Origin of the sequence: Kitasatospora sp. NPDC028055, from assembly GCF_040637885.1 — a bacterium.
GTDB lineage: Bacteria > Actinomycetota > Actinomycetes > Streptomycetales > Streptomycetaceae > Kitasatospora.
This window is the reverse complement of sequence record NZ_JBEZXE010000001.1, coordinates 447,989-560,289: the sequence shown is the minus strand read 5'-3', so window position 1 is coordinate 560,289 and position 112,301 is coordinate 447,989. Positions and strand designations below refer to the sequence as shown.

Here is a 112,301-nt window from a genome sequence, read left to right as displayed (position 1 = left end):
CCGCAGCGCGGTCGGCGTCGCGGTGCTGCCGCTGGACGCCCCGGTCGAGGTCGAGCTCCAGGTGCGCGTCAAGAGCGCCTGAGTCCGAGCGTGATCACGAAGGCGGGGTCGGGCCTGTCCAACCCCGCCTTCGTGCGCTTAGCATCCGGGCATGGACCATCGAGCAACGACGCTCCCGATGCCGCCCGGCTGGCCCGCCCGGATTCGGGCGGTCGACTCCGGCCTGCTCACCCCGGCGGTGGCCAGGCCCGCCGCGACGGTCGTGCTGCTGCGCGACGCCGCCGACGGGCCGGAGGCCTACCTGCTGCGCCGTCGCACCTCGATGGCCTTCGCGGCCGGGATGTACGCCTACCCGGGCGGCGGGGTGGACCCGCGGGACGCCGAGGTCGAGACCGGCTGGGCCGGGCCGTCGCCCGAGGAGTGGGCGCAGCGGCTCGGGGTGGACGCCCGGACGGCGCGGGCGGTGGTCTGCGCGGCGGTGCGCGAGACCTTCGAGGAGGCCGGCGTGCTGCTGGCCGGACCGGACCCGGAGAGCGTCGCCGCACCGCGTGACTGGTCCGCGGAGCGGGCCGCGCTGGAGGCCCACGAGCTGTCCTTCGCCGAGTTCCTGCGGGACCACGGCCTGGTGCTGCGCAGTGACCTGCTGGGCGGCTGGGCCCGCTGGATCACCCCGGAGTTCGAGGAGCGGCGCTATGACACCTGGTTCTTCGTCGCCGCCCTGCCGGCCGGGCAGCGTGCGGCGCTGGAGGTCGGCGAGGCCGACCGGGTCGCCTGGCTGACGCCTGCCGAGGCGGTCCGGGGCCACCGGGAGGGCCGGTTCGGCATGCTGCCGCCGACGGTCACGGTGCTGCGCGAGCTGTCGTCGGTGCGGACCGCCGCCGAGGCGCTGGCCGCGGCCGCCGACCGGGTGCTGGAGCCGGTGCTGGGCCGGGCCGAGGTCCGCGGCGACCGGATGACGGTCCGCTGGCCCGGGTACGACGAACTGACCATCGACGGGGAGTTCCCCGCCGAGGAATCCTGACCTCCTCCGTACGAGAACCCCCTCGTGCGAACCCGTTGCACGACGACTTCGAGAGACGCCGACCGGAAAGGACCGACGACCGATGGACCACGACGATGTGGCTCGCCGGACGGCCCCCGAGCTGCCCGCCCGCCGAGTGATCCCCCGTTCCGCGGCCTGTGACGGTCCGGTCCCGTTCGTCGAGGTCGCCCAGCGCGCCCTCGTCCGGGTCCTGCCCCTGCGGGCCCTGCACCGCGAACTGGAGGGTGGCCGGTGAGCGGGCGAACCGTCGAGAGGTGGGTGGGCGCATGAGCGGAGTCCTGCCGGGCGACCCCGCTGCGGCGGTGGGCGGGGAGGCCACCGCGCGGGCGCTGTGCGTGCTGGCGCCGAACCCGTCGCCGATGACCCTGGACGGCACCAACACCTGGCTGCTCTCCGAGCCCGGCTCGGACCTCGCGGTGGTGGTCGACCCCGGCCCGCTGCACGAGGGCCACCTGCGCCGGGTGCTCGACCTCGCCGAGGAGCGCGGCAAGCGGATCGCGCTCACCCTGCTGACCCACGGCCACGCCGACCACGCCGAGGGCGCGGCCCGCTTCGCCGAGCTGACCGGCACCGAGGTACGGGCCCTGGACCCGGCGCACCGGCTGGGCTCCGAGGGCCTGGTCGGCGGCCAGCGGCTGGACGTCGGCGGCCTCGACCTGCGGGTGGTCGCCACCCCCGGCCACACCTCGGACTCGCTGACCTTCCACCTGCCGGACGACGGCGCGGTCCTCACCGGGGACACCGTGCTCGGCCGCGGCACCACGATGGTCGCCCACCCGGACGGCCGGCTCGGGGACTACCTGGACTCGCTGCGCCACCTGCACACGATGGCCTCCGCGCACGGCGTGCGGACGGTGCTGCCCGGCCACGGCCCGGTGCTCGCGGACGCGCTGGGCGCGGTCGACTACTACCTGGCGCACCGGGCCACCCGGCTCGCCCAGGTGGAGACCGCGGTCGAGGCGGGCTGCCGGACGGCCGCCGAGGTGGTCGCCCGGGTCTACGCGGACGTGGACCGGGCGCTCTGGCCGGCCGCCGAGCTGTCGGTGCGGGCCCAGCTGGAGTACCTGGAGGATCACGGGCTGATCCCGGACCAGGGCTGATCCCGGAACGCCGAAGGGCCCGTCCGGCTCGGACGGGCCCTTCGCGGTGCTCGGAGCGTCAGCGCGAGCGGCGCGACAGCCGCTCGACGTCCAGCAGGACCACCGCGCGCGCCTCCAGCTTCAGCCAGCCGCGGCCGGCGAAGTCGGCGAGCGCCTTGTTGACCGTCTCGCGGGAGGCGCCGACCAGCTGGGCCAGCTCCTCCTGGGTGAGGTCGTGGGCGACGTGGATGCCCTCCTCGGACTGCACGCCGAAGCGGCGGGAGAGGTCCAGCAGGGCCTTGGCGACGCGGCCGGGCACGTCGGAGAAGACCAGGTCGGACATCACGTCGTTGGTCCGGCGCAGTCGGCGGGCGATGGCCCGCAGCAGCGCGATGGAGACCTCGGGGCGGGCGTGCAGCCAGGGCTGCAGGTCGCCGTGGCCGAGGCCGAGCAGCTTGACCTCGGTCAGCGCGCTGGCGGTGGCGGTGCGCGGGCCCGGGTCGAACAGCGACAGCTCGCCGATCATCTCGCTGGGGCCGAGCACGGCCAGCATGTTCTCGCGGCCGTCCGGCGAGGCGCGGTGCAGCTTGACCTTGCCCTCCGCGACGACGTACAGCCGGTCGCCCGGGTCGCCCTCGTGGAACAGCGACTCACCACGGGCGAGGGTGACCTCGGTCATGGAAGCGCGCAGCTCGCCGGCCTGTTCGTCGTCGAGTGCCGCGAAGAGTGCGGCGCGCCGCAGAACGTCGTCCACGTGCTTCCTCCTTCTCGGCCGTCCGGCGGGTGGGCCGTCCGGCGCAAGTTTCCGTTCAGTGTTCTGCATCACCAAGCATGGCGCATGTCGCTCCGATCATATGAGGAGGGGGTGTGTCCGGGTGTGCCGTGCGGGGCCATTCGCACCGGCGGGTCACGGGGCGGGGCGTCCGGCGGCGGCCGCCCGGTCGAACTTCCGTCCGTCCGGATCGAACAGGGAGTCGCCCACGGCGGTGCGGGCGGAGAGGACGGCGTGCCCGGCCCGGTGGGCGCTGGTCAGGCCCGCCGTACGCAGGGCGGTGAGGTGCTGGGAGACCGCGGCGGGGGACAGCCCCGTCCGGCGGGCCAGCTCGGTGGTCGAGGCCGGGGAGTCCAGCTCGGCCAGCAACTGGGCCCGGGACCGGCCGAGGACGGCGGCCAGCGCGTCGGTGCGCGCGGCCGAGCCCGGGCGCTCCTCCCAGAGCGCGGCCGTGCCGCGCGCCGGGTAGACCAGCTGCGGCGGGTCCGGCGGCAGCACCCGGGTGAGCACCCGCGGCCAGGCGAAGGCCGAGGGCACCAGCAGCAGTCCGGCCGCGGTGTTCAGCCGGTTCACCGCGCAGTGGCGGTGCTCCAGGCGCAGCGCGGTGCCGTCCCAGCGGATCGTCTCGTGCAGGTCGTCCAGCATCCGCGCGCTGCCGTGTTCGGCGGCCTGCCGGGAGCGGTGGAAGACGTCCGCGGCCAGCAGCGCGCTGATCCGGGCCCAGTACGGGGCGAGTGCCAGCTCCCAGTACGCCTCGATCTCGGCGGCCAGCCGGGGCAGCTGGCCGGCCGGGTCGCGGTGCAGCGGTTCCAGGGCGGTGGGCAGCGTGCCGCCGGCCTCGGCGGCCAGGATGTCGAGGTCGGCGCGGACCTGCTCGGCGTCGGTCGCGGTGATCGCGGACAGCTCCTCGGCGAGCGTGGTCGAGCAGCCCGCCGGGGCGGGGTTGAGGAAGTCGGGCAGGTGGCCCTCGGGCGGGACCATCGCGGCCAGTCGGCCCCGGTCCAGTCCGGCGGCGGCCAGCCGCTCGCGCACCTGGTCGGCCCAGCGGCGGTGCAGCGCCGGGACGGGGGAGCGGGCCAGCGCGCGCAGGCTGGTCACCACCTCCTGCATCGGGCTGACCGCGAACCGGGTCAGCGCCAAGTCCTGGGTGGAGAAGTGGAGTTCCGTCCGCATGCCGCGGCCCCCTTCGGAAGATTCGGCCCCAGCTTAATCACTGGTGGCCGGCCCGGAGCGGGGCGCAGGATGCCTGCGTTCCCACCGTTCCGTACGAAAGCCGGTGACCCACCATGTCCACCACCCCCGAGGCCCGCGAGCGGGCGCTGCGGCTGCGCGAACTCCTCGCGGAGGGCGTGCTCGTCCTGCCCAACGCCTGGGACGCGGGCAGCGCCGCGGTGATCGCCTCGGCCGGCGCCCGGGCCATCGCCACCACCAGCGGCGGCGTCTCCTGGTCGCTCGGGCACGGCGACGGCCAGCGGATGGACCGGGCGGCGGCGGTCGAGGCGGCCCGCCGGGTCGTCGCCGCGGTGGACCTGCCGGTCACCGTCGACGCCGAGGGCGGCTACGGGCCGCTGCCCGCCGACGTGGCCGAGACCGTCACCGAACTGGTCGGCGCCGGCGCGGCCGGGGTCAACCTGGAGGACTCGACGGCCGTCGGCGGGCCGCTGTTCCCGGTGGCCGAGCAGGCCGAGCGGCTGCGCGCGGCCCGTACCGCGGCCGCGGCGGCCGGACTGCCCGAGCTGCTGGTCAACGCCCGGACCGACGTCTTCCTGTTCGGACTGGGCGGGCTCGACGACGTGCTGGTCCGGGCCGAGGCCTACGCCGAGGCGGGCGCCGACGGCCTGTTCGTCCCCGGGCTGCTGGACCTCGACCTGCTCGCCGAGCTGTGCCGGCGCTCCCCGCTGCCGGTGAACGCGATGGCCGGGCCGGGCGGGCCGAGCGTCGCCGAACTCGCCGCCACGGGGGTGCGGCGAGTCAGCGTCGGTACCGGCCTCGCCCAGGCCGCGTACACCACGGCCCACCGGGCCGCCGTCGAGCTGCTCGGCGCCGGGACGCTGACGGAGCTCGACGGGGCGCTCGGCTTCGGGGAGCTGAACGGGCTGTACTGACCCCTTACCCGGTGAAGCCCAGCTCGGCCAGGCTCTGCTCGATCCGGGCGTGGTGGGCGGCCTCCCAGTCGTCCAGGGTCTCGGCGGACTCCTTGGCCAGCTTCGCCCGGGCCGCCTCCAGGGCCCTCGCCCGCTCGGCGGCGGGCACCACCACGACGCCCTCCTCGTCGGCCACCACGATGTCGCCGGCGGCCACCAGCACGCCGCCGCAGCGCACCGGGGCGCCGTGGGTGCCCAACTGCTTCTTGGCCCCGGGGATCGGGATGACGCCCCGGGCGACCACCGGGAAGCCCAACTCCCGTACCTCGCCGAGGTCGCGGATCAGCCCGTCGGCCACGAAGGCGGCGACGCCCCGGCGCTGCGCCACGGCACAGACGTTGCCGCCGGCCAGCGCGTAGTCCAGGTCGCCGGACTCCACCACGATCACCGAGCCGGGCTCGGCCCGGTAGATCGCCGCGTGCAGCATCAGGTTGTCGCCGGGCGGGCACTGCACGGTGAAGGCCGGTCCGGCCACCCGGGGCATGCCCGCCCAGAGCGGGCGCAGGCCGATGTCCGTGACCTGGGCACGGCCGAGGACATCGGCCAGGGTGGTGGTGGGAATGTCCGCGAAGTCCTTGAAGTCCCCGTGCATGCTTCCTCTTTCCTCGATCTTCTCGACGGTCGGCCCGTGGGAAGACTAGGACGCGGAGGTGGACGGGGGTTCAGGGGGCGCGGGCCGGGGCTCGCCGCAGAACTCGTCGCTCCCGGGAAACACATGTGCCCGGTCCCACGAGCAAGTATTTCACGGGTAAATTACCTGCTAATCTTTTTTCATGGCCACACCCGCCCAGTTCCGGCAGGCCCTCCGGGTCGGCCCGCCCGGGGACATCTGGCACAAGCCCGCGCTCAGCGCCGTGGTGACCCTCGGCCTCCTCAACCTCACCCTGCTCGCCCTCGGCCGACTCGACCTCGCGCTCTACACCTCGGCCGGCGGCCTCGGCGCGCTGTACGGCCACGGCCTGCCCTACCGGGCCCGGGCCCGCACCCTGGCCGGCGTGCTGCTCGGCACCCTGCTCAGCACCGCCGCCGCCCTCACCGCCGCCGCGCTGACCCGCGACGCCGTGGTGCTGGTCGCGGTCGCGGCCGTGCTTGCCGCGCTGCACAAGCTGGGCTGCGACGCCGCCCGGATCGGCCCGCCCGGCAGCCTGATCATCACCTTCACCACCGCCAGCTGCGCGTTCGTCCCGCAGCACCCCACCGACCTCCCGCCGCATCTGGCGCTCACCGCGCTCGGCGCCGCACTGGCCTGGCTGGTCGGCATGGCCCCCGCGCTACTGCGCCCGTACGGGCCCGAGCGGATCGCCACCGCCCGCGCGCTGGAGGCCGCCGCCCGGCTGGCCCGCACCGCGCCCGGCACCCCGGACGCGGCCGCCCGCACCGCACTGGTCGGCGCGGTCGCCGCGGCCCGGCAGAGCCTCGCCCTCTCCTCCCCGGCGCGGTGGCGCACCCTCGGCGACGCGCCCGAGCGGCTGCTCGTCCGCGCGGAGTCGGCCCTGGCCGCGCCCGCCGGGCGGGCCGACGACTCCGCTGCCGCCGCCGTCGCCGAGCGGTACGAGGCCTGGGCCCGTGACCTGCGCCGGGGCCGTCGGTTGCCGCTGCTCGACCTCACCGAGGCCGAGGCCGCCGAACTGCGCGCCCACCGCCCCGGCTCCCGCCCTGGCCCCCGCCCGCCGCTGCGCCGGGCACTGCGTCGGGCGTTGGGGCCGGGCTCGGCGCTGTTGCCGATCGCCCTGCGGGTCGCGGTGGGCTGCGCCGCCGCCGGGTGGCTCTCGCTGGCCCTCGGCGTCGGCCGCCCCTACTGGGCGGTGGTCACCGCGGCCTCGGTGTTCCAGGCCAACAGCACGCTCTCCTGGCAGCGCGCGCTGCAGCGGGTGCTGGGCAACCTGATCGGCCTGGTGCTGTTCACCGCCGCACTGCCCCTCGCCCACTCGGGGCAGCCGGCGATGATCGGGCTGGGGCTGCTGTGCCAGTTCGGCGCCGAGGCGACGATCGCCCGCAGCTACTGGCTGGCCACCGTCTTCGTCACCCCGATGGCCCTGCTGATGACCGAGTTCGCGGGCCTCCAGCCCGCCCGGACCCTGGTCGCCGACCGCTGGCTGGACACCTGCGTGGGCGCGCTCACCGGCCTCGCCGCCTGCCTGCTGGTCACCAACCGCCGCACCGCCACCCGGCTGTCCCGCGCCCTGGCCGGGGCCGAGACCGCCGCCCGGGAGGCCCGGGCGGCGGTCGCCGCCGCTGCGGCCGTCGGCTCCGACGCCTTGGCGGCCCGGACCGGACTGGCCACCGCCCTGCTGGAACTGCGCGAGGCCGCCGACACCGCCACCGGTGAATGGCGCCGCCCCGCCCTCCCGCACCGCCGCACCGCCGACACCGAGCAGCACGCCCACCACCTGCTGGCGGCCCTCCTGGCGCGACGCGGCACGCCGGACACGTCCGAGGGCCTGCTCCGAACTGCCGCCTGCCGGGCGGGCGGACGGCGGGAGTCCGAAGAGACGCCCTAGGATCGACGGACGGTCGGTCGCAGAACGGGAGCAGCGCACGTGGAGGACGTCGTCGCAGGTGTGCTGCGCCAGTGGGAGCGCGCGTACCCGGGACTGGACACCGGCCCGATCGCCGTCCTCGGCCGGATCAACCGCTGCGCCGCGCTGCTCCAGCAGACGCCCGACCCGCTCACCCGGGCCGGCCTCACCCGCGCCGAGTTCGACATCCTCGGCGCCCTGCGCCGGGTCGAGGTCGAGCTGACGCCCACCCAGCTGGCCCGCGAGAGCTTCGCCTCCGGTGCCGCCGTCACCAAGCGCCTGCGGCTGCTGGAGGAGCGCGGGCTGGTCAGCCGCCGTACCGACGACCGGGACCGCAGGGTCGCCCACCTCTCGCTCACCGACGCCGGGCGGGAGCTGGTCGACGGCCTGGTCCAGGAGCTCGTCGCCTACGACCGCGCCCTGCTCTCCGGCCTCACCCCCGACGAGCAGGACCGCCTCGCCGAGGCCCTGGCCGGCCTGCTCAACACCCTTGAGGGCACCATCGGCCGCACCCTGCGCTGAACGCCACCCGCCCCGGCAGCCGCTTCTTCCCTCACTTCCTCCCTCACTTCCTCCGTCACTTCGTTCGTCACTTCTTCCGTCCTTGATCGGCCCCAAGCGGTCCGCCGGGCGGCGTAGCCTTCGTGCATGGCAGAGAGCAAGGCCCGGAAGACCGCGACCGATCCGGCCGCGACGCAGGCCGTGAAGTCGGCCTTGAAGCCGGACGTGAAGCCGGACGTGAACCAGGCAGCAGCGAAGCCGCCCGTGAAGCGGGCCGCGAAGGCCGCGAAGGCCGCGAAGCCGGCCGCGAAGACGGCGGCGGTGAAGCCGAGGAAGCCCGAGTCGCACCTGGCGATGGTGCGGCGGGCCCGGCGGATCAACCGCGAGCTGGCGGAGCTGTACCCGTACGCCCACCCGGAGCTGGACTTCGAGAACCCGTTCCAGCTGCTGGTGGCCACCGTGCTGTCGGCGCAGACCACCGACCTGCGGGTGAACCAGACCACCCCGGTGCTGTTCGCGAAGTACCCGACGCCCGAGGACATGGCGGCGGCGAACCCGGAGGAGCTGGAGGAGATCATCCGCCCGACCGGCTTCTTCCGGAACAAGGCGAAGTCGCTGATCGGCCTCTCGACCGCGCTGCGCGACGAGTTCGGCGGTGAGGTCCCGGGCCGGCTGGCCGATCTGGTGACTCTGCCCGGGGTCGGTCGCAAGACCGCCAACGTGGTGCTCGGCAACGCCTTCGGAGTGCCCGGCATCACCGTGGACACCCACTTCGGGCGGCTGGCCCGCCGGTTCGGCTGGACCACCGAGGAGGACCCGGTGAAGGTCGAGCTGGCCGTCGCCGAGATCTTCCCGAAGTCGGAGTGGACGATGCTGTCGCACCGCGTGGTCTTCCACGGCCGCCGGATCTGCCACTCCCAGAAGCCCGCCTGCGGGGCCTGCCCGATCGCGCCGCTCTGCCCCGCGTACGGGGAGGGCGAGCTGGATCCGGAGAAGGCCCGCAAGCTGCTCAAGTACGAGATGGGCGGTCAGCCCGGCCAGCGGCTCAAGCCGCCGTCGGACTTCCCCGGCGAGGCCGCCGCCCGCGCTGATGCGGCCGCCCACCAGGGGCGGGTCGCGGACCTGGGGGTGGACGCGTGATCGGGGGAGCCATCGAGCGGAGCGGCCTGCCGGGCTGGCTGGAGCCGGTCCGGGACGCGGCCGAGCGGGTGCTGCCGGAGCAGCTGAGCCGCTTCCTGCCGCCGAGCGAGGGCGGTCGGGCGGCGGCGGTGCTGATGCTGTTCGGCGAGGGCCCGGACGGGCCGGACCTGCTGCTGATCGAGCGGGCCCGCTCGCTGCGCTCGCACGCCGGCCAGCCGTCCTTCCCGGGCGGCGCGCTGGACCCGGAGGACGGTGACCCGGACGGCTCCGGCCCGATCGCGGCGGCGCTGCGCGAGGCCTGGGAGGAGACCGGCCTGGACCCGGCCGGGGTGCAGGTCTTCGCCGCGCTGCCCCGGCTGTACATCCCGGTGAGCCGCTTCGTGGTCACCCCGGTGCTGGGCTGGTGGCGCGAGGAGTCGCCGGTGCGGCCGGTGGACCAGGGCGAGACCGGCGCGGTGTTCCGGGTGACGATCACCGACCTCGCCGACCCGGCGAACCGGGTCCGGCTGCGGCACCCGTCCGGGCACGTCGGGCCGGCCTTCGCGGTGGCCGGGCGGCTGGTCTGGGGGTTCACCGCCGGGGTGATCGACCGGGTGCTGCACCACAGCGGGCTGGAGCGGCCGTGGGACCCGTCCCGGGTCGTCGACCTCTCGGACGACGCCCTGGCGCTCGTCCAGGGCGACCTCGAACACTCCCGGGCCCTGCCGGGCGGCGGCGCCGACAGCTCGTGACGGACCGTCGGCGCGGCACGGTCGCGAAGCGTGGGAGGGTGTCGGAGTGAACGTGCTGGATGTGCTGCTGGTCCTCGCCGCCGTCGGATTCGCCATTTCGGGCTACCGGCAGGGCTTCGTGGTGGGCGTCCTGTCGCTCGTCGGCTTCCTCGGCGGCGGCCTGCTGGCCGTCCAGCTGCTGCCGCTGCTGCTCGACCACCTCAGCCCCGGCACCACGGCCTCGGTGGTGGCCGTGGTGGTGGTGATCGTCTGCGCCGCGATCGGCCAGGCGGTCACCGCGCACTACGGCTGGAAGCTGCGCGGCCACATCGACCGCCGTCCGGCCCGGGTGCTGGACGCGTCCGGCGGCGCGGTGGTCAACGTGATCTCGATGCTGCTGGTCGCCTGGCTGATCGGCTCCGCGCTGGCCGGCACGTCCCTGCCGACGGTCTCCAAGCAGGTCCGCTCCTCGGCGATCCTCAGCGGCGTCCAGGAGGCGCTGCCGGGTGACGCGCCGAACTGGTTCTCCGACTTCTCCAAGGTGCTCGCCCGCAACGGCTTCCCGCAGGTCTTCAACCCCTTCGAGCACGAGCCGATCACCCAGGTCGACACCCCGGACCCGGCGCTGGCCAACAGCCCGGCGGTGGCCCGGGCGCGGCAGAGCCTGGTCAAGGTGGTCGGCACCGCGACCTCCTGCGGCAAGACCCTGGAGGGCAGCGGCTTCGTCTTCGCCCCGCACCGGGTGATGACCAACGCCCACGTGGTGGGCGGCGTCGACGAGCCGACCGTGCAGATCGGCGGCGTCGGCCAGCTGTACGACGCCACGGTGGTCCGCTACGACTGGCAGCGGGACATCGCCGTCCTGGACGTGCCCAAGCTCAACGCGCCCCCGCTGACCTTCGCGGGCGAGGCGAGGACCAACGACAGCGCGATCGTCGCGGGCTTCCCCGAGAACGGCGCCTTCAACGTCCAGCCCGCCCGCATCCGCGGCCGGATCCAGGCCAACGGCCCGGACATCTACCACCGCGGCCAGGTGGTCCGGGACGTCTACTCGGTGCGCTCGCTGGTCCGCCAGGGCAACAGCGGCGGCCCGCTGCTCACCCCGGACGGGCAGGTGTACGGCGTGGTGTTCGCCAAGTCCCTGGACAGCGCCGACACCGGGTACGTGCTGACCTCGGCCGAGGTGCGCGAGGACGCGACGGCGGGCAGCAGCGCGAGCGGCCGGGTGGACACCCAGGGCTGCGCGCTCTGAGGCCGCACTCCGAGGGCAAGCGCTGAGGCCGCGCTCCCAGGGCGCGTTCAGAAACCGTGGGGCCCGCCGGTGCGGGATCCGTCGTGCCGTCAGGCCGCCCTGGTAGCCTCGGCCGCGCTCACCCGTTCGGCTCAACCGGGTTGCCGTCCCGGAGTGAGTCAACGGGAGGTCGTGGTAGTCCGATGATGGGTCATTCGCACGCGGTGAGTGGGGCGATGCTGTACGCGGCCTCCGCCCCCTTCCTGCCCCCGCTGCTGCTGCACACCACGCTCCAGCCGGCGGACATACTGATGGGCACGGTGCTGTGCGCGGGCGCGGCACTGCTGCCGGACCTCGACCACCACGACGGTTCGATCGCCAACTTCCTCGGCCCGCTCTCCAAGGCGCTCTGCCGCTTCGTGGCCTGGGCCTCCGGCGGGCACCGGCACGCCACCCACTCGCTGCTGTTCGTCGCGCTGATGGGCGGCGGCACCTGGGCCGGCGTCACCTTCCTGGGTCGCTACTTCACCCTCACGGTGACGTTCTTCCTCCTGGCACTGGCGATAAAGGCGCTGCGGCTCTGCCCGCCGAGCAGCGGCCCGGAGGCGTGGATCACCGTCATAGGCCTGGCCGCGCTCGGCACCTTCGGGATGAACACCTGGATGCCCAACGCGCCCGGCTGGCTGCCGTACGCCGTCGGGCTGGGCACGCTGGCGCACCTGCTGGGCGACTGCCTGACCAAGAAGGGCGCGCCGCTGCTGTGGCCGCACAAGGAGCGCTACGAGATCGTGCTGATCAAGCGCAGCGGCAACAACGTCGAGACCAAGGTGCTGGTGCCGATCATGTCGGTGGCGACCTTCGTGCTGCTCTGGTTCACGGCGCTGTCACCGCAGATCGTGAACTGACCGGCCGCCGTACGACCTCCGTGCGGAACTGACCGGCCGCCCGGACGTCGTACGTCAGGCCGGAGCGGCGCGGGGCCTCAGGTCTCGCGCCGCAGCCGTGCGCCCACCCAGCGGGCGCGCCGGCCGAGGATCCGCGGGATGCCCATCTGCCGCTGCGCCCCGCGCTGGCGGCGGTCGAGGCCCTCGAAGCCGAGGTCCTCCGCCCAGTCGGGGAGGTGTGCGGGGCGCTGGGGACTGTTGTGGCGTCGGCCGCGCGGGGCGTCGTCGCGATCGGGCATCCAGGTCATACCGGAATGGATGCCCCTGGGCCGGAGGGAGTAACCGCCTCTGGTGCGCCGAACCTGGCCCATGCGCATGTCATATGAGCGTAACATCAAGGGAGTTGGGACTTTCGGCCCCTTCCGGGAGTCCTGGGAAGGGCCCTCCCGCCGTCACTCCTTGTGGCGACCGACCCAGTCCAGCAGCTCCGCGGTGAACTCCTCCGGAGCCTCCTCGTGCGGGAAGTGCCCGACCCCCGGCAGCAGCCGCCAGCGGTACGGCGCCGCCACGTACTCGCCGCCGCCCAGCGCGGTGTGCGACAGCAGCACCGGGTCCGCGGCGCCCTGGACGTGCAGGGTCGGCGCGGTGATCGGCTTCTTCATCCGACGGGCGAACTGGATGCCGTCCGGCCGGGCCATCGAGCGCAGCAGCCAGCGGTAGGGCTCGATCGAGCAGTGCGCGGTGCTGGGGATCTGGATCGCCTGCCGGTACGCGTGCACCGACGCTCCGTCCAGCTTGTTCGGCCCGGTCCACTCGTCCAGGTAGCGGCCCACCAGCGCCGCGTCGTCGGCGACCAGGCGGCGTTCCGGTATCCACGGCCGCTGGAAGCCCAGGACGTGGTCGAAGGCGGCGATCTGCTTGCGGTCCGTCAGCAGCGCCCGGCGCAGGTCCCGGGGGTGCGCCGCGGAGACCACGGTGAGGCTCTGGATCACCGAGGGGCGCATCACCGCCGCCACCCAGGCCAGGGTGCCGCCGGAGGCGTGCCCCACCAGGTGCGCGCGGCGCTCGCCGAGCGAGCGGATCACCCCGGTGATGTCCAGGGCGAGGTTGCCCGGGTCGTAGCCGCGCGGGGTGCGGTCGCTGCCGCCGATGCCGCGCAGGTCGAGCGCCACGGCGCGGTAGCCGGCCTCGGCCAGCGCGGTCAGCTGGTGGCGCCAGGCCCACCAGTACTCGGGCCAGCCGTGCACCAGCAGCACCAGCGGGCCGGAGCCCAGCTCGGTGATGTGGAAACGGGCACCGTTGGCCGCCAGGTCGCGGTGCGTCCACGGACCGGACTGCCGGATGCTCCACGCCCCGGCAGCGGCGTCGTCGGACCGTCCGGGGACGGCGGCGCCCCCGCCGGCCTCCGGGCCGGCCCCGGGGCCCGAGGCGGGGCCGGAGACGGCGGACGGCTGCGCGGGAACGGGCTTCTGGTCGAGCGGCATACCGAGAGCGTGTCACATCCGTGCGAAGGACACGTGCCCGGCACTCGCTGCGGGCGGGTCCGGGCACGTACGGGCGGGGTCGGCTACGGGATGCGGCCCAGGCCCCGGTCGATCTCCTCCTGGGTGGCCGGGCGCGGCCGGGCGTTCTTCAGCACCTCGGCGGTCCGCTGGACGCCCTCGATGGTGCGCTCCGGCTTCTGGATCTTCTTGAAGAAGCGCCGCGCCAGCACGAAGAGGATGGCGGCCAGCACCCAGTAGGCGCCCGCCACGATGAGGAAGGACCAGCCGAGCGACAGACCCAGTGCGTGGATGCCGAAGGCGAACGCGGCGCTCAGCATCGGGACGGAGAACAGGAGCACTACGGCGGCGACGGCGACCGAGACACCGCCGGAGACGCCGCGCTTGACGTCTGCCTTGATCTCGGACTTGGCGAGCGCGATCTCGTCGTGGACGAGGGCGCTCAGGTCGGCGGTGGCCGCCGCGAACAGCTGCCCCACCGAACGCTCGCCCTCGTAGGGCGCCCGGCCGTTGCTGGACGGGTCTGCGGCTCCTGTGGGCATCAGCGGTTCTCCTCTGCGGCTGTTGCGGCGTGACGCCGTCGCGGTGCGCGGTTTCCGGGGCCGGTGGGGGGTCCGGAGGCGTCAGTGGTGTGTCGACAGCTCAGAATCATGCCCCTACCGGTCAGTCGGACACCACTCCGGGGCCCCGCCGGAGGGACGTGTCCGGGCTTCGGAAGGCGGCTGCGGGGTGCGGTGCGGGGTCCCTCGGTGGGGTTCGGCGGGGTCCGTTGGCGGGGCTCGACGCGTTGGCCGCCGAGCCGGCGGGGCTCAGCGGTCGGTACCGGGGCCTTCGCCCGGCAGGGGCCGGGGTGCCTCGGCGAGCGTCGCCGGGTCGGCGGTACGGGCCCGCCAGGCCGGGTCGTCCTGCTGGTAGACGTCCGGGATGCCGTCGCCGTCCTCGTCCCGGTCCTCCTCCTCGCACAGGGCGCGGTAGTGCCGGTTGCGCAGCTTGAGCAGCGCGGTGGCGACCACCGCGCAGAGCAGCGAGCCGACCAGGACGGCCGTCTTGGAGCGGTCGGCCAGCGCCAGGTCGTCCGGGAACGCCAGTTCGCTGATCAGCAGCGAGACGGTGAAGCCGATCCCGGCGAGCACCGAGACGGCGAACAGGTCGGCCCACTTGAGCTGGGGGTTCAGCTCGGCCCGGGTGAACCGGGCGGCTAGCCAGGTGCCGCCGAATATGCCCACCGTCTTGCCGACCAGCAGGCCGATCACGATGCCGAGCGGGGCGGCCTGGGTGAACACCTCGCGCAGTGCCGGGCCGGAGATCGTCACCCCGGCCGCGAACAGCGCGAACACCGGGACGGCCAGTCCGGCCGAGAGCGGGCGGACCAGGTGCTCGATGTGCTCGCCGGGGGAGTGCCGCTCGTCGCCCTCGCGGTGGCAGCGCAGCATCAGGCCCATCGCGACGCCGGCGACCGTGGCGTGGATGCCGCTCTCGTGCATCAGCGCCCAGATCACGAGAGCCAGCGGCACGAACAGGTACCAGCCCTTCACCCCGCGCCGGTGCAGGAACCAGAACAGCACCAGGCCGGCGAAGGCCAGGCCGAGTGCCCAGAACTTGATCCCGGAGCTGTAGAAGACCGCGATGATCAGGATCGCGATCAGGTCGTCGACCACGGCCAGGGTCAGCAGGAACGCGCGCAGCGCGGAGGGCAGGTGACTGCCGACCACGGCCAGCACCCCGAGGGCGAAGGCGATGTCGGTGGCGGTCGGGATGGCCCAGCCGCCGGGGTGGCCGCCGCTGCCGGAGTTGACCAGGGCGAACAGGATCGCGGGCAGCGCGACGCCGCAGACGGCGGCGATCACCGGCAGCAGCGCCGCGCTCGGGGTGCGCAGCTCGCCCGCGACGAACTCGCGCTTGAGCTCGATTCCGGCCACGAAGAAGAAGACCGTCAGCAGGCCGTCCTTGGCCCAGTTGGCCAGGGTGAGGTCGAGGTGGAGCGGGGCGGAGGGGCCGATCCGGTGGTCGAGCACGCTCTCGTACGCGTTCGGCCAGACGTTGGCCCAGATCAGTGCGACCACGGCGGCGGCCAGCAGCAGCATGCCGCCGACCGTCTCGGTGCGCAGGGCGTCGGTGACGAAGGTGCGCTCGGGCAGTGACAGCCGGCCGAGGAACTGCCGGCGGCGGGTCGTCGGCTCGTGGGCGGGCGGCTGGTCGGTCACGGGGACCTCCTGGGGCTGGGAGCGGCAAACGGATGCACGGGTGGTGCAGTTGCCGACCAGACTTCCCGGCGCGCCCTGTGACGCCCCGCGGATCCTGTCAAGGGCCTTGATGCGTCCTTAACAGTCTAACGGGACGTTCGGGTGACATCCGGATTGTCCTAGTAAAGGACTTAAGCCCTGCGGGCCGCTTCTGCACTCCCGAGGAGCAATGGACCGGTACCCGAACGGCCCAGGCCGAGTGCAGTCGGGTGAACGGCTCCCTAAGGTCGATCGCAGGCGCCTGCCCGATCCGGGCCGGTGCGCGCCCCCTTCCGTTCCTGCTCTTCCTGCCCTTCCTGCTGTTCCTCCTGTTCCCGCTGTTCCTGCTGGAGGCACGACCATGCCCCGTGGCGGCACCACCCTGCCCCAACCACCCCTCTTATCCGGGGAGCCCGCCGACGCCGACCGGTGCGCCGGCCGGGTGCTCCGCCCGGACGACCCGGAGTTCCGTGCGGAGGCCGCCGAGGACATCCCGGCGGACCTCGAGCGGCTGCTCCGTCCGCTGTTCCGCTCCGCAGGACCGGACGGCGGCGTCGCCGTCGTGGTGATCCGCGGCGACGAGCGGACAGTCGCCTGCCGGGGGCACTCCGACCGCTCCGGCCGCCACCCGGTCCGCGCCGACACCCGCTTCGAGCTCGGGTCCGTGACCAAGACCTTCACCGGACTGCTGCTCGCCGAGATGGCCGCCCGCGGCGAGGTCCGCTACGACGACCCGATCGACCGTTACCTCCCCGCGAACGCCGTCCCCGGCTACCCGCACGAGCGGCCGATCACCCTGCTCCACCTGGCCACCCACACCTCCGGCCTGCCCCGACTTCCGGTCGGCCTGCTGCCGGCCGCGGCACCCCGGTGGTACACCCGCCCGTATGCCACGTTCGGGCCGACCCACCTGCTCGACGCACTGTCACGGACCCCCGTCCGGGGCACCCCGGGGACCCAGGTGCGGTACTCCAACCTCGGCTCCGGGCTGCTCGGACTGCTGCTGGCCAACGCGGCCGGACAGCGCTACGACGACCTGCTGGCCGCCCGGATCTGCGGGCCGCTCGGCCTGGTGGACACCTCCAGCGGCCCCGGCCGGGAGGACGTCAGCGGATACCGGCGCGGCCGGTGGGTGCCGTCCTTCCGGCTGCCCGCCCTGCCGGGAGCCTCGGCCCTGCGCTCCACCGCGGACGACCTGCTCCGCTACCTCCAGGCGCACCTGTCACTGGACGCCGTCCTGCTGCCCGGGCGGGCCGACGCGGCGGCGCTGCGCACGGCGCTCGGCGAGGTCCGTCGGCCGAGGGTGGGGCGGCTCCGGGGCGGTACTCGGCTCTGCCTGGGCTGGAACCAGTGGGGGCCGGGCGGTGGGCCGGGCGGCGGGCCGGGCGGGGGCGGCGCGGACGGTGACGGCGGTGCGGCGGTCGGCGCGGTGGGGGTGCCGGCCGAGGGGGAGGGCGCTGAGGGGGAGGGGGAGGGCGCTGAGGAACTGGTCTTCCAGGCCGGGTCGACCCGGGGGTTCAGCGCCTTCGTCGGGTTCAGTCCGCAGGCCCAGGTCGGGTTGGCGGTGCTGGTCGGAGCAGGGACGGGAGTGCGGGCCCTGCGCGGCCGGGGCATGGTCCAGGGCGCGTACGAGACCCTGCGCACCCTGGCCGGTGCCGCAGCGGCGGAGGGGTGAGCCCCGTACGGCATGACGGCGTGACGGAGCGGGGCCCCGGGTGGTGTTCACCGCCCGGGGCCCCGCTCCGTAAGGCTTCTGAAAGGCTTCTGACGCCTCGATCAGCCGTTGTTGCCGTTGCCGTGCGGCGGCAGCTGGGCCTGGATCTGGCTCATCACCGTGCTGTCGGCGAGGGTGGTGGTGTCACCGACCTCGCGGCCCTCGGCGATGTCGCGCAGCAGACGGCGCATGATCTTGCCGGAACGGGTCTTCGGCAGCTCGCCGACGACCTTGATCTGCTTCGGCTTGGCGATCGGGCCGAGCGTGCGGCCGACGTGGGCGCGCAGCTCCTCGACCAGCTCGGGGCTCTCGGTGGCGCCGCCGCGCAGGATCACGAACGCGACGATGGCCTGGCCGGTGGTGGGGTCGGCGGCGCCCACCACGGCGGACTCCGCCACGGACGGGTGGCCGACCAGGGCCGACTCGACCTCGGTGGTGGAGATGTTGTGGCCCGAGACCAGCATGACGTCGTCCACCCGGCCGAGCAGCCAGATGTCGCCGTCCTCGTCCTTCTTGGCGCCGTCACCGGCGAAGTAGCGGCCCTCGAAGCGCGACCAGTAGGTGTCGATGTAGCGCTGGTCGTCGCCCCAGATGGTGCGGAGCATGGACGGCCACGGCTCGGTGAGCACCAGGTAGCCGCCGGAGCCGTTCGGGACCTCGTTGGCCTCGTCGTCCACCACGGTGGCCGCGATGCCCGGCAGGGCGCGCTGGGCCGAGCCCGGCTTGGTCTCGGTGACGCCCGGCAGCGGGCTGATCATCATGGCGCCGGTCTCGGTCTGCCACCAGGTGTCGACGATGGGCGCCTTGCCGCCGCCGATGTGCTCGCGGTACCAGACCCACGCCTCGGGGTTGATCGGCTCGCCGACGCTGCCCAGCACCCGCAGCGAGGACAGGTCGAACTTCGCGGGGATGTCGTCGCCCCACTTCATGAAGGTGCGGATCGCGGTCGGCGCGGTGTAGAGGATCGTCACGCCGTACTTCTGGACGATCTCCCAGAACCGCCCCTGGTGCGGGGTGTCCGGGGTGCCCTCGTAGATGACCTGGGTGGCGCCGTTGGAGAGCGGGCCGTAGACGATGTACGAGTGGCCGGTGACCCAGCCGATGTCGGCGGTGCACCAGTAGACGTCGGTCTCCGGCTTGAGGTCGAAGACCGCGTGGTGGGTGTAGCTGGCCTGGGTGAGGTAGCCGCCCGAGGTGTGCAGGATGCCCTTGGGCTTACCGGTGGTGCCCGAGGTGTAGAGGATGAACAGCGGGTGCTCGGCGTCGTGCGCCTCGGGGGCGTGCTCGGTGGACTGACGCGCCGTGATCTCGTGCCACCAGACGTCGCGGCCCTCGGTCCAGGCGATCTCCTGCTCGGTGCGGCGGATCACCAGGACGTGCTCGACGCCGTCGACCTTGGTGAGCGCCTCGTCGATGGCCGGCTTGAGCGCGGAGGCCTTGCCCCGGCGATAGCCGCCGTCGGCGGTGATGACGAGCTTGGCCTGGGCGTCCTGGATGCGGGAGGCGACGGCGTCGGCGGAGAAGCCGCCGAAGACCACCGAGTGGGTGGCGCCGATCCGGGCGCAGGCGAGCATCGCGACGACCGCCTCGGCGATCATCGGGAGGTAGACGGCGACCCGGTCGCCCTTGCGGACGCCGAGCTCCAGCAGCGCGTTGGCGGCCTGCGAGACCTCGTCCTTGAGCTGGGCGTAGGTGATCGAGCGGCTGTCGCCGGGCTCGCCCTCGAAGTGGATGGCGACCCGGTCGCCGAGGCCGTTCTCGACGTGGCGGTCAACGCAGTTGTAGGCCACGTTGAGCTTGCCGTCGGCGAACCACTTGGCGAAGGGCGGGTTGGACCAGTCGAGCGTCTCGGTCGGCTCGACCGCCCAGCTCAGGCGGCGGGCCTGCTCGGCCCAGAAGCCCAGACGGTCCTCGGAGGCCTGGGCGTACGCGGCCGCGGTGACGTTGGCCGCTGCGGCGAGCTCTGCCGGCGGGGCGAAACGCCGCTCCTCCTTGAGCAGGTTGGCCAGGCTCTCGTTGCTCAACGCGCACTCCTCATCGAGTCATGATCTGGGGCGATCCCGCGGGTGGGGATTGTCCCGTGTGTCCCAGCGCACAGCTCACCAGGCGAATGGGCCAGTTGACAAGAGGCTCCCTGCAATTGGTGTAGACCTTTGACCGATCGTCGAACGGTCGATCGCCGATTCGGCCGTACGGTGGGCCGATCGTCGTACGACGATCGCACGACTGTGGTTCCGGTCACGGTGGTGATCATGGTGCCGGTCACGGCGGCGATGACTGTCGATGACGGTCATGGTGATGGTCACGGCGACGACCCCGGCTCGACCGCCGCTCGGCCCTGGCCCGACCACTGCCCGACCACGGCGCGACCTCCGCGCGGCCCGCCGCCCGGAGGCGGCAGGCCGCGCGGCGGCCGGAGGGCCCGTGTCCCGGCCCGCCCGGCGGGAGACACGGGCCCGGCTCTCAGGCGGCCAGCTGGGGCCCCTCCTCGCTGCCGGCGGCTGCAATCCGGGCGTCGTTCCTCACCCGTTCGGCAGAATCGCCGTCCGGCCGGGCCTCGACCGGGCTGAACGTCCCGGCGGCGCGGTCCAGGACGTAGGCCTGGGCGGTGGCGAAGTCGAAGTACATCCCGACCAGGCGCAGGGTGCCCTCCTCGACCCGGCGCTCCACCGCGGGGTTCGCCATCAGCTGGTCCAACTGCTGCACCACGTTGGTGATGCAGAGCTGCTCCGCGAGGTCCACGACCGGCCGGTCGGCGAACTCGGCCGGGGCCCGTCGGAGCCGGTCCAGCGAGCCGCGGCCGTTGCGCAGCCATCGGGTCAGCGGGGTGGGTGACCCGGGGCGCTCGTGCACGCCGTCCAGCAGGGCTTTCATCGCGCCGCAGCCGGAGTGGCCGCAGATCGTGATCGAGCGCACCTCCAGCGCCTCGACCGCGTACTGCACCGCGGCGGCCACCGAGTCGTCGGCCGCCCCGGGCTCGAACGGGGCCGGCACCAGGTTGCCGACGTTCCGGACGGTGAAGAGGTCGCCCGGCCCGCTGTTGGTGATCATGCTGGTCACCATCCGGGAGTCCGCGCAGGTCAGGAAGAGCTGGGACGGCGTCTGCCCTTCCCGGGCCAGTCGGGCGAGTTCGGGCCTGACCAGCGGAGCGGTGTGCTGCTGGAACACCCGGACGCCGTCCAGCAGCCGGCCGTGCGGGTCCTCCTGCTGCTCGATGCAGTGGTGGCCGCCCCAGGGCGTCCAGGCCCGGCAGCGGTGCGGGCCCGGTGAACTGCCCGCGCGGACGGTGCCGTCGGGGTCGAGCACCTCGTCGTCCTGGCGCCGCGTCACCAGCGAGACCTGGCCGCCCGCGGCCTGGTGCCCCGTCCGCCAGTCGTGCAGTGTCTCGTAGGCGGCGTGGTCCAGGAAGGAGCCGTCGTGCACCACGGTGACCTCGGCGCCCGCGGGGATCCCGGCCAGCGCCCGGCTCAGCCGGGGGACGGCGGTGAAGGTGAGCGGACCGTGGGTCTGGACGGTGACCGAGCCGTCGGGGCCGGTCGCGACGTCCACATGGGCCCGGGTGAGCCGGTAGAGCGCGAGCAGGACGGCGGTGGCGGCACCGAGGCCGACGCCCCACAGCACGCCGAAGGCCACCACGGCGAGCAGGGTGGTCAGGTAGACCGGGAACTCGCGGTGCCGGTGCACGTTGCGGATGTGCGCGAAGCTCACCATCTGCAGCCCGACCACCAGCACCAGCGCGGCCAGTGCGGCCAGCGGGATCCGGCGCAGCCCACCGGTCAGCGCCAGTGCGGCCACGAGCACCCAGGCTCCGTGCATGACCGAGGCCCATCGGCTCTGCCCGCCGGCCCGGACGTTGGCCGTGCTGCGGACGGCGCCGCCGGCGATCGGCAGTCCGCCGACCAGCCCGCTGACCAGGTTGGCGAGGCCCTGCCCGCGCAGCTCGCGGTCGAGGTCGCCGGTGCGCTGGGACATCCGGTCCACCGCCACGGCGGACAGCAGCGACTCCACGCTCGCGACGGCGGTGACGGTCAGGACGGCGGCGAGCACCCCGGCGAGCGAACCGTGCGGCAGCGCGGGCACCAGGGAGTGCGGCTGCCAGGCGGGCAGTTCGATGTGGGCGAGCTGCAGGTCCAGGGCGAGGGCGAGTGCGGTGGCGACGGCCACGGCGGCCAGCGGGCCGGGCACCTTGGTCAGGCGGGCACCGAACTCGCCTGCGCGGCCCGGGAGTCGGTCGAGCCTGGGCCAGCCCAGCAGCACGGCCACGGTCACCGAGCCGGCCAGCAGGGCGGGTGGGTGCGGACCGGCCAACTGCCCCGGCAGCGCGAGCAGGTTGGCGAACGCCGAGCTCTGCGGGGAGCCGCCGAGGACGACGTGCAGCTGGGCGATGGCGATGGTCAGCCCGACCCCGGCCAGCATGCCGTGCACGATCGCGGGTGAGACCGCGAGTGCCGTCCGGGCCACCCGGCGTGCGCCGAGCAGGAGTTGGAGCAGTCCGGCGGCGAGGGTGATGGCGCAGGTGGCCCGCCAGCCGTACTGGGCGATGAGCCCGGCGGTGATCACGGTCAGTGCGGCTGAGGGGCCGCTGACCATGAGCGGGGTGCCGCCGCACAGCCCGACCACGATGCCGCCCACGGCCGCGGCCGCCAGCCCGGCGGTGAGCGGGGCGCCGGTGGCGAGCGCGATGCCGAGGGAGAACGGCACGGCGATCAGGAAGACCACCACGGAGGCGGAGAGGTCCTGGGCCCACCGGGCCCGGGAGCCGGGGCCGGGTGGCGCGTGGTCGGTGGTGTCGGAGGCGATGGGTGCGCTGGAGATGTCGAGGGTCATGGTCTTCCCGTCTGTCCGGGGGAACGAACGCAGTCAGGTCCGGTGGTGAGTCCGGGGTGGGGCTCCGGGGCGGATCGGCTGTCGTGGGTCGCGACGGTGTGGCGGGATGGCGTGGGCGCGGCGGGGAATGCGGGTGTCACCGGCCGGCGTCGACCATCGGGGCCCGCCAGGGGCCAGGGCGAGGTGCGGGATGTCTCGCCGAGGGCCGTCGGGACGGGCCATCAAGACTCGGTAAACCGAGGGTAATGAAAGCTTTGCACAGCGTCGTTCTCGGAGGGAAGCGGAAAATCGCTGGTTCACTCCATTGGGTGGTGTTCGAACGGACGGGAATCTGCTGGTGGGAGGCTCGGGGCGGCCCCTGGGCGCTCCCGGGGCGGTCCTGGACGGTCGGCTGGGGTGGGGTCGGAACGGCGAACGGGCCGCGGCCTCCCCCGGGGTGAGGGGGAGGCCGCGGCCCGTCCGGTCGGTGGCGGTGCCGTGCGCGGAGCCGCGCGGTGGTGTCAGACGGGGGCTCCGGCCGGCAGTCCGCTCGGAAGGCCGTTCGGGAGTCCGCCCGGGAGGTCGCTCGGGATTCCGCCGAGGACGAAGCCCTCGTCCACCTGGGTCGCCAGGTCGATGCCGACCTTGGCGTTGGCCCAACTCTCCGCGTTGCGCCGGTGGAAGAGCACCGCCTGCTCGGTGTAGCGGTGCTCGTCGCGCAGCCCGTACGCCGCTTCGGTCTCGGTCCGCAGCTCTTCCAACACGGCCCGGTTGGCCGGTTCCAGCGACTTCAACGGCGGCTCGGCGCCCTGCTCCAGTCGGCGTACCCAGTCCGACTGCCCGAAGGTGGTGAGCAGGTCGTCGCCGACCTCGCGGCGCAGGAACGCCAGGTCGTCCGGGCCCTGCACCTTGTTGCCGATCACCCGGAGCTGCACGCCGAAGTCCCGGGCGTAGTCCTTGTACTGGCGGTAGACCGAGACGCCCTTGCGGGTGGGTTCGGCCACCAGGAAGGTGAGGTCGAAGCGGGTGAACAGCCCGGAGGCGAAGGAGTCCGAGCCGGCCGTCATGTCGGTGACCAGGTACTCGTCCGGGCCGTCCAGCAGGTGGTTGAGCAGCAGTTCCACCGCGCCGACCTTGGAGTGGTAACAGGCCACCCCGAGGTCCTCCTCGGTGAACGCACCGGTCGCCAGCAGCCGGACCGAGCCCTCGTCGAGGGCGATCGGGCGGGCGCAGGCGGCGTAGACCGGGTTCTCCTCGACGATCCGCAGCAGGCGCGAACCGCGCCCGGGCGGCGTGGTTTTGATCATCTCGTCGGCCGAACGGATCAGCGGGTTGCTGCCCCGCAGGTACTCCTTGATCTCCGGCAGGTGCGCGCCGAGCGAGGGCAGGTCGGCCGCCTGGGCATCCGTCAGGCCGAGTGCGGGGCCGAGGTGCTGGTTGATGTCGGCGTCGACGGCGATCACCGGTCGGCCGATGGCGGCCAGGTGGCGGATGAACAGTGCGGACAGCGTGGTCTTCCCGCTGCCGCCCTTACCGACGAAGGCGATCTTCATCTGGGGCTCCGGCTCTCGCTCTGGGCCCTGGGGGAGGGCCGCGTGCTCAGGGGTGCGCAGGTGGGGGCGCCCCCTAATTGGAAATCGTTATCGTCTCAGATAGTGGCCATGCTAGCCGGGGTTTGGGGTCCACCGGGGGAGGGAAGTGAGGATTGCCTCTAACGGGTGATGCGGGGTTGCTGTTCCGGGAGAGGCCGCCCGTTCATTACTCTCGGGTAGGTGAGCACTGGAACAGATCCCCTCGCCCCGTTGGCCCAGCTCCCCGGGGTGCCCGACGCGGTGGCCGAGGTGCGCAAGGCCGTCGACCGGCTCTACGGCCACCGGGTGATGCGCCGCCGCGCGGCCGAGGTCACCTCCGAGTCCGCGCTGCGCGGCGCCCGCGCGTCGGCGGCCGTGGCCGGGGCCGACTGGCCCTTGGAGGAGGTCCGGCGGCGCACCGACTTCAGCGCCGACGCCGAGGCCCGTACGGTCGGCGCGGCCCTGCGGATCACGGCCGAGGCGGGCCAGCTGCTCAGCGTCTGGCGGCACTCGCCGCTCCAGGTGCTGGCACGGCTGCACCTGCTCGCGGTCGGCGACGCCGACCCGGCCGCCGGTCGGCCGCGCCGGGCTGGGGAGGGGGCCGAGGAGCTGTTCCCGCTGGAGCTCGAACCGGTGGAGAGCGTCGAGGTCGAGGCCGCGGTCGGGCCGCGGCCCGTGCTGCCGCCCGCGCCGGACGCGGAGGAGGTCGCGGCCCGGCTGGACCAGCTCTCCCGGCTGCTGGTGGCCCGTGCGGAGGGGCAGGGCGTGGGCACGCCGGCCCTGGTGGTCGCGTCGGTGGTGCACGGCGAACTGCTCGCCCTTCGGCCCTTCGGCAGCCACAACGGGCTGATCGCGCGGGCCGCCATGCGGATCGTGCTGATCGCCGAGGGCCTCGACCCGAAGTCGATCTGCCCCGCCGAGGTCGGGCTGGCCGAGCTGGGCACCGACACCTACCGGCGCGCCCTCGCGGGCTACCTGGCGGGCACGCCCGAGGGCATGGCGGCCTGGATCGCCCACTGCGGGCGGGCGCTGCGGCTGGGGGTGCGGGAGAGTACGGCGGTCTGCGAGGCGATGCAGCGCGGCATGGCCTGAGCCCGAACGGGCCGGGGGCGCAGCGACCCGCGCGCCGTGAACGGCGCGCGCCCCACACCCCTTGCGTGCGCCGCGGACGGTGCACGCCGCGCACGCCGGGAACGCCGCGAAACACGAAGATGCGGCGGCACCTGATCCTGCTGGGTGCCGCCGCTGGTGCAGACAACCGGGTGACCAAGCATGCACCGGAAGTGCCGATCAGACGGGGATCCTGCCCGTTCGTCTGGTCCGGCGGCCCGACAGCGGGTCGGCTGCATGTGGGTGCTCGGATGTCTGTACGTGCGGTCCGTGGGGCCTGAACTGCGTTGTCGGTTTGACCTCTTCGGTCCTGACCGGGTCTCGCGGGCCGTGCTTCCTTTGTATCGCGTTTCGGCCGAAAGGGGAACCCGAAACGGGAAGTCTGTGCCGATCTGCCCGTTTCAGGGCCTTTCCGGTGGATCGCAGGAGGGTCGCCGCGGATCCAGGCCTTCCGGCGGGCGCCTCAGGCGGCTGGGCGGCGCCGGTGGGCCAGGTACCAGATGACCCCGGCGGTCACCGCGGCCGTCCCGACCGCCACGGCGGTCAGCACCGAACCGCTGGGCGCGGAGAACTCCGGCACCCGCCGTCGCAGTTGCACCGGCCGGTCGAAGAGCAGCACCGGCCACTCCCGGGCCTGCGCCTCCTTGCGCAGCGCGCGGTCGGGGTTGACGGCCGAGGGGTGGCCGACCGCCTCCAGCAGCGGCAGGTCGGTCGAGGAGTCGCTGTAGGCGTAGGACGCGGCCAGGTCGTAGCCCTCCGTCCTCGCCAACTCCCGGATCGCCGCGGCCTTGTTCTCCGAGTAGGCGTAGTACTCGATCTCGCCGGTGTAGCAGCCGTCCTCGACCTTCAACCGGGTCGCGATCACATGGTCCGCGCCCAGCAGTTCGCCGATCGGCTCGACCACCTCGGAACCGGAGCTGCTGACGATCACCACGTCCCGGCCGGCCGCGTGATGCTGTTCGATCAGTGAGGCGGCCTCGTCGTAGATGATCGGGTCGATCAGGGTGTGCAGGGTCTCGGCGACGATCTCGCGGACCTGCTGGACGTTCCAGCCCCGGGTGAGCGCGGAGAGGTACTCGCGCATCTTCTCCATCTGGTCGTGGTCCGCGCCGCCGGCCAGGAAGACGAACTGGGCGTACGCGCTGCGCAGTACGGCCCGACGGTTGATCAGGCCGCCCTGGTAGAAAGGCCGGCTGAACGCCAGTGCGCTCGACTTGGCGATGATGGTCTTGTCGAGGTCGAAGAAGGCGGCGGTCCGCAGGCCGGTCGGCCGGGGGCGGGCGGGTGCGCCCGGCTCCTCGGGCCCGGTGAGGTCGCCCTGGGACTCGTCGGCGTGGTCGTCGGCGTTCTCGGTGGTGTCCACGGGAACCGAGGATAGAGGGAGCCACAAAACACCCCGCCATTCGGCGTACTCGTGGGCGTGCGGGTTTGTGTTTCTGGCCGCTCGGGTACACCATGGAAGTCACGGATCGTTCGCGACCGTGCTAACCCGGTCCGGCTCCTCCCCCCCGAGTCGGGCTGTGGATAGACGACCCCCGCTCTCCCCCCCGGCGGGGGTCGTCGCACGTCCGGGGCCATTTTCAGGGCTTGAACGCCCCTCGCGCACGCTTCCGCGCGGTCCTCCCCGAGGTGTACAGGTGGTGTCGACGGCTCGGTCCGTCCACCACCTTTCGTCACTCTGCGTTGCCATTTGCTCATGACGCGCAGGATGCCCACGGCCGGTTCCGATCGGCTCCGCGAGGTCGTTCCGGCGGGGTGCGCGGGGCCGTCCTGGCGGCATGCGCGGGGGTGACGTGTTGGGGCCCGGAGGGCGGTCGGCCGGGGGGTGGTGGAACGGTCGGTTCACCCCGGTGACCCCCTTTCGTCAATTCTTCGACGAATAGCCCCCCGCCCGGGTGAACGTTTTTATCCACAACCCCCGAGTTATCCACAGGCAATCGGAACGTGGATGACGGAATCCGGATCTCCCCCCACCGTGATGGTCGGCGGCGGTCGCCGGGCAGGGCCTCATCCCCCTTCCTCTCCCAGAGGTCTGCCTGGCGGCCGTCCGCCGGAACCGTCCGACGCGCGCCGTGGCCGCCCCTGGTGGCCGCCGGCGCAGAGGGGAGCACACCATGTCGACGCCGATCACCTCCCATGTCACCGCCGAGGGCCCCGCGGCCACCGGGCCGCTCGTCGTCACCGGGGACGAGGACCTGGCCGAGCACCTGCTGCGGGTCTGCGCGGCAGCGGGCACCGAGCCCCGGCTGATCAGGGGTGCGCCGCCGCCGCGCGAGCTGTGGGAGGCGGCCCCGCTGGTCCTGGTCGGGGACGACCGGGCGGAGCACTGCGCCGGTCTGGGCCGGCGCAGCGGGGTGCTGCTGCTCGGGCTGGACCTCGACGACCCCGGCGTGTGGGTCAGAGCCGTCCAACTCGGCGCCGAACACGTGCTGTTCCTGCCCGACGCCGAGGCCTGGCTGCTGGACCGGATCGCGGACGCGGCCGAAGGCGTCGGCTCCCCGGCCGTCACCGTCGCGGTGCTCGGCGGCCGGGGCGGGGCTGGGGCCTCCACCCTGGCCTGCGCCCTCGCGGTCACGGCCGCGCGGACGGGGCGGCGGACCATGCTCCTCGACGGCGATCCACTGGGCGGGGGCCTGGACGTCCTGCTCGGCGGCGAGACGGCCCGCGGGCTGCGCTGGCCCGACCTGGCCGGTTCGCGCGGGCGGGTCAGCGGGGCCGAACTCGCCAGGGCGCTGCCGGCCCTCAAACGGCTCTCCGGGCTGTCCTGCCTGTCCTGGGACCGCGGCGACACCCTCACGGTGCCGCCGGCCGCCATGCGCAGCGTGCTGGCCGCCTCCCGGCGGCGCGGCGGGCTGGTGGTGATCGACCTGCCGCGCCACCTGGACGCGGCCGCCGGGCAGGCGCTGGAGCAGTCCGACCTGGCGCTGCTGGTCGTCCCGGCCGAGCTGCGCGCCGTGGCGGCCGCCGACCGGGTCGCGGCGGCGGCCCGGATGCGGCTCGGGGACGTCCGGGCCGTGGTCCGGCCGGTGCGGGCCGGCGGGCTCCCGGCCCACCGGATCGCCCGCGGGCTGCGGCTGGAGCTGGCGGGGGAGCTGGAACCGGAGCCGGGGCTGACCGAGGACGTCGAGAAGGGCGTCCCGCCCGGCACACGGGAGGGCGGTCCGCTCGCGCGCTTCTGCGCGAGCTTCCTGAACGAGGTGCTGCCGCCGGTGTCGGCGGTCGGAGGAGGTGCGTACTGATGGTCCGTCTGCGCAGGACAGGAACGCGGGGCGGTGCCCCGGCCCCGGGCGACGGTGCGCGGGAGCACCGACCGCTCCGGAGCGTGCCGCCGCCCGGCGGGCCGGGCCCGGCCGGACACGGGCCCTGCCCGTACGGTCGGACGGCTCGCGAGGAGCGGGCGGCGGAGCTGGTGGACGCGGTCCGGCTGCGGCTGGCCGAGTCCGGGGCCGCCCCGACGGCGGGCTCGGTCGCGGCCGTGCTGCGGGCCACCCGGCCACCGCTCGGCGGGGACGAAGTGCTGGACACCGTGCGCTCGCTGCGCGCCGAACTGGTGGGTGCGGGCCCGCTGGAGCGGCTGCTGGCGGCGCCCGACGTCACGGACGTGCTGGTGAACGGTCCGGACGAGGTGTGGGTCGACCGTGGCGGCGGTCTGCACCGGGCCACCGGGGTCCGGTTCGCCGACACCGAGGCGGTGCGGCGGTTGGCCCACCGGCTGGCCACCGCGGCCGGGCGGCGCCTGGACGACGCCCGGCCCTGGGTGGACGCCCGACTGCCGGACGGCACCAGGCTGCACGCGGTGCTGCCGCCGATCGCGGCCGGCTGCACGCACATCTCGCTGCGGGTGTGGCGGCCCCGCCCGTTCACGCTGGACGAGTTGGTGGCGGGTGGTGCGCTGCCACCGGAGGGCGCGGAGCTGTTGGCCGGCATCGTGCGGGCGCGGCTGTCGCTGCTGGTCTCGGGCGGGACGGGCTCGGGCAAGACGACCCTGCTCGCGGCCCTGCTCGGCCTGGTCGGGCCGGACGAACGGATCGTGGTCGCCGAGGACTCCGCCGAACTGCGGCCGGCCCACCCGCACGTGGTCCGCCTGCAGAGCAGGCCGCCGAACCAGGAGGGGCTGGGCGAGTTCACCCTGCGGGACCTCGTCCGGCAGGCGCTGCGAATGCGGCCGGATCGGCTGGTGATCGGCGAGGTGCGCGGGGCCGAGGTGTCGGACCTGCTGGCCGCGCTCAACACCGGGCACGAAGGCGGCGCCGGCACCGTCCACGCCAACACGGCGGCGGACGTGCCGGTCCGGCTGGAGGCGCTGGGCTCGCTCGCCGGGCTCGACCGCCCGGCCCTGCACAGCCAACTGCGGGCCGCGCTGGACGTGGTGGTGCACCTGGTCCGGGACTCGGGCTCGGGGCGGCGCCGGGTGGCCGAGATCCACACGCTGGCCGGGGACGGTGCCGGGCTGGCGGTGACCATCCCGGCGGTGGAGTTCCCGGCTACGGGCGGCCTGGTGCCCGGCGCCGGCTGGGAACGGCTGGTCGGGCTGCTGGCCGCACGCGGGGTGGCGATCGGGGCGGTGGCGCCATGAGGGCCGTGGCGGTGGCGGTTTCGACCGCGGTGCCGGTGTGGGTGGCGGCCTCGGGGCCGGTGGCGGTGGCGCTGACGGCGGCGGGCCGGGCCGAGCGGGAGCTGCGGCTGGTGGAGATCGGGTTCGTGCTGTTCCTGGGCGCGTGTGCGACGGGCGCTCTGGTGCTGCTCGGGGCACCGGGCAAGAAGGGCCGAAGGCAGGGAGGTGGGTGACATGACGCAGGTCCAACCGGCGCTCTGCTGGGTGACGGTGCTGTGCCTGCTGGCCGCCGCTGGGTGGCGGGCGGTCCAGGAGCAGCTACCCGGTGGGCGGCGCTCCAGGCTGATGCTGGCGGGCAGTGGGCCCCCGGTGTACGGGCCCCCGGCCCACGGTCCGGAACCGGAGGCGATGGGCCGGGCGCGGGGTCGACTTCCCGGGCGGCTGGTGCCCGAACTGCTGGCGCTACCGGCGGGCTTGGTCGTCGGCCAGGCGACCGCCTCGCCCGTGCCGGTGCTCGCGGGAGCGCTGGCCGTCCTCCCGCTGCGGAGGTGGCGGCTGCGGCGGCGCCGGGAGGCCGAGGCCGGGCGGCGGGCCGCCGCGGTGGTGGAGCTGTGCGCCGCGCTGGCCGGGGAGTTGCGCAGCGGTGCGACCCCGGAGCAGGCCCTGCACCTGGTCACGGCTCGGCTGGCCGCCGATCCGGACGGGCTGCGCCGGATCGGCGCGGAGCCGGTGGCCCGGCTGGCGGCGGGGCGCTACGGCGGGGACGTGCCCGCCGCGCTCCAGCTGCTCGCCGAACTGCCCGGCGGCAGCGGGGCGGCAGCGATCGCGGCCTGCTGGCGGGTGGCCTCCGACGGCGGGTCGGGGCTGGCCGCCGCGCTGGACCGGGTCGCGGAGGCGCTGCGCGGTGAGCGGGCGTTGACCGAGGAGATCGCGGGGGAGCTGGCCGGACCGCGCGCGACGATCGCGGTCCTGGCCGCCCTGCCGGGTGCGGGACTGCTCCTGGGCGGAGCGCTCGGGGCCCGTCCGGTGGAGGTCCTGCTGCACACCCCGGCCGGACTCGGCTGCCTGGCGGCGGGAGCGGTGCTGGAGGGGTTGGGGGTGTTCTGGACGGCCCGGATCGTCCGGGCGGCGGCCCAGGGTGCGCTGGAGGCTTCCCCGGGTGTGGGGAGCCGTCCCGGGACGGCGGGCCTGCCTCGGGGCGGCGGTGGGCGGCGAGGGGGTCCGTGGGCTGGGGCGCTCGATGTCGGAGCGGGGGTGGGGTGATGCGACCGGGCGGGTGGCTTTCGGGCGGGTGGGTGTCGGCCGGACTCCCGGTGACGGCTGTGGCGGTATCGGCGGCAGTGGCCGGGGTGGCCCGGCACCGGGCGGGGCGCCGAACCCGACGGAGGGCGTTCGCCTGGCAGCGGGAACGGGAGGAGGTGCGGAGCCGAACCGGGCCGGGGCGCACTGGCGTTGGGCCCAGCGGTGTTGGGCCCAGCGGTGTCGGGCGCAGCGGTGTCGGGCGCGGCGGTGCTGGACCCCGGCGGCGACTGGCAACGGCGGTCGTCGCGGGGCTGGCGGTGGCGGTGCTGGTCGGCGGTGGCGCCGGCGCGGTGGCCGGGGTGCTGGCGGCGGTGGGCGCCCACCGGTGGTCGGCCCGGGCCCGGTCGCCGACGGATCGACGGGCGATGCTGGATGAGCAGCTGCTGCTCAGGCAACTCCCCCTGGGGGCCGAGCTGTTGGCGGCCTGCCTCGGGGCGGCGGCGCTGCCCTCGGCGGCGGTGGCGGCGGTGGGTCGGAGTGTGGGCGCACCGCTGGGGCCGAGGCTGGTTGCGATCGGGACCGAACTGGTCCTGGGCGCACCGCCGGAGCTCTGCTGGACCAGGTTGGGCGAACAGCACCCGGCGCTGGCGCCGCTGGCGCGGTGTCTGGTCCGGACGAGCCTCGGCGGAGCTCCCGCGACCGGGCCGTTGGTCGAACTGGCCCGGGAGCAGCGGACCGCCGCCGCCCGGGCGGCCCACATCAGGGTCCGCCGGGCCGCGGTGCTCGCCACCGCGCCGCTCGGGCTCTGCTTCCTGCCGGCCTTCGTCCTGATCGGAGTGGTGCCGGTGGTGATCGGCCTGACCAGCCGCTTCGGGTGGGCGATGTGAGTGGGTGTCGGGTCCGGGCCGGTCGGGCCGGGACTCGTGAGAAGGAACGGTAAGTATCCAGACAGGAGAGATCGATGACTGCAGTTTTCGCGACCAGGCCCAACATCGGGCGTCCGTTCCAGCACCTGCCGGGAGCGTGGCGGCGGAAGAGCCGCGGGGTCGCCGGCCGGGTGCGCAGGGTCTCACGGTACCGGGGGCGTTCGGACGCCGGGATGACCACGGCGGAGTACGCCGTCGGCACGCTGGGTGCGTGCGCGCTCGCCGCCGGGCTGTACAAGGTGGTCACCAGTGCGGCCATCACCGGGGCGCTGACCGAGACGCTGGAACGGGCCCTCCGTGCGACGTAGCGCCCGACCGCGGCCCGGCCGGTCGAACCGGGCCGGGCGGGCCGTACGGAGGCCTTGGCAGGGGCGGTGGCAGGGGTCCTGGCGGGGGCGGCGCGGGGACGCCGGCTTCGTCACGGCGGAGACGGCGGTGCTGCTGCCCGCGCTCGTCCTGCTCACGGCGATGCTGATCTGGGGCGTGCTCGCGGCCGCGGCGCAGATCACCTGCGTGGACGCGGCCCGGATCGGCGCCAGGGCGGCCGCGCGGGGCGAGTCGAATGCCGCCGAACTCGCCCGTGCGGCCGCCCCGCCGGGAGCGCGGGTTCGGGTGGCGGTCGCGGCGGACACGGTTCGGGTCGATGTGGACGCCCCGTGCGCGGCGCCGGGGAGGCTGGCCGGGCTGCTCGCCGTCCGGGTCGGCGCGATGGCGGTGGCCGCCCGGGAGGACGTCCTGGGCAGCACAGCAGGAGGAGCGGAAGGAACCGCGGAGGGAGGTGGAGGCGCATGGCCGGCATGACGGCCCGCCAGTCGGCCCGGTGGAGTGCCCGGCCGGCGCTGGCCCGGCCGGCGCGGGTCCGGCCGGCGCGGGTTTGTAGCGCTCGGGCGGCGGTGCCGGGCAGGCGCGGGCACCGGGCGGACACGGGCTCGGCGACGGTCTGGCTGCTCGCCCTGGCGATGCTGGGGACGGCGGTCTTCGCGGCGACGGTCGCGGTCGGCACGGTGGTGGCCGCTCGGCACCGGGCCGAGTCGGCAGCGGACCTGGCGGCCCTCGCGGCCGCGGACCGACTGCTGCTGGACCCGGACGGCGGCTGCGCCCGGGCTGTCGGGATCGCGGCGGCGCAGGGTGCCGCTTTGGTGTCCTGCGCGGTGGACCGCTTCGCGGACGCCGTCGAGGTGGTGGCCGAGGTGCCGGTCGGTGGGCTTCCGCGGCGGCTGTCGGTCGGTCCGGCGCGGGCGAGATCGCGGGCCGGACCGGTGCGGGCCCCGGTCACCGCGGCCGAGGACGGCCTCGGCGAGGCGCGGGACAGCCCGGGCGGTCCCGGCGGTCCAGGCGGACCAGGCGGTCCCGGCACCTCGGGCGGGACCCCGAGCGGTGCGCCCACAGCCCCTGGCGCGCCCACGGCCTCCGGCCCGCCGTCCGCCTCCAGCGCGCCTACGGCCCCGGCCAGGGAGGTGGCCTCATGATCCGGCCGGTGTTCCGCCCCCCGGGTCCGCCGCGGGGCCCGCCGCGGGAGCCGCGCCGGGCGCTCCGGCCAGCAGGACGTCCAGCAGCCGGACGGCGGCCGTCTTGTCCAGCGGGTCGTTCCCGTTGCCGCACTTGGGCGACTGGACGCAGGACGGGCAGCCACGCTCGCACTCGCAGGAGGCGATCGCCTCGCGGGTGGCGGTGAGCCACTCGACGGCGCGCTGGAAGCCGCGTTCGGCGAAGCCGGCCCCGCCCGGGTGGCCGTCGTAGACGAACACCGTGGGCAGCCCGGTGTCGGGGTGCAGCGGGACGGAGACGCCGCCGATGTCCCACCGGTCGCAGGTGGCGAACAGCGGCAGCAGCCCGATCGAGGCGTGTTCCGCGGCGTGGGCGGCGCCGGGCAGCCGGTCGAGCGGCAGGTCCGCGTCGAGCAGTTGGTCCTCGGTGACGGACCACCAGACGGCGCGGGTGCGCAGGGCGCGGGGCGGGAGGTCGAGCTTGCTCTCGCCCATGATCTCCCCGGTGGAGATCCGCTTCCGGAGGTAGCCGACCACCTGGTTGACCACCTCCACCGAGCCGAAGCTGAGCCGGCCCTCGCCCCAGTGGACGGTGGTGTCGGTGTCGAGGACGGAGATGGAGGTGATGTCACGGGCGGCCGTGGTGTACGGCGGGTCGGCCGGTTCGACCAGGGCGACCGAGTCCTCCAGGTCGAGCTCCCGGACCAGGTAGGTACGGCCCTGGTGGAGGTGGACGGCCCCGGTGTGGACGGTGGTGTGGGCGGCCGCGGCGTCCACGGTGCCGAGCAGTCGGCCGGTGTCGGCCTCGACGATCTGCACCGGGCTGCCGCCGCTGCCCCGCAGGTCGACGGCGTCGGCGGCGCGCTCCCGGCGGGTCCAGTACCAGGAGCCGTCGGTGCGCCGGCGCAGCAGGCCGCGCCGTTCCAGCACCGGCAGCAGCGGTGCGGTGGAGGGTCCGAACAGCTCCAGGTCGGCGTCGGTGAGCGGGAGTTCGGCGGCGGCCGCGCACAGGTGCGGGGCGAGTACGTGCGGGTTGTCGGGGTCGAGCACGGTGGCCTCGACGGGTGTCGAGAACAGCGCCTCGGGGTGGTGCACCAGGTAGGTGTCCAGCGGGTCGTCGCGGGCGATCAGGATGGCCAGCGCGCCCTGGGCCTCCCGGCCGGCCCGGCCTGCCTGCTGCCAGAGCGAGGCTCGGGTGCCGGGGTAGCCGGCCATCAGGACGGCGTCGAGGCCGGAGATGTCGACGCCGAGTTCGAGGGCGGAGGTGGAGGCGAGTCCGAGCAGCCGACCGGAGTGCAGGTCGCGCTCCAGGGCGCGGCGTTCGTCGGCGAGGTAGCCGCCGCGGTAGGCGGCCACCCGGTCGGCGAGCGGTCGGCCGAGCTGGTCCTGGGTCTGCAGGGCGACGAGTTCGGCGGCGCGCCGGGAGCGGACGAACACGACGGTGCGGGTCTGCCGTTCGACCAGGTCGGTCAGGAGGTGCGCGGCCTCGGTGGTGGCGGTGCGGCGCACCGGGGCGCCGTGCTCTCCGACGTTCTCGGTCAGCGGCGGCTCCCAGAGGCCGAAGACCATCGGGCCGCGCGGCGAGGCGTCATCGGTGACGGCCACCGCGGGCAGGCCGGTCAGGCGCCGGGCGGTGACGGCCGGGTCGGCGGTGGTGGCGGAGGCGAGGAGGAAGGTGGGTGACGAACCGTAACGGGCGCAGAGGCGGCGCAGCCGCCGCAGCACCTGGGCGACGTGGGAGCCGAACACCCCCCGGTAGCTGTGGCACTCGTCGACGACCACGTACCGCAGCACCTTGAGGAAGGAGGACCAGCGGGCGTGCGCGGGCAGGATGCCCCGGTGCAGCATGTCCGGGTTGGTGAGCACGTAGGAGGCGTACTGGCGGACCCACTCGCGCTCCTCGGGCGGGGTGTCGCCGTCGTACAGGGCGGCCCGGACCCTCGGCGGGGCGAGTTCGGCGGCGCGGCGGCGCTGGTCGGCGGCGAGCGCCTTGGTCGGGGCCAGGTAGAGCGCGGTGGCGCCGCGGCCGTTGCGGGCCTCGGTGCCCTCCAGCAGGTCGCTGAGGACCGGCGCCAGGTAGCCCAGCGACTTGCCCGAGGCGGTGCCTGTGGCGATCACCACAGTCTGGCCGCTTTTGGCCAGGTTCATCGCTTCTGCCTGGTGCGCCCAGGGCTGTTCCACCCCGACGTCCGCCGCGGCGGCGACGATCTCCGGTCGGATCGAGTCGGGCCAGGGCGAATAACGCGCAGGTCGGGCGGGAAGGTGCTCCGTATGGGTGAGCCGGTCGGCCCGCCCCCGACTGGTGGACAGGGTCGTGAGCAGTGCCTCGGGCAGGCTGTGTCGGGGCGGCATGAGGACCCAGTGTGTCACCGGCGTGACGGAGAATCGTCGTAAGCCATCGTGCGGTCATGGTCACAGGTGGTTGAATGTGGCCGTGACGGCCGTATGGCCGTGGGTCGCAGCGCTGAGGCTTGCCACGCGTTGGCTTGTTGGCTTGGCATGCCCGGGCTCGCGACCATGCGGTGGCGGCCGTCCGGCCGAGGATCGCACATGACGTAGCAAGGCAAGGTGCTGGAGGTTCCGTGGACCTGTCCCTGTCGACCCGTGCAGTCGGCGATCGTACGGTCGTCGAGGTTGGCGGCGAGATCGATGTGTACACCGCCCCGAAGCTGCGCGAGCAGCTGGTCGAGCTCGTCAACGACGGCAAGTACCACCTCGTCGTCGACATGGAGGGCGTCGACTTCCTCGACTCGACCGGCCTCGGCGTGCTCGTGGGCGGTCTGAAGCGGGTGCGTGCCCACGAGGGCTCGCTGCGCCTGGTGTGCAACCAGGAGCGCATTCTCAAGATCTTCCGGATCACCGGTCTGACCAAGGTCTTCCCGATCCACACCTCGGTGGACGACGCGGTCGCCGCGACCGACTGACGCGTCCGGGCCGGCCCGTGCGGTCGGCCCGCCCGTTCCACACGTCCGGGGTGCGGGGGCCTGTGCGGCCCCCGTTCCCCGGCGTCTCAGGGCCGGTCCAGCCGGTCCGCGGGGCCGCATCGCCGGCCCCGGCCGGAGTACCCCGAGGGGGAGAGATGGCAACCGTCGAACTTCGATTCAGCGCGCTTCCCGAGCACGTGCGGACGGCCAGGCTGGTCGCCGCGGCCGTCGCCAGACGGGCCGGGGTCGACGAGTCGGTGCTCGACGAGGTACGGCTCGCGGTCGGTGAGGCGTGCTCCCGCGCGGTCGGTCTGCACCAGCGCGGTGGGATCGGCGGCACGGTGCGGGTCGCGTTGACCGACCAGGAGAAGCGTTTCCTCATCGAGGTCGAGGACGAGGCCGGCCCCGCCACCGTCCCGTCCGCCGGTGCCGCCGAGGGCGGCGACCCGGACGAGGACACCCTGGGCCTCGCCGTGATCACCGGTCTGGTCGAGGACCTGGAGGTCACCAACGGCGCCGACGGCGGCGTGATCCGGATGAGCTGGCCGGTTTCGGTCCCCTCCGTCGCGGTCTGACCTCACCCGGGTACGTCCCGCGGGCGCCCACACTCCGGGCACCCGTTGACACGGCGTGCGGCCCGGCGGTTCGCTGCTCCCGGCACGACCGGGTCCGGTCATCGACCGGACCTCGTCGCGGAAGAGGAAGCACATGCGGATCCGCATCCTGTGGCCGGCCGGGCAGGCCACCGCCACGCTGGCGGCCACCCCCACCACCGAAGCGCTCTGGGCCGAGCTGCCGATCAGTTCCACGGCCAGCACCTGGGGCGAGGAGGTCTACTTCGGCACGCCCGTGAGCGTGCCGCGCGAGGTCGGAGCCCGGCAGGTGGTCGAGCCGGGCACGGTCGCGTACTGGACCGACGGCGACAGCCTCGCGCTGCCGTACGGGCCGACCCCGATCTCGCAGGACGGGGAGTGCCGGCTGGCCAGTCCCTGCAACGTCCTCGGCCTGCTGGACGGCGACGCCAGGGTGCTGCGCACCGTGCGACCGGGCGATCCGATCCGGGTCGAGCGGGCCTGACCGGCTGGGGCCGCGGCGGGATCGAGCGGGCCTGAGCGCCGGGACGGGCCGGGCCGGGATCCTGAGCGCGGGGAGGGGCCGGGCCGAGGGCCGGGGTCCGGTCGCCGTGCGTGGGGCGGGAGTTCGGGGCCGGGAGGGACGGGAGCCGGGCAGCCGGGAACCGGATGGTCGGTGACGGCCGTGTAGGTTCGACGACCGAAGACGACCGAAACCGAAAGGCTCCTCCCGGTGAACAAGCGACTGCTGGCCGTACCCGCCCTCGGCGTGCTGCTCGCGTTCGGCGCCGTCGGCTGCGGCAGCGACGACAACAGCAAGCAGCTGGACTCCTGGGCGTCGAACGTCTGCGGCGCGGCCAAGGACCCGATCGCCCAGTCGCAGGTCGCGCTCGCCGACACCGCCCAGGTGAAGACCGGCGAGTCCCCGGCCGACCTGCGGAAGCGGCTGTCGGCGGACATCGGGCGACTGGGCAAGACCAACCAGGACATCGCGGCCGCGATCGACGCCGCCGGTGCGCCCAAGGTGGACAACGGTGCCGCCCTGCAGAAGGACACCGTCGACGAGTTGAAGAAGGCGGCCGACGGCTACCTGGACGTCCAGAAGAAGCTGGACGCCCTGGCCACCGACGACCAGGCGAAGTTCGCGGACGGGCTGAACAGCGTCGGCGACCAGCTGCGCCGGCTGTCCTCGCTGTCCACCCAGGCGCAGAGCAAGCTGGCGAGCGGGGATCTCGGCAAGGCGATGGCCAAGCAGGAGGGGTGCAAGCCCTCCCAGGCCACCCCGGGTGCCGGGGCGAGCGGCAACGCCGGTGGCTCCACGGCCACCCCCGGCGCGGGCGCCAGTCCGAGCGCCGGTGCCACCCCCTCGGCGGGTGCCCCCAGCGGCACCCCCGCGCCGGGCGGGACGGACAGCGCGAGCCCGTCGGCCACTCCCTCGGCGGGCGCCACCACCCCGGCGGCCCCGGCTTCGTCCTCGGCCCCGGCCACCCCGGCACCCAGCGCGAGCTGAGCCGAGGTCCTGCCCGAGGTCCTGCCCGAGGCCCGGGTCGCAGCTCCGTCCGATGTCCCACCCGACGTCCCTGCCGACGTCCCGCCTGACGTCCTGGTGCGTCCGGTGGGGCGCGCCGGCCGTCGGCGGGGGCGTGGGGTGGGGTCCGCGCTCCTGGTGGGGTCGGCGGGCCGGTGGGGCCGGGGTGGGGTGAGCCGGGGGACAATGGCGGGGTGATCAGTAGCCCCGTTCTCGACCCGACCCGCCTGGCCAAGCTGCGCGAGGCGCTGCTGGCCGCCTCGTTCACCGCCGATGGGTGCCTGGACCTCCTGGGGCCCACCGGCTACGCGGCGTTGGCCCGCAGTGAGGCCGTCCCGGCGCTGCGCGCGACGCGGGGCGGCAGCCCGCTGGAGACGCTGGTGCGGCTCTTCCTGCTGCAGCAGCCGGTGCCGTACCAGGCGGCCGCCGCCGCGCTGCCGGTGGAGGACTGCCTGGCGGACGGTTGGCTGCGCCCGGACGGGGACCTGGTGCGCGCCACCGTGGACGTCCGGCCGTACGCCAACGAGGTTGCCGGGATGCCCAGTTCGGACGCCTGGGTGGTGTCCGACCTGGGGTGCGCGGTCGGTGGCGCGGGTGGGATCGGCTCCGGTGAGACCGCGCACGGGGTGGCCCGCAAGGACCTGGTGCTGGGGGTCGGCGGGGCGTCCACCACGCTGGCCAACATCACCGTGCGCCGCCCCGTCCGGGCGGCGCTGGACCTCGGTTCGGGCTCCGGCGTGCAGGCGCTGCACGCGGCCCGGCACGCCGGGAGCGTGACCGCCACCGACCTCAACCCCCGTGCGCTGCGGTTCACCGAACTGACCCTGGCGCTGTCCGGGTTCGACAACACCGAGGTGCTCACCGGCAGCCTCTTCGAGCCGGTCGGGGAGCGGAAGTTCGACCTGATCGTCTCCAATCCGCCGTTCGTGATCTCGCCCGGCGGCCGGTTCACCTACCGTGACGGCGGCATGGCCGGGGACGACCTGTGCCGCAGCCTGGTGCGGTCGGCCGCCGACCACCTGGAGCCGGGCGGCTACTGCCAGTTGCTCGCCAACTGGCAGCACGTCAGGGGCGAGGACTGGCAGGAGCGGCTGGCCGGCTGGGTGGCGGGCACCGGACTGGACGCCTGGGTGGTCCAGCGCGAGGTCCAGGACGTGGCCCAGTACGCCGAGTTGTGGCTGCGCGACGGCGGTGACCACCGCGGTCCGGGCGGTGACTACCAGGCCCGGTACGGCGAGTGGCTGGACGCCTTCGAGGCGGGCCGGGTCGAGGGCATCGGGATGGGCTGGATCACCCTGCGGGCGGGCGGCGCCGAGCGTCCGACCGTGCGGGTGGAGGAGTGGCCGCACCCGGTGGAGCAGCCGCTCGGTCCGCACATCGACGAGTGGTTCGGCCGGCAGGACTTCCTGCGCTCGCACGACGACGCGGGCCTGCTCGCGGCCCGCTACGTGCTGGCCGACGACGTGGTCCAGGAGCAGGTCGGCGCGCCGGGGGCGGAGGACCCGGAGCACGTGGTGCTGCGGCACAACCGGGGCATGCGGCGGGCCACCAAGGTGGACACGGTCGGCGCCGGGTTCGTCGGGGTGTGCGACGGGACGCTGTCGGCGGGCGAGATCGTGGACGCCATCGCGCAACTGCTGGGCGAGGACCGGGTGGTGCTGCGGGACCGGGTGCCGGAGTCGCTCCGGCTGCTGACCGAGCAGGGGTTCATCGACCCGGTGCGGTGAAAGCCGGTGAGGTGAAAGCCGGTGCCGTGAAAGCCGGTGGGTGGGAACCGGTGGGCGGGAACCGGTCCGTGAGTGCCTGCCCCGTTCGGTAGAACGCCGCCCAGGCACCCTCCGGTTCACCCTCCCGTACCCCCTGGTTCGTCCGGTGGTCCCCGTTCGGCTGCCCGCCGTTGGTCGGGTGCTGTGAGGCTCTGTCCACAGGCTGTGGACAGAGTCGGGGAGCCGGGGGCCAGGGGTGGACACGACGACGGCGACCGTCGGCGGGCTGGTGCTCGCCCTCTTCGGTGGCGCGCTGCTGCTCTGGTGCGCCGCCGAAGTGCGCCTTCGCCACCGGGTGCGCCGCTCGGGGATTCCGGTGGTGGCGACCGTCGTCGCCGAGAAGGACGTGCACGGCCGATTGGACAGCGCGCCGCTGCTCTCCTTCTCCGTGCGGCCGGCAGTCGGCGGATCCGGGACCGGAGCCGGGATCGGGATCGGGACCGCGGCCGGGTCCGGTCCCGGCCGGATCGCGGAACTCGTGCTCACCCGGCCGCGCGGGCACACCCCACTGCGCCGTCCGGAGCGGTTCGCGCCCGGAAGCCCGGTGCGGATCTGCTACGACCCGGACCGCCCCCGCCGGGCGGTGCTGGCGGCCGGGGAGATCGGCCGGGCGGCGGTCGTCGACCTGCTGTGGTGCGCCCTGGGGGTGGCGTGCCTGGGGGCGGGGGCCGGGCTGCTGGCGGCGATCGGCCGCTGAGGGGGCGAGCAGCCCACCGATCCTTCGGTCGGGTCCGTCGATCCGCCGACCCGGGTCCGGCACGATCCGGAGAGCGCGATACCGCATGCGCGCCGATTTTCCGTTGACAGATCTTGAAATCCGTCATTCCATCCTCCGGAACCTGCCGAAGCCCCCCTCCACGGGGCGCGAACCTCCGTCATCGGGTTACCGTTCGAGTGGCGTCGGTGAGCGCGGCAAGCGAAACAGCGGGATCCGTCCGTTTGACAAGGGTGGCCGGGGTACGGTCACACTCCGCTGGTGGGGTGTCGTGCAGTGGCGACCCCGGGACGGTGGAGGGGTCGGGCGGAGCGCAGCCCGTGCTGCCAGCGCCGACCAGCCACATAAGGACCGGGAGAGAAGAGCGAAGGTGTCCCCGAGCAGCGAGACCGCGCACGGACAGCGACTCGTCATTGTCGAGTCGCCGGCCAAGGCGAAGACGATCAAGGGCTACCTTGGCCCCGGCTACATCGTCGAGGCGAGCGTCGGGCACATCCGCGACCTGCCCAGCACCGCGGCCGAGGTGCCGGACAAGTACACCGGTGAGGTGCGCCGCCTCGGGGTGGACGTCGATCACGACTTCGCCCCCATCTACGTGGTCAACGCGGACAAGAAGTCCCAGGTCAGCAAGTTGAAGTCGCTCCTGGCGGAGTCCGACGAACTCTTCCTGGCCACCGATGAGGACCGCGAGGGCGAGGCCATCGCGTGGCACCTCCAGCAGGTCCTCAAGCCCAAGGTGCCGGTGCACCGGATGGTGTTCCACGAGATCACCAAGGCGGCGATCCAGGAGGCCGTGGCCAACCCGCGCGAGCTGAACCAGCGCCTGGTCGACGCCCAGGAGACCCGCCGCATCCTCGACCGCCTCTACGGCTTCGAGGTCTCGCCGGTGCTGTGGAAGAAGGTCATGCCGAAGCTGTCGGCGGGCCGGGTGCAGTCCGTGGCGACCCGTCTGGTGGTCGAGCGCGAGCGCGAGCGGATGGCCTTCCGCTCCGCCTCGTACTGGGACCTGGTCGGCACCTTCGGCACCGGCCGCACCCCGGCCGACGCCGCCAACCCGGAGACCTTCGGCGCGCGGCTGGCCTCGGTCGACGGCAAGCGGATCGCCAGCGGCCGCGACTTCGGCTCGGACGGCCGGCTCAAGGCCGGCAGCACCAACACCCTGCACCTGGACGAGCAGGCCGCGCGCCAGCTGGCCGCCGCCCTCGAGCAGACCGCGTTCAGCGTCCGCAGCGTCGAGTCCAAGCCGTACCGCCGCTCGCCGTACGCGCCGTTCCGCACCACCACGCTCCAGCAGGAGGCCAGCCGCAAGCTGGGCTTCGGCGCCAAGCGGACCATGCAGGTGGCCCAGAAGCTGTACGAGAACGGCTTCATCACCTACATGCGCACCGACTCGACCACGCTGTCGGAGACGGCCGTCACCGCCGCCCGCGCGCAGGTCACCCAGCTGTACGGCGCCGACTACCTGCCGGACGCCCCGCGCACCTACGCCAGCAAGGTCAAGAACGCCCAGGAGGCGCACGAGGCCGTCCGCCCCTCCGGCGACCGCTTCCGCACCCCCGCCGAGACCGGTCTGAGCGGCGACGACTTCAAGCTGTACGAGCTGATCTGGATGCGCACCGTCGCCTCCCAGATGAAGGACGCGGTCGGCCAGTCCGTCACCGTCCGGGTCGGCGGCGCCTCCGCCGACGGGCGGGACGTCGAGTTCTCCGCCTCCGGCAAGATCATCACCTTCCACGGCTTCCTCAAGGCCTACGTCGAGGGCGCCGACGACCCGAACGCCGAGCTCGACGACCGCGAGCGCCGGCTGCCGCAGGTCGCCCAGGGCGACCCGCTGGCCGCCGAGCGGATCACCCCGGAAGGCCACGCCACCAAGCCGCCGGCCCGCTACACCGAGGCCTCGCTGGTCAAGGAGCTGGAGGACCGGGAGATCGGCCGCCCGTCCACGTACGCGTCGATCATCGACACGATCATCCAGCGCCGGTACGTGTTCAAGAAGGGCACGGCGCTCGTCCCGTCCTTCCTCTCCTTCGCCGTGGTCAACCTGCTGGAGAAGCACTTCGGCCGGCTGGTCGACTACGACTTCACCGCGAGGATGGAGGACGACCTCGACCGGATCGCCGCCGGTGAGGCGCAGTCCGTGCCGTGGCTCAAGCGCTTCTACTTCGGCGAGGGCGAGGGCGCGGCCGGTGCTGCCGCCGAGGCCGGCAACGGCGACGGCGACCACCTGGGCGGCCTCAAGGAACTGGTCACCGACCTCGGCGCGATCGACGCCCGGGAGATCAGCTCGTTCCGGATCAGCGACGACATCACCCTGCGGGTCGGCCGCTACGGCCCGTACGTCGAGCGCGCCTCCACCGTCGAGGGCGAGCCCGGCCAGCGCGCCGACATCCCGGACGAGCTGCCGCCGGACGAGCTGACCGTCGAGCTGGCCGAGGAGCTGCTGGCCAAGCCCAGCGGCGACTTCGAGCTCGGCCCGGACCCGGTCAGCGGCAACATGCTGGTCGCCAAGGACGGCCGCTACGGCCCGTACGTGACCGAGATCCTGCCCGAGGGCACGCCCAAGACCGGCAAGAACGCCGTCAAGCCGCGCACCGCCTCGCTGTTCAAGACGATGTCGCTGGACACCGTCACCCTGGAGGACGCGCTGCGGCTGCTCTCGCTGCCGCGCGTGGTCGGCACCGACGCCGAGGGCGCCGAGATCACCGCGCAGAACGGCCGCTACGGCCCGTACCTCAAGCGCGGTACGGACTCGCGCTCGCTCACCAGCGAGGACCAGCTCTTCACGATCACCCTCGACGAGGCGCTGGCGATCTACGCCCAGCCCAAGCAGCGCGGTCGTGCCGCGGCCGCCCCGCCGCTCAAGGAGCTGGGCACCGACCCGGTCTCCGAGCGTCCGGTGGTGGTCAAGGACGGCCGCTTCGGCCCGTACGTGACCGACGGCGAGACCAACGCCACGCTGCGCAAGGACGACGACGTCGAGACCATCACGCCGGAGCGCGGCTACGAGCTGCTCGCCGAGAAGCGGGCGCGCGGGCCGGTGAAGAAGGCGGCCAAGAAGGCCCCGGCGAAGAAGGCCGCGGCCAAGAAGACCACCACCGCCAAGGCGACGGCGACCAAGACCGCCGCCAAGAAGACGGCGGCGAAGAAGACCACCACCACCAAGACGGCGGCGGCGAAGAAGACGGCCGCGAAGAAGACCGCGGCCGCCAAGGCCACCACCACCGACGAGGGCTGATCCGCCGGGCGGCAGCCCGAGGGCAGCCGGGCGACGGCCGGGCGGCGGCCGGGCAGCGGCCCGACGGCAGCAAGACGGCGGCACCGGGCCCGCGTCCCCCACCGGGGGCGCGGGCCCGAGCTCTGTGCAGGGATCGTCACAGGCCGGTGATGAGGGCGAACCGGAACCCCGTTCGTCCCGATCGGGCAAAGCCCGGCCCGCTACGCTGACCGTATGACGAGCGAGGAGCAGCCCACCCCCAGCGCCGCCCCGGCCGCCGGAGCCACCGGGCCCGACCTGCCCGAGGTCGCGCCCGCCGGAACCCCGGTGGAGCGGGCCCGGGCGCTGCTGCGGACCAGGCCCTACCGGCGCCTGTGGACCACCCAGCTGATCGGCGGTACCGCCGACCGGCTCGGGCTGCTGGTGCTGCTCGCGCTCACCGTGATCGCCGTCGCCCAGGGCGGGCAGCTCGGCGACCTGCCGCGCAGCCTCGCCTTCGCGGTGGCGGCCGTCCTCGCCGTCCGGGTGGCGGCCACCGGGCTGGTCGGTGTGGCGTTGCTGGAGCCGGTGCACCAGCTGGTCGCCGGCAAGCTCGACCGGCGCTGGACGCTGGTCGGCTCCGACGCGCTGAGCGCCCTGCTGATCGGGCTCGCGCCCTGGTGGACGGTCTGGCTGGGCTCCGGCCCCAAGCCCTCCGGCGGCGCCACCTACGTGCTGCTCGCCACCGTGTTCCTCACCGGTGCGGCCGAGCGGGTCCGGGGGATCGCCAGGGCCGTCGCCGTCCCCGGCCTGCTGCCGCCGGCCAACCCGTACGCCCCGGCCCCCGAGCAGCGGTCGGCCGCCGCCAACCTGGACACCGTCCGGAGCATCGACCGGTTCACCGGCTGGGTCACCGTGCCGCTCGGCGCCGTCGGCCTGGTCGCGTTCACCCTGCTCAACAACGTCGGTGCGGCGCTCGGCTCGGACTGGCTGCGCGCCCACCAGCTGACCTTCGCGGCCCTCGGCGCTGCCGGTCTGTTCGCCGCCGCGGCCGTCCGCAGCCACCTCCAGCAGCTGCCCGGCGGCCCCGTGGCCGTCGCCCCGCACTCGCCGCTGACCGGCCTGCGCGCCCCCACCGACGCGGCCCCCGGCCCCGCCCTGAGCAAGGGCCGCACCGGCAGCGCCCCGTACTTCACCTTCGCCGTCGCGGCCGGCTACGCCTCGATGGCGGGCGTCGCCGCCCTGGCGCTGCTCACCGCCGCCGAGCACCGGGCCGGGCCGATCGGCTACGGCCTGGTCGTGCTCGCCGCGGCCGGCGCCCCCGCGCTGGGCGCCCGGCTCACCCGGGCCACCCTGCCCTCGCTCTCCCGCCGCCGGCTGCTCGCGCTGGCGCTGCTCGCCGAGGGCGTCGCGCTGATCCTGGCCGGGCTGGTGCTGGACTTCGTTCTGGTCCTGCTGCTCACCGTGCTGGCCGGACTGACCGCCGGGATCGTCGTCTCCGCCGGGCGGGGCCTGCTCGCCCAGGAGGTCGAGGAGGCCAGGCTGCCCAAGGTCACCGAGCACCTGTACGCGGTGCTGCGGGCCGTGGTCGCCGCCGCGCTGGTCGTCGTCCCGCTGATCGCCGCCGGCTACGGGGACGTCGAGTACGGCACCGTCGAGCCCGGCTCGTTCACCTTCATCCACGGCGGCGGCGCCCTCGCCGTCGCCACCGCGGGGCTGCTCACCCTCGTCCTCGCCGCCGTCGTGCTGCTGCGCACCGACGACCGGCGCGGCACCGTGCCGTTCGGCCGGGACCTGGTCGACGCCGTCCGCGGCGGCAGCGGCCCGGTGCCGCACCGGGGCACCGGCACCGGTTTCTTCATCGCCCTGGAGGGCGGCGACGGCGCCGGCAAGTCCACCCAGGCCCAGGCGCTCGCCGAGTGGATCCGCGGCAAGGGGCACGAGGTCGTGCTCACCCGCGAGCCCGGCGGCAGCCCGGTCGGCCAGCGACTGCGCGGCCTCGTCCTGGACGTCGGCAACACCGGCCTGTCGCACCGCGCCGAGGCGCTGATCTACGCGGCCGACCGCGCCGAGCACGTCGAGAACGTCATCCGGCCGGCCCTCGCCCGCGGCGCCGTGGTGATCACCGACCGGTACATGGACTCCTCCATCGCCTACCAGGGTGCCGGGCGCGACCTGGCCGCCACCGAGGTCGCCCGGATCTCCCGCTGGGCGACCGGCGGGCTGCTGCCCGACCTCACCGTGGTGCTGGACGTCGACCCCACCCGGGCCCGGGAGCGCTTCACCGAGGCGCTCGACCGGCTGGAGTCCGAACCCACCGAGTTCCACCAGCGGGTCCGGGCCGGCTTCCTCGCCCTCGCGGCCGCCGACCCGGCGCGCTACCTCGTGGTGGACGGCAGCCAGGCCCCCGGCTTCGTCACCACCGCCATCCGCCACCGGCTCGACCGCGAGCTGCCGCTCTCCGAGCAGGAGAAGGCCGCCCGCGCCGAGCAGGAGCGGCTGGCCAGGGAGGAGGCCGAGCGGCGCGCCGCCGAGGAGGCCCGCAAGAAGGCCGAGGAGGAGGCCGCCGAGCGCAAGCGCCAGGAGGTGCTGGCGCAGCTGCGGGCCGAGCAGGCCGAGCAGGAGCGGCTGGCCAAGGAGGAGGCCGAACGGGTCGCCGCCGAGGCGCGGCGCAAGGCCGAGGAGGAGGCCCGCCGTCGGGCCGAGGAAGCGGCCCGTCGCCGGGCGGAGGAAGAGGCTCGCCGTCGGGCGGAGGAGGAGGCCCGGCTGGCCGCGGAGGCCGCCGAACGGAAGCGGGTCGCCGACGAGGCGGCTGCCCAGGCGGAGCTCCAGCGGCAGCGGGAGCTGGCGCGCGAGGAGCAGCGGCGCCGGGCGGAGGAGGCGCTGCAGCGGGCCGAGGAGGCCCGGCTGGCGCAGGCCGCCGCGCTCGCGGCTGCGGCTGCGGCGGCGGAGACGGCTTCGGACCGGGCCGCTGCGGCGGGTGCGGCGGGTGTGACGGCTGTCGGTGGGGCTGGTGCGCCGGTTGTCGGGGATGCGGCGACGGCGGAGCTTCGGGCGGTTCGGGACGTGCCTCGGGAGGCGCCTCGGGACACTTCTTTGGACGCGGCGGACGGCCTCGGCGACGAGGCGACGCGGGAGCTGACGCTGCGCGACCGGCAGGCGGCTGTCCAGGCGGCTGAGGCCGCGAAGGCTGCGAAGGCCGCAGACAGTGCGAACGCGGCTGAGGCGACCGCCAGGCTGCCGAAGGTGCCGGCCGCCGACGAGACCGCGGTGTTGCCGAAGGTGCCGGCGGCGGACGAGACGGCCGTGCTGCCGCGGGTTCCCGCCGTGGACGAGACCGCGGTGCTGCCGCGGGTCGGTCCGGGGCGTCCTGGCGAGCCGGTGGACAGCACCCGTGAGCTGCCGGTGGTTCCGCAGTCCGGCGCGCCGCAGGCCGGCGAGTCGCAGTTCGGCGAGTCGCAGTCCACCGCCGAGCGGCCGAGGCCGGACTGGGCCGAGGAGACGCCGATGGACGACCTGCCGAGCCTCACCGACACGCTGCTCGGCTCGCGGGACGAGTGGGCGCGCTGGGACCACGCCGGCGACCCGGACGACTCCGGCCGCAGTGGCGGGGACGGCCGCGGCGAGGACGGCGGCAAGGGCAAGGGCCGGCGCTGGGGCCGGCGCAGCTGAGCGCGGGCCGGGAGGTCTGACGGCCGGTCGAAGGACGGGCGGTGTCGTACGGGGGGAGCCCCCCGGGTGACGCCGCCCGTCGTCGTACCGGGGGCGGGCGGCTGTCGGATGTGGTCCGCCTGTGGTCCGTCTGTCGTCCGCCTGTGGTTTGGCTGGGGTCCGGCGGTGGCTCGGCCGTGGTTCGGCCGTGGTTCGGCCGTCGTGCGCGGCCCGGTGTGCCTCGGACGGAGCAGTGGCTGTCGGAGCGGAGACGTATGCTCGACGGCGGGGAATCGGCGCCTGGCGCGCTGCCGTACGGAGCTTGGGAGCAGCTGTGGCCGTCTGGGACGACCTGGTGGGCCAGGATCGGGTGGTCGACCAGCTGACCGCCGCGGCCCGGGCGGCCTGGGCGACGGTCGAGGCCGGTCGCGGCGCCACCGCCGACCAGGGCGGGAACGCCTCCCTGATGACGCACGCCTGGCTGTTCACCGGCCCGCCCGGTGCCGGGCAGGTCACCGCCGCGCGCGCCTTCGCCGCCGCCCTCCAGTGCACCAGCCCCGACCTCGCACTGGGCGGCACGCCCGGCTGCGGGTTCTGCGACGGCTGCCACACCGTGCTGGCCGGCAGCCACGCCGACGTCAAGTACGTGCGGACGGACGGTCTGTCCATCGGCGTCGGCGACATGCGCGACCTGGTCCTGCGCGCCTCCAGCTACCCGACCGGCGGCCGCTGGTCGGTGATCCTGGTGGACGCCGCCCACCGGCTCACCGAGGCCGCCGCCAACGCGCTGCTCAAGGGCGTGGAGGAGCCGTCCCCGCGCACCGTCTGGCTGCTCTGCGCCCCCTCCGTCCAGGACGTGCTGCCGACCATCCGCTCGCGCTGCCGCCTGCTGGTGCTGCGTACGCCCGCCGCCGAGGCGGTCGCCGACATGCTGGTCGGCCGCGACGGCGTGGACCCGGAGACCGCCCGGCTCGCCGCGCTCGCCGGCCAGGGCGACATCGAGCGCACCCGCCGCCTCGCCGTGGACGAGCAGGCCCGCACCCGCCGGGCGGAGGTGCTGCGGATCCCGCTGGAGGTCGCCGACATCGGCGGCTGCCTGACCGCCGCCCAGCGCCTGGTCGACACCGCCAAGGCCGACGCCGAGGCCCTCGCCGAGACCCAGGACACCAAGGAGACCGACGACCTCAAGGCCGCCTACGGCGCCGCCGAGGGCAGCAAGGCGCCGCGCGGCATGGCCGGGGCCGTCAAGGAGCTGGAGAAGCGGCAGAAGAGCCGGGCCACCCGCACCCGCCGGGAGACGCTCGGGGTCGCGCTGCTCGACCTGCTCGGGTTCTACCGGGACGTGCTGGCGATCCAGCTCGGCTCCACCGGTGCGCTCGCCAACGAGGACCAGCGGCAGGCGCTGAACCGGGTCGCCCAGGACGGGACGGCCGAGAACACCCTGCGCCGGATCGAGGCGGTGCTCGCCTGCCGGGTGGCGCTGGACCGCAACGTGGACCCGCTGCTGGCGGTCGAGGCGATGACGATGGCGCTCCGGGCGGGCTGAGGGCGGGCTGAGGGGCGGGCTGAGGGGCGGTCCCGGCGGGGGTGGAGCAGGGCCCGTACGCCGCCCGGAGGCGCCGGGGACCGGTCCGGCGTCCCACCTTCGAGTGAACGGGCGATACTCGCCGGGCACACCCGCGTGTGACGGCGTGCCCGTTGTGCACGCTGGGGGCCGACTGCGCCCGGCCGTACCCCCGGTCCTCCCCGCCGGGAGGGTCCGCCGCCGGAGCGGTCGCCCCCCGCACGGCACCGGGTCCGGTCCGGCGCCGGCCCTCGTCCCGAGGTGGTGCGTTCCGTGGTTCGTCCGCTCCTCGTCATTCCCCTGCTGGCTGCTGCCCTCGGCGGACTCTGGCTGGCGCGCGGTGCGCTCCAGCGCTGGCGCGACCTGCAGTCCGCCGCGACCTACGAGCTGGCGGGTGACCGGTGGCCGATGCTGGTCCGGGCGGGCGGGGCGATGGTCTGCGGGGTGTGCGTCACCGCGTTGACGCTGCTGACCGCGCTCGGGGCGTTCGGCGGTCTGGGGCGCGACACCTCCTCCCCGACGGACCGGACCGGATCGGCCGTGGACGCGGCCGCCGCCGGGGCCTGGTCGGGCTCCGCGCCGGGGGCGGCGGGTGTGGCGGGTGCGGCGGGCCGACAGCAGGCGGCGCCGCCCGCCGCCACCGAGTCGGCGGCGGGTGCGGGTGCGGCGGCGTCTCCTGGTGCGGCGGGCGCGGGGGGTGCGGCCGGTGCGGCCGGTGCGGGTGCGGCGGGTGCCACGGCGTCGGCGGCCGCCCCCGCCGTGGTGAGCCGCTTCGACAGCGTCGGGCACCCGGGCGGCGGCGAGCTGCTGCAGTCCGCCGTGCTCGGCCCCGACGGGAAGCCGCGCAACGTCCGGGTCTGGCTGCCCGCGCAGTACGCCAAGGAGCCCAACGCGCGTTTCCCGGTCGTCGTGATGCACGCCGCCACCCCGCGCAAGACCGCGGACGCCGAGGTCCCGGACGTCTTCGAGGGCGTCGGTGCCGCCCTGCAGGCCGGCCGCGCCCGCCCGTTCATCCTGGTCGCCCCCGAGGCGCCGAACGGCACCGCGCACCCCTGCGAACTGGTCGCCGCCGCCCCGGCCGCCGTCGCCGACGACGCGGCCCTGCGCACCACCATCGCCGCCTCCTTCCGCACCCTCCCGCCCGGCCCGGCCTCCTGGGGCACCCTCGGGGTCGACGGCGGCGCGCCGTGCGCCGCCGCGGCCGGGCTCTCCCGCCCGGACCTGTACGGCGCGGCCGCCGCCGTCTCCGGCCGCTACGACACCGCCGCGCTCACCCAGACCGGCGCCGAGGCCCCGGCGGGCAGCGCGGCCAAGCTGCTGCTCGCCGCCGCCAAGGGCGACGCCGCCGGGCTCGACGCGGCCCGCAAGCTGCAGGCCTCGCTCAAGGCCGCTCCGGGCCCGGCGGCCAAGGCCGAGGTGCGGATCTCGGACAACGTGCAGGACTACTCGGTGGACCGGGAGCGGCTGCGACTGGTCCGTCAGGCGGCGCAGTTCCTGGCCGAGGCGCTGGCCAAGGCTTCCTGAGCGACGCTGGTCGGGGCGTCGTGAGCGCCGGCCGAGCCGGCGTTACGCTGCCCGGTGCCCGGGGTGGGTGCCGGGCAGCGGTGTTTCTTCGTTCGCGTGCGTTTCTCGGAGTGGGCTCGGAGTGGTCCCGGCGGGCTCGGAGTGGCCCCGGAGTGGTGGGTGGAGAGGAAGCGGATGAGGGGCTTCGCGCGGTTGCGGGCGGTTGCGGTGGTGCTCGCGGTCGGGCTGCTGGCGGCTTCGGCGGGCGGGTGCGGCCGGGGTTCCTCGGGGCCGGCCGGCGGGAACGGTGCGTCGGGTGCGTCCGGTCCGGCCGGTGCGTCCGGGCAGGCCTCCTCCGACTCGACGGGTGCGGGTGCGGGTGCCGGTGCGGGGGCGGGGGCGAGTGCGCGGGCCGGTGGTGCCGGTGCCGGTGGTGGTGACGGTGCCGGCATGGCAGCCACCCCGTTGGAGCCGCTGCCCGCAGCCGTCCCGACCGCGCTCGCGCCGTACTACGCACAGCACCCGGCCTGGCAGTCGTGCGACGGCGGCTTCGAGTGCGCCACCTTCCGGGTCCCGATGGACTACGACCACCCCGGTGACGGCGAGCTCACCCTCTCGGCCGCCCGCGCCGCCGCCCGGCCCGGCGATCCCGGTGGCGCCGGCGACACCTCCCGGGTGGGCTCGCTGCTGCTCAACCCGGGCGGCCCCGGCGGCTCGGCGGTCGAGTACCTGGAGGCCGTCGCCGGGACGTACGACCGCACGGTGCGCGCCCGGTACGACCTGGTCGGCCTCGACCCGCGCGGGGTCGGTCGCAGCAACCCGGTCAGCTGCCTGAACGGCGAGCGGATGGACGCCTTCACCGCCGCCGACCTGGCCCCGGGCGACCAGGGGGCGGTCGACGCGCTGGTCGCCGTCGACAAGGAGTTCGCCGAAGGTTGCCGGAGGCAGGCCGGGGCCGCGCTCGGCCACCTCAGCACCGTCGAGTCCGCCCGCGACATGGACGTGCTGCGCGCCCTGCTCGGCGACGAGCGGCTGAACTTCGTCGGAAAGTCGTACGGCACCTTCCTCGGCGCCACCTACGCGGGCCTGTTCCCGAGCCGGGTCGGCCGGGTGGTGCTGGACGGCGCCATGGACCCGGCGCTCGACTCCGTCACCGGCAACCGCACCCAGGCCGGCGGCTTCGAGACCGCCTGGGCCGCCTTCGCCGTGGACTGTGCCAAGCGCGAGGACTGCCCGCTCGGCCGCACCGAACAGCAGGTCGGCGACCAGCTCACCGCCCTGCTCGCGACCGTCCACGCCCACCCGCTGCCCAGCACCGACAACGGACGCCGGCTCACCGAGGCCCAGGCCACCACCGGCGTCGTCCAGGCCATGTACGCCGAGTTCCTGTGGCCCAAGCTGCGCACCGCGCTCACCGACGCCAAGGCCGGCGACGGCACCGGGCTGCTCAAGCTCTCCGACGCCTACTACGGGCGTGAGGCGGACGGCTCCTACCCCAACCTGATGTTCGCCAACACGGCGGTCAACTGCCTCGACCTGCCCGCGCCGTTCCGCTCGCCCGAGGACGTCCAGCGGGCGGTGCCGGACTTCGAACGCGCCTCGCCGCACTTCGGCCGCGACATGGCCTGGATGGCCCTGACCTGCGCCTACTGGCCCGTCCGGGCCACCGGCGCGGCCCACACCATCCGCGCCGCCGGCGCCGCCCCGATCGTCGTCATCGGCACCACCCGCGACCCGGCCACCCCCTACGAGTGGGCCCGCTCACTGGCAGGACAGCTGGAATCCGGCCGCCTGCTCACCTACGACGGCGACGGCCACACCGCGTACGGGCGGCACAGCAGCTGCGTCGACGGCGCGGTCAACCACTTCCTGCTCACCGGGGAGGCGCCGGAACAGGGCAAGCGCTGCGACCGGTAGCCCCGGCGGACCCGCGCTCAGGCGGAGGAGACCGCCAGCTTCGCGGCGAAGCCCGCGAACAGGACGGCGACACCGCTGGTCAGGGTCGCGGACAGGCGCCGGCGGCGACGGAAGGCCGTCGCCAGCGTGGTGCCCGCGAAGATCAGCAGCGAGAGGTACAGCATGCTGAAGCTCTGCAGGATCCCGCCCAGCAGCGCGAAGGAGAGCACCGGCTGCCCGTAGGACGGGTCGACGAACTGGGTGAAGAACGACAGCAGGAACAGGATCGCCTTCGGGTTCAGCAGGCTGATCACCAGCGCCCGCCGGAACGGCCGCTCACCCGCCTCCTCCACGGCCTCCGCGCCGCCCACCGAATCGGCCTCCGCCCGGCGCTCGCGCCACAGCTGGCGGGCCGCCCGCAGCATCCCGAACCCGATCCACAGCAGGTACGCGGCACCGCCGAACTTCACCACCGCGAACACCGCCGGATTGGCCTTCAACAACGAGGCCGCCCCCAGCGAGGTCAGGCTGATCAACGTGAGGTCGCCGACGAACACCCCCGCCGCCGCCCGGTACCCGGTCCGGACGCCCTTGCGGGCGGCGACCGACAGCACGTACAGCGAGTTGGGGCCGGGCAGCAGAATGATGACGAGGGCGCCGAGGACGTACGTCGCCAGGTCGTTGACACCGAACACGGTGGCTCCGGGAGTGGGGAGGGCTGGCAGGGGGGCGCTCATCGTAACGTCGCACCGGCGATCGATTGAAGCGAAAACCATCCACCCCTGCCCCAGCCCCACCCCAGCCCCACCGCCCCGGCTACGGATCACCTGCGAACCTGTGTAGACTGACCCGCGTTGCCACCACACGTGGCAGCGGTGCCGCCTTAGCTCAGTTGGCCAGAGCAACGCACTCGTAATGCGTAGGTCACGGGTTCGAATCCCGTAGGCGGCTCCCAAGAAGGCCAGGTCACACGCCCCGTGACCTGGCCTTTTGCATGTTCGCAGTCAAGTTAGACGCTGCCGCCAGGGTTCAAAATGGCATGTGCACGACATGAAAGTGCCCAAGGGGTGCCCGGTTGTCCGGGGCCGTGTCGCGGGGGTACTCGGCAGATCGCCGTCGTGTTGCGGTGGGCGGAACGGAGACGCCCCGACCCTCGTTACACAGCGTGAGATTCCTGCGAGGGAGGGACCGTCGATGCCTGATCCGGTCGTTGTTGCGCTGGACCGTGCAGCTGAAGGGTTCGTGTCGTTCGACCAGCTGGCGAATCGTCTGGGGGCCGCGTTGGCATCCGCCGCGCTGGAGGACTCGATCAAGGTCGAGGCCCTCGTGGCAGCGGTCAACTACCGGCTCGGCCTGGACGGCACCTTCATCGGCTTCTATCAGGGCGCGACTCCTGAGCACTGGCCAGCCGAGATCGAGAAGGTGCCGGCCGAGACGCTGGAGGTCTGGGCAACCTACGCCGACACCGCCGAGCACCCCGGTGTGCGGGCCCACCTTCACGATCTGCTCGCCGCAGCCGGTCACGGCCAACGGCATCTGCACATCAGAGCGGCCATCACCGACTACCGCGAGTCCTCCGAGTGGTTCGCCGCCGCCCATGAAGTCGTACCCGGTCGCTGGCGAGCGGGCGAGAGCCTGGTCCGGGCCTTCCTCCTCGCCGTGTCGGCCGGGCAGAAGGACCTGGCGAGCGGCATCGTCACGGACATGCAGGCCATGGCGGAGGAGTCGCTCGACGGCTCGGACCCGGCGCCGGGGCTCGTGGGCCTGCTGATCGACCCCTTGCTGGAGCGGAAGGCGTACAAGCAGTCGGTCCGGCCCGTGGTGGAGAAGGCCGTCGAGACCTTCAAGGACAACCCCCATCACCAGCTGGACTTCCTCGCCGACCTGCGCTCCCTCGAAGCCGACGAGAGCGCACGTCAGTCGATCGACCGCCGACGGGTCGAGACCCTTCTCGACACCGCGGCCACCGAGGACGGGCTCAACAAGCTCCTACTCCTCCACACCGCTGCCGTGATGGCCAGGGACAGTGGCAGGAGCGACCTCTACGACAAGGTGCGCATCGAGCAGCAGAAGCTCACCAGCCAGGATCTGAAGCTGGAAACCGTCACCACGGCGGTCGACCTGCCAACGGAGGTGTTCGAAGCCTGCAAGCGGCATGTCGCGCAGGCCGCGAGCCTTGCCGATGCCCTCTGGGCCGTCGCCTCCTGGGCCGCTCCGGTCGGCGACGAGTCGGCGACCGACGCCGACCAGCAGGACGAGCTGAAGGATGGGTTCCTCCGGCTGCCGACCAACCGGCTCAACCTCGCCGGGCCGGTCCTGGCGCACGTGGACGCGATCGAGAAGGACCCCAGCGACGACCTCCGGATCGTCCGGATGGAACTTGCCGGCCTGCTCGCCGCACACCAACTCGACTGTATTTGGAGGCGCTTCGACCCGAGCGACGCCGAGATCGCGAAGGTCCTCACCCACGAGGAGGTCGCCCCGCCAGCCAAGATGCGCGAGCTGGCGAGCGCGTTCCGGGCGTACTGGTACCGGGAGCCGACAGCGGCGAAGACCGCCCTGCCGCTTCTGGAAGGCGTGCTGCGCCGGCACCTCAAGAGCATGGGTGTCCCGATCATCCAGTCGGCGAAGGGAGTCGTCGACCAGCTCGGCACGCTCATCGACAAGATGGTCGACGGTGGCTTCGACGCCGGCTGGCAGACCACGTTCCGCCTGCTGCTCGCCGACCCCAAGGAGGGGCTGAACCTGCGCAACGCGGAGCTACACGATCTCCGGGACGAGCCGCTCCACCACCACCACGTCGCGCTCATCCTGTTGGCGTCTCTGGTAGTCCTTCGAGCCGCCCACAGTCCGCGATAGGCGGGGTTGTACCCGCCGCCGGTCTAGCGGGGCCGTCGGGCCTCCCGCTCACGGATCGCGTCGATCACCGTCTGCGCCAGGTCAGCCCCAACAGGGCGGAACGGGGCACCGCTTGCTTCGCTCGTGGTGCCGACGGTCGCGGTGAGGTTCACCAGCACGCCGTTGCCCAGGTCGTCGTCGGAAGCGGCTTCCAGGAGAACGGTGACCTCGTTCGTGGCGGGGCCCGGACTAATGGTCAGGTCGTAGTGACCGCGGGACCATGCGCCAGTGGCGTCGGGGATTTCGAGGTGCCCCGAGATGTGGTCGGGCAAGCCGGGGGTGGACGTGGGGTGGCCGCTGTCGTGCGGCCACAGCTCGAAGGCGAGGTCGGGCGCCAGGGCGGCGAGTTGGTCGCCGGTGATGATGATGGCGTGCGCTTGGCGGAGGTTCACCAGAGGGGGCTCCTTGTCGTCCAGGGCCGGTGGCGGAACACGGGGCGAGCAGGGTTCAGTTCGGCAAGGCGTCAGTCAGTTGCAGTCTGCGGGTCGGGGCAGCGGGCTGCTGCGAGGGCAGCTGCTTCGGCGAAGGTCAGGGAGCGGGGGGCACGGTGGGCGAGTGTCCAGCTTAGGAGCCGGGCCTGCTCGGGGATCGAGGGGTCGGTCAGGAGCCTGCGGAGCTCGGCGGCGGTGGGAAGGGTGGGCGGGGGAGTGGACATGGTCCTCCGTTGGTCAGGAGACGGGCGGGCGCCGGGGCGCTGACTGGCCCTGGCCGCTGGCGACGGTCAGGGTGTGAAGCTACTGCTGCTGCGGCGGCAGGACGATCACCGGGCGGCTCAGGCGGCGCCCGCGCCGGGGACCGTGCGCCGCCGCCGGGGAACCAGGACGACGACCGCTTCGGCGGCGTCGCGGGCCACCTCCGACAGCACCGTCTGGTAGGTGTCGCGGGTGATCGAGGTGTCGCTGTGGCCGAGCATCTCCGACACGACACGGATGTCCACGCCGGCGAGCAGCGCGAGGGTGGCCGCGAGGTGGCGCAGATCGTGGAGGCGGACGGGAGGAAGTCCGGCGGCGGCGGTCAGGCGTTGGAACTCCTCGCTGACCCAGGCCGGGTGGAGCCAGGTGCCGTCTTCGGCGGTGAAGATGCGGCCGGTGTCGACCCAGGCCGGCCCCCACTTGAGCCGTTCCAGCTTCTGCTGGTGGCGGTGGGCCACGAGCGACCCGGTGGTGTCGCCGTCGAGGCTGATCTCGCGTGAGCCGCTGGTCGTCTTCGGCGTTCCCTCCAGCACTTCCCAGTTGAGCTGGACGAGGGTGGTCTCGACGGTGAGCTTCTGGGACTCCTGGTCGAAGTCCACCCACCTTGCGCCGACGCCCTCGCCGCGGCGCGGACCGCGGAAGGTGTAGAGGTGCCACAGGGCGTACAGCCGGTGCTCCTCGACAGAGTCGAGGAAGTGGCCGGCCTGGGCGGGGGTCCAGATCATCACCGGGGACGGCTTGAGACCGGTGCGCCGCCACTCGGCGATGCGCGCGGCGGTCCAGACGAGCGCCTTGGGCTTGGGGGCGGTCTCGAGTTCGACGTGGGCGGCGGGGTTGAAGGTGATCAGCTGCCGCGCGATGGCGACGTTGAGCGCCGCCCGCAGCGTCGCACGAATGTGCTGCTGGGTCGACAGGCCGGTGATGCGGCGGAACGGGGGCATCTCCGCGAGGGCGGCCTTGGCCGCGCGCCGTGCCGCACGGCCGACGACCAGCTTGAGGTCGTTGACCGCCTGGCGCCGTTGGGCGTTCTGCTCGACGATCTCCTCGTTCGTGTCGTTGATCGACTCGAACATCGAGTCCAGGTGCTCGACCCGCAGCCGGTCCAGCCGCAGGGCACCCAGGTGGGGCTTGAGGTGGACGCGGATATCCGTCTCGTAGCGGGCGACTCCGGTCGGGCGGAGCTTCTTCCGGCCCGCGAGCCAGATGTCGAGCCACTCGGCGACCGTCATCGCCACGGTCAGGCTGTGGCCGGCCTTGACCTTCCGGCTGGTCTCCTCGACGTCGGGGAGGTCCGACTTGGTCCGGACGCACGCCATGATCATGTCGCTGACGACCCGGCGGATATCCGGGTCGTCCTTGGGCGCGAGCGCTAGGAGCGCGCGGACGTGGTCCAGCTCCTTCTGCGCGGCGTCGACTCCGGAGAAGCCGGAGCGGCGGAAGGTACGCCGCTTCCCGTCCTCGTCCGGGTGGACCTCCTGGCGCACGGACCAGACGCCGTGCTTGCGGGAGCTGAGCTTCGGGCAGGCGGAGTAGTAGTGCGCCCCGGTGGCGGGGTTCCGGCACGAGCAGCGCCGGGTTATGGAGCCTTTCAGGTGGTGTCCTCCTGTTCGTCGGGGGCGATGAAGGCCAGAGCGGCCGGAAGCGGGGCGGGGTGAAGCCCCTGCGCGCGCATGCGGGCACGGGTGTCCCGCAGCCGCTGGCAGTCCTCGGTCGCGATTCGCTCGAACTCGGCTGCCTGGCGTGACAGTTGCTGGTAGCGATCGGAGCCGACGTGGTGGTGGGCTGCCTGGGAGCGTCGGTCGCGTGCTTCGCGGGTCGAGATGAGTGCCGTGCGGACGTCGACGGCGTGCTCGCGGAAGACCGTGAGGACGGCGCGGGGTCGGTCCTCGGGGGCGGCGCCGTCGGCGTAGTCCTCGCCCGTGATGAGCGTCGCGGCCTCCCAGACCGGCAGTCTCAGGTTGGGGAGGAGGTCGACCTCGGCCTCGCCGTCCAGAGGGACGAGGAGGCTTACGAGCGGCACGCCGGTGGCGATGGCGAAGGCGATGGCCTCCTCCAGCTTGATGGACTCGCGGCGGGCGGTCTCGATCTTGTTGACCGCGTTCGCGGCGGTCGGTACTCCCAGTTCGGTGCAGGCGGCGGCGAGGGCCGGTGCGCTGAGGCCGGCGGCGCCGCGGGCGGCCTTCACCGCGACGCCCAAGCGAGCGGTGAGGTCCGGGATGGTGGGCTGCGTTGTCATGAGAGAAGTGTAACTTGCGGAATGCTTCTTTGGTGGAAGTCGTGATAGATGTTTCTCTCACAGAGAACGTGCAGCGTCGGGAAGGTCGATATGCGGGAAGTGAAGGCATTGGGTGAAGCGCGGTACTCGCGGGAAGCGCTCGCGGCCCTCCCTCCGGCCATGCTGCTGACGGACGCCAACCGCCTGCTCGCCCTGAGCCGGACCAAGGGCTACCGGATGGCCCGGGACGGCGAGTACCCCTGCGCCACCATCCAGGTCGGTGACGGCCACAGGGTGGTGACGGCCGAGCTTCTGCGCCTCCTCGGCCTGGACGGCACGGGCCTCCAGTGCGCGTTCGCCGCGTTGCCGCCGGCCATCCCGCTGCCGGTGGCGAACGCGCTGCTGTCGCTCAGCCGTACGACGGGGTACAGGCTCGCGAGGACCGGCCAGTACCCGTGCGCCGTGATCCACCTCGGCAAGGAGTACCGGGTCCGCAAGAACGAGCTGCAACGGCTTCTGCGAGTCGAGGACGTGCCCAGCGGCAAGGCTGCCGCGTGATGGGGCCGGTGACGCGAATGACAGCAGCCGAGGTGGTGGGCCGGTTCCTCGTGTTCGCGGGGCTCTTCGGCGCCTTCGTGGTGTGGCTCATCGCCACGGTCGCGGTGGCGGGATGGCTCGACAAGATCGGTACGACGGGCGTACTTGTCCAGCCGGTAACCGGCGACTGCCCGCGCTACGGTGGCCACGCCGGATGTTCCGGCTGAGGCGAGGGGGACATGATCCAGCATCTGGTCGCCGGGCCGCGCACCGGTGGGACGTACTTGGGACTGTCAGCCCGTTGGCGGCGGTTCCGGAGCACCGCCGGGCGGGCGGTGCTCACGACGGTTCCGGGTGGCCATGGACGGTCTTGGTGATGCTCCAGGAGGACGGGGGGCAGTTCGACAGGAGCGGCCTGGACGGCTGGTGGTCGGCCTGTCAGGAGTGGGCCGAGCACCTGACGGCGTGGGTGGATCGCAGCACCAGACCGGACCGGGAGGCGGTGGTGCAGCTCCTGGCGCAGGCCCTGCACCAGTGTGTCGTGGAGCGTCCCTGGTTTCTCCGGTCGGTCGACGCCGTGCCCTTGTCCGCCGTGGCGGCTGCGGTCGCCGGTGACAGTGAGGCCGCGCGAGAGGCGAAGACCGTCCTCGCGGCCCACCAGCAGGCCACCGGGTGGAGGCTGCCGGAGAGGGCATCGGTGGTGGGGGATCGCCGCCGCGAACTGGTGGAGATGCTGCGGGCCCGGCCTGATGGCGGGCTGCTGGCGGCGCTGGCCGGCGACACCCTCATGAAGGGCAGGATCTACGTGGGACTCCAGGCGGTTGTGGCCGACCTAGGCCCCGCGAGTCCGCCGGCCGTCCACCTGACGCTCTTCGACCCGGAGCAGGACCCCCCCTCGGGCGCATCCGGGCCGGACGGCCGGGACGACTCCGTGCTGTCGGTACATGTGACCGCGACGGGCCCAGGGGTCGCATCCTCGCTCTACACGGGTTGCGCCTACGACCTGCTCCTCGCCGCGTTGCCCGGCCTCGACTACCCGGCCGAGATGCCTCTCGGCCACCTCCTGGGACGACTCCTGACCTCGGGTCTGGTTATCGGCGTCATGTCGCCGACCCGGGCGGCGGTGATGTTCGACAAGGGGGTGCGCGCACTGGACGCGGAGCACGGCTGGTGGTCGCTCCTGGTCGAGCTGGAGACCGAGCCGGGGCAGGCGGCCTGGGCCGGGCCGGCGCTGTACGTCTGGCAGCTCTGGGCTCGCCTGCGCGCACTCGACCTCGCCCGGCCTCCGCGAGGCCACCGCTCCGACGTCGTCCTGCCACGCGCGGCCGGGCTGTACGTCGTCGCGCCCGACGGTACCCGCAGCTACGTCCGGGTCACTGCCTCCCGGCGGACAGCCCGTCCGGCGCCGAGCATCGCTGAATGACGGGACCGTCGGCAATCGACATCGACTCAAGATCGGTTCGGTGACGGCGTCCGGCTCACGCGAGGTCCCGGTCCGCGACCCACGAGTGCGGGCGCGGCTGCGGCGCAGGCCAGGGCCCGCATGCCAGCTCGGTGGTCGCCGCGCCGTCGGCCGATCCCAGTAGCCAAACCGGCCGGAGCTACAGGCGTGGTACGGAGCCCGACCCGGTGAGGCGGTGGACGCTCTCGTGCAGGTCGGAGCCGGCACAACCAGTGACATCCACGGCGTAGCCACGCGAGAGGCAGCTGACCGTCACCTTCAGCGGCACGGCACTGGGCAAGTCGGCGGAGAGGAACTGATGTACGCGGCGGGCGAGGTCTGAGGTCTCGACGCTGACAGCCTGGGGCAACTCGGTTCCGGGGCAGGCAGCCCCCACCGCCCACTCCCGCCCGGCGGGACCGGAGTCCCCGTCGCCGACCACCCACAGCTGCGTCACCTGCTGCCGGAAGCGGGCGGCCTCCGCAGCTTGCTCGTCGGTCCAAGTGGTCTGGGACTGCGGGTACATGGCTGCGGCCGTGACCTCGTAAATGTGCTGGTGCAGGCGGCTGCACTCGTGCCAGCTCGGCAGCTTCGGCACGCAGTGCGGGGCGGTCAGCATCGTGCCCTGACCGATCTCCATCGTGGCCACGCCGGGGCTCCCTTCGGTGACTCTCGGTGCGGCCACCGTAGACGCACAACCGCCACTTCGTACGGCAATTGCGCAAACGGCAACCCCCGCCGGCCGGACCGCTTGCCGAGCCCGTAGGAACCGCAGATCCCCGACTCGGGGCCTGAGCTGGGCAGGACCGTACGCGGCCTTACGCGTCGGCGGGACTCGCCACCGGCTCACGCGACAGTTCCCATGCTGTTCCGTCGGCGGGGTGGTCCGCCCTATTTGCCCTTCCGCTTCCGCTTCGATGCCTTCTTGGGCTGGACACGGACGACACCGCTTCGGTCCGGCGGCTGTGGGGTCCTACGAGGTGTGCCGGCGGCGGCCTGGAGGATGGTGGTCAATCGCTCGTGGAGGGCCCGCCTCTGTCCCGGCGTCGTGGCGTCGGCCGGAGTGTCCAGGAGGTGCTGCTTGATGACGGCGACGATGTCCAGCTCCCACACGGCACGCTCGTCGGGGTCGCGGGGGAGGGGGTAGTCGTCGCCGTAGAGCTGGTGCAGGAAGGCGAGCGCATCCTGGTCGCTGATCTCACTGATCGATTCGCGGTCGGGGATCCGCAGGGCCTTGGCCTCACTCTCCCTGATGTGCTTGATCAGAGTGAGGCGAACGGTTTCCTTGGAGCGGAAGACGCGACGGTTCTCCGTGAGCGAGGCAGCCGTCGCGGCGAACGCGAGCAGCCCTGCTGGCCCATCGGCGGCGGCCCGATCGAACTCGACGCCGCCGTGGCCGTCCGCCTTCATCGTCGAGAGTAGGGACAGGGCGGCCTCGCGGTGGCCGGCGGGCGCGCATTGCTTGATCAGTCTCGTGGCGCCGTCGGCGGCAGCGTAGTTGGATGTGTGGACGCCGACGAGTTCACCGAGGCGGAAGAACTCGTTGGCGAGGCTCAGGGCCTCCGAAGCGGGGTACTTGAAGGGAGGGTCCGGGTAGGGGTCGCGGCCGGGGTCGTCATCCCAGGAGCCGATGCGGTCGACGACGGCGGCGAGAGTATCGGCATCGCCGTCGATGAGGGCCAGCACCGCGCGGCGCGCCAGGGCGTACATCCGGCCGGTCCGCTCGACGATGTGGGCCGGCAACTTGTCCATCAAGGCCCCGACCTCGGCGCTCAACGCCTCCCCGTCCGTGTCCCGTTCACCACGCGCGGCGCGGCGTGCTGCGCGGCGGGAAGGAAGATTACGGCAGGCGGCGATCAGCATCGCCAGTTCGAACGCAAGCATGGCCTGGGTGTCCGTCGGCTGGGCGGCGAACTCGGCCAAGATCTTGTCCAGTTGGGCGTCGCCGGTGTGGACGGCCTCGACGGCGCGTAGCGCCAGACCGTCCGGGTAGTCCGGATCGCCGTGCGGAAACCCTTCCATCTCGCGCAGGTACGCGGTGGACATCATGGAGGCCGCCACCCGGGACCAGACTCGCCAGAGATCGGTTCCCCGGCCTTCTACCTGGACGAGGCGGTCGATCCGGGCGAAGCCCTCAGTTCCGTCATCAGCGCCGGTGAGCGCGCAGACGACCCAGGCTGCCGCGGTCACCCAGCCGGCTTCCTCGTTTCCAGCACAGGTCTGGTGCAGGGACGCCTGCTCCAGCAGCTCCTCCAGCCCGCCCGCCTGCTGGACGAGTGAGGGGATCAGGTCCCGCCCCCAGAGTCCAAGAAGGCCGGCCCGGCCCACCGGGTCCAACGTGGCGGCGCAGTGGCGAGCGGTATCCTCGATCTCCGACGGGTCGCCCTGGCGCGCCGCCTCGGCCAGCACCAGACCCGCCTGCACCCAGGCGGGGTCCGTGTCAGGCAGGCCGGTGAACGTCGACGCCGGATCGCCGAGCGCCGCCGCCGCGAACTCCGCCCAGCAGGCCAGCAGCCCCGCGGTGCGGTCGACGTCGAACACGACCTCGTCCAGGTGCGCCATCAAGGCGTCTCCGGTCCGCAGAGACGGGTCCTTCACCAACGGCTCTGTCAGCTGCCGCGCATCGGTGAACCGAGACTTCTGAATCAGCATGCGAGCGTCATGCCCCCCACGTACGGATCACGGAGCCACTCCCACCAGGCAGCCGTGATGCTGAAGAATTGTTGATGGCCTGGCCAGCGTTTCAGCAACACACACTTCGTTGCAAGGCGCTGCGTCGGCAGGACGTGCGGGCTACCTGGTGCGCACCGCTCGGTCGATGGCCGCCCGGGCGCCGTCCTCGTCCAGCGCCAGGTAAGAGACCGGGGCAGGGTCGTGAAGGTGCCTGCTCACCTCGACCTCCCAGATGGCCACCCGCTGATCGTCAGCGTAGTGCTCGGTGAGCTGGTACCAGTGGTCGATGACCCGCCAGGTGAAGCGCGCCGGCGCGGGGCTGGCCTGGCAGTCCATCAGCACATGGTGGTGGTGCTTGGCGGAGACGATGCTCGCGCGAAGCCCAGGGGGGACGATCTCCGGGTTGACAGCGCGGTCCAAGATCTTGGCCAGGTCATCGGCGCAGGACGGCACCGGAGGGAGCGGGTCGTGCAGTCCGGGCGGTGGCCCGTCCTTGAGCGTTCCGGCTCGCCTTCTGGGCCAGCGCTGGTCGGAGGAGCGCTTGAGCAGTTCCGCGTCGATGTCCTCGGTTCCCTCGGTGTCGTCGAGGTCAACGACGTAACCCAGTGGGCCACCAGCCGTTTGCGAGGCATCATCGAGAGACCAGCCCGACTGCCGGACATAGCCACGATGGCCCTTGAACGGGCCGCCGGTGACGCGCACCCGGTCAAAGCGTGCGTAGCCACCATGTTCGGTGGTGATCGCGGCCTGAACGGCAGCGGCTGCCCAGCCCACGCAGACCTCGAGCGCTGGATCGGGCAGCCCAGCCGCGAGACCGCGCGACATCCCACCCCACCGGGGCTCTGGCGCGGCATCGTCCTGCCGGGAATACGACAGGTACAGCAGTTCGTCCAGGGGCGCTCGAACCTCTTGGCGGGCGCGCGGCCGGATCGGCGCATCCGGATTCCAGGTCCGGGTCAGCCACCGCCACCGCTCGACCACCGGATCAGCGGGCTCGGCGACCCGAGCCAGATCGTGGCCGGCCGTCGGCAGCACTTCCTCCACCAGCGCGGAGACACGCTGGTCATCCCATAGCCACCACAGCACCGAGCGCCACGGAACATCGGCAACGGGCAGCCCGTCCCGCAGGTGCAGTGCGTAGAGCACCATCGCGGTAATGTCGCGGCCCGCGACCAGCTCCCAGCAATCCTCGTCCATGCCACCCGGCTGCTCGACGGCAGTCGCGGCGGTGGCGCGGCCTACGGCGTCACCCCAGGGATCGCCGCCCGCCGCCTTCCGGATACTCATTGATGGCTCCCAGTCCCCAGTGATTCTGGCCGCTCTAGAAGATGAACTTACCGAACCGCGACGTCATTGCGCCTCGTCCTTGAGCAGCCGGTCGGCGAGAAGGATCGCGGCGACGCTGCCCGCCTCCCGGATCACGCCGCTGGTGACGAGGTCGACGGCGTCGTGGAAGGGGTGCCAGTGCGCAGTCATCGCGGCCTCGGTCGCGTCACGGCGTAGCGTTCCGGGCACCAGGTCGGTGGCGAGCAGGAGGTGGGTGATGGCCCGGGTCGAGCTGGGCAGCGGGTGGATGGCGCCGATCGTCTCCACCCGCCCGGCGCTCCAGCCGGTCTCCTCCTCCAGCTCCCGCACCGCGGCCTCCTCTACCCTCTCGCCGGCATCGATGCCACCGCCCGGCAGATGCACCACCCGTGTGCCCTGGAGATAGAAGGCGTCCTCCACCAGGGCGATGTTCCCGGCCGGGTCGAGGGCGACGACCCGGACCGCGTCCCGCACCCGCACGTGCTCGTAGACGCCGCGTTCACCGTCCGGACGCAGCACCTGATCACGGTAGAGAGTCAGGCGGGCTCCGGGGTGAACGACTTCGCTGTCCAGGGTCGTCCAGCTGGCCAGGGGCTGGGTGCGGGCGAGATCGTCCAGGACCTGGTGGGCGGTGTGCATCGCCTCGAACGCCTCCTGTGTCGCGCGCAGGAGTTCGGCATGCCGCGGCCAGTGGTACCCCTGGCCGCCGACGGTGTGCTTCGCCGGGAGCGACCGCTGCCAGCAGTCGAACTCCTCGGCCAGGACACGCGCCGGTTCAAGGGCCTTCAGCGCCCGGCCGACCGCGAGGCCCACCAGCGGGGGCGGCCCGGCGGCGGTCACCGCGGTCAGCAGCTCGACCACCTTGTTGACGTCGTGGCAGACCTGGCTCGGGGCATCCGCGAACTCCCCTGTCGGCTGGGCGATCGGCGGACGGGTCGCCATGTCGACGCACGCCGTCCAGGCCGCCTGCCGCAGCGCATCGCTTGTCCAACTCATCAGCTCTCCCCAGTCGGTGATGTCAGCTCCGGTGACACCGAGGCTAGCCGCCGGCCCCCGACTATCAGGGCGGCCTCCTCCAACGGCTTTCCCACGTGGCCCTCCACGCGGGAGGGCCGGACGGGGGCACTAAGCGTCCTGCGAGGCTGCAGTGTTGGTGGACCCGGGCAATGGGATGGTCGCCACCGGCTCCCAGGACAGCTCCCACGCCGTCCCGCCGCCGGGGCGCGGCTGCTGGCGCCACAGGACGTCCAGAAGCTCGACGCCGGCGATCCGCAGGGGAGCGTGGCTGGGGGAGATGCGGCGAAGCGCGGTCTGGAGGGCGTCGGAGGACGCGGTGTCGTAGGCGTAGCCCAGGGAGATGTGGGGACGTCCACCGGTGTGCACGAGCGCGCCGGGCCCGCGGACCTCGCTGATGGCTTCGCGTACGCGCTGGCGCAGGGTGACCAGTTCGCCGTCGGGGTGGAGGTCGAGGTAGCCGCCGGCCTTGTTGGCGACCGGGCTGCCGACGGTGACCTGGAGGGGACCGACGTCGGCGAGGTGACGGTGCAGCGCGTCCACCAGGACCTCGCGTTCGGTGTCCGTGATCTTGTCGCTGGTGGTGTCGGCGATCATCTCGATGGTGCAGTGCAGGGTGCCGGTCATCGGGGTGATCGGGAAGCCGGCCATCGCCTCGTGGCATTCACCGACCAGCCGGGCCAGGTCGGGGTGCGCGGTGAGGTCGGGCACCGCGTAGACGTGCAGCGCGCGGGCGCCGCCGTCGGGCCAGTCGGCGCCCTGGAACTTCGGTACGAACCGCTCCACGGTGGTGTCTCCTTCGAGGTGGGGCCGGGCTGCCGGGCGGCGGCCCGGGAGGTGTCAGGGCCGGCCGAGGTGGAGCTGGTGGACGCGCTCGAAGCTGTACCGGGCCTCCTCGGGGTGCTGGCGCTCCCAGACCAGCCAGACGCTGGCGACGGTGGCGCCGGTGCGGATGCCCGGCCGAATCGCGCGGCCGAGGTCGGAGGCGAGGCGGTCGGAGCGGCGGGCCAGCTCCGGGGTGTCGGTGTCCTGCACGCCGTAGCCGGCGGTGATGTGGCACCAGAAGGAGTCTTCGGCCGGGGGCAGTTCCAGCCCGGCGGTGGTGAGCCCGGCGCGCACACGCCGGTACAGCGCGTCGGGTCCGCCCTCGGGCCAGATCTCTACGAGTGCCGCCGACCCGCCCGAGCGGGCCGGGCCGATCTCGACGGAGAACGGTTCCAGGTCGGCGAGTTCGTGCTGCACGGCGTCGGCGGCCTTCGCGAGCAGGCCGCCGTCCACGCGGGTGCCATCGGCGGTGGTGGGCCGGATGGACTGGACGGTCATGTGGAGGTCGTCGTCAGCGACCGGGGCGATGACGTCCGGGTACTGGGAGGTGATCTCCCGCAGGCGTTGGAAGTAGGCAAGGACTTGCGGCTGGTCCTGGGGCAGCCACAGGACGTGCGGGCGCACCCAGTCCTCGTCCGGGCCACCAGGTTGGCCCCAGCAGCGGGAGTCGGTCATGAACAGCCTCACCGGCTCTCCTCCGTCGAGGTCGCGATCCGGCTGAGATCGAGGTCGGCCCAGATGGGCCGGTGGTCGGCGGCCTCGTCGCTGGCCAGGGAGATGTGGACGCCGTAGTCGACGAGCGCAGGGGCGACCGGGCGGGTCGCGAGGACGAGGTCGATACGGCGCTCGCCCCACGGATCCGGATCCCCCCGCCCGTCGGCCCAGTACCCGACGGTCGGTTGCCACGGTGCGCCGAGGTGGGCGCCGGCGTCGACCATGTACCCGCGTCGCAGCAGCGCGGCGCTCTGGCGCCGATCAGCCAGGTTCGTCGTGCCGATTGTCTCCGGGATGCACTGGAATTCGAGGTCGTCGTGGTCCTGGTCGGTGTAGGGCTCGGCGTCGTAGTGGCCGCCGGTCACTGTCCTGGCAGCCGAGATGCCGTTGAAGTCGCCGAGGAGAACTCCGGGCTTGGCGCCTCCGGTGCAGCGGAAGATTCCCTTGAGCCGCAGGGCCTCGTTGGCCCGGAAATCGGGCCTGAACGGGTCGCCGTGATAACTCGCCACGAGGAAGGGTTCGGTGGTGCCGACGTCGAACTGGGCGGTGGCACAGCCGTGCCAGAAGTCCGGCGCCCCGAAGGCGCGGAATCCGCCGGGGATGGGGGCGACGGTGTCGGGGTTCCACAGGATGGCGGTGTACCAGGGGCGGTGGGAGTTGCTGGCCATCGCCACCCCGGCCGGTCCCTCGGAGACGGCTGCGGCGAGGCCGCAGTCGGCCGCGAGGCGCCGGACGATCTCACCGGCCGCCCGGTCCCAGTCCTGGTCGTCGGGGACCGTGTCGACCAGGACCTCTTGAAGGGCCAGGACATCGGGTGCCATCTCCCGGATCGCGGTGACGCGGGCCCGGCTCCGGGCGGAGTCCTCCTCCCCGGGTCGGAGCTTGTAGGCGTTGAGGTTCGCGATACGCACGCGTGTCCTCCATGTTCGAGTTTGGGCACGGGGTCAGAATGTTCGTCTGGGGCAGATCTCGCTTGGCGCAATCTTGCTGGGCAGGGCGGGCGGCCGGTGTCGCGTCAGGGGGTTCGACTGGTCGTCGTGGCGCGCAGGGTGACGGAGTCTTCGCCGCGCCAGGCCCACGGGTTAAGTCGGTGCCGTAGGCGGCCGGACGGCGAGGCCGATGACCACTGGGAGGTCGCCATTGCCTTGCCCAGGGCAGCGGCGACCTCGGGCTCACCGTGGACGCAGTGCTCATCGAACAGCTGGCCTTGCTGTTCAGCGCTTCGCGTTGCGCAGCCCTGCCGACCGGACGGTCAGCGGATGCCACCCTCAGCGACATGGCGGGCGATCCACGGCGCCGGAGCAGCCAGGTCCGCAGACGTCGGCCACAGGAGGTCGTCGAGCAGCACCCGCTTGACCAGCTCCGGGCCGCCCGCCTGGAGGACCGCCTCGACGAACGGCTTGGCCTGCTCCGCGAGGGCGGTGGCATGGTTGTACGGAGCCAACTCGCGTAGCTGCTCGGCGACCCGGAACGCCCCCGAGGGCTCCGGATCGCCCGGCCCGCGCTCCAGCGACCTGCCGCCCGTCAGCTCCTCGGCGATCTTCTGGCTGATCAACTGGGCGTAGCCCTCGACCACGTGCGCCGGCCGGGGCTGGTCGGCCGAGGACCGACGCTGCAGGACCGCCAGCAGGTTGATGCGGGCCGCATCGGCGAGCAGGGTCGGCCGGAGGGCGACGGCCGCCAACTGGACGAGCTTGGTGGCCATGGCGACGGACATCAGGGGCCCGGTGACACGGGCCTCGTCGTACGACGCTGGCGTAACGACGATCTCCGGCGGTGTGCCGGCGGGTCCGTAGATGACCTTGCCGAGGGTGCGCGGCCACAGGGCCGTCTCCACGTCCCTGGTGGCATCCGTGGCCTGGCGGTGGAGCCGCGAGACAAGCCCGTCGGTCGCCCCCTCCACCGTGGGCGCGGCCTCACGAAGCGCACGCTGCAGGGAGACGCTGGTCGCGAGCACGCTGTCCGGCACGCTCATCAGCCGCAGCCGGACGGTCGGCGGGAGCGGCAGCCCCGTCAGTGCGGTTACACGCGGGCCGACCCTCTCAAGCGCAGCGCGAAGCGGTGCCACGTACGGTTCGCCGGACTGCCCGGCCTTGTTGAGGACGTCGATGGTCGTCATGAGGTTCTTTCTCGAGGAACAGTTGGAGCCGGAAGTGCCGGTATCAGGAGAGGTGGGTCAGGGCCTGGCCGAGGGCGCCGAATGACGTTCGGCGCTGCGGTCGACGGCGGCGAGCAGCCGGTGCAGCGGGTCGTCGTCGACGGCCAGGTCGGGCGCGTGGACAGCGAGTAGGTCCTGCAGGACGTGGGCGTGGTGGCGGATCGAGGCGGTGATGGAGAGCGCGTTACTCGGTGGAGCGACTGCCCCGAGGCGTTCGGGCCAGACGTTCCACTCGGTGCTGCCGTACCGGTGGTGGCGGGTGCCGGCCGCCTGGTCGCGGAGGACCATGGCGGCGACCAGGAGGTGTCGGGGGAGTTGGAGCGCGAGGTGCGCGCCGATCAGCAGGTCCTGGCGCGCGGTCTTGGACGCGGCGAGGACTGCGTCGAACCGAAACGCCGCGGCGATTCCCGCCAGGTCGGGAGCACCGCACATGGTCGGCGGGTATAGGACGGCGCCGGCAGTGCGGACTGTGAGGTCGATGCGGCGAAGGTCCGCCAAGACCAGCCGTACCCCGGCCTCCTGGTCGTCCCCCGAGCGGCTGCTCGCGTACAGGGGCCCGAGTGCGGCGGGCACCGTCAGCGCGAGGCGTTCGGCGACCGGCGCCGGGTCACCGTCGATGGTGACTAGCACGTCCAAGTCAGACCAGACGTCGAGCGCCCGGCCGTCCCCGGCCGCAGACCCGGCCACCTCCAGCTTCTGCACGGCGGGCTCGTCGGCCGCCAGCGCCCGTAGCACCGGCAGGGCCTCGACCTGCCAGCCCACGCGGGGCAGTCCCCCGGCGCCCGCGGACGGTCCGTGGCCCAGCAGCGGTTCCATCAGCACCTCCAGGTCAAGCGGGTGCCGGCTGGCTCGGCCAACACCCGGATCGGGATCAGTGGGTGTCGGCGCCGTCCCGGCCGCGCGTCTGGGCGGGGACGGTGGTGTCGTACTGGCGGGCCTGGAGCAGGTACCCCTCGCGGTAGTGGGTCGCGGGCTGGCGGCCCATGAGGTCGGCGTGTGTGCCTTCCTCGATGAGTCGGCCGTGGTCCAGGACGAAGATGTGGTCGGCCTTCGCGGTGGCACCGAGGCGGTGGGTGATCAGGACGACGGTGACGCCGAGGTCGGTGAGTTGGCGGATCTGCTCGAACGCGGCGACTTCGGCCTGTGGGTCGAGGGCGGAGGTGGGCTCGTCGACGACGACCAGCGCCGGCAGCCGGTTGTCCTGGTCGGGGGTGGTCAGGCGCAGGCGGGTACGGGCGAGGGCGACCTTCTGCCACTGGCCGCCGGACAGCTGGACACCGCCCTCGAAGCCCTTGGCCAGCAGGGTGTTCCAGCCGCGGGGCAGTTCGTCGAGCACCGGCTGGAGGTCGGCGTAGTCGGCGGCGGCGTCCAGGTGCTCCTGGTCGAGGGCGACCTCGGGGCGCCCCAGCATCAGGTTGGCCCGCAGGGTGAAGATCCACCGCTGGAAGTTCTGCGCGAGCAGGGCGACGCTGCGGAACTGCTGGTGACGGTCGGCGGTCGCGGTGTCGACACCGTCCCACAACACCCTGCCCTGGTGGGGCTGGTAGACGCCGCACAGGATGTGGGCCAGCGTGGACTTGCCCGAGCCGTTCCGGCCCACCAGGGCGACGACCTTCCCCCGCGGGATGGTCAGGCTGACCTTGTCCAGCGCCGGGACCTCGCGGCCGGGGTAGCTGAACGTCACCTCCTCGACCGTGATCGTCTCCGGGCGCTCCGGCAGAGGCGTCCCGCCGGTGGGGATCGCCCTGCGGTGGCCGTCACGGCGCAGCTGGTCGAGGTCGCGGACGAAGAGGCTCTCCTCGTAGAGGCGGTTGACCTGGGAGACGAGGCCGCCGATGCTCGCTGACCCGGTGCGGAGGGCGACGACGGCGGTGCCGGCGGCGGCGAGCGGAATGGAGCCGTCCACGACGAGCCAGCCGAGCAGGGCGAAGGCACCGGAGGTGGCCAGGCCGGCGAGGGTGGCGGTGAGTAAGTCGGTGCGAGCGCGGGCGGTGGCGAGGCGGGCTTGCTCCTGTTCGGCGGAGGCGGCCATCTGCTCGTAGTGGTGGAGCAGGAAGGGGCCGCTGGCGTGGACGCGCTGCTCGGCCGCCGAGTAGGGGCGGATCATCATGTCCGCCAGTGCGGTGCTGGCGCGGGAGTGCTGGAGCCAGGCCCGGGTGGAGGCGTACTGGCGGCGGGCGGTGAGCACGGCTCCCCAACCGCGCGGGGCGGTGATCAGCACCAGCATCGGTAGCAGCGCCGGGTGGAGGACGGACAGCACGCCGGCGGCGGAGACGAGGGAGAGGCCGGCGGTGAGGACGGAGGTCGCCTGGCCGATGATGTTCTGCAGGGACATCGCGCCCCAGCGGGCGCTGTCGACCTCCGCGAGGAACTCGGGGTCCTCGATGGCCTCCAGCTCGGAGCGGCTGACGATGCTGAGGAACTCGACGGTGGCCCGGCGGAAGACCGCCGGCTCCAGTCGGCCACCCGCCCAGGCGGAGAGCGCCGACAGGACCGAGGAGAGCGCGGCCAGGGCCCCGACAGTGATGACCGCCGGGAGCGCGGTGCGCAGAACCTGCCCGACTTCGCCGGGCGCCAGGATCGCCGACAGGGCTCGGTTGGTCGCGATCAGCGCGGCAGCCCCCGCCAGGCCCCGCAGCACCTCGGCACCGACCAGCGCGATCAGGGCCCGACGGTCAGCCTGCCACGCCATCCGCCCGGCCAGGCGCAGGAAGCGGGGCATCTGGCGCGCCACCGCCCAGAACGTGACCTCCCCGCTGGCCATCTCGTGCTTGGCCCAACCGTAGTCGTAGCGCATTGGCCCGCCGAACAGCAGTTGCTCGCTGTTAGAGACCTCCTCGGATTGCCCAGGTGTACTGATCATCAAGCTCCTTTGGTGGAAGGTAGATTGCAGCGGCGACGGCTGGTCCGAGCAGTGAGCCTGGCGACCGCTTCCTCGACGGTCGCGGCGAGGGTTGAATGCACGGTGAGGCCGGGGACGTCCATGGCCAGGTCGCGGCGGGTGACCTGTTGCCAACCGACGGCGGGTGGGCAACCAACGACGATCGGCGGGCGTAGGCGATCGGCGAGGTAGGCACGGTGGGCTCGGACCACCGGCCAAGGTCCGAGTGGTCGCCAGCACAGCAGCACGTCGGCCATGGTCTCCGCCTGATCCAGCCAGCCAGTGCGCCAAGGCAGTTCGATGTCACCGGGAACGTACGGGTCGAGCACCACCCCGGTGAAGCCGCATTCGGTGAGGAGGCTGACCGCCCGGTTCTGCCAGGGGGGCCGGCCGGTAGCAGAACCAGCAAGCATCGTGATTGCTCCGCTTTCCGGCGGCGGAAGGGAAGGAGCCCGCACGTGACGCAGGCCGGTGGACTGGGAGGTGGTCACCGTGCCGCTAGTCGGCAGGGCGCCCCGGCGAGCAGACCCGCAGCCGGCCGCCTGTGCAGCATCAGCTCTCCTTGTCGAGCTGCGGCGCCAGACCGTGGACGTCGGCGAGCGGGACGTCCGGCCATCCCTTGCCCAGTGCACTCAGCGACACGATGCCGGTCAGGAGAGCCCTCGCCGCGGCCTGCTGGCGGGAGCGCACTCCGAGGGAGCGGAGAAGGTTCTGGATGTATGTCTCGACGGTGCCCTTGGTCAGGCCGAGCCGCTTGGCGATGGCTTCCGGGTGGTCACCGGCGACGAGCCCGACGAGCACCGCCCGACGTTGATCGGGAAGGGGACGGTTGTCGGGGTTGAGAGCCGGCACGTCCTCGACCCGGACCCAGCCCCAGCCCACGCCGAGCGCTGCGGCGCGGTGACGATACGGCGTACCGAGCTTGAACGTCAGCGCCTTGACGGAGTCGCCGACGGTCGAGACGTCGATGCCGGTGACACGGCTGACTACTTCGTTGCGATCACCCCGGGCGACCTGCCGTAGGAGCTGGATCTCGCTGTCGGACAGGTCCGGCTTGGCGGGCAGGACGGGCGGCATGGTGGAGCTCCTCGTCAGGGCGTTGGATGGGTGATGGGCGAAGGGGTTTGAGTGCGGTAGCCCGCACTGGAGGAAGGCCGTCGATGCCGCCGTGGGCGACGGCGTCACATCTGACGGAGTCCGACCAGGACACGGCCCATGAGGTGTGGGTCGTCGACCGGCAGGTGTTCATCGGTGATGGGCTTGAACGGCCGCGGCCGGCCCGCCCGGTTCGACGGTTCCCTGGCCGTTGCCGTCCGGGGCTTTTCCCGTGCGGTGCTGGGGTGCACCTCGGCCCAGACGGTCTTGCCCTCCGCCGACGGGTGGAAGTAGCCCCACCTGCTGCTCATGTGCTCGACGAGGAAGAGACCCCGTCCGCTCTCGGCGTCGGTGTCGACCGTCCTCGGTACGGGGGGCCGCCTGTCGTTGTCCATGACCTGCACCAGAACAGCCGGGCCGCGCAGCTGGAGGTCCAGGCCGATCAGCTGCACCTTGGACAGCTCCGCCGAGGTCAGCCGCTCGGGTTGCTTGGCATCGTTCGGGTGCCGGATCGCGTTGGTCACCAGTTCCGACAGCACCAGCAGTACGGTGTCGATCAAGTCGGGAGGCACCTGCCAGCGGCCCAGCACGTCGCGGGTGTGGACCCTGGCCCAGCCGGCCGCGTTGGGGGTGTCGGCCAGTTTCAGGTGGCTGTGCATGGTGGGGACTTGCTGCATTGCGGACGCCTCCCGGCGGGGCGGCAGCCCGGGTTGGCCGGACCACCACGCTGGTTGGGGGAGTTCCTACTTGGTAGCGATGACGTAGACGCTGGCCCACTCGCGCTTCGGGTTGGCCAGGGTGGCGTCGAAGACCCAAGGCCCGACGGTGGTGAAGCCGGCCTCGGTGAACAGCTGGACGAGCTTCTCGAAGTCGTAGGCCCACAGGTGCGGGGTGTAATTCGGATCGTCGTCCTGGTCGCGAAAGACGAGGTTGACCAGGTCGAGGAAGGTGTTGATGTCCTTGCGGCAGGTGCGCTTGGAGTACCAGCGGTCGACCATCTCGCCGGTCTCGGTGGGGGCGGCGGGGTAGCGGTTCAGCACGTGGGCGGCGTCCGGCACACCGGTGATGATCTGGCCGCCCGGAGCCAGGACCCGGAACGCTTCGCTGGCGAAGCCCTTGGCGGAGCGCGGGTAGTCGATGTGCTCCAGGAAGTGCTCGTTGAACAGCAGCTCGACCGTGCCGTCCCGCAGCGGGATGCCTTCACGCACGTCCCACAGGAAGTCCGCGGGCGGGACGAGGTCGATGTTGAAGAAGCCGTCCAGCTGGTGGCTGCCGCCGCCGATCTGGACGTTGGCCGGCTGCTCGTCGGGGCCGTCGGGGAAGGCGCGCTGGGCGGCCCGGTGGTAGCGGCCCACCTCGACCTCCCGCAGGGCGGCGCGGAGCGTGCGGGCCAAGCCGTGACCGACGGTCGGGTCGGCGAGCGCCGTGGCGAGCTGCTCGCCGAGCAGGTCGATGGACGACGATACTCCTACTGTTTCCATGGGCATGACAGACCTCTCCTCAAGAGGGGGTGCGCTGGCGGGAGGGAGCGGTGCGGGAGGCGGCGGCCGGGCGGCGGGCTCAGGCGGCGGCCGGGGCCCACTGGTTGTTGCGCATCAGGGTGGAGCGGAGGTCGACCAGCCGCGGGGTGATGGTGAGGTCGAGTTCCTCGGTGGGGTGGAGGTTGCCGGCCTCGTCGGTGTCGGCCCTCCACGCGCGGTATTTCAGGTCGGGGTAGGCCGGGTTGATGCCGATTTCCCCCTTCGGGATGGTGCCGTTGAACGGCACCGGTATGTCGAGGTGGTTCCAGTAGTTCCAGGCTTGGAGCGCCTTGACCTGGTCGAAGTAGAAGTAGAAGTCCGGCGAGCGGCCGAAGGTGCGCAGTTCGCGGTGGATCAGGTGGCCGAGCAGCGGGCCGAGCTGAGGGGCGAGGGAGTCGAATTCCCACTTGGTGTGGTGCCAGCGGTCCGGGACCTGCCCAGGAGTGAAGAGACGGGCGGCCACCAAGTGGCTGATCCGGGCGGTGAGGTAGAGAGCCGCCGCGTTCGCGTCGAGGGTGGGGTCCACCGCGCTCAGCGCGGCACCGAGGTCGGGCACACGGAACCTGGCCAGGTCGAAGCGGCCGATCATGCCGGGGACGGCGAACAGCAGCTCCTTGTAGAGCCAGTTGTCGAACTCGCCGATCTCAGCCAGTCGCCGGGTGCGCGGACTGGTGGAGTGCAACATCGCGTACTCCGACAGAGCCTCGAAGAAGATGTAGCCGAGGATCGGCAGGCGCGGGATCGTCTCGTCCAGCTGCCGCAGGAAGCCTGCGGGTTCCACGACCGCGCCCTGGTAGGCGACGGCGGCGGCCAGAGCCAGGAAGGCGGCGGAGTTCTTCACCCGGCTGACCACGGTCTCCCGCAGTTGGTTCCGCTCGGCCTTGGAGAGCAGGTACTCGAGGTGGGTGTAGATCGCGAGGTGGATCGAACCGAGGCGCAGGTAGTCCACGCCGGCCAGGCCCTGGTACGCCTGCGGGGGGAGATCCAGTTCGAAGACCAGCGGGGTGGGGTGGTGGTCGGGGCGGCCGATCTTCGCAAGGAAGGCGGGGGCCTCGCGGGTGAGGATGTAGGAGCCGAGGTTGTGCGCGCGGAAGCCGTGGTCGGTCGCGGTCAGCGGCGCGCAGTAGATGCTGCCGACCAGGCACCCGCCGGAGGGATAGAGCGAGCCGTCCTTGCTGATCTTCTCCAGGGCGTGGGTGACGTGCAGAAGGTGGAGCTTGCCGCCAGCGGCGAGGGAGTCGAACAGGGTGTTGCGGCGGAGCAGGTGGCCGTTGGGGGTGCCGAGGGCGAGGCGGTCGGTCCAGGCGGCCTTCTGGGGGCCGAGCGGGTCGACCGGGTCGGGGGTAGTTGGGACGAGGCTGGCGCCGTAGAAGGCGTGCGCGTCGGCCCAGCTCTCGTAGGCGTCGGTGAAGTCCATGGCGGTCTACACCAGCCCCTTCTCCGCCACGGCGAACCGGACAGCCTCTGTGCTGGAGGCGCCGGCGAGGAATGCCGACTCGGAGGTGACGACGAGGTCGAAGGCCAGGGGCAGCAGCTGATCGAAGTTCGACTCGCGGACAAAGCGGCTGTTCGGCCACCAGGTGAGCTTGGGCAGCCGGTACCGGTCGAGGGCGTCCGCAGTCTTCACGATGTCGCAGATCCGCGCCCCGCGGGCGTGGTCGGCGTGGTCGTTGGCCGTGAATTCCTCATACGGCACCTCGTGCAGCCGAACCGCGGTCGTGGCCTTGACCACTTCGGCGGGGGTGGGCCGGCGGCGAAAGTGCGTCCAGACGAGATCGGCGTTGGCGCCGAGCCAGACGGCGGCCCGGTTGCCGTGGCCGGTGTCGTCCTTGTCGTGCTGGCGCTGGCAGTCGTGGACGGCCGCCGCGATGACCGTGGTGGCGGTGTCCGACTCGTCTAGGCCGTGCCAGTCGGCCAGCAGCGCGGCGAAGACCGCCGTGCGCAGGCCGTGCCGGTGGCCGTGCAGGGAATCGGCGAGGTCGGGCTGGGCGAGCCACCGAGTGGGGATGGCGGCGTATTCCATCAGGGCCTTGGTGGCATCGCGCAGCGGCGGCGGCCACGCCGGGGGGAAGTCGGGCCGGTTGGCCTTGATCCACTCGACGGTGACGTGATCGGTGAACTGGTGGCGCGGCAGTTCCTTGCGGGCAGCCAACTCGACCAGGCTGTCCGTGCGGGTCGTGCTCATGGTGCGGCCCACCCCCTCGGTGGTCAGGACTGTCGGATGCCCTACCGGATCTCGGCGGCCTGGGCGGCCTTGCGCTCGGCCTCGGCGGCCTCGAAGGCGGCGGTGAAGTCGGCCAGATCCTTCTCGCTCATCAGGGCGACGCCCAGTTCGGAGGCGCAGTCGATAATCGTGGCGGCGGCCTCGTCCTTGTCCGCGTCCGGGGCGCCGTCCGGCAGCAGGACCTCGAACTCGGCGTGGTAGCCCCACGCATCGCTCCACTTGACCGCGATCTCCACGCCGTTGAAGCGGAAGTTGCGGCGGAAGTTGAACGCCTCGTGCCGGGTGTCCTCGAAGCCGAGCGCGCCGAACACCCGGACGGCTGCCGGCACGTCCTCCTGCGCGATCGGGAACTCCGTCTCGCTGAACGCGGCGCCCTGGCCGATCTTGCTGTCCTTGAGCGTGATCTTGGCGGTGCCGGCCGACTGGTTGTCGGTCACCTTCAACAGCTGGTCCGGCAGGACGAAGAAGTGGATCAGCTTGTTGTCCTGGCCCAGGTCCTCACCGTCACGGACCAGCCGCTCCACGAGCGCGTCGTGGGCGCTCTTGTCGAACCGGGCGCGCATCTCGATCTCGACGGCCAAGGCAGTCGTCCTTCCTGATTCGGGCATGGCTGATGAGGCCGGATCGGCAGCAGGTACCCCCTGGCCGGCCCGGTGGTCGGTGTGAAGTTGGTGGTGCGCCGGTGGTGCGGCCGGTCAGAATCCTGACCGCACCACCGGCAGCCCGTGTGTCAGGCCAGCTCGCCGAACCGCTCGCGGACGACGCCCTCGTGCAGGTAGTTCGGCAGCGGCACGCCACCGACGGTGGTGCGCCGGGTGGCCACCTGCTCCTCGGTGTCGGAGGGGAAGCCCTCCAGCAGCTGGAGGCACTGCCGGACCCACGCGCGCGAGGTGTCCCACTCGCCGGCGTCGCGCAGCAGCAGCGCCAGGGCGTACGCGGTCTCGGCCGCCGTCCAGCGGTCCGTGGCCAGTTCCTGCTGGAACGCCACTTCCAGCTCGGCCGCGGAAGCCGTGCGGGTCGTGCTTGTCATGGTGCGCCCTCTCGTCGTGCCAGTCGTTCCGTGGTGTTGAACTCGCACGGCGCCACCGGGGTGACGCCCGGCACCTCAGTAGATGTACGTCTCGGCGAGCGTCTTGTAGTCGAACAGCTCGTCCTTGGCGAACCAGAGGGCGACTTCCTGCTCGGCTTCCTCGCGGTTGCCGGAGGCGTGAACCAGGTTGGCGACCGCCTTGCCGACGGCCACGCTGGCGCCCCGGCTCATGTGCGAGAAGTCGCCGCGGATCGTGCCGGCCGGGGCCTGGTCCGGGTAGGTGCTGCCCACGATCTTGCGCACCGTGGCGATGGCGTCGTAGCCCTCCAGCACGACGGCGATCACCGGGCCCTGCTGCATGAAGGCGGCGGTCATGTTGTAGACCTCGGGGCCCAGCCGCTCCTCCAGGTCCGCGTAGTGCCGGCGGGTGAACTCGGCGTCCATCCACTTCATCTTCGTGCCGACGACCTTGAGCGCGGTGTCCTCGAACCGCGCCAAGATCCGAGCGGACAGACCACGAGCCACCGCATCGGGCTTGAGCAGCACGAGCGTGCGCTCCACCTGGCTCTGGGTCTCCTCGGTCATGTGTTCCCTTTCCCCTACCAGAATCACGAACTGACGGTGCATCGGGGCACGTCTGACACGAGGTTACCGGCGTGGACACACCGGTTTTCGAATCACGGAGCCAACCAGCGGAGGAGCAGGGCGCCCCCTTTGTCGATCACTGCCCGCGGAGGCCGGTGCTGGCCTAGACTCGGACACGACCGAACTTTTAACTGCGTGTGGGCGCGAGTTCTCGTCGCAACCTCAGTCTGGAGCCGCTGCCGGTCCGGCACCATGCCGCCGCAGTGCGGCAGCGGTGCACCTACGGTGCACCGGTCAGGCCCGGGGGCGGCGGTCGGCTCGGCGACATGGGTCCTGTTCCTCTTCGCGGGCGACGTGGTCGACGACCAGTCAACTCCATGAAGGAGCAGTTCGGTCCGCTCCGCCGCATGTTCCGCATGGATCATGCAGAACGTGCATGACGTCTTGATCCGGATCGGCCGACGAAGCCCGCGCCAGGCAGGCTGAGGGTGGCAGGAGGAGCTATGTCGGAGGCCGCCCGCGCGCCCATCGACGCACGCCAGATCGGATCGGTGATCCGGCTCGCCCGCAGGGCCGCTGGCCGGTCGCAGGAGGACGTGGCTTCCGCGCTGGGCTACCACCAGTCGAAGCTGAGCCGACTGGAGAGGGGAATCGGAACCGACGACGTACGAGTCCTGCGGGCCGTCGCGGCGGAACTCGACATCCCCCTGGAGAGCCTGGGCCTGACCGCCTTCCCCAACGGAGCGGACACCAGGACGGACGACGACATGTATCGGCGAGGCTTCGTGGCGGTCGGCGTGGCCGCCCTCGCAACCCCGGCCCGCACCCTCACCACCGGCCTGGAGCTCGTCCAGGCGTTACTGCCCACCGCCACCGCGCTGCCCGACCGGCAGCTCCTCGCCCAGGACACCCTGCGCCACGAACTGGCCAAGGCCCGCCGACACCTCTACAGCTGCCGCTACACCGAACTCGAAGCCCTCCTGCCGATCCTGCTCGCCGACCTGCGCCGGGCCCAGCACGAGGCCCCCGACGACCTGACCTTGGCCGGCCTGAGCGCCACGGCCTACCAGACCACCGTCAGTATGCTGATCAAGCTCGGCGACACCGGCACCGCATGGCTCGCCGTCGGCCGGGCGATGAGCGAAGCCGAACGCAGCGGCAACCCGACCGTCCTGGCCTCCAGTGTCCGCGTGCAGACGCACCTGATGGCCCGCGAACGCCACCACGCCCCTGCCGTCACGATGGTCCGCCACACCGCCGACCAGCTCGGCGGCCACTACGACCAGCGCGAACCCGGCGACCTCGCCGCGTTCGGCCTGATGCTGCTGCGAGGGGTGACCGCTGCCAGCACCGGCGGCGACCGCTCCACCACCGCCGAACTGCTCAAGCAGGCCGGCGAAGTCGCCCGATACGTTGACCGCGACCGCCCCGACGCCTGGGCGAACTTCAGCCCCACCAACGTCGCCCTGCACCAGGTGTCCGCCGCCGTCGCCCTCGGCGACGCCGGCGCGGCCGTCGAAGCAGCCCGTCCCCTGCTCCGCCGCCGCATCCCCGCGCCCGAGCGACAGGCCGCGCTGTGGGTGGACCTCGCACGGGCGTTCAACCAGCAGGGCAAACTGTCCGAGGGCTACCGGGCCCTGCGCATCGCCGAACGGCACGCGGCCGAAGACATCCGGCGCCGTCCCGACATCCGGGAGTTGGTGGCCGACATGACGGCCCGCGACCGCCGCGGTGCGCTGCCGGAGCTCCGCCAGTTCAGCCGCGAGTTGGGAGTCCGACCTTGAACAGCAAGCCCTTCCTGTACGTCGCCGTCTGCGCCTCCGGCGTTGCCGATGACGTCAGCACGCTGATCGCGGCGGCCCAGGCGGAGGGGTGGGGGGTCGGCGTGGTTGCCACCCCGAACGCGATGGAGTTCATCGACCAGGCCGCCATCGAGCAGCAGACGGGCTACCCGATCCGCTCCGCTTGGCGCACCCCCGATGTCCCGGCCTCGCTGCCGCCGGCCGATGCCATCGCCGTCGCGCCCGCCACCTTCAACACGATCAACAAGTGGGCCGACGGCCACGCGGACACCCTGCTGCTGGGCATCCTCACCGAGTCCTACGGCCTGGGCATCCCCGTGGTCGCGCAGCCGTACGTCAACTCCGCCCAGGCCGCTCACCCCGCCTATGCCGCCAACGTGGAGCGCCTCAAGGCGATGGGCGTGCTGTTCGGCGACTACGTCCCGCACAAGCCGAAGGCCGGCGGCGGCCGGGACAAGTACGACTGGAACACCCCGCTGCGGCTCTTGCGCCCGGTGCTCGAAGCGAAGACCAAAGCGTAGCCAACCGTCGGTTCCGGGGAGGAGCAGCAGGTGGACGTAGTTGTGACCTGGACGGGGGCGTCCGCCTGCCAACTCCAAGAAGCCCTGCGCGACACCAACGAGGCGTTCGCCGGGCGGCTCGGCATCGGCCTGCGGACCGTCGCCAACTGGCACCAGAACCCAGAGCTGGTACCCCGCCCCGAGATGCGCCAGCTCTTGGACAAGGCCCTCGAGACCGCGGCGCCCGCCGTGCAGAAGCGGTTCGCGATCCTGAACACCGGCCCAACTGGCCAGACCGCCCAAGCGCTGCGCGTCGCCGTCGCCGTAGTGCTCCGCGGCACCGAAGTCCTGCTTGTCTGCCGACGCGACGACGAGACCGCCGGCATCCGCTGGCAATTCCCCGCTGGCGTCATCAAGCCGGGCGGAAGCCCGGAGTCGGCAGCAGTCCGCGAGACCCTGGCCGAGACCGGCGTCCACTGCGCGGTCCGTGAGGACCTCGGCGGTCGGCTCCACCCCACCACCGGAGTGTGGTGTCAGTACTACCTGGCCGAGTACCTCGCTGGTGACGCCCAGAACCAGGACGTGATCGAGAACGCGGACGTGATGTGGGTTCCCAGAAACGCGGTGCCCCGATTCATCCCTGTCGATACGATCTTCTCGCCCATCCTGGCCGCCCTGGAGGAGCCCCAGAATGACCGAGCCGAGCAGCACTAAGCCGGGCATTGCCGCCGCCATCATCGTCCACGAGGGCCGCGTCCTCATGGTTCAGCGCCGCGTCACCGAAGGCGAGCTGTCGTGGCAGTTCCCGGCCGGCGAGATTGAGCCTGGCGAAGCGCCGAACGATGCCGCTGTCCGCGAGACCGACGAGGAAGTCGGCCTGACCGTGCGAGCCGTTCAGCTGCTCGGCAACCGCGTACACCCGAAGACCGGCCGACAGATGTCGTACACCGCCTGCGAGGTAGTGAGCGGGACGGCCACGGTCGTCGACACCGAGGAACTGGCGGACCTCGCGTGGATCACATCCGACCAGATCTCGGAGTACGTGCCGTACGGGTTGTTCGAGCCGGTGCAGGCATACCTGGATATCAAGTTGCCTAGTGGGTCGGCGTCCTAGAGTGGTCGAGCCCTTCCAACCGGACATCCGCACCCAGCACGACCTGACGGCAGCGCACGAGAGGGCCGCCCGGTTCCTCGGCCTGGCGTGCACCGGACCGCCGGTCTTCGGCACTTCTGGAACGACCGTAGGCCGCCCTGCCGAGAAAGTCTGGCTCAGGGTCTCCAGAAGCAGCCGTCTACGGGCGCCCCGGGCTGCCGGCCAGGGCGCCCTCGGTGCTGAACAGCTGGTCCCTGCGACTGTCCCTCGCCCCCGGCTCCACGACACCCTGGACTGGACGGAGAACGGCTCGTTCTACCAGGCCGACGTGTTCGACTTGGCGGGACCGGCGGTGTCCTCGACCCCGGACCTCCACGAAGACCCTGGCTTGGGCGCCGACTGGTGGGCTGGGCTGCGGAGCGCTCTCGCAGACATCGGGGCAGCGCCAAGCACGAAGATCACTCTCCGCCAGAGCTGGGTAGAAGAGGCTTTCCCGAAGTACCTCGGTATCCCGGCTCCCGTCGAAATCGAGCGGATCGCCGGCCACGGTGATCTCCAGTGGGCCAACCTGACCGCCCGGCCGCTCAAGATCCTCGACTGGGAACGCTGGGGCCTGGTGCCGGTCGGTTACGACCCCGCGGTCCTGTGGGTCAGCAGTCTGCTGGTGCCGGCCGTGGCCCACCGCATCCGAGAAGAGTTCGCGGACGTTCTGGGGTCTCCCGCTGGTCGAGTGGGCCAGCTGGTCGCTCTGGCGGAGATGCTCCAAGCGGTTCACCGCGGCTACTACCCCGAGCTGGCTCCGCTCCTTGACGACCGCGCACGTGAACTGACCGGCGTTACCCCGCCGCCGGCCCCTGTCGCTGGCGCGACGGACAGCACGCAGATCGACGGCGGCACTCGCTGATGCTGGCGACCCCGAGGCTCATCGCCTCCGTGCCACGGCTGCTGTGATTGTCATGCAATTCAAGGCATGTGAGTGCCAATCAGCTGCCGAGGATAGTCTGGGTCGCTGACCGATCAACCCTGACTGCAGCAGTGGATCTTGGCGCCAAGGGCTAGGGCCGCGCGGTGGTCGTGAAGACAGGTGCAACTGTGACGACTATGACGGGGCCGAGCGCGACGGTTTCGGACTTCTACTGCAACGAGGCGCTGAACGGCCGGACGCCGGTGAAGGTAGTGGAGGAGACCGACACCGTGCTCGCCTTCGAGCACACCAGGCCCTCCTACCCGGTGCAGATCGTGGTCGTCCCGAGGAAGCACATCCCCTCACTGGTGGATCTCGGCGACGGCACCGAAGAGGACCTCGCGGACGTCTTCCGGGTGGTTCGGCAGGTCGCGGCGCGGGTGCGCGAGGAGTACGGCGCCGCGTGCGTGGTGACGAACGAGGGCGCGTACCAGGAGTCGAAGCACCTGCACGTGCACGTCCTCTTCCGCGGCACCCTCCCGGAGGGCCTGGCCTGAGGCTCGGGCGGCTCAGCGGGCGTGCCGGCCGCGCGGGCGGGCGAGAGCGATCGTCCTGGTTGCGATGTCCCGTGCTGTGCGACGGACGGCCTCGGGGTCGGGACGGTGGCGGGCGCCGCCGAGTGCGGGCAGCAGCTGCTCGCAGGCGCGATGCAGGGGCGTCCCTTCGGCCATCTCCTCGTCGGCCACGACGACGCACGTGGCGTGCTGCGCGTACGCCTTCGCGTTGTCGAGCTGGTCGCCGCGGCTGACGGAGGCCGGCAGCGGGACGAGCACGGCAGGCTTGGACAGGGCCCCGAGCTCGGCGAGGGTGGTGGCGCCAGCGCGGCCGATGACGAGGTCGGCGAGCCAGAGGGCGTCGACCATGTCGTCGTGGAGGTACTCCAGCTGCCAGTAGCCGGGCGCGGAGGCCAGGGCCGGGTCGAGGTTGCCGCGACCGCAGATGTGGACGACGGAGAAGTGCGCCGTCAGTGCTCCGAGTTGGTGGCGGATGGCGTCGTTGACGCGGCGGGAGCCGCTGCTGCCGCAGAAGACGAGCAGGACCGGCAGTCCGGCCGGGATGCCGAGCCGGGCGCGGAGGCTCTCGGGCCGGCCGTCGGCGAGGTCGTCGCGCAGGGGAAGTCCGGTGACCGCTGCCTTGCGCTGGAGCCACCGGGGTAGACCGGGGGTGTCCTCGGCGAGGAAGACCGTGGTGGCGAAGCGGGCGAGGATCCGGTTCGCCAGGCCGAGGGTGTGGTCGGACTCGTGGATGGCCAGGGGGATGCGGTTGAGCCACGCGGCGACCCCGACCGGCACCGACACGTAGCTGCCCTTGCTGAAGACGACGTCGGGCCGCTCGCGCCGCATCGCCCGCCAGGCGGTGAACACCCCGCGGGCGACGGTCACCGGCATGGTGATGTTGCTCCAGGACCGGAAGCGCTGTAGCCCGGCTGAGGGGACGGTCGCGAGCCGGATCCCGGCCTTCGCCGCGAGGTCCGCTTCGATGCTGTCGGCGCGACCGAAATAGACGAGTTCGCATTCTGCACGTTGCAGCTCGGCGGCGACCGCGAGAGCGGGAACGACGTGGCCGGCGCTCGCACCCCCTGTGATTCCAATCTTCAGCTTCACGCGGTGAAGCGTAACAGGATTCGAGGGGAATTCCACCCGGTCCGGAAATCCTGGCTTCTGACTGCCCGAATTTCCGGCCTGTGTCGGAGTGTGATCGGCGGTTGAGTACGGGGCCGCCCGCCCGGCGCGGATCGACCTCCGTGTCGAGGGCTTCGCAGCGCCGCCTTGGCAGGCGTGGACCGTGCGGGATATGCGGTGGTCGGGCTGGCTGGATTCGAACCAGCTCCTCGGCAACACTTATGCCGTGCTCTTCCGTTGAGCTCCAGCCCGTGGTGAAAAGAAAGCTATCGCATTGGTGCGCCGTGGGTCAATGCTGAATTTTGCGGTTCTGGGAATTAAATTCGGGCATGGCAATTCCGGCATCGGGTATTTCCTCGTCCGATGCCGGAATTGCCGTGGGCGGTCGTCAGGTCAGGGGCTGGTCCTCTGCAGGGTGTGGAGGCTGTCGGTCGAGATGGCGTTGGTGCGCCCGGTCCAGCGGTCAACCGTCTCCAGCTCGCCCGCGGCGTGCCGGGGGGAGAGCACGAGGGCGGTGGGCACGCCTAGCGCCTGGGCGTACCGGAACTTCTCCCCGGCGGGCAGGGGGCGGTCGTCGACGAGGAGCCGCAGTCCGAGGCGGTGGAGCTGCTGGACAGTGCGGTCGGTGCGCTCCTGCTGCTCGGTCAGGTCGGAGCGCAGGACGACCAGGTGGACGTCGGCAGGTCCGGTGCCGTGCTTCCAGCGCAGGCCATCGGCGTCGCGGTGGACGCCGGCCAGGGTCTGGATGCAGCGAGTGAGACCGATGCCGGAGCAGCCCATGAGGGGGGAGCGCGGGGTGCCGTCGTCGCCGGTGAAGGTCAGGCCCATCTTGGCGGAGTACTGGGTGCCGAGTTCGAAGACGTGCGCCACCTCGACAGCCTCGGTGGTGCGGTAGCGGCCGGCGGGGCATCGTCCGCAGTCGAGGCCGTCGGCGGCGGCATGGACGTCGGCGGGGTGGAGGTCGAGCGGGGGCAGGCCGGCGGCCCCGGACCACGATGCGCCGGTGCGCAGGTCGTCGGGGCCATCGGCGATGGTGAAGCGGTCGAGGCCGCTGACGGAGCGGTCGTGGACGACGCCGATCCCGGTGCAGTCCCAGGGGGTGAGGGTGCCTGCGCTCTTGCCGAGCAGGCCGGGCAGCTCCTCGGGGTTGAGGAGTTCGATGTGCTGGCCGGGTCCGAGGGCGGCGGCGAGCTTGCGGGTGCTGATGGTGAGGTCGGAGCGGATGCAGACCGCGGTGGGCCTGGTGGTGCCGTCCGGGCCGGTGACGGCGAAGACGATCACGTTGACGACGGGTTCGCCGGGGGTGGAGGTCTCGGGGAACGTGGCGCTGAGGATGCCGCCGTCGCCGCGGTGGCCGCAGTGGTCGCAGGCGAGGATGTTGCTCTGACCGAAGTCGGCGAGGACGAGGTGCTCGGTGGTCGGGCCGGCGGAGATGGCCCCGCCGTCGGCCGGGGCTTGGAAGACGCCGTGCAGGCCGATGCCGGTGAGGGCGTCGTTGCAGGCCCGGTTGAGCAGGCTGATCGACTCCAGCATGCCCGCCCGGTCGGCGTCGAAGGTGTAGGCGTCGGCCATGGTGAACTCGCGTCCGCGCATGAGCCCACCGCGGGGGGAGGTCTCGTCGCGGAACTTCGTGGTGTTGAGTGCCAGGCGCACCGGCAAGTCGCGATGGGAGCGAAGGTGGGGCCGTACGGTGGCGACGGCCATCTCCTCGGAGGTCGGCGCGAGGCACATGTCGGTGCCGCCGACGCGGGTGGTGATCAGCGCGCCCTCGTCGGTGTAGACCTTCCACCGGCCGGACTCCTCCCACAGGGTCCGGCTCTGGAGGGTGGGCAGGGAGACGCTGTTGAAGCCGTGGTGCTCGAAGGCGTCGCGGGTGATCCGGTCGAGCTGGCCGCGTACGCGCAGGCCGAGCGGGAGCAGGGTGTGCACGCCGGCGGCGTCGGTGCGGCCGACGAGGCCGAGGTGTTCGAGCAGCTCCCACGTCGGGGCGGTGGGGTCGGTGGCGCGGGGGCGGGGCGCGGGGAACAAGCGGGAGGTGTAGATCGGGGCGGTCGGGAGGGCGGGGGTGGTCAGCACCGGCTGTATCCCATCGGCAGTTCGATGTGGGTGAGCATCGCGTCGTCGTGCACCTTTGCGCGGGGGGCGGCCCTGCCGCAGCGGTCGGCCTCGCCCGCCCGCAGGATCTCGTCGAGGACGGAGGCCGGGCCGCCGCCGCGGCACATCCGCGCGACCTGGCTCCAGGTGTGTATCCGGTAGGTGTCAACGGAGCGGGCGCCGCCGTCGGTGGCGAGGAGGATGTCGGTGACGTCCCGGGTCTCGACGGTCGCGGTGACGGCCCGCATCCCGGCCTTGGGGAGGGCGCCGGCGACCCAGTACCCGTCGGGTCGGTTGACCCGCTCTTCCAGCTCGCGCATGATCTCCGCAGTGAGTCGGCGGTCTTCCGGGTCGCCGATCGTGCCCTCGCCACTGGTGAGGCGCTCGTGCTGGCGGCGGCGCAGCGGCATCGTGGCGGTGATCGCCTGCAGCCGGGGGTCGGTGACGACGATCGGCGGCAGGCCGTCCCGGCGCAGGAGGACCACGGTGCAGTCGCCGAGCACGGTCACCTCGGTGCGGCCCGGCCGCACGCGGACGAGGCCGGCGGTGGCTTGCCGGGTGGTGCCGGGCCGGTCCGGGCCCTTGAGGTGCTGCTGGGCGGCGGTGACGCCGATGGCGCCGGCGAGGGCGCGGTTCAGCGGCGTGCCGGGGTCTTGGGCGAGGTCGAGGATGTTGGCGACCAAGGCGTCGGCGTAGGCGGCGCCGCCAGGGGCGGTGGTCGTGTCGGTGGTGGTGACGCCGTCGGCGACCACCGCGATGGCCAGGCGGCCGTCGGGGCTGAGCCAGTGGCCGGCCCGGTCCTCGGTGGGTGTGTCGGGGTGGCCGGGGCGCCCGGCGGTGCTGACGGTCAGAGCAGGGATCGGCAACTGGGTCCTCCGTGCGTATATGGGGGAGAAGAGGCGCCGGGCGGGCGCGTCACGGGACCTCGATGTATCTCACGCGGCTCCGATCGCGTCGCGGGTGACGGTGGTGAGCCGTCGGGCGCTGTGGGCGATGTCGTAGCAGGAGGCGTTGGCCAGTCCCGCCGTGCTCAGGCCGGTGCGGAGCGCGTGGTCGGCGGCGAGCTTGTCGATCGCCTCGGCGAGCTGGGCGGCGTCGCCGGGGGCGTAGGGCAGGCCGGCGGCGCCGAGGGTCTGGTTCATGCCTGCGACGTCGGAGTAGACGACGGGCAGTGCGTGGGCCTGGGCCTCGATGGCGACCAGGCCGAACGCTTCCAGACCGCTGGTGGTGAAGAGGAAGGCGTCGAAGTCCGCGAAGCGCTCCCACAGTGCCCGGCGGGGCTGGAACGGTGCGAAGCGGATGCGGTCGCTCAGGCCGAGTTCCCGGGTGAGCTGCTGGAGGGCGTCCCGCTCGGGGCCGCTGCCGATGACGGTGAGTTCGTGCCGCTCGTCGGTGAGCGCCATCGCCTCGATCGCGGTGGCCGTGGACTTGTTGGCGTCCAGGCGGCCGGCGTGCAGCAGCCGCAGGGTGTGGGTGTGGGTGGGGTGCAGGGGCCGGGCGGCGCGGGCGAGGGGGATGCCCCAGGGGACGAGAGCCGTCTTCTCGCGGTAGTGGTGGCCGGTCAGTTCGCCGATCTTCTCGGCGAGGGCGGTGTTCGGGGCGACGACGGTGGTCGCGCCCGCGACGATCTCGGTGAGGACGTCGCGGGCGAGCGGGTCGGAGGCGGCGGCGATGACGTCGGTGCCGTGGGCGATGGCGACGACGGGGGTGCCCTGGGCGGCGCGGACGAAGGCGAGGGCGAGCCCGAAGCCGAGGTGCTGAGCGTGGATGACGTCGGGGCGGGCCTGGTCCAGGTGCCGGCGGACCTCGGTGGTCAGGGCGTCGACGTAGGCGCCGAAGCCGGGGCCGTAGGGGGCCTTGGTGGCGTTGGCGAGCACGGTCTCCTCGAAGCCGTGCTGCCAGGTGGGGTCGGTGGGCGGGAGCGCGAGGAACGCGGTGCGGGCGCGGTCGGCCATCTCCCGGTACAGGTCGGAGCAGAAGATCATGGAGCCGCAGGAGGGCTCCAGCGGCAGGTCGATGCCGGTGGTGATGTGCACCCTGGTCATGCGGGCTGTCCTTCCTGCTGGAGGGAGTCGAGGTAGGTGGCGAGGCCGGAGCGCAGCAGGGCGGAGGTTCCGGCCCAGCCGATCGCGCTGGCCACATCGAGGACGGACAGGTTCGGCGCGAACCCCTGCTGCGGCCACGCCTGCTCGTAGGCGGGGTGCCGGGGCAGGTACTCGGTCCAGGTGACGGCGATGCCGTCGGCGGCGAGGTCGGCCGGGTCGAGGTAGCCGCGGGTTCCGGAGCCGGCCCACAGCTCGTCGGCCCCGGCCGCGCGGCAGATCCGGACGATCCGGCCGGTGCGGTCGGCCTCCGGGTCGATCGGGAGCCGGGACGTGAGGGTGAGGTCGGCGGGCGCGCCGAGGGCGACCGCAAGGCCGGTGGTCAGCTCGAGGTTGAGGTCGAGCAGCCACCGGTGCCCGGCGGCGAGCGGCGGGGCGAGTATTTGTAGCACTTCGTCGAGGTGGCGGCTGCGGCCGTAGGCCAGCCGCATCCGCCGGAGCATGCCCTGCGGGTCGAAGGTGTCGGCGATCCGCACGTCCTTGATCAGCTGGCCGTGGTTCTTGACCACCGGGACGGTCAGCCACCGGACGCCGTCGGGGGTCTTGATCCGGTTGCGGTTCTGGAAGCCGCCGTCCTCGTACTGCACGTTGTCGTACAGGGCGACGGTCCGGCACGCGAACAGGGCCTCGCAGAAGCCGAGCCACGGCGCGAACGGCGGCTGCTCGATGTAGAGCCGGTGGTTCATCGGTCCCCCTCGGGGACGAGCAGGGTGATCAGGGACGTCTCGAACGCCTCGAAGCGGCGGCCGGCGGCGGCCTGGACCGGGGCGAGGCTCCAGCCGGCCTCGGCGGCTCGGTGGTGGGTGAAGTCCTCGCTGAGGTACCAGCGGCCGGCCTGGCTCTGGTGCTCGGTGAGGGCCTTGACCTTGTCGGGGAGCAGGTCGGTGATGTCCACCAGCACGGTGGGGTGGAAGTCGCCCCGGGGGGCGTGGGGTTGGCCGTGCAGGATCGTGGTGCAGGTGGCGACGCGGGTCGCGGCGTTGACGGCGGCCTGGGCGACGGCGAGGTGGTCCTGGTGGTCGGGGCCGGCGTGCAGGCTGTGGGTGATCAGGACGGTGCAGCCCAGGCGCACGAGTTCCGCCTCGATGCTGGAGACCAGCTGGCGGTCGGGCACCAGGGCGCCGTCGGTGAAGCCCAGGGGCAGCAGGTCGATCCCGCTGCCCTCGTAGGAGGCCGCCGATTCGGCCTCCCGCTCCCGGTCGCTGAGGCTGACGCCGCGGTTGCGGTCGGCGAGGGAGACGCCGTTGACCCCGGTGGTGACGACGACGACGGTGACCGTCGCGCCGTGCTCCAGGTAGCGGTGCAGGGTGCCGTAGCACATCAGCTCGGCGTCGTCGGGGTGCGCGACCACCGCGACGACGTGTTCACGCGGCGGCGCCACGGGCCTCCTCCTCCTCGAAGTCGCGCCAGATCTGCGAGGGCTCCGGCAGGGTGCTGCCCTGGTACTTGCCGGAGTACAGCTCCCGGCGGCCGGTGGGCACCCAGAAGGTCGCCTGACCGATGCGCTGGCCGGGGTAGACCCGGACCGGCTGCACGGCGTGGAACTGCAGGGTCAGCCGACCGAGCGACCCGAGGTCGATCAGGTCGGCGGTGCAGTGGACGAACAGGCCGGTGCGGGCGGTGGAGGAGCGGGCCCGGATGATCGGCACGAAGTGCTCGGAGCCGATCTCCTCGGCGGTGGAGGCGAGGTAGATCCGGCCGGGGCGCAGGACCATGCCTTCCTCGGGGATGGTGGAGCGTACGAAGCGGTTGGACCGGCGGCAGTCGAGGGTGCGGCCTCCCCACCAGCGCCGGGCGTACCAGCCGATGTCCGAACTGAGGTGGAAGTCGTAGGAGTTGGGGCTCAGGAGCGAGGCGTCGAACGGGGTGATGGTGATCCGCCCCTCCTTGACCTCCGCTCCGATCTGGGGGCCGGTGAGGATCACGCGGCGGTCACCTCCGCAGAGGGGCCGACGGCGCTGCCGCCGGCCAGGGCGTGGGGAGCGAACGGGGAGGGGGCGCTGAGGGTGCCGTAGTAGCCGGCGTACGGCAGGCGGTCGCCGACCGCGTCCCAGAAGGACACCTGGCCGATGACCATGCCCGCGTACACCCTGAGCGGCTGGGTGACGACGATCTCCAGCGTCCAGCAGTGGACAGCGCCGAGCTGGGCGAGGTCGGCGCTGATCTGGGTGAACAGGCCGAGGCGCCCGACGGAGGACCGGCCGATCAGGCTGGTGACGTAGCGGTCGGAGCCGATGCGCTCCACGGTGGAGCCGAGGTAGACCCGGCCGGGCCGCAGCCGGTAGCCACGGCGCGGGATGGTGATCGTCCGGGTGGGCGGGCTGGTGTGCGGGTCTACGGGGGTGCGGGTGAACACCTTGAGGGTGGGGCCGAGCCGGTAGCCGTGGCTGTTGGGGTTCGACTGCCGGGGAAGGTACGGGTCGATGGTGATGTGGCCGGCCGCGACCGCCTCGCCGATGGCGGGGCCGGTGAGGATCACCGGGTGCCACCTTGCACGTAGGTCTGCCGCAGCAGCCGCCGCTGTCCGAGCTCGATCGTCCCCTGGCCCTCGCCGAGCGGCATCCGGCCGTGGGCCCAGCGCAGCTGGTCGAAGACCAGGAGCTGCCCGGGGCTGAGCCGGACCTCGGAGCGGTGGCGCAGCGCGGCCTCGGCGAGGGCGCCGAACGCGGTCGCCGCCTCCTGCCGGTCGGCGGCGGTGCCGTCGACGAGCTCGCCGCGCAGCAGGTGCGGGTGCATCTTGCTGGTGAACCGGATCGGCAGGCCCGGCTCCAGCTGCTCGGGCAGGACCGCGAAGCGCTCCAGTCCCTGGCCGACGCCGTGCACACCCTCGTCGGTCCAATACCGGAACACCGGCTGCTGGAGCAGCGCCCGTTCGGCGTCGCCGAGTTCGGCGGCGGCGGCCCACAGGTCGGCCAGGGCCGAGGCCCCGCCCCCTGCCGGGTCGGCGCGCTCGCAGTACAGCGCGATGTAGCGCGGGATGAGGTCGCGGTCGACGAGGTCGACGTGCAGCCGGTTCTCCCCGGTGCCGTGGGTGCGGCCCGGGTCGGCCTCGGTGCGGACCTTGAGGCTGCTCCAGCAGCCGTCGGCCGGGTAGACGGCCAGCACGGGACCGAGCGCGGACAGCAGGGAGAGCGCGAGTTCCTGGTTCAGGCGGTGGTCGACGGGGTCGAACGCGACCAGGGCGCGGCCGTCGCCCTCGCCGGTGATGTGCTCGGCGAAGCCGTGCGGTGCGACGGGGCCGTCGAGGAACTTGGATGCGGGCAGCGACTGCATGGTCATGACCCCTCCTTGACGTGGTCGGTGAGCAGGCCGCGCAGCGTGCGCGGCGGGTCGAGCGGGCTGGCCGGCAGGCCGAGGCGGTCGGCCAGGTAGGCGGTGGTGGCGACAGCGCCCAGGCCGCGGGTCACCCCGGCGGTCACGGGGCTCTCGCCCAGACCCTCGGCCAGGGCGGCGATCTCCCCAGCCGTGTGCGGGCTGTCGAGGACGACCAGCTCGGTGTCGAAGGGCGCGGCGGCCACGAGCGTCTGCCGGTCGACGTGCTGCGGCAGACCGGTGCGCAGGGTGTAGCGGTTGAGAACGAAGGCGTCGGCTCCCGCCGCGCGCCGGCCTCGCTCGGCCAGCAACTTGGCGAGCCGGCCGCGGTCGTCCACCGGGGCAGCGAGTCGGCCGATCGTCGTGCTTCCCCAGGCCCGGAACGCGCCGACGGCCTCCCGCACGTAGCCCGGGACCGACCCGCGCGCGACCTCACGGCCGCCGGTGTAGCTGGCGGTGAACGAGGGCTCCGCCGGGCCGAGGTCGATCCGCAGCAGGCCGACACCGCACTCGGGCGGCTTGGCCACGTACCGCGGCGGGAGCGCCCAGTGGCCCATCGGACTGTGGCAGTGCCCGGCCACCATGATGTCCAGCGGGCCGTCAGCGAGTTGGAGTGCCACGTCCGTCTCGAAGCCGCTGTGGCTCAGCCCGAGCACCACCTCGGCGCCCGCCTCCAGCAGCCGGTCCCGCTCGGCGGCCAGCAGAGCGGCGGTCGGCTCCTCGAACACGAACCCGGCGCGCTCGGCGGACGGCACCGCCCCGAACGCCTGGGCCCCGAGCACGCCCACGATCCCGATGCACCGGCCGGCCGCCTCCAGGAGCAGGCCCCGCTCCCACCGCCCGGCGAAGGCCGGCGGCGGTGTCAGGTTCGCGCACACCACCGGGGGGAAGCGCTCCGGCTCGTGCAGCCGCATCAGGTCGGCCAGGTCGTGGTTGCCGGGCACCACCGCGTCGTAGAGATCGGCCAGCAACCGCTCCTCCGTGCGCCCCCGGGAGTACTCGTGGAAGGCACTGCCACCGAAGAAGTCACCGACGTCCACGACCAGCGCGCCCAGCTCGCGCAGCCCCTGGACGGCGGCGAGCATCCCCAAGCCGTCCGGCACCGCCGAGTGGAAGCAGCCCGTCGCCGCCACCGTCACCGTGTTGATGGCCAATTCCCTGTCCACGCTCAGCACCTCGTGATCGACACGACGCGCAGCGGCACGGCCGCCTCGGGCCAGAAGTCGCCGCGCGAGATCCCGTCGACCTCCTCCAGCCGCAGACCCGCCCCGAACCAGTCACCTGCGGCGGTGTGGTCGGCCGTGACAGCGGGGAACACCGCCAGGCCCCGCGCCACGTTGGCGGTGGATGCGAACACGTGGGCGGTGATCCCGAAGGCCAGCGTCCAGTCGAACGGGAGGATCGACAGGAACACCGTGCCGACGGGCAGCTCGCCGTCGAGGTCGACCTCACGGACGTCGGACAGGATCGGCCGGGCCCGGTCGCCGAACGGTTCGAGAGCCGGGCACAGCACCTCGGCCATCCGCGGGTCCTTCTCGACCGCCCAGATCCGGTGCCCGGCCCGCGCCACCGCAGCGGACAGCGTCCCCAGGCCCGCGCCGACCTCCAGCACCGAGTCGCCGGCGCGCAGACCCGCCAGCTCCAGCAGCCGCTCCGCGACTGCCGGGGAACGCAGGAAGTGCTGGCCCAGGTCGGCCCGGGTCCGGAAGTCGCTGTCCCGCAGGTCCGCGACGACCTCGCTCTCAACCAACTGCAGCGTGGCCGCCGAGGGGGCCGCCGCAAGCTCCGGGCCGCGCGTCCCGACAGAGGTTGCCATGGTTCTCCTTCCGCAAGATGTGAGCCGGAGCGTCCTCAAAGGGCCTGCTCGCCGGCAGCGGGACCGCGACCGCGGTTGCTCGGCAGATGGGCAGGTCGGAATCGCTCCGGTGCCAGGTCGGGCTTCTGAAGTGCCAACTACGCTAGGAATCACCGAAGTCGGGAAACACTCACCGGCAGTACGGGTTCGTGCTCCTCCGCGCCGCTGGTGCCGCGCGGATGCCCAAGGACACACCCTGGGCCGGCCGACTGGCAGAGGCGGAGGCCGCGATCGTTGAGAACTTCGCGCGGTCGGCGTGAAAAGCCGCGAATTCGCACACACAGCAGCTTGGTTGACGTACCGTCGCCGAGTGATGACGCTCGGAGACCCCCAGCTAGGGGCCGAGACGGCCCTCTCCGGCGACCGCCCCGGAGCGGTTCTGGTCCAGGCCCTCGGATACGCAAACTGGTCGCCGCGCGACCTGGTCCGCGAGATCAACGGACGGCTCGCGGGCCTCGGCGAACGACGACTCGACCTGACCGTCGCCCACGCCTGGAGCCGCGGCTCGGTACCACGCTCCGAGACGGTCCGCCGGCTGGCCGCCGCGGTGCTGACGGAGAGGACCGGCCGGACCTACACCCAGACCATGCTCTGGGGTACTCCCGAGCCGGACGCCCGCAGGGACGAGCGGACCGTCACCGACGACCTGGTCGGGCGCCGCCCGCTGGCCGCCGTGCTGGCCACCGCCACCGCCTGGAACGCGACTGCCCCCGCATCCCAGGCGACGCTCCGTCCGTCCGGTGACCTGTTCACCGCGGTCTGGGACGCCGACCGGCAGCAGCCCCACAGCATCAGCCGCGAGAGCGGCACCGACCACGTACTACCGCCGATGATGACGCTGCTGGAATCCCACCTCGCCGACCTGCGCCGTCTCGACGACGCCGCCGGAGGAGGCGCCATCTCCCAGCGGTACGTGCGCATCGCCCTCGACGGCGTGCTGTCGCTCCTGCAGAACAGCCGCTACACGCCGGACATCGGCACCCGGCTCCTGCGAACCGCCGGGGGACTCGCCCAGCTCGCCGGGTGGATGGCCTTCGATGCCGACCTCTCGGCCTCGGGCCAGCGCTACCAGCTGGTCGCGATCCGCCTCGCCCGGGCCAGCGCGGACCACGACACCGTCGCCAACGTACTCGGGATGCTCGCCTACCAGCACGCGGCGGCCGGCAACCCCACGGCCGCGATCCGCTTCGCCGAGGCCGCCGTCGAAAAGGCCGCCAAGAGCCTGCCCACCGTCCGGGCCCGCGCCCTCGGTCGGCTCGCCACCGCCCACGCCGCCGCCGGCGACATCGACGCCTTCCGATCGGCCACCGACCGCTGCCTCGCGTTCCTCCAGCACCGCCGCGACGACGACCCCCCAGCGCTCTACTACTTCACCGCCGACCAGGTGGCCGCCGAGAGCGGGCAGGGCCTGGTGGACCTGGCCGCGGCCAACCCCGGCGCCAAGGGCCGCCGACTGCTGGAGGAGGCGCACAGCCTCCTGTCACCGATCACCGCGCACGGACCCACCACCGGCTACACCCGTTCCGCCTTCCTGCACGGTGTCCACCTCGCCAGGGCCCACCTCCTGGCCCACGACACCGAGGCCACCCTCGCCACCTTCGGGAAACTCACCGTCCATCTGCCCGAAGTCCAGTCCGTGCGCTGCCGCAACCTGCTGCTCGGGATCCGCCGGCACGCCGGAACGCGGATCAAGTCGGCGAGCGGCAAGGATGCGCTGAACCGAGTGGACAGGGCACTATCGGGCATATGACGCCGACCGGTCTTGCCCGCCCCGTTGCCGCCGCGCTCTCCGTCGTCCCCTACGACCACCCCGAGGCCCGCCGCCTCACCACCGCACTCCACGCGGAGCAGACCGCGATGTACGGCTTCGCCGACGACCCGGCGGCCACCGAGCCGGCGCTCTTCGCGCCGCCGAACGGCCTGTTCCTCATCGCCCGCCCAGACGGCCAAGACGAGGCGCTCGCCTGCGGCGGCTGGCACCTGGTCGCCCCGGCCACGATCGAGATCAAACGCATGTACGTCGCCCCGGCAGCCCGCGGGCTCGCCCTCGGCAGCCGGCTCCTGCGCGCCCTGGAACACGAGGCGTACGAGCTCGGCGCACGACGCGCCATCCTGGAGACCGGCAGCCGCAACCTGGCCGCGCTCGCCCTGTACGAACACCTCGGCTACCAGCCGATCCCCTCGTACGCTCCCGGCCGCGACCCGCTCGTGAACCGCGCGATGGCCAAGCAGCTCACTGCAGCGTAGGAACTGGGCTGCCCCGTCAGGCCGGTGCGGACTGCCAGTCGGTGGGGTCGAGCGCGAGCGCCGCGTCGGCGATGCGTTGGGCCGAGGCAGTGGTGAGGGCGGCGCGGCAGCGGTCGATCTTGCCCTGCACCGCTGGGACGCCAGCGGCCCGGTACTCGACGGCGCGCAGCAGGCAGTCGAGTTTGTCGGCGTCCTTGGCGCAGCGGGCCTCGGGGGTGGTGCCGTCCTCGAACTCGCCGATCACGTCGGCGAAGAGGGCCTGGACGGCCGGGTGGGCCGCCGCAGTCTGATCGGTCGTGACCTTGCGCGGGTCGGCGGCGGTCACGTACCGGCGGGTGAGCGGGGTGAGGTCGCCGGTGCGGGCTTCGGGGACGTCGTGGAGGGTGGCCAGCAGGGTGGTGCGGGCCGGGTCGGCGCCCTCCAAGGCGGCGAGGGTGGAGGCGATCACGGCGGTTCGGTGGCTGTGCTCGGCGACGGTCTCGGTGGCGGACAGGGGGATGCCGTCCTGCCGCCAGCCGGTGCGGGGCAACGCCCGGAGGGAGCCGGCCTCGAAGAGGAGCCGGGCGACGCCTGCTGCCTGTTCACCGTCGAGCTGCACCACAGGGTCCTCCTGATCGCGTATCACCCTTCGTCCCGACCGTAGCGCAGGCGGTCCAGGTCGCGCCGGGACGTCGCGGAGATGAGACTCCCGTCGAGGAGCTCGGCCGTCAACGTGTCGAACGACTGGGCGGCGTCCGGTGCTGCGTGCGGCAGCCACGGGTGCAGGTGCAGCAGGGTGCCGATCGAGTGGACGTACAGGTCGACGGTGCCGGGGGCGAGGTGGAAGGAGGAGACGAGGGCACGGAAGAGGCGTATCGGATCCCATGCCGCCGGGTCCGGGTGGTGCATGAAGGTGTCGTCGGTCTGGTCGGCGGGCATCGCGCCCAGCCAGAGTGCCCAGTAGGACAAATTTGCTAGTTCGCCATGCTCGTCGTCCAGTAGCGCGGTGGAGACGAAGTGCCGCAGCTGGTCCGGATCGCCCTGGCGGGCGGCGACGGTGGCGACCGTGCGGGCCTCGACCGAGCGGGGGCTGTAGCCGCGCCGGCCGAGCGCGGGCCGCATGCCGCGCAGTGCCTGCTCCGACCAGGCGGCGGCGTCGGGCGCGGTGTCGTAGGAGGCGAGGTAGAGGGCCTGACGGTGCAGCAGGCGTCCGTGCTCGTCGGACGTGGCGCGCTCGGCGGTGGTCCGCAGGTTGGCGAAGAAGCGGGCGCGGTCGTCCGCGGGCAGCAGGGGGCCGGTGCGGGCCGGTCCGCGCCTGGGCCGCGAGGCGAGGTTGGCGAGCGCCGGTGGCGGGGTGCCGTGAAGCGCCCAGGCGACCAGGAGGGCCGAGTCGCGGGGCTGGACCCACCCCGCCAGCGGGTGGCGGGCGGCCTCGGTGGGCGGGTCGAGGACGGCGGCCAGGACGCGATCGGCGTCCAGCGCCGCCCCGCTGTGCGCGAGCAGCAGCGGGTCGGCCCCCAGCAGGGCCAGGCGGCGGCGCAGGTCCAGGTAGTCGCCAGCACGGGTGTGCGTCAGCGGGCGACGGCCGGACTCCCAGCCCTGCACGGTGCCGAGATCCACGCCGAGATCCTCCGCCAGCCCCTCCTGGGTCCGCGGGATGCTCTCGCGGGCCAGACGCAGCAGGAACCCGGAGACCAGACCGGCCGACGGCGCTTTCGCGGACACGGAGCCCCTCCCTCGCGCGTTCGTTCGCGGCTTTCACGCCGACACCGCCGAGTTCACGATGCTCGCGGCGTCCACCTCTGCCCGCCGGCCCGGCAGAGGGTGTGTCGTGGTGCAACCGCACGGTACCGCCCGCCCTCGTCGAAGGGCGCGGCAACCCGTACCGCCGGTGAGTGTTTCCCACAGTGCCTGATTCCTAGCGTAGTTGGCACATCAGGGGCCCGGCCGGACAACGCGGCAAACGCAGACCGACCGGCCTGCCGCGCACCCGCGGCCCCGCGCCAAGTCCGCCGTACGAGAGGGGATGGAACTCGATGAAAGTTCTGGTCACCGGCGCAGCCGGGTTCATCGGCTCGCACTTCGTGGACCGGCTGCTGCGAAGGGACGACGTGGAGCACGTGACCGTGCTCGACGCCCTCACCTACGCGGGCAACCTCGCCAACCTGGAACTCGCCGTCGGCTCGGGCCGCTGCGAGTTCGTGCACGGCAACATCCTCGACGCCCACCTGGCCGGCGGACTCGTCGCCCGGCACGACGCCGTGGTCCACTTCGCGGCCGAGTCGCACGTCGACCGCTCGCTCCTGGACGCCGGACGGTTCCTCGCCACCAACGTGGTCGGCACCCACACGCTCCTGGAGGCCGCGCGCAGGGCCGGGGTGTCCCGGTTCGTCCACGTCTCCACGGACGAGGTGTACGGATCGCTGGAGACCGGGGCCGCGACCGAGCAGTGGACGCTCGCCCCGAGCATCCCCTACGCCGCGTCCAAGGCCGCCGGTGACCTGGTCGCCCGCTCGTACTTCGAGACGTACGGCGTGCCGGTGTGCATCACCCGCTCCTCGAACAACTACGGGCCGCGCCAGTACCCGGAGAAGGTGATCCCGCGGTTCGTCAGCAGCCTGCTGCAGGGCCGGGCGGTGACCGTGCACGGCGACGGCGGCCACCAGCGGAACTGGCTGCACGTCGAGGACAACTGCGCCGGCATCGAACTCGTCCTCGACCAGGGCGTGCCGGGCGAGGTCTACAACATCGGCGGCGGCCACGACCTCACCACCAACCAGCTCGCCACCCTGCTGCTCGGCATTCTCGGCGCCGACCGCTCGATGCTGCAGCACGTGCCGGACCGCACCGCCAACGACCGCCGGTACGCGATGGACTGGTCGAAGATCGCCCACCTCGGCTACCGGCCGACCCGCGACCTCGAAGCCGGCCTGGCGGCCACCGTCGCCTGGTACCGGGCAAACCCGGGCTTCTGGCAGCACACCGCCCCCCTCGCCGACGCCCTCGCCCCGGCGTGAGCGCCATGACCTCCACCGGCAGCGGGGCCAACCACACGGCCAAGCACCCGCACATCACCCTCAACCCGGACCAGGAGAGGCCGCATGACTGAATACTGGCCGCCGAACGCGCTGCTCGTGCTCGGCGCATCGGAGGAACACATCCCTCTCTACCAGGAGGCGGCGCGCCGCGGAATCGCGACCATCGCCGTCGACATGAAGGTGGACGCCCCCGCGTTCCCCTTCGCCGACGCGGCCATGAACGTCTCCACCAGGGACGCGGACGCCATCACCGCCTCGCTGGCCGGCACACGGCCCGCAGGGATCGTCGTCGGCGCGACCGACGCCGCACTGCCCACCTGGCGCACGCTGGGCCTGCACTACGGCATGCCCTACGTCTACCCCGAGGCAGCCCTGGCGGGCCTGGACAAGGCCGCCTTCCACCAGGTCGTCGCGGACTGCGGCGTCGACGGGTACGGGTGGGCCGCCTCGGACGACCCTGGTGAGGTCACCGCGAAGGCGGCCTGGCTGTGTTTCCCGCTCATGGTCAAGCCGGTGGACGGATCGGGCAGCAAGGGTGTCACCCGTGTGACCCGCCCTGACGGGCTGCCGGCCGCCATTGCCCGTGCGCGCGCCTACTCCGCATCCGGGACCGTGATCGCCGAAGAGTTCATTCACGGGCGGCAGCTGACCATCGACCTGTTTCTCCGCGACGGCAAGTCGGTCATGACCTGCATCAAGGATCAAGCCCTGGTGCCCGGCAGAAGCGTCGTCAGGCGGATCAGCACGGCGCTGCTCCCCCCGGCGGAACACCGCCACCTCGAGGAAGTCGCCGAGCGGCTGTGCGGGGCGCTGGGCATCGTCAACGGGCCCGCGAACTTCGACCTCGTCCTCGGCGAGGACGGCCACGGGCGCATCGTCGAAGCCAACCCGCGCCTCAGCGGAGACAGCATCCCGCGCCTGCACGAGGCCGCCTACGGCGTCAATGTCGTGGGCGCGCTCATCGCACTCGCGCTCGGCGAGCCGTTCGACGCCTACCTGACGCCGACGCGCAAGGCGCACGCGGGGGTGGAACTGCTCGGCTCCCCTCTCGACGTGGAAGGCGAACTGACCACGTGGGAAGGCGTCGCCGAAGCCCGCAACGTCCCCGGCGTCACCGGCATCGAGCTGTATGCCAAGCCCGGAGACCCTGTGCACCCGCACGACCAGTCCGGCCACAAGATCGGCATGGTCACCGCCGCCGGACCGTCACCCGCAGACGTGGCCGTGGCCCTGGACAAGGCCACTTCACTGCTACGACCGATCATCCGACCGACCCAGGAGACATCGTGACCACCCTGTCGCGGCCCGACGCCGCCCGCAACGCCAGCCCGTACCTGTACGGGACCGAAGTCGCAGCGATCACCGAGGTCCTGGAGAGCGGCCACTACGGGCACACCGCCGTGACCGAGACGTTCGAGCGGCAGGTGGCCGACTTCCTCGGCGTCCCCGAGGTGGTGGCCGTCTCCTCCGGGACGGCGGCCCTGCACGCCGCCCTGGTCGCCGCCGGCGTCACCGCGGGCGACGAGGTGCTGGTGCCGGCGATGACGTTCTGCGCGTCCGTGCAGGCGATCCTCGCCGCCGGGGCCGAGCCCCGGTTCGTGGACATCGACCCGGCGACGATGTGCACCACCCCTGACCTCGTCCAGGAGGCGCTGACCGAGCGCACCACCGCGGTGATGCCCGTGCTGTTCGGCGGCAGGGCCATCGACCTGACCCCGATCGCGAACCTGCTCGACCAGCGAGGGATCGCCGTTGTCGAGGACGCTGCCCACGCCTTCGGCTCCCACGACAACACCGGTCGGAAGGTCGGAGCGAGCGGGCACCTGACCTGCTTCTCCTTCGGCCCGATCAAGAACCTCACCTGCGGCCAGGGCGGCGCGATCATCCCCCGCAACCCGGAGGAAGGCGATCGGCTGCGGACCCTGCGGCTGCTCGGCATGGTGGAGTCCGCCGCCGACCGCGCCGCCTCCACCACTTACCAGGTCACGGCCACCGGGTTCCGCTACCCGCTGTCCGCCCTGAACGCCGCGATCGGCACCGCGCAGCTCGCCCACTTTGAGGAGGCCACCACCTCGCGCCGCGCGCTGTGGCGCACCTACCGCGACGCGCTGGCCGGCCTGCCCGGCGTCGAGCTGGTCGACGTCGACGTCGAGCACTCCGTCCCGCACCTGTGCGTCGTCACCATCCCCGACCGCGACCGCGTCTGGGCCGAGATGCGCCACGCGGGCATCGGCGTCGGCGTCCACTACCCGCCCAACCACCTCCAGCCCGCCTTCGCCCGCTGGGCCCGGCCGCTGCCGGCCACCGAACAGCTCGCCGGGCGCATCCTCACCCTGCCCTTCCACCAGCACCTCACCGAGGATGATGTCCACCGCACCGTCACCGAGATGCGCCGGGCACTGACCACCGAAGAAGCCCGATGAGCGGTCTCGCCGCCGAGTTCGCCGCCTGCGCCCTGCTCATCGAAGCGGGAGCCGCATCCCACCTGCGCTGACCGCACGTCCGACGGCCTCGGTGCCTGCCCCGTTCATCGGGCGGGCACCGAGGCCGGCACCGTTCAGCGCCCGGCGGCTGCCTCCAGCACCACGTCGACCAGGCGCTCGGCAGCATCCGGGCGGCCGTGCTCGCGAGAGCGGGCCGCCATCGCCCCGCGCCGCGCCGGGTCGGCGAGCAGCGGAGCCAGCGCTTCCCGTAGGGCATCCGCCGTGACGTCGCCGATCAGAGCGACGGCCGCGCCTGCGTCTTGGAGGTGGACGGCGTTGTGGGCCTGCTCGTTGCCCGCCGAGGTCGGCAGCGGGACGAACACCGCGGCCTTGCCGAGCGCGGTCAGCTCCGCGAGCGTCCCCGCGCCGCTGCGGCTGACCATCACGTCCGCCAGTGCGAGCACGTCCGGCAACTCCGCGCCCATGTAGCCGGTCAGCAGGTAGCGGGCGGCCAGGTGCGGCGGCAGCGCCTCGGCGGGCCCGCGCAGTGCCGTCTCGTTCGCGGGGCCGCACTGGTGGATCACGTTGGCGTGCTCCAGCAGCCACGGCAGGACCGCCGAAACGAGGGTGTTGATCTGCACCGAGCCCTGCGCACCCCCGGTGACGTACACCGTCGGCAGGGCCCGGTCGAAGCCGTCCAGGCCGAGGGCGGTTACCGCCTTGCCGGCGTGCCCGGTGAGCACCGCCGGGCGCACCGGGTTGCCGGTCACCACCGCGGTGCGGCGCGCGGAGTCAGGCAGCAGCGGCAGGGTGGACTCCGAGGAGACCGCGACCCGGGTCGCCGCGCGGGCCAGGACCTTGTTCGCCAGCCCGAGGCGCACCGTCTGCTCGTGCACCACCAGCGGCACCCCGCAGGAGCGCGCCGCCAGCCCGACCGGCACCGCCACGTACCCGCCGGTGGCCAGCACTACGTCCGGCGCGAACTCCGTGATCAGCGACCGGGCCTGCGCCGCGCCCAACGGCACCCGGCCCATGTCCCGCACGTTCGCCGGGGAGATCATCTTGAGCGGGTTGGAGGAGCGCCGGACCTTGCCGGTGGCGACCGGTGCGAACCGGATGCCCTCCGCCGGAGCGACCCGGGCCTCCAGGCCGGCGGCCGTGCCGATCCACAGCACCTCCACCGTCCGCCCCCGCCCAGCCAGCCGCTCCTGCAGCGCCTGTACTGCCGTCAGCGCCGGGTAGGTGTGCCCGCCGGTCCCGCCGCCAGTCACGACCAACCGCAGCGGTCCAGCCTGCTCGTTGAACCCCATGCCCGTCTCCCATCGACCATCGCGTCGCACATGCTGACTGAAGACCACTCAGCCTACGGTGGAACGGACACTGTCCGTCGCAGCCCGGTTCCAAGGCGTACCGCCCCTGTTGGGTCCGAGAGCCGCACCGTCGTCACCCGGACCACGCCGCGTACGCCCACCTCAACACCGCTGGCAGTAGACGCAGGAGGAACGGGCTGCGCGCGCTTTCGTTCTGTGTGATCAAGGTCGCTCGGCGTTGGCTTCACTTGCGGACGGTTCGCGGCTATGGTCCGTCGTCCCTCCGGTCGGGACAGGCCCGCCGAGGAACGAGGAGGTTCTCCTGCGCGTCCACCGCAGCCCGCACCCGACCCGATTCGTGATCATCCCGAACGATCTGGCGCAGAACCGCGCCATCTCCTACACCGCCAAGGGTCTGTTCGTCGATTTGATCTCGCGGCCGGAGGAGTGGCGGGAGACCTGCCGGCAGATGGCGGACTCCAGCCCGCAGGGCCGGAAGACGGTCGAGGACGCGCTCGACGAGCTCCGGGTGTGGGGCTACTACCGAGTGGACGTGGTACGGCTGCCGAACGGCCGACTCCGTTCCGAGGCCCATCTTTTCGACGTGCCGCAGCGGCCGATGCTGCCGGGTGCCGACATACCGGCGTCCGGTGAGCCGGAGTGCGGTGATCCTGACGCCCTTCTTGGAAAGTACCTGGTGAAAGAACCCTCCCTCCCTGTCAACGAGGAGCCGCAGGGGGAGGAGCCGCAGGGATCGCGGGTCGAGGAGGAGCAGGGAGGGTGGGAGGACGAACTCGACTCCCGAGCGACCGCCGACGGTGGGGAGGCGGCCGACGAGGAGACCCGGGCGGCGGCTCGGGTCCTCCTGCGGGCGGTCCGGCGCGAGCGCAGACTGCCGCTCGGCGAGGCCGAGGCGGTGGCGCTCGCACCGCTGGTGCGGGCGTGGCTGGACCGGGGCGGCTCCGAGGAGGGGCTGCGCGAGGCCCTGCTGGCCGGGTTGCCCAGCGTGGTCTACTCGCCGGCCAGGGTGCTGCAGAGCCGACTCGAGCGCAAAATGCCGCCGCCGCATAGCCTGGATGCCCCGCCGTCGCGCCGCCGACGCCCCGCTGAGTGCGAGGAGTGCCGGGATCCGCTGCCGGAGCCGGGCCTGTGCCCGGCGTGCTCGGGCACTCCTCGCCAGAGCGCTCCAGACGAAGCGCGGGCGCGGGTGACGGCCCGGGGACGGGCCAAGGTCCGGGCTGCGCTGGCGGCAGGGGCGGGCAAGGCCGCGTAGGCCCCGCTGTCGGCGCGTCAGCAGGCCGGTGACCCGTGCTGACCTGTGCGAACGCTTGCGGCCCCGTGCGGGGCCGGTGTGGTGCTTGTGCGGGGACGGGGAGGTCGTCCCCGCCCCCGCGCGGGGCGAACCTAGAGGTTCACCGGGAGGGCGACGAGGCCGCGGACCAGCCGCGACTGCCGCCAGACGAGCTGGTCGGTCGGGACGGCCAGCCGCAGGCCGGGAAACTGCTGCAGGAGGACCGTGAGGACGATCTCGACCTCCGCACTGGCCAGTGGTGCGCCGAGGCAGCGGTGGATTCCGTGGCCGAAGGCGAGGTGGCTGGCGGCGTTCGGGCGGTCGAGGTCGAGCCGGTCGGGGTCGGGGAACTTCTCGGGGTCGCGGTTGGCAGCGCCGGGGCAGACGAAGACCGGGCTTCCGGCGGGCACGGTGGTTCCGGCGAGGTCCACCTCGTCGGGAGCCCAGCGCCACGTGGCGATGCTGACCGGGGAGTCGTACCGCAGCAGCTCGTCGACGGCGCCGGCGATGCAGTGCGCGCTGGTACGCAGGTGCTCCAGTTCGGCAGGGTGCTGCAGCAGGGCCAGCACGGAGTTGCCGATCGCCGCGGTGGTGGTTTCGTGGCCGGCGACCAGCAGTAGGACGGCGAGCGAGAGCAGCTCGTCCTCGCTCAGCCGGTCCTCGTCCTGGTCGTGGACGGCGATCAGGTCGGACAGCAGCGAGCGGTCCGGGTGGGCGCGCTTGTCCGTGATCAGCTCGGCCATGTAGCCGGCCAGGGCGTGGGAGGCCGCGTCGATGCGGGCGTGGTCGCCGGTGGCGAACAGGTCGGTCGACCAGGTGCGGATCGCGGCCCTGTCGGCCGTGGGCACGCCGAGGAGCTGGCAGATGACGGTGACGGGCAGCGGGCCGGCCAGGTCTTCGACGAGGTCGACCTCGGTTCCGGGCTCCCACAGCCCGACCAACTGCTCGGCCAGGGCCCGGATGTAGGGGCGGAGCCCGTCGACCCTGCCCGGGGTGAAGGCTTTGGTGACCAGCTTCCGCAGCCGGGTGTGCTCGGGCGGGTCGACGGTCAGCATGGTGCGGGCGACGGCCGGGTGGAGCGAGCGGGTGGAGGGCTTGTCCGCGAAGTAGGCGCCGGCGTCCTTGGACAGCTGGGCGCCGAACGCCTGCCGGGCCTCCTCGTAGCCGGTGACGACGGTCGCGGTGGAGGCGCCGCCGTCCAGCGACGCCTGCAGGACCGGGGCGGTCGCGCGCAGGCGCGAGTAGGTGGGGTAGCGGTCGGCGTAGAACGCCGGGTCGGCGAAGGGCGAGGATGCCATGGTCGATTCCTATGCCGCGGCTGGGGCCGCTTGCCGCTGGACGGCGACGGCGGTGCGGACGATGTCGCTGGTCGCGTACTGCTGGGAGACCGAGCGTAGCCAGAGCGCCTCGGCGCGGAGGTCTCCCGCGCGGACCGACTCGCCGGTTGCCTGGGGAGCGGGGTCCTCCTCGCCCCGGGCCCCGGTGCGGGCCGCCTCGATCGCCGCGGCGACGACAGCTGCCTCGACGATGGCGGCGCCGGTCTCGGTGCCGCTCTGCCCCCGGCGCTCGACGGCTTCGGTGGCCAGGCGCTCGATGGTGCGGGAGCGGTGGTTGCCCAGGTCGAGGATTCCGTCGCAGACCTCCACCACCCGGCGGTGCAGGACGACGTCCGGGTCGGTCTCGATGACGACGGCACGCAGGACGACCTGCGGGCGGACCGCAGTGAGGTCCGTCCAGAGCGGCAGGAGGTCCTGGGCGGTCTTGCGCTCCCACCGACGGCGCATCACCTTGGCGGCCGGCCACAGCAGCGCCGGGACGGTGAGACCGGCGGTGATGAGCAGGACGCCCATCAGCGGCGCGGTGAAGCTGAAGGTGCAGCGGAACGGCGTGACCAGCGAGGTGCAGCGGGGGCCGCCGGCAAAGAGCTCGACCCCGGCGATGGACGCGCCGGCATTGACGACCTTGTAGGCCAGGTAGAGCAGGACGAAGAAGCAGCCGATCGCCGCTCCGCGAAGGCCGGCTCGGTGGACCCGCCAGGTCGACTGGCCACTGCGGCGCCAGGTCTGGCTGAGGCAGTCGTACGAGGCGTGGCCCATCACCAGCACGTAGGCGAGGGTGTAGACGTGCAGGAGGACGGGGGCCTGGCCCCAGTTCTGGTTCGTGAAGTCGCTGCTCCAGCGGCGGTCCGCGGGGACCGAGAAGAAGGCGACCAGCATCACGGCGACCGCGACGCCGAGGAAGGCGACGCGGGGGCGGAGCCTGCGGCGGGCCTCGGCCGCGTCGTGGTTGAGGGACATGAGCCAGGAGACGACGCTGACGCTCGCGACGAGCATCAGCACGTTGCTGACGAGCTTCGCCAGGTCGCGGGTGACGCCGTCCGCGGCGTCCTGCACACCGGGGTGGAACCCGAGGATGGCGACCGCCCAGGCCAGCAGCATCGTGACCGTGCTGCCGGAGTGTGCCGGCCGTGCTTGGCCGTTTCTGCGCGGGCGAATCCAGTACAGGGCGGCTGCCAAAAGCAGGGCAGGGAGTGCGAGGGTGACGAGGCGAATCATGGCTGGTGGTTCTTTCGGTCAGGTGAACATCGCGTTCCACCGCTCGTCGGCGGCGGTGGGGCGCTTCGCGGGCATCACGGCCGCGCGATACATCCGCTGGACGAGGAGGCTGGCCATCAGCTCGGCCTCCTGCTCGTCCTGCTCTTCGTAGGACGTGCGGGCGGAAATGCCGAGGACGGACCAGTCGATCATTTCGGCCAATTCCTCGTCCGACGGGATATCGGAATAGTGGATCGAGCCCCTGTGGCCACACAGAATGTGGCCGAGCTCGTGGCAGATGATCTGGCTTCGGAGAAGCGGTGATGCATTTCGTTCGAAGGAGATGACCTCGCGGTCCGCATATCGCTCGCGGAGTCCGCAGGCGAAATTGCCCTTCATGTCACGTGCTTCGACGTAGATCGGGCGGCCGATCAGCGTGGAGACCGCCTGTACCAGCTCCTCCTCGTCGAAGCGATGCGGCAGGAGCGGGATCAGCTCGCTGAGGCGGTCTTCGCATGCCGCATGCACAATCCCCTCCTGAAATGATCTTGGATGGGCCGTACTCATGGCGACGGCCTGCACCGTGGTCGTGACAGCACGATCGTATGCATACCCGTGAAGATCGTTTCTTTAATGATCTTTGATTGCCAGAGGGGGGAGGTGAGGCTGCGCCGGACTTTGTTTCAGGCTGTGACGGAACGTGCCGATGTGCATGGTGCATCCGATCGCGATGCGCGAGATCTCGGGGCGAAAAGAGATGACGAGGCGTTAGTTCATCACCGAAAGTGAGTCAACGTGCCCACGTCAAACGGGCTCGTGATCTGCGTCTCAATCTCGCAATCCGTCCCGTATTTCGGTCGCGATCGGCGACGACGCACCTGGAGAGCAAAATGCGCACAGGCTCGCCGGGGCGAGTCTATGCGCATAGATATGGTTGAAAAATAAAAAGCCCGGTGGGCCCGCTCGCTCAGGGCGCGCCGGGCTCGGGCTCCTGGGGGTCCAGGCCCTGGGACTTGCGCGCCACAGTGATCATGTCGGCGACCAGCTTCCGGTTCGTCGGGGTCAGGTCCTTGCTGCGCAGGGCGATCGACTCGATGCCGGCGTCCCGCATGGCGTTGTGGAGATCGCGGTCGACCAGCACCTCCTCCAGCGGCTTGGAGGTCACCCAGATGTCCGGTGGCACGTCGAAGAACTTCGCGACCGCGACGAGGGTGTTGATCTTGGGGTTGTCGTTGGAGCCGGACTTCATCTGCTTGAGGGTGCTCTCGCTGACGTCCGTCCCCTTGGCGACCTCGGGGATCGTGTACGGCCCGCGACCGTCGGGGTGGCGGTTGTCGAGCAGGTAGTTGAAGACGGCGGCGATCCGCGCCACACCCTCTCTGGCGGCCTCGGTCATCGGTGCTCCCTCGTGTCAGATCGTCCCACGTGGACACTTTAGTGCCCGATGGTGCCCGAGTGCACATCTCGATCGACAGTTAGCTGTCCCCATGGCCGGTATTTTGGTGTACGTTGATCGCACCCGGTGGACACTTAACTGTCGATTGCCTGGTCAGAGGGCGTTTCGCTTCGCCCTGGACGAGGTGGGCGGCAGGGGGAACCGGCGGCAAATTTGCTGCCGGGACCGAGTCCGCGGGCCGTCCTCGGCGGGCGCAGGGGAGATTGCAGCTCCCTGAAGCCCACCCGCCGAGGGCACGGATCACATCCGAAGCAGCTCGGCCAGCCTGTTCCACCACGCGGCCGGTCTGCTCCACCGCCCAGGAGTCTCCCATGCCCATCCTCGCGGGTACAGCCGGGTCGCCGTCGCGACCTGCGTCCACCGAGATCGCCACCGCCCCGCCCGCCTTCGTCGAGATCCTCGCCGGCCTCCTCGAACCGCGCGCCGCCGTCGTGCGCCTGGCCGCCGGTACGGGCGGCTTCCCCCGCACCGTCGGCGCGTTCGACGCCCAGGGCCAGCCGGTGCCGCAGCCGCTCGCCTACCGGCAGGCCGCCGCCCGGTGGATCGTCCAGTGCTTCCCCGGCCTGGACCCCGAGCACGCCCACGAGCTCGACCTCGCGACCGGGTGCCTGACGGCAGTGTCCGTCACCGACACGCCCGCCATGGCCGCCTGACCCGGGAAGCCCCGACACCGCTCGACCGCCACCGGCCCGCAGGCCACCGCCGCCGCGTTCGCCGGCCGGTCAGCCCTGCCCCGGCCCGCGCCGAGAGATCCCGCCGCTGCCCGTCCCAGCGAGGCCAGCCCTCTGTCGGTGACACCGCAGCAGAACCTCCTCCGCGCGAAGCCGCCCTCACCCGCCGCCGCGCCCCCACAGCCCGGGGCGCTGGCCGCCATGCCTAGCGAGGACCACCGTGCCCAGCACCGCCCTGTCCGACCGCGCCGCCCAGGCGCGCACCGGGGAGAGGAAGACGAGCGCCTCCGGCCTGCTCGTTCCCGATCCCGCCCAGTGGATATCGACCACCACCGGCCGCATCGCCCCGGACACCTACACCTGGCTGCAGGCCGTCCACTGGGCGTCCGACACCCATGCCCACGCCCCGGCCCGCGCCCACGGTCCGCGCTTCGGCCGCACCACACTGCGCGTCGCCCAGCTGCTCGCCCAGCTCACGCCGTGCAGACCCGGCGTCGGCTACCTCGTGCGGATGCTGAAGGTCTCCGAGCGCACCGTGCAGTACCACCTGTCCATCCTCCGGGAGTCCGGCCTGCTCAGCTACGCCACCAAGGGCAGCCGTGTGCGCCAGGTGGGCGGTCGGGCGTCTGAGTTCGTCCGCACCATCCCGGCAAGGTTCGACGAGGTCATCGGCCTGCGGACCGCCGAGTCCGAGAGCTACATCCGCAAGGTCGTCGGCGTCGCCTCGGACGAAGGCCGCCGCACCCTCGCGCAGCTGGGCAAGAAGGCCCGCCGAACCGTCCGCCGGCCCAAGCGCCGCCGCCCCGGGAAGGCCGGCAACCGCACTTCGTCGACCTCCTCCCGTTGCACCCCAATGGGGGTCGGTGCTGTCACGTTTTCTCCTGCAGCACCTACCAACAATCCCTCTGAGAACGACGTCGCGAACGGGAACGACCAGCAGCATCAGGGGGAACGGAAGGGCCGCCGGCAGCTGAACGTGGTCGGTCGCCGCCACCAGCTCGGCCTCGAACTCGTCCGCCAGGTTCCGTGGCTCAGCGGCAGCCCGGTGCCGCGGGTCGCCTGGGCAGTGCGCCACCTCGCCGACGCCGGGTGGACCGCCCACCAGGTCATCGCCGTACTCGCCCAGCGGACCCCGGCCACCCGGATTCACCGGCCGGTCGGCTTCCTGACCGCCCGCCTGGTCGGAGCCGAGCTGCTGTACGACACCCAGGCCAAGCGCGAGGCGATCGTCGCCTGGTGGCGCGACTCCCCGCAGGCCGCCCAGGAGCGCCACACCGAGTGGGCCGGCACCTGGCAGGCGCCGCGCAGCTCCACGGTCCGCAACCTCGTGCGCAACGCCTGGTCGAGAGCACGCGAGAGCTCCCGCCCGGCCGTCGCCGTCCTCGAGGACCAGCCCACCACCGAGGAGCACCGCGAAGCCCGCACCACGGCCTGGCGCCAGTACCTCAGCGGCAGACCCTCCCTGGTCACCTCCGCCCTGGCCATCGCCGGCCGCGCGCAGGCCGAGCAGATCTACGGCCGCGACCTCGTCGAGCGAGTGCTCCGTCTGCGCTCCACCACCAGCCACCTCCGAACAGGAACAGCGCGATGAACGACACCCAGCCCGCCACCGGGATCGACCTCGCCCGCCTCGCCCTCCGCCGCGCCCGCGCCGACGCCGCCAAGCGCTCCGAGACCGTGGTGAAGACGAAGACCACCGGCCGGACGACCGCATCCCGCCGCAGCCGGACCGATCCGGTGGGCCTCGCAGCCGCCCTGTCCGACCTGATGGTCCAGCACGCCTGGGAGGCGCCGCTCGCCAGCGGCGGCCTGCTCGATCTCTGGCCGACCGCTGTCGGCGAACTCGCCACCCACGTCACCGCGGTGAGCTTCGACCACCAGGCCGGCCGCCTCGACGTCCGCGCCGACTCGCCGGCCTACGCGACTCACGTCCGCACCCTCGCCCCGGTGCTCGTCGCAACGCTCAACCAGGCGCATGGAGAAACGATCCTGCGCAGCATCCGCGTGCTGGGCACCCACCGAGGCCAGGTCGCAGCCGGAACCCGACCGGTCGCCCGCAACGAAGTCCCCGCACCGGAGCCCCGGATCAAGACCCGGGAGGACGCCTCGCCCGGCTACCTGCGGGCCCTGGCCCAGCTCCAGGCCAGCCGCCCGAGCGCGCCCGCGGACTCCAGGACGAGCCCGGCCGTCGACCGCCGGATCAGATCGCTCGCCAGAGGCCCGGAGACGGCACCCCGTCTCTCCGGCCCCAGCCCGCGCTAGCCACCGACAGGTCGGCGCGACCGCCCCCGGTCGCGCCGGCCCGCCCCTCGAACCTCCGCGCCCCGGCCGCGGACCCACCCGGAGACCCAACCCCGTGTCCACCATCACCTCGACCGCCACCCGCCGCCGCGACAACACCTGGGTACAGCGCGCCGCCTGCGCCGGCACCGCCGCCCCTGACCGCTTCTACCCCCTGCCCGACCAGGCCGACGAGACCCGGGCCGCCAAGGCGCTGTGCGGCAGCTGCCCCGTCAGCGACGAGTGCCTCACCGAAGCGCTGGAGACGAACGACCGCTACGGGATCCGCGGCGGCTTGGTCGAGAGCGAGCGGATCGTGCTGCACCGCCTCAGCACCGTCGGCCGCTGGGAGGAGGACCGCGTCGTCGCCGCACTCAACGGCCGCCCGGTCCACCTCTCCCGGCAGGAGAAGCACTCCGTGTGCGTCGTCGCCGCCATCCTCGACCTCGACCTGCGGATCTGGGCGCCGGTACTCGGCATCGGCCGCAAGCGAGCCCTCACCCGCGTGCGCGAAGCCCGCGCGCAGCTCGACGCGCAGCCCTTCCTGCTGCGGCGCGAGCAGCGCATCGCCGCGGCGTTCACCCTGGTGACCACGGCGGTGGCGGCGTGAGCGAGACCACGGGGCCGAGCCGGATGTCCCGATGGGACAAAGCGGCGATCGGCATCATGGGCACGGTCGGTGGGGCCCTGAGCTACGACGCGTTGCAGCAGATGGCCGTGGCCATGCACGTCCGTTCGGAGCTGAGCTACCTCTTCCCCGTCGCGATCGATGGGTTCATCGCGTACGGCGTGCGGGCGCTGGTGGTGCTGAAGGAGGCGCCGCTGCGGGCCCGCGCCTACACCTGGTCGGTGTTCGGCGGAGCCACGGCCACCAGCGTCTGGGCCAACTGGACCCACGCCGTCAGCCTGAACGACGAGGGGACGGCGGCTGGCCAGGGATTCCACCTGACCAACACCGCGGTCGGTGCGCTCAGCACTATCGCCCCGCTGGTCCTCGGCGGCGCCACCCACCTGTACATCGTCATGTCGCGGCACACCTCTACTGCGCAGGCCGGCCCGGCTGACGAGCAGACCGAGAAGAACGGGACAGCTCGGACCGACCGGACCAACTCCGACGAGCCGACCACGGTCCGGTCCTGGTTGCGAACCCGCTTCCGCCGCAACCGCTCCGACGCCCGGGAACTCGACCACGCCCAGGCCCTCGCCGAACAACCGCGGCTCCGCCTAGTCGGTGCTCCCGTGTCGGGTCCGTCCGGTCCGGCTCCCGTGCCGGGTCCGTCCGGTCCGGTCCCCGTGCCGGGTCCGTCCGGTCCGGCTCCCGTGCCGGGTCCGTCCGGTCCGGTCCCCGTGCCGGGTCCGTCCGGTCCGGCTCCCGTGCCGGGTCCGTCCGGTCCGGTCCCCGTGCCGGGTCCGTCCGGTCCGGCTCCCGTGCCGGGTCCGTCCGGTCCGGTC

106 protein-coding genes and 2 tRNA genes (1 of these 108 cut by a window edge) are annotated in these 112,301 nt (G+C 72.8%); 54 read left to right on the top strand and 54 right to left on the bottom strand.

Annotated elements, in window-relative coordinates:
• From AB0F71_RS02765 to AB0F71_RS02750, 4 genes are all read left to right on the top strand, one after another.
• A protein-coding gene (locus AB0F71_RS02765) for a RidA family protein (RefSeq protein ID WP_360227042.1) crosses the window boundary here: on the top strand, positions 1-82 show its end. Its footprint begins 386 nt before the window's first position; 82 of the gene's 468 nt are visible here — the last part of the coding sequence; its start codon lies off the left edge, out of view; the stop codon is at positions 80-82.
• A gap of 69 nt (positions 83-151) precedes the next feature.
• Positions 152-1,021 (top strand): NUDIX hydrolase, encoded by an 870-nt coding sequence (locus AB0F71_RS02760; RefSeq protein WP_360227040.1) that lies wholly within the window; start codon positions 152-154, stop codon positions 1,019-1,021.
• A gap of 82 nt (positions 1,022-1,103) precedes the next feature.
• Positions 1,104-1,277, top strand: a complete 174-nt coding sequence (locus tag AB0F71_RS02755; protein WP_360227037.1) for a hypothetical protein — start codon at positions 1,104-1,106, stop codon at positions 1,275-1,277.
• A gap of 31 nt (positions 1,278-1,308) precedes the next feature.
• Entirely contained in the window at positions 1,309-2,142 is an 834-nt protein-coding gene (locus AB0F71_RS02750) for an MBL fold metallo-hydrolase (protein ID WP_360227034.1), read from the top strand.
• 58 nt (positions 2,143-2,200) lie between these two features.
• On the opposite strand, the gene AB0F71_RS02745 is transcribed toward AB0F71_RS02750, so the two are convergent.
• Together AB0F71_RS02745 and AB0F71_RS02740 are read right to left on the bottom strand one after the other, a co-directional pair.
• Positions 2,201-2,875 (bottom strand): Crp/Fnr family transcriptional regulator, encoded by a 675-nt coding sequence (locus AB0F71_RS02745; protein ID WP_030288117.1) that lies wholly within the window; start codon positions 2,873-2,875, stop codon positions 2,201-2,203.
• A 153-nt stretch (positions 2,876-3,028) separates the two neighbouring features.
• The gene (locus AB0F71_RS02740) at positions 3,029-4,066 is read right to left on the bottom strand and encodes a DUF5937 family protein (protein WP_360227031.1); all 1,038 of its coding nucleotides are present in this window, start codon (positions 4,064-4,066) and stop codon (positions 3,029-3,031) included.
• A gap of 113 nt (positions 4,067-4,179) precedes the next feature.
• On the opposite strand from AB0F71_RS02740, the gene AB0F71_RS02735 reads away from it, so the two are divergent.
• Positions 4,180-4,998, top strand: coding sequence for an isocitrate lyase/phosphoenolpyruvate mutase family protein (locus AB0F71_RS02735; protein ID WP_360227028.1), 819 nt, complete (start codon positions 4,180-4,182; stop codon positions 4,996-4,998).
• Positions 4,999-5,002: 4 nt separating this feature from the next.
• Here the strand turns inward: AB0F71_RS02735 and AB0F71_RS02730 are convergent, their stop codons facing one another.
• A complete protein-coding gene (locus tag AB0F71_RS02730) occupies positions 5,003-5,629 on the bottom strand; it encodes an RraA family protein (protein ID WP_360227025.1) in 627 nt (208 codons plus the stop codon).
• 181 nt (positions 5,630-5,810) lie between these two features.
• Here AB0F71_RS02730 and AB0F71_RS02725 point away from each other — a divergent pair, with 181 nt between their 5' ends.
• The 6 genes from AB0F71_RS02725 (at position 5,811) to AB0F71_RS02700 (ending at position 12,043) form a co-directional block, all read left to right on the top strand.
• Positions 5,811-7,538: an FUSC family protein gene (locus tag AB0F71_RS02725; protein ID WP_360227022.1), complete on the top strand. Its 1,728-nt coding sequence runs from the start codon at positions 5,811-5,813 to the stop codon at positions 7,536-7,538.
• 39 nt (positions 7,539-7,577) lie between these two features.
• The gene (locus tag AB0F71_RS02720) at positions 7,578-8,078 is read left to right on the top strand and encodes a MarR family transcriptional regulator (protein WP_360227019.1); all 501 of its coding nucleotides are present in this window, start codon (positions 7,578-7,580) and stop codon (positions 8,076-8,078) included.
• Positions 8,079-8,204: 126 nt separating this feature from the next.
• A complete protein-coding gene (gene nth / locus AB0F71_RS02715) occupies positions 8,205-9,197 on the top strand; it encodes an endonuclease III (RefSeq protein ID WP_360227016.1) in 993 nt (330 codons plus the stop codon).
• Positions 9,194-9,928 (top strand): CoA pyrophosphatase, encoded by a 735-nt coding sequence (locus AB0F71_RS02710; RefSeq protein ID WP_360227013.1) that lies wholly within the window; start codon positions 9,194-9,196, stop codon positions 9,926-9,928. Before nth ends, AB0F71_RS02710 begins: the two co-directional genes overlap by 4 nt.
• Positions 9,929-9,974: 46 nt before the next feature.
• Positions 9,975-11,159, top strand: a complete 1,185-nt coding sequence (locus tag AB0F71_RS02705) for a MarP family serine protease (RefSeq protein ID WP_360227010.1) — start codon at positions 9,975-9,977, stop codon at positions 11,157-11,159.
• Positions 11,160-11,341: 182 nt separating this feature from the next.
• A complete protein-coding gene (locus AB0F71_RS02700) occupies positions 11,342-12,043 on the top strand; it encodes a metal-dependent hydrolase (protein WP_360227007.1) in 702 nt (233 codons plus the stop codon).
• A 77-nt stretch (positions 12,044-12,120) separates the two neighbouring features.
• Here AB0F71_RS02700 and AB0F71_RS02695 read toward each other — a convergent pair whose 3' ends face one another.
• The 4 genes from AB0F71_RS02695 to nhaA form a co-directional block, all read right to left on the bottom strand.
• Positions 12,121-12,330, bottom strand: a complete 210-nt coding sequence (locus tag AB0F71_RS02695; protein ID WP_360227004.1) for a hypothetical protein — start codon at positions 12,328-12,330, stop codon at positions 12,121-12,123.
• A 144-nt stretch (positions 12,331-12,474) separates the two neighbouring features.
• Positions 12,475-13,506, bottom strand: coding sequence for an alpha/beta hydrolase (locus AB0F71_RS02690; RefSeq protein ID WP_360227001.1), 1,032 nt, complete (start codon positions 13,504-13,506; stop codon positions 12,475-12,477).
• Positions 13,507-13,589: 83 nt separating this feature from the next.
• Positions 13,590-14,066 carry a phage holin family protein gene (locus AB0F71_RS02685; RefSeq protein WP_360226998.1) on the bottom strand — a complete coding sequence of 159 codons (477 nt, stop codon included), beginning with the start codon at positions 14,064-14,066 and terminating at the stop codon, positions 13,590-13,592.
• A 267-nt stretch (positions 14,067-14,333) separates the two neighbouring features.
• Entirely contained in the window at positions 14,334-15,728 is a 1,395-nt protein-coding gene (gene nhaA, locus AB0F71_RS02680) for a Na+/H+ antiporter NhaA (protein WP_360226996.1), read from the bottom strand.
• Positions 15,729-16,107: 379 nt separating this feature from the next.
• On the opposite strand from nhaA, the gene AB0F71_RS02675 reads away from it, so the two are divergent.
• Positions 16,108-17,421: a serine hydrolase domain-containing protein gene (locus AB0F71_RS02675; protein ID WP_360226994.1), complete on the top strand. Its 1,314-nt coding sequence runs from the start codon at positions 16,108-16,110 to the stop codon at positions 17,419-17,421.
• Positions 17,422-17,522: 101 nt separating this feature from the next.
• Here AB0F71_RS02675 and acs read toward each other — a convergent pair whose 3' ends face one another.
• The 3 genes from acs to AB0F71_RS02660 form a co-directional block, all read right to left on the bottom strand.
• Entirely contained in the window at positions 17,523-19,484 is a 1,962-nt protein-coding gene (gene acs, locus AB0F71_RS02670; RefSeq protein ID WP_360226992.1) for an acetate--CoA ligase, read from the bottom strand.
• A gap of 439 nt (positions 19,485-19,923) precedes the next feature.
• Positions 19,924-22,287 (bottom strand): SulP family inorganic anion transporter, encoded by a 2,364-nt coding sequence (locus tag AB0F71_RS02665; protein ID WP_360226989.1) that lies wholly within the window; start codon positions 22,285-22,287, stop codon positions 19,924-19,926.
• A gap of 500 nt (positions 22,288-22,787) precedes the next feature.
• Positions 22,788-23,819, bottom strand: coding sequence for an ATP-binding protein (locus AB0F71_RS02660; RefSeq protein WP_360226986.1), 1,032 nt, complete (start codon positions 23,817-23,819; stop codon positions 22,788-22,790).
• Between the two features lie 219 nt (positions 23,820-24,038).
• On the opposite strand from AB0F71_RS02660, the gene AB0F71_RS02655 reads away from it, so the two are divergent.
• Positions 24,039-24,929 (top strand): oxidoreductase, encoded by an 891-nt coding sequence (locus AB0F71_RS02655; RefSeq protein WP_360226983.1) that lies wholly within the window; start codon positions 24,039-24,041, stop codon positions 24,927-24,929.
• Positions 24,930-25,410: 481 nt separating this feature from the next.
• Here the strand turns inward: AB0F71_RS02655 and AB0F71_RS02650 are convergent, their stop codons facing one another.
• Positions 25,411-26,208 carry an HAD-IB family hydrolase gene (locus AB0F71_RS02650; RefSeq protein WP_360227694.1) on the bottom strand — a complete coding sequence of 266 codons (798 nt, stop codon included), beginning with the start codon at positions 26,206-26,208 and terminating at the stop codon, positions 25,411-25,413.
• Positions 26,209-27,061: 853 nt separating this feature from the next.
• Between AB0F71_RS02650 and ssd the strand changes: the two genes are divergently transcribed.
• From ssd to AB0F71_RS02610, 8 genes are all read left to right on the top strand, one after another.
• A complete protein-coding gene (ssd, locus tag AB0F71_RS02645; RefSeq protein ID WP_360226980.1) occupies positions 27,062-28,186 on the top strand; it encodes a septum site-determining protein Ssd in 1,125 nt (374 codons plus the stop codon).
• Positions 28,186-29,523: a TadA family conjugal transfer-associated ATPase gene (locus AB0F71_RS02640; RefSeq protein ID WP_360226977.1), complete on the top strand. Its 1,338-nt coding sequence runs from the start codon at positions 28,186-28,188 to the stop codon at positions 29,521-29,523. The genes ssd and AB0F71_RS02640 overlap by 1 nt, the downstream gene beginning before the upstream one ends.
• 11 nt (positions 29,524-29,534) lie before the next feature.
• On the top strand, positions 29,535-29,735 hold the full coding sequence (locus AB0F71_RS02635) for a hypothetical protein (protein ID WP_360226974.1): 201 nt from the start codon (positions 29,535-29,537) through the stop codon (positions 29,733-29,735).
• 1 nt (position 29,736) lies between these two features.
• The gene (locus AB0F71_RS02630; RefSeq protein ID WP_360226971.1) at positions 29,737-30,765 is read left to right on the top strand and encodes a type II secretion system F family protein; all 1,029 of its coding nucleotides are present in this window, start codon (positions 29,737-29,739) and stop codon (positions 30,763-30,765) included.
• Positions 30,766-31,061: 296 nt separating this feature from the next.
• A complete protein-coding gene (locus AB0F71_RS02625; protein WP_360226968.1) occupies positions 31,062-31,631 on the top strand; it encodes a type II secretion system F family protein in 570 nt (189 codons plus the stop codon).
• Between the two features lie 74 nt (positions 31,632-31,705).
• Positions 31,706-31,978, top strand: coding sequence for a DUF4244 domain-containing protein (locus AB0F71_RS02620; RefSeq protein ID WP_360226965.1), 273 nt, complete (start codon positions 31,706-31,708; stop codon positions 31,976-31,978).
• Complete coding sequence (locus AB0F71_RS02615) at positions 31,968-32,471, top strand: TadE family type IV pilus minor pilin (protein ID WP_360226962.1); 504 nt, start codon at positions 31,968-31,970, stop codon at positions 32,469-32,471. The genes AB0F71_RS02620 and AB0F71_RS02615 overlap by 11 nt, the downstream gene beginning before the upstream one ends.
• Positions 32,472-32,563: 92 nt before the next feature.
• The gene (locus tag AB0F71_RS02610; protein ID WP_360226959.1) at positions 32,564-33,139 is read left to right on the top strand and encodes an Rv3654c family TadE-like protein; all 576 of its coding nucleotides are present in this window, start codon (positions 32,564-32,566) and stop codon (positions 33,137-33,139) included.
• On the opposite strand, the gene AB0F71_RS02605 is transcribed toward AB0F71_RS02610, so the two are convergent.
• On the bottom strand, positions 33,134-35,509 hold the full coding sequence (locus AB0F71_RS02605) for a DEAD/DEAH box helicase (protein ID WP_360226957.1): 2,376 nt from the start codon (positions 35,507-35,509) through the stop codon (positions 33,134-33,136). The two genes, AB0F71_RS02610 and AB0F71_RS02605, sit on opposite strands and share 6 nt — an antisense overlap.
• Positions 35,510-35,739: 230 nt before the next feature.
• On the opposite strand from AB0F71_RS02605, the gene bldG reads away from it, so the two are divergent.
• The 11 genes from bldG to AB0F71_RS02550 all read left to right on the top strand — a co-directional run bounded on the left by bldG (position 35,740) and on the right by AB0F71_RS02550 (position 52,490).
• On the top strand, positions 35,740-36,081 hold the full coding sequence (gene bldG / locus AB0F71_RS02600) for an anti-sigma factor antagonist BldG (RefSeq protein WP_188305076.1): 342 nt from the start codon (positions 35,740-35,742) through the stop codon (positions 36,079-36,081).
• A gap of 155 nt (positions 36,082-36,236) precedes the next feature.
• Positions 36,237-36,656 carry an ATP-binding protein gene (locus AB0F71_RS02595; RefSeq protein ID WP_360226954.1) on the top strand — a complete coding sequence of 140 codons (420 nt, stop codon included), beginning with the start codon at positions 36,237-36,239 and terminating at the stop codon, positions 36,654-36,656.
• 133 nt (positions 36,657-36,789) lie between these two features.
• Positions 36,790-37,158 carry a cyclophilin-like fold protein gene (locus AB0F71_RS02590; protein WP_360226951.1) on the top strand — a complete coding sequence of 123 codons (369 nt, stop codon included), beginning with the start codon at positions 36,790-36,792 and terminating at the stop codon, positions 37,156-37,158.
• Positions 37,159-37,386: 228 nt separating this feature from the next.
• Positions 37,387-38,163, top strand: a complete 777-nt coding sequence (locus AB0F71_RS02585) for a small secreted protein (RefSeq protein WP_360226948.1) — start codon at positions 37,387-37,389, stop codon at positions 38,161-38,163.
• A 212-nt stretch (positions 38,164-38,375) separates the two neighbouring features.
• Positions 38,376-39,908, top strand: a complete 1,533-nt coding sequence (locus AB0F71_RS02580) for a methyltransferase (RefSeq protein WP_360226945.1) — start codon at positions 38,376-38,378, stop codon at positions 39,906-39,908.
• Between the two features lie 235 nt (positions 39,909-40,143).
• A complete protein-coding gene (locus tag AB0F71_RS02575) occupies positions 40,144-40,644 on the top strand; it encodes a DUF3592 domain-containing protein (RefSeq protein WP_360226942.1) in 501 nt (166 codons plus the stop codon).
• A gap of 388 nt (positions 40,645-41,032) precedes the next feature.
• Positions 41,033-43,897 carry a type I DNA topoisomerase gene (gene topA, locus AB0F71_RS02570; RefSeq protein ID WP_360226939.1) on the top strand — a complete coding sequence of 955 codons (2,865 nt, stop codon included), beginning with the start codon at positions 41,033-41,035 and terminating at the stop codon, positions 43,895-43,897.
• Positions 43,898-44,110: 213 nt separating this feature from the next.
• Positions 44,111-47,527 carry a dTMP kinase gene (gene tmk, locus AB0F71_RS02565; protein WP_360226936.1) on the top strand — a complete coding sequence of 1,139 codons (3,417 nt, stop codon included), beginning with the start codon at positions 44,111-44,113 and terminating at the stop codon, positions 47,525-47,527.
• A gap of 313 nt (positions 47,528-47,840) precedes the next feature.
• Positions 47,841-49,052, top strand: coding sequence for a DNA polymerase III subunit delta' (locus AB0F71_RS02560; RefSeq protein ID WP_360227691.1), 1,212 nt, complete (start codon positions 47,841-47,843; stop codon positions 49,050-49,052).
• A gap of 291 nt (positions 49,053-49,343) precedes the next feature.
• Entirely contained in the window at positions 49,344-50,594 is a 1,251-nt protein-coding gene (locus tag AB0F71_RS02555) for a hypothetical protein (protein WP_360226933.1), read from the top strand.
• A gap of 429 nt (positions 50,595-51,023) precedes the next feature.
• The gene (locus AB0F71_RS02550; protein WP_360226930.1) at positions 51,024-52,490 is read left to right on the top strand and encodes an alpha/beta hydrolase; all 1,467 of its coding nucleotides are present in this window, start codon (positions 51,024-51,026) and stop codon (positions 52,488-52,490) included.
• A gap of 17 nt (positions 52,491-52,507) precedes the next feature.
• On the opposite strand, the gene leuE is transcribed toward AB0F71_RS02550, so the two are convergent.
• Positions 52,508-53,164 (bottom strand): leucine efflux protein LeuE, encoded by a 657-nt coding sequence (gene leuE / locus AB0F71_RS02545; RefSeq protein WP_360226927.1) that lies wholly within the window; start codon positions 53,162-53,164, stop codon positions 52,508-52,510.
• 182 nt (positions 53,165-53,346) lie between these two features.
• On the opposite strand from leuE, the gene AB0F71_RS02540 reads away from it, so the two are divergent.
• Positions 53,347-53,420, top strand: a tRNA-Thr gene (locus AB0F71_RS02540).
• A gap of 243 nt (positions 53,421-53,663) precedes the next feature.
• Positions 53,664-55,328, top strand: a complete 1,665-nt coding sequence (locus AB0F71_RS02535; RefSeq protein WP_360226924.1) for a hypothetical protein — start codon at positions 53,664-53,666, stop codon at positions 55,326-55,328.
• A 23-nt stretch (positions 55,329-55,351) separates the two neighbouring features.
• On the opposite strand, the gene AB0F71_RS02530 is transcribed toward AB0F71_RS02535, so the two are convergent.
• The 3 genes from AB0F71_RS02530 to AB0F71_RS02520 all read right to left on the bottom strand — a co-directional run bounded on the left by AB0F71_RS02530 (position 55,352) and on the right by AB0F71_RS02520 (position 58,295).
• On the bottom strand, positions 55,352-55,759 hold the full coding sequence (locus AB0F71_RS02530) for a hypothetical protein (protein ID WP_360226921.1): 408 nt from the start codon (positions 55,757-55,759) through the stop codon (positions 55,352-55,354).
• Positions 55,760-56,139: 380 nt separating this feature from the next.
• Positions 56,140-57,543 carry a tyrosine-type recombinase/integrase gene (locus AB0F71_RS02525; RefSeq protein ID WP_360226918.1) on the bottom strand — a complete coding sequence of 468 codons (1,404 nt, stop codon included), beginning with the start codon at positions 57,541-57,543 and terminating at the stop codon, positions 56,140-56,142.
• Positions 57,544-57,647: 104 nt separating this feature from the next.
• On the bottom strand, positions 57,648-58,295 hold the full coding sequence (locus AB0F71_RS02520) for an XRE family transcriptional regulator (protein ID WP_360226915.1): 648 nt from the start codon (positions 58,293-58,295) through the stop codon (positions 57,648-57,650).
• Positions 58,296-58,454: 159 nt separating this feature from the next.
• On the opposite strand from AB0F71_RS02520, the gene AB0F71_RS02515 reads away from it, so the two are divergent.
• The 3 genes from AB0F71_RS02515 to AB0F71_RS02505 all read left to right on the top strand — a co-directional run bounded on the left by AB0F71_RS02515 (position 58,455) and on the right by AB0F71_RS02505 (position 60,234).
• Positions 58,455-58,832 carry a hypothetical protein gene (locus AB0F71_RS02515; RefSeq protein ID WP_360226912.1) on the top strand — a complete coding sequence of 126 codons (378 nt, stop codon included), beginning with the start codon at positions 58,455-58,457 and terminating at the stop codon, positions 58,830-58,832.
• A 17-nt stretch (positions 58,833-58,849) separates the two neighbouring features.
• The gene (locus AB0F71_RS02510) at positions 58,850-59,038 is read left to right on the top strand and encodes a hypothetical protein (RefSeq protein ID WP_360226909.1); all 189 of its coding nucleotides are present in this window, start codon (positions 58,850-58,852) and stop codon (positions 59,036-59,038) included.
• Positions 59,039-59,187: 149 nt separating this feature from the next.
• Entirely contained in the window at positions 59,188-60,234 is a 1,047-nt protein-coding gene (locus AB0F71_RS02505) for a hypothetical protein (protein ID WP_360226906.1), read from the top strand.
• A 178-nt stretch (positions 60,235-60,412) separates the two neighbouring features.
• On the opposite strand, the gene AB0F71_RS02500 is transcribed toward AB0F71_RS02505, so the two are convergent.
• The 19 genes from AB0F71_RS02500 to AB0F71_RS02410 form a co-directional block, all read right to left on the bottom strand.
• Positions 60,413-60,901, bottom strand: coding sequence for a hypothetical protein (locus AB0F71_RS02500; protein WP_360226903.1), 489 nt, complete (start codon positions 60,899-60,901; stop codon positions 60,413-60,415).
• Between the two features lie 242 nt (positions 60,902-61,143).
• Entirely contained in the window at positions 61,144-62,904 is a 1,761-nt protein-coding gene (locus AB0F71_RS02495; protein ID WP_360226900.1) for a hypothetical protein, read from the bottom strand.
• 141 nt (positions 62,905-63,045) lie between these two features.
• Positions 63,046-64,212 (bottom strand): hypothetical protein, encoded by a 1,167-nt coding sequence (locus tag AB0F71_RS02490; RefSeq protein ID WP_360226897.1) that lies wholly within the window; start codon positions 64,210-64,212, stop codon positions 63,046-63,048.
• Between the two features lie 63 nt (positions 64,213-64,275).
• Positions 64,276-65,226: an NUDIX hydrolase gene (locus AB0F71_RS02485; protein WP_360226894.1), complete on the bottom strand. Its 951-nt coding sequence runs from the start codon at positions 65,224-65,226 to the stop codon at positions 64,276-64,278.
• A 129-nt stretch (positions 65,227-65,355) separates the two neighbouring features.
• Entirely contained in the window at positions 65,356-66,030 is a 675-nt protein-coding gene (locus AB0F71_RS02480) for a 2'-5' RNA ligase family protein (protein WP_360226891.1), read from the bottom strand.
• Between the two features lie 54 nt (positions 66,031-66,084).
• Positions 66,085-66,756, bottom strand: a complete 672-nt coding sequence (locus AB0F71_RS02475) for a 2'-5' RNA ligase family protein (protein ID WP_360226888.1) — start codon at positions 66,754-66,756, stop codon at positions 66,085-66,087.
• The gene (locus AB0F71_RS02470) at positions 66,753-67,694 is read right to left on the bottom strand and encodes an endonuclease/exonuclease/phosphatase family protein (RefSeq protein WP_360226885.1); all 942 of its coding nucleotides are present in this window, start codon (positions 67,692-67,694) and stop codon (positions 66,753-66,755) included. The genes AB0F71_RS02475 and AB0F71_RS02470 overlap by 4 nt, the downstream gene beginning before the upstream one ends.
• 341 nt (positions 67,695-68,035) lie before the next feature.
• Complete coding sequence (locus AB0F71_RS02465) at positions 68,036-68,902, bottom strand: hypothetical protein (protein ID WP_360226882.1); 867 nt, start codon at positions 68,900-68,902, stop codon at positions 68,036-68,038.
• A gap of 57 nt (positions 68,903-68,959) precedes the next feature.
• Positions 68,960-69,757, bottom strand: a complete 798-nt coding sequence (locus tag AB0F71_RS02460) for a hypothetical protein (RefSeq protein ID WP_360226879.1) — start codon at positions 69,755-69,757, stop codon at positions 68,960-68,962.
• Between the two features lie 55 nt (positions 69,758-69,812).
• Positions 69,813-71,804 (bottom strand): ABC transporter ATP-binding protein, encoded by a 1,992-nt coding sequence (locus AB0F71_RS02455; protein ID WP_360226876.1) that lies wholly within the window; start codon positions 71,802-71,804, stop codon positions 69,813-69,815.
• Positions 71,804-72,313: a hypothetical protein gene (locus tag AB0F71_RS02450; RefSeq protein ID WP_360226873.1), complete on the bottom strand. Its 510-nt coding sequence runs from the start codon at positions 72,311-72,313 to the stop codon at positions 71,804-71,806. Before AB0F71_RS02450 ends, AB0F71_RS02455 begins: the two co-directional genes overlap by 1 nt.
• Before the next feature lie 61 nt (positions 72,314-72,374).
• The gene (locus AB0F71_RS02445; protein ID WP_360226870.1) at positions 72,375-72,899 is read right to left on the bottom strand and encodes a LuxR C-terminal-related transcriptional regulator; all 525 of its coding nucleotides are present in this window, start codon (positions 72,897-72,899) and stop codon (positions 72,375-72,377) included.
• 104 nt (positions 72,900-73,003) lie between these two features.
• On the bottom strand, positions 73,004-73,594 hold the full coding sequence (locus AB0F71_RS02440; protein WP_360226867.1) for an ATP-binding protein: 591 nt from the start codon (positions 73,592-73,594) through the stop codon (positions 73,004-73,006).
• A 66-nt stretch (positions 73,595-73,660) separates the two neighbouring features.
• Positions 73,661-74,398: a methyltransferase domain-containing protein gene (locus tag AB0F71_RS02435; RefSeq protein WP_360227688.1), complete on the bottom strand. Its 738-nt coding sequence runs from the start codon at positions 74,396-74,398 to the stop codon at positions 73,661-73,663.
• Positions 74,399-74,477: 79 nt separating this feature from the next.
• The gene (locus AB0F71_RS02430; protein ID WP_360226864.1) at positions 74,478-75,854 is read right to left on the bottom strand and encodes a hypothetical protein; all 1,377 of its coding nucleotides are present in this window, start codon (positions 75,852-75,854) and stop codon (positions 74,478-74,480) included.
• A 6-nt stretch (positions 75,855-75,860) separates the two neighbouring features.
• Positions 75,861-76,622 (bottom strand): HD domain-containing protein, encoded by a 762-nt coding sequence (locus AB0F71_RS02425; protein WP_360226861.1) that lies wholly within the window; start codon positions 76,620-76,622, stop codon positions 75,861-75,863.
• A 41-nt stretch (positions 76,623-76,663) separates the two neighbouring features.
• Positions 76,664-77,242, bottom strand: coding sequence for a hypothetical protein (locus AB0F71_RS02420; protein WP_360226858.1), 579 nt, complete (start codon positions 77,240-77,242; stop codon positions 76,664-76,666).
• A gap of 149 nt (positions 77,243-77,391) precedes the next feature.
• On the bottom strand, positions 77,392-77,691 hold the full coding sequence (locus AB0F71_RS02415; RefSeq protein WP_360226855.1) for a hypothetical protein: 300 nt from the start codon (positions 77,689-77,691) through the stop codon (positions 77,392-77,394).
• A gap of 75 nt (positions 77,692-77,766) precedes the next feature.
• Positions 77,767-78,276 carry a nucleoside-diphosphate kinase gene (locus tag AB0F71_RS02410; RefSeq protein ID WP_360226852.1) on the bottom strand — a complete coding sequence of 170 codons (510 nt, stop codon included), beginning with the start codon at positions 78,274-78,276 and terminating at the stop codon, positions 77,767-77,769.
• Positions 78,277-78,779: 503 nt separating this feature from the next.
• Between AB0F71_RS02410 and AB0F71_RS02405 the strand changes: the two genes are divergently transcribed.
• The 6 genes from AB0F71_RS02405 (at position 78,780) to AB0F71_RS02380 (ending at position 83,132) form a co-directional block, all read left to right on the top strand.
• On the top strand, positions 78,780-80,060 hold the full coding sequence (locus tag AB0F71_RS02405; protein WP_360226849.1) for a helix-turn-helix transcriptional regulator: 1,281 nt from the start codon (positions 78,780-78,782) through the stop codon (positions 80,058-80,060).
• Complete coding sequence (locus AB0F71_RS02400; protein ID WP_360226846.1) at positions 80,057-80,599, top strand: flavoprotein; 543 nt, start codon at positions 80,057-80,059, stop codon at positions 80,597-80,599. Before AB0F71_RS02405 ends, AB0F71_RS02400 begins: the two co-directional genes overlap by 4 nt.
• 30 nt (positions 80,600-80,629) lie before the next feature.
• Entirely contained in the window at positions 80,630-81,292 is a 663-nt protein-coding gene (locus tag AB0F71_RS02395) for an NUDIX domain-containing protein (RefSeq protein ID WP_360226843.1), read from the top strand.
• On the top strand, positions 81,270-81,692 hold the full coding sequence (locus AB0F71_RS02390) for an NUDIX hydrolase (protein WP_360226840.1): 423 nt from the start codon (positions 81,270-81,272) through the stop codon (positions 81,690-81,692). The genes AB0F71_RS02395 and AB0F71_RS02390 overlap by 23 nt, the downstream gene beginning before the upstream one ends.
• Before the next feature lie 307 nt (positions 81,693-81,999).
• Positions 82,000-82,575, top strand: a complete 576-nt coding sequence (locus AB0F71_RS02385; protein WP_360226837.1) for a hypothetical protein — start codon at positions 82,000-82,002, stop codon at positions 82,573-82,575.
• Between the two features lie 197 nt (positions 82,576-82,772).
• Positions 82,773-83,132 (top strand): HIT domain-containing protein, encoded by a 360-nt coding sequence (locus AB0F71_RS02380; RefSeq protein WP_360226834.1) that lies wholly within the window; start codon positions 82,773-82,775, stop codon positions 83,130-83,132.
• A 12-nt stretch (positions 83,133-83,144) separates the two neighbouring features.
• On the opposite strand, the gene AB0F71_RS02375 is transcribed toward AB0F71_RS02380, so the two are convergent.
• The 12 genes from AB0F71_RS02375 to AB0F71_RS02320 form a co-directional block, all read right to left on the bottom strand.
• Positions 83,145-84,239 carry a UDP-N-acetylglucosamine--N-acetylmuramyl-(pentapeptide) pyrophosphoryl-undecaprenol N-acetylglucosamine transferase gene (locus AB0F71_RS02375; RefSeq protein ID WP_360226831.1) on the bottom strand — a complete coding sequence of 365 codons (1,095 nt, stop codon included), beginning with the start codon at positions 84,237-84,239 and terminating at the stop codon, positions 83,145-83,147.
• Between the two features lie 196 nt (positions 84,240-84,435).
• Positions 84,436-84,509: transfer RNA gene (locus AB0F71_RS02370), tRNA-Thr, on the bottom strand.
• A gap of 141 nt (positions 84,510-84,650) precedes the next feature.
• Positions 84,651-86,333, bottom strand: coding sequence for an aminoacyl--tRNA ligase-related protein (locus AB0F71_RS02365; protein ID WP_360226828.1), 1,683 nt, complete (start codon positions 86,331-86,333; stop codon positions 84,651-84,653).
• The gene (locus AB0F71_RS02360) at positions 86,327-87,217 is read right to left on the bottom strand and encodes a protein phosphatase 2C domain-containing protein (RefSeq protein WP_360226825.1); all 891 of its coding nucleotides are present in this window, start codon (positions 87,215-87,217) and stop codon (positions 86,327-86,329) included. Before AB0F71_RS02360 ends, AB0F71_RS02365 begins: the two co-directional genes overlap by 7 nt.
• Positions 87,218-87,286: 69 nt before the next feature.
• The gene (locus AB0F71_RS02355) at positions 87,287-88,396 is read right to left on the bottom strand and encodes a glycosyltransferase family 4 protein (protein ID WP_360226822.1); all 1,110 of its coding nucleotides are present in this window, start codon (positions 88,394-88,396) and stop codon (positions 87,287-87,289) included.
• Complete coding sequence (locus tag AB0F71_RS02350) at positions 88,393-89,139, bottom strand: WbqC family protein (RefSeq protein WP_360226819.1); 747 nt, start codon at positions 89,137-89,139, stop codon at positions 88,393-88,395. Before AB0F71_RS02350 ends, AB0F71_RS02355 begins: the two co-directional genes overlap by 4 nt.
• The gene (locus AB0F71_RS02345) at positions 89,136-89,834 is read right to left on the bottom strand and encodes a PIG-L family deacetylase (RefSeq protein WP_360226816.1); all 699 of its coding nucleotides are present in this window, start codon (positions 89,832-89,834) and stop codon (positions 89,136-89,138) included. Before AB0F71_RS02345 ends, AB0F71_RS02350 begins: the two co-directional genes overlap by 4 nt.
• Complete coding sequence (locus tag AB0F71_RS02340; RefSeq protein ID WP_360226813.1) at positions 89,818-90,378, bottom strand: dCTP deaminase; 561 nt, start codon at positions 90,376-90,378, stop codon at positions 89,818-89,820. The genes AB0F71_RS02345 and AB0F71_RS02340 overlap by 17 nt, the downstream gene beginning before the upstream one ends.
• A complete protein-coding gene (locus tag AB0F71_RS02335; RefSeq protein WP_360226810.1) occupies positions 90,375-90,932 on the bottom strand; it encodes a deoxycytidine deaminase in 558 nt (185 codons plus the stop codon). The genes AB0F71_RS02340 and AB0F71_RS02335 overlap by 4 nt, the downstream gene beginning before the upstream one ends.
• Positions 90,929-91,732: a TauD/TfdA family dioxygenase gene (locus tag AB0F71_RS02330; protein ID WP_360226807.1), complete on the bottom strand. Its 804-nt coding sequence runs from the start codon at positions 91,730-91,732 to the stop codon at positions 90,929-90,931. Before AB0F71_RS02330 ends, AB0F71_RS02335 begins: the two co-directional genes overlap by 4 nt.
• Positions 91,729-92,931, bottom strand: coding sequence for a metallophosphoesterase (locus AB0F71_RS02325; RefSeq protein ID WP_360226804.1), 1,203 nt, complete (start codon positions 92,929-92,931; stop codon positions 91,729-91,731). Before AB0F71_RS02325 ends, AB0F71_RS02330 begins: the two co-directional genes overlap by 4 nt.
• Positions 92,932-92,933: 2 nt before the next feature.
• On the bottom strand, positions 92,934-93,581 hold the full coding sequence (locus tag AB0F71_RS02320; protein ID WP_360226801.1) for an rRNA adenine N-6-methyltransferase family protein: 648 nt from the start codon (positions 93,579-93,581) through the stop codon (positions 92,934-92,936).
• A 352-nt stretch (positions 93,582-93,933) separates the two neighbouring features.
• Between AB0F71_RS02320 and AB0F71_RS02315 the strand changes: the two genes are divergently transcribed.
• Positions 93,934-95,370, top strand: a complete 1,437-nt coding sequence (locus tag AB0F71_RS02315; RefSeq protein WP_360226798.1) for a hypothetical protein — start codon at positions 93,934-93,936, stop codon at positions 95,368-95,370.
• Positions 95,367-95,867: a GNAT family N-acetyltransferase gene (locus AB0F71_RS02310; protein ID WP_360226795.1), complete on the top strand. Its 501-nt coding sequence runs from the start codon at positions 95,367-95,369 to the stop codon at positions 95,865-95,867. Before AB0F71_RS02315 ends, AB0F71_RS02310 begins: the two co-directional genes overlap by 4 nt.
• 16 nt (positions 95,868-95,883) lie before the next feature.
• Here AB0F71_RS02310 and AB0F71_RS02305 read toward each other — a convergent pair whose 3' ends face one another.
• Together AB0F71_RS02305 and AB0F71_RS02300 are read right to left on the bottom strand one after the other, a co-directional pair.
• A complete protein-coding gene (locus AB0F71_RS02305; RefSeq protein WP_360226792.1) occupies positions 95,884-96,468 on the bottom strand; it encodes an HD domain-containing protein in 585 nt (194 codons plus the stop codon).
• A 20-nt stretch (positions 96,469-96,488) separates the two neighbouring features.
• The gene (locus tag AB0F71_RS02300; protein WP_360226789.1) at positions 96,489-97,571 is read right to left on the bottom strand and encodes an XRE family transcriptional regulator; all 1,083 of its coding nucleotides are present in this window, start codon (positions 97,569-97,571) and stop codon (positions 96,489-96,491) included.
• A gap of 311 nt (positions 97,572-97,882) precedes the next feature.
• On the opposite strand from AB0F71_RS02300, the gene rfbB reads away from it, so the two are divergent.
• The 3 genes from rfbB to AB0F71_RS02285 all read left to right on the top strand — a co-directional run bounded on the left by rfbB (position 97,883) and on the right by AB0F71_RS02285 (position 101,307).
• Positions 97,883-98,863 carry a dTDP-glucose 4,6-dehydratase gene (gene rfbB, locus AB0F71_RS02295; RefSeq protein WP_360226786.1) on the top strand — a complete coding sequence of 327 codons (981 nt, stop codon included), beginning with the start codon at positions 97,883-97,885 and terminating at the stop codon, positions 98,861-98,863.
• A gap of 84 nt (positions 98,864-98,947) precedes the next feature.
• Positions 98,948-100,174, top strand: coding sequence for an ATP-grasp domain-containing protein (locus tag AB0F71_RS02290; protein WP_360226783.1), 1,227 nt, complete (start codon positions 98,948-98,950; stop codon positions 100,172-100,174).
• Complete coding sequence (locus tag AB0F71_RS02285) at positions 100,171-101,307, top strand: DegT/DnrJ/EryC1/StrS family aminotransferase (RefSeq protein ID WP_360226780.1); 1,137 nt, start codon at positions 100,171-100,173, stop codon at positions 101,305-101,307. The genes AB0F71_RS02290 and AB0F71_RS02285 overlap by 4 nt, the downstream gene beginning before the upstream one ends.
• 134 nt (positions 101,308-101,441) lie before the next feature.
• On the opposite strand, the gene AB0F71_RS02280 is transcribed toward AB0F71_RS02285, so the two are convergent.
• Entirely contained in the window at positions 101,442-102,617 is a 1,176-nt protein-coding gene (locus AB0F71_RS02280; RefSeq protein ID WP_360226777.1) for a UDP-N-acetylglucosamine--N-acetylmuramyl-(pentapeptide) pyrophosphoryl-undecaprenol N-acetylglucosamine transferase, read from the bottom strand.
• A 358-nt stretch (positions 102,618-102,975) separates the two neighbouring features.
• On the opposite strand from AB0F71_RS02280, the gene AB0F71_RS02275 reads away from it, so the two are divergent.
• On the top strand, positions 102,976-103,890 hold the full coding sequence (locus AB0F71_RS02275; RefSeq protein WP_360226774.1) for a hypothetical protein: 915 nt from the start codon (positions 102,976-102,978) through the stop codon (positions 103,888-103,890).
• Positions 103,891-104,021: 131 nt separating this feature from the next.
• Here the strand turns inward: AB0F71_RS02275 and AB0F71_RS02270 are convergent, their stop codons facing one another.
• From AB0F71_RS02270 to AB0F71_RS02255, 4 genes are all read right to left on the bottom strand, one after another.
• Complete coding sequence (locus AB0F71_RS02270; protein WP_360226771.1) at positions 104,022-105,206, bottom strand: cytochrome P450; 1,185 nt, start codon at positions 105,204-105,206, stop codon at positions 104,022-104,024.
• 9 nt (positions 105,207-105,215) lie between these two features.
• Positions 105,216-106,463: an MAB_1171c family putative transporter gene (locus tag AB0F71_RS02265; RefSeq protein ID WP_360226768.1), complete on the bottom strand. Its 1,248-nt coding sequence runs from the start codon at positions 106,461-106,463 to the stop codon at positions 105,216-105,218.
• Between the two features lie 18 nt (positions 106,464-106,481).
• A complete protein-coding gene (locus AB0F71_RS02260) occupies positions 106,482-107,024 on the bottom strand; it encodes a hypothetical protein (RefSeq protein ID WP_360226765.1) in 543 nt (180 codons plus the stop codon).
• Between the two features lie 385 nt (positions 107,025-107,409).
• Positions 107,410-107,838 (bottom strand): helix-turn-helix transcriptional regulator, encoded by a 429-nt coding sequence (locus AB0F71_RS02255; protein WP_360226762.1) that lies wholly within the window; start codon positions 107,836-107,838, stop codon positions 107,410-107,412.
• Positions 107,839-108,209: 371 nt separating this feature from the next.
• Here AB0F71_RS02255 and AB0F71_RS02250 point away from each other — a divergent pair, with 371 nt between their 5' ends.
• The 5 genes from AB0F71_RS02250 to AB0F71_RS02230 all read left to right on the top strand — a co-directional run.
• A complete protein-coding gene (locus AB0F71_RS02250) occupies positions 108,210-108,551 on the top strand; it encodes a hypothetical protein (RefSeq protein ID WP_360226759.1) in 342 nt (113 codons plus the stop codon).
• A 238-nt stretch (positions 108,552-108,789) separates the two neighbouring features.
• Complete coding sequence (locus AB0F71_RS02245; RefSeq protein ID WP_360226756.1) at positions 108,790-110,160, top strand: helix-turn-helix domain-containing protein; 1,371 nt, start codon at positions 108,790-108,792, stop codon at positions 110,158-110,160.
• Complete coding sequence (locus tag AB0F71_RS02240; RefSeq protein WP_360226754.1) at positions 110,157-110,831, top strand: DUF721 domain-containing protein; 675 nt, start codon at positions 110,157-110,159, stop codon at positions 110,829-110,831. Before AB0F71_RS02245 ends, AB0F71_RS02240 begins: the two co-directional genes overlap by 4 nt.
• A 94-nt stretch (positions 110,832-110,925) precedes the next feature.
• Positions 110,926-111,459: a WhiB family transcriptional regulator gene (locus tag AB0F71_RS02235; protein ID WP_360226751.1), complete on the top strand. Its 534-nt coding sequence runs from the start codon at positions 110,926-110,928 to the stop codon at positions 111,457-111,459.
• Positions 111,456-112,301 (top strand): DUF2637 domain-containing protein (locus AB0F71_RS02230; protein WP_360226748.1); only part of this gene is annotated, 846 nt, incomplete at its 3' end. The genes AB0F71_RS02235 and AB0F71_RS02230, both read left to right, overlap by 4 nt.

Bases quoted from the DNA above. Each gene is read 5' to 3' on its own strand.
- AB0F71_RS02430 (WP_360226864.1), bottom strand. From the start codon at position 75,854: ATGGACTTCACCGACGCCTACGAGAGCTGGGCCGACGCGCACGCCTTC.
- AB0F71_RS02350 (WP_360226819.1), bottom strand. From the start codon at position 89,139: ATGAACCACCGGCTCTACATCGAGCAGCCGCCGTTCGCGCCGTGGCTC.
- AB0F71_RS02435 (WP_360227688.1), bottom strand. From the start codon at position 74,398: ATGGAAACAGTAGGAGTATCGTCGTCCATCGACCTGCTCGGCGAGCAG.
- AB0F71_RS02495 (WP_360226900.1), bottom strand. From the start codon at position 62,904: ATGCTGATTCAGAAGTCTCGGTTCACCGATGCGCGGCAGCTGACAGAG.
- AB0F71_RS02535 (WP_360226924.1), top strand. From the start codon at position 53,664: ATGCCTGATCCGGTCGTTGTTGCGCTGGACCGTGCAGCTGAAGGGTTC.
- AB0F71_RS02690 (WP_360227001.1), bottom strand. From the start codon at position 13,506: ATGCCGCTCGACCAGAAGCCCGTTCCCGCGCAGCCGTCCGCCGTCTCC.
- AB0F71_RS02510 (WP_360226909.1), top strand. From the start codon at position 58,850: ATGACAGCAGCCGAGGTGGTGGGCCGGTTCCTCGTGTTCGCGGGGCTC.
- AB0F71_RS02605 (WP_360226957.1), bottom strand. From the start codon at position 35,509: ATGCCGCCCCGACACAGCCTGCCCGAGGCACTGCTCACGACCCTGTCC.
- AB0F71_RS02250 (WP_360226759.1), top strand. From the start codon at position 108,210: ATGCCCATCCTCGCGGGTACAGCCGGGTCGCCGTCGCGACCTGCGTCC.
- AB0F71_RS02550 (WP_360226930.1), top strand. From the start codon at position 51,024: ATGGCAGCCACCCCGTTGGAGCCGCTGCCCGCAGCCGTCCCGACCGCG.
- AB0F71_RS02735 (WP_360227028.1), top strand. From the start codon at position 4,180: ATGTCCACCACCCCCGAGGCCCGCGAGCGGGCGCTGCGGCTGCGCGAA.
- AB0F71_RS02290 (WP_360226783.1), top strand. From the start codon at position 98,948: ATGACTGAATACTGGCCGCCGAACGCGCTGCTCGTGCTCGGCGCATCG.
- AB0F71_RS02590 (WP_360226951.1), top strand. From the start codon at position 36,790: ATGCGGATCCGCATCCTGTGGCCGGCCGGGCAGGCCACCGCCACGCTG.
- AB0F71_RS02440 (WP_360226867.1), bottom strand. From the start codon at position 73,594: ATGCAGCAAGTCCCCACCATGCACAGCCACCTGAAACTGGCCGACACC.
- ssd (WP_360226980.1), top strand. From the start codon at position 27,062: ATGTCGACGCCGATCACCTCCCATGTCACCGCCGAGGGCCCCGCGGCC.
- AB0F71_RS02760 (WP_360227040.1), top strand. From the start codon at position 152: ATGGACCATCGAGCAACGACGCTCCCGATGCCGCCCGGCTGGCCCGCC.
- AB0F71_RS02265 (WP_360226768.1), bottom strand. From the start codon at position 106,463: ATGATTCGCCTCGTCACCCTCGCACTCCCTGCCCTGCTTTTGGCAGCC.
- AB0F71_RS02685 (WP_360226998.1), bottom strand. From the start codon at position 14,066: ATGCCCACAGGAGCCGCAGACCCGTCCAGCAACGGCCGGGCGCCCTAC.
- AB0F71_RS02405 (WP_360226849.1), top strand. From the start codon at position 78,780: ATGTCGGAGGCCGCCCGCGCGCCCATCGACGCACGCCAGATCGGATCG.
- AB0F71_RS02280 (WP_360226777.1), bottom strand. From the start codon at position 102,617: ATGGGGTTCAACGAGCAGGCTGGACCGCTGCGGTTGGTCGTGACTGGC.
- AB0F71_RS02725 (WP_360227022.1), top strand. From the start codon at position 5,811: ATGGCCACACCCGCCCAGTTCCGGCAGGCCCTCCGGGTCGGCCCGCCC.
- AB0F71_RS02255 (WP_360226762.1), bottom strand. From the start codon at position 107,838: ATGACCGAGGCCGCCAGAGAGGGTGTGGCGCGGATCGCCGCCGTCTTC.
- AB0F71_RS02730 (WP_360227025.1), bottom strand. From the start codon at position 5,629: ATGCACGGGGACTTCAAGGACTTCGCGGACATTCCCACCACCACCCTG.
- AB0F71_RS02315 (WP_360226798.1), top strand. From the start codon at position 93,934: ATGACGCTCGGAGACCCCCAGCTAGGGGCCGAGACGGCCCTCTCCGGC.
- AB0F71_RS02700 (WP_360227007.1), top strand. From the start codon at position 11,342: ATGATGGGTCATTCGCACGCGGTGAGTGGGGCGATGCTGTACGCGGCC.
- AB0F71_RS02620 (WP_360226965.1), top strand. From the start codon at position 31,706: ATGACTGCAGTTTTCGCGACCAGGCCCAACATCGGGCGTCCGTTCCAG.
- AB0F71_RS02270 (WP_360226771.1), bottom strand. From the start codon at position 105,206: ATGGCATCCTCGCCCTTCGCCGACCCGGCGTTCTACGCCGACCGCTAC.
- AB0F71_RS02425 (WP_360226861.1), bottom strand. From the start codon at position 76,622: ATGAGCACGACCCGCACGGACAGCCTGGTCGAGTTGGCTGCCCGCAAG.
- AB0F71_RS02465 (WP_360226882.1), bottom strand. From the start codon at position 68,902: ATGACGACCATCGACGTCCTCAACAAGGCCGGGCAGTCCGGCGAACCG.
- AB0F71_RS02410 (WP_360226852.1), bottom strand. From the start codon at position 78,276: ATGACCGAGGAGACCCAGAGCCAGGTGGAGCGCACGCTCGTGCTGCTC.
- rfbB (WP_360226786.1), top strand. From the start codon at position 97,883: ATGAAAGTTCTGGTCACCGGCGCAGCCGGGTTCATCGGCTCGCACTTC.
- AB0F71_RS02485 (WP_360226894.1), bottom strand. From the start codon at position 65,226: ATGAGTTGGACAAGCGATGCGCTGCGGCAGGCGGCCTGGACGGCGTGC.
- AB0F71_RS02675 (WP_360226994.1), top strand. From the start codon at position 16,108: ATGCCCCGTGGCGGCACCACCCTGCCCCAACCACCCCTCTTATCCGGG.
- AB0F71_RS02330 (WP_360226807.1), bottom strand. From the start codon at position 91,732: ATGACCATGCAGTCGCTGCCCGCATCCAAGTTCCTCGACGGCCCCGTC.
- AB0F71_RS02520 (WP_360226915.1), bottom strand. From the start codon at position 58,295: ATGACAACGCAGCCCACCATCCCGGACCTCACCGCTCGCTTGGGCGTC.
- AB0F71_RS02505 (WP_360226906.1), top strand. From the start codon at position 59,188: ATGCTCCAGGAGGACGGGGGGCAGTTCGACAGGAGCGGCCTGGACGGC.
- nth (WP_360227016.1), top strand. From the start codon at position 8,205: ATGGCAGAGAGCAAGGCCCGGAAGACCGCGACCGATCCGGCCGCGACG.
- AB0F71_RS02515 (WP_360226912.1), top strand. From the start codon at position 58,455: ATGCTGCTGACGGACGCCAACCGCCTGCTCGCCCTGAGCCGGACCAAG.
- AB0F71_RS02630 (WP_360226971.1), top strand. From the start codon at position 29,737: ATGACGCAGGTCCAACCGGCGCTCTGCTGGGTGACGGTGCTGTGCCTG.
- AB0F71_RS02390 (WP_360226840.1), top strand. From the start codon at position 81,270: ATGACCGAGCCGAGCAGCACTAAGCCGGGCATTGCCGCCGCCATCATC.
- AB0F71_RS02755 (WP_360227037.1), top strand. From the start codon at position 1,104: ATGGACCACGACGATGTGGCTCGCCGGACGGCCCCCGAGCTGCCCGCC.
- AB0F71_RS02595 (WP_360226954.1), top strand. From the start codon at position 36,237: ATGGCAACCGTCGAACTTCGATTCAGCGCGCTTCCCGAGCACGTGCGG.
- AB0F71_RS02660 (WP_360226986.1), bottom strand. From the start codon at position 23,819: ATGAAGATCGCCTTCGTCGGTAAGGGCGGCAGCGGGAAGACCACGCTG.
- tmk (WP_360226936.1), top strand. From the start codon at position 44,111: ATGACGAGCGAGGAGCAGCCCACCCCCAGCGCCGCCCCGGCCGCCGGA.
- AB0F71_RS02695 (WP_360227004.1), bottom strand. From the start codon at position 12,330: ATGACCTGGATGCCCGATCGCGACGACGCCCCGCGCGGCCGACGCCAC.
- AB0F71_RS02490 (WP_360226897.1), bottom strand. From the start codon at position 64,212: ATGAGTATCCGGAAGGCGGCGGGCGGCGATCCCTGGGGTGACGCCGTA.
- AB0F71_RS02445 (WP_360226870.1), bottom strand. From the start codon at position 72,899: ATGCCGCCCGTCCTGCCCGCCAAGCCGGACCTGTCCGACAGCGAGATC.
- AB0F71_RS02460 (WP_360226879.1), bottom strand. From the start codon at position 69,757: ATGGAACCGCTGCTGGGCCACGGACCGTCCGCGGGCGCCGGGGGACTG.
- AB0F71_RS02320 (WP_360226801.1), bottom strand. From the start codon at position 93,581: ATGGCAACCTCTGTCGGGACGCGCGGCCCGGAGCTTGCGGCGGCCCCC.
- AB0F71_RS02355 (WP_360226822.1), bottom strand. From the start codon at position 88,396: ATGACCAGGGTGCACATCACCACCGGCATCGACCTGCCGCTGGAGCCC.
- AB0F71_RS02415 (WP_360226855.1), bottom strand. From the start codon at position 77,691: ATGACAAGCACGACCCGCACGGCTTCCGCGGCCGAGCTGGAAGTGGCG.
- AB0F71_RS02640 (WP_360226977.1), top strand. From the start codon at position 28,186: ATGGTCCGTCTGCGCAGGACAGGAACGCGGGGCGGTGCCCCGGCCCCG.
- AB0F71_RS02380 (WP_360226834.1), top strand. From the start codon at position 82,773: ATGACGGGGCCGAGCGCGACGGTTTCGGACTTCTACTGCAACGAGGCG.
- AB0F71_RS02665 (WP_360226989.1), bottom strand. From the start codon at position 22,287: ATGACCCTCGACATCTCCAGCGCACCCATCGCCTCCGACACCACCGAC.
- AB0F71_RS02455 (WP_360226876.1), bottom strand. From the start codon at position 71,804: ATGATCAGTACACCTGGGCAATCCGAGGAGGTCTCTAACAGCGAGCAA.
- AB0F71_RS02740 (WP_360227031.1), bottom strand. From the start codon at position 4,066: ATGCGGACGGAACTCCACTTCTCCACCCAGGACTTGGCGCTGACCCGG.
- AB0F71_RS02310 (WP_360226795.1), top strand. From the start codon at position 95,367: ATGACGCCGACCGGTCTTGCCCGCCCCGTTGCCGCCGCGCTCTCCGTC.
- AB0F71_RS02240 (WP_360226754.1), top strand. From the start codon at position 110,157: ATGAACGACACCCAGCCCGCCACCGGGATCGACCTCGCCCGCCTCGCC.
- AB0F71_RS02750 (WP_360227034.1), top strand. From the start codon at position 1,309: ATGAGCGGAGTCCTGCCGGGCGACCCCGCTGCGGCGGTGGGCGGGGAG.